The sequence below is a fragment of the Campylobacter sp. RM5004 genome, from assembly GCF_022369455.1.
Taxonomy (GTDB): Bacteria; Campylobacterota; Campylobacteria; order Campylobacterales; family Campylobacteraceae; genus Campylobacter_E.
Genome location: NZ_CP059599.1, coordinates 1,381,180 through 1,496,522, shown reverse-complemented (window position 1 = coordinate 1,496,522; position 115,343 = coordinate 1,381,180). Strand labels below are relative to the sequence as shown.

Below are 115,343 nucleotides of genomic sequence, written 5' to 3'. Positions count from 1 at the left end.
TGCTAGCAAATATCCAAAACGAACCCGTAGCAGGCCCTAAAAAGCCATCATAAAAACCGATTAATAAGCCAAATAATGGATAAAATAATTTTTCGCTCATTATTTGCTTTGCTTTAATTGAGCCTAGTTTTGAATTAAATATAGAATAGATAAATATGGCTAAAAGTGTAAATAAAATAATCGGTTTTAATGGTTCAGGATTTATTATGATTAAAACTCTAGCACCAATTATTCCACCTATTAGGCTAAAAATTATGCCTAAAAATAGCTTTTTAAACTCAATATATTTAAAAAGTGTAGAAAAAGAACAAAGCATTGCAAACATTGCTTGAAATTTATGCGTGCTTATTGCAAGTTGCTCTCCTAATCCAAAGGCTATTAGCATAGGAATTATAATAAGACCGCCACCACCACAAATAGCGTCAATAAATCCTGCAAAAGTAGCTGAGATTAATACGATTATTTCTTGAATTAGGCTAAGATCTGGCATTTTTAATAAGCTCGTTTAAGGCTTTTTCATCATTAGTTTGCGATATTCTATAAAGTGCAAAATCATATTTTAAAGGATCATTTGGGCAAAATTCTCTTAAAGCCTTGCTTAGCTCAAGCATACATTTTTGATCGGCTTGTTTTCTTGTAATTAGTCCTAATTTTAAGCCCATTTTATGTGTATGCGTATCAAGTGGCATTAATAAATCAGCTGGGTTTATCTCATCAAATAAACCTAAATCTAAATTATCATTTCTTACCATCCAACGATAATACATACAATATCTTTTATAAGCACTTGTTTTATTTACCTTGCTAAAGAAAAACTCATAACCAGAACTTCTATAATCATTTAAAGAATAAATTTCATTAATAAAGGCATAAATTACATTTAGTAATTTATTTTCTTTGCTAGATTTGTATATTTTATGGCTAAAGTCTTTTATGCTTGTTTTTTCTTTAAATCTTTTTAAGCTTATAAAAATCTGTGCTACATCTTGTGAGCTTTGAAATCTATATAAATTATTAAGTTCTTTAATTTCATTATCACTTTTATCAAGTAATGAAAAATCAAGTTTTTTTAAAAATTTAACAATAGCTCCTGCATTACCATAAGCAAATAAAGCACAAATAAGTGCAATAAATTCTATATCTTTACGATTTATATTATCATAAACAACTTGTAATGGGTCAGGATGAGAATAAAGGTTATCTAAAGTATTTTTAACACTTGCTGCTTCATCTAATAATTGTTTTATCATAATTTTTCTTTTAGGCTAGTTATTTTTAAATACGATTCTTCAAGTCTTTTTCTAGTGATTTTACCATCATTTACAGCTTTTGTGATTATATCTACTACATAGCTTGCTGTATCTCCGTATTTGATTTTTGATAATCCAAAATATAATATATCAACACCTGCATTTATACTATTTATTATTCTTTCGCTAAAGTCAATATTATCTAAATCTCCACCTAAAATATCATCACTTATAATAACGCCTTTATAAGCTAAATCATTTTTTAAAATATTTATGATTTTTTCTGACATTACTGCTGGATTTGTATCTAGCATAGGATAAATTTTATTTGAGACCATGATCATATCTACTTTATTTGTTTGTGAAAAATCATAAAATGGCTTTAAAAAGCTTATTTTATAGTCTTTTACTTCTTTTTCTAAGTAATTCATATCGCCAGGAAATGTTTTTGCTGATACTAAAATATTGCTTTGTTTAAAGGCATCTGAATACTCTCTTGCATAAATACTGAGTTTATCTAATAAATCATTTGTAATTTGAGTATTTACTCCAAGGCTTAGATTTAGATTTAATCCTAATTCTTTTAGATTTAGTGCTGTTTTTAAATAGCTAAGTCTTGCATCGTTTATATTAAGTGTTTGATTTACAAAATCAGGCTCTTTAAAATACATAAAATCATAATTTTTATCTAAATCTTTATAATCAATTGCTAAAAATAATGGATTTACTATTGCTATATTTTTAAATCTTTTTACTAGTTTTTTTGCTTGTTCTGTATCGGTAAAATTATTCGCTCTAAATACAATACCGCCTAATTTTCCTAAGCTTGCTTCTTGACCTAGCTTTCTTATTGTGTATTCTTTAATGTCTTTTCCATTAAAGCCTATCATAATCATTTGTCCTGCTAGTCTTTGCGTGCTTATGTTTGATAAATTTGAAGAATAGCCTATGCTTATAGTAAATATTAATATTAATAACTTTTTCATCTTTTAAGTAAATCTTGTAAGCTTATTTTTACGTCTTTTCCATCTAAAATTAATGATATTTCATTTGCAATAGGGCAATAAATATTATTAGTTTTAGCGATTTTACACACTGATTTTGTAGTGGCAATTCCTTCGGCAACTTCTTGTAATTCCTTATATATTTGCTCTTTTGAATATCCTTTTGCAAGCATTAAACCAACTCTATAATTTCTAGAAAGTGTTGAGCTTGCAGTTAAAAATAAATCCCCAGCCCCACTAAGTCCTAAAAATGTATTATCTCTTGCTCCAAAAAATTTACCAAATCTAGTAATTTCAATAAGACCACGAGATATTAAAGCTGCTCTTGCATTATTGCCTAATTCTAATCCATCACAAATCCCACTTGCAATTGCAATTATGTTTTTATAAGCACCACAAATCTCTGCACCGATTACATCAGTATCTGTGTATGTTTTAATAAAGTTTGGAAAAAAGGCTGCAAATTCCTGATTTAAATTCTCATTAATTCCACTAATTACTAAAGCTGTAGGTAAATTTTTGCTAACTTCAGCCGCAAATGATGGACCTGTTAAAACACATATATTTTCTTTATGAAAAAATTTTGAAAATATATCGTGCAAGAACATATCTTCATAAATACCTTTTGATGCGATTAAAACTTTATTGTTATTTATACTTGCGAAATTAGTTTTAAGATAATCATAAGTTCCTTGAGCGCTTAAAGCAAATACTAAATATTCGCTTTTTTTAGCTTCATCTATACTTATATAATCTCCATCTTTTTTATTAAAAGGACAAATATTTACTTTATTATTAAGTGAGATAGCATGAGCTATTGCGCTACCCCACTTACCTGAGCCTATTACGCTAATCATCCAAGCTTAGCCTTTAAAAGCTCATTTACTTTTGCAGGGTTAAAGGCACCTTTTCCTTCTTTCATTACTTGACCTACAAAGAAACCAAATAATTTATCTTTACCTGATTTATATTCTTCTACTTTATCTGTGTTTTTAGCTAGAATTTCATCAATGATTGCATTTATCGCACCATCATCGCTAACTTGTTTTAAGCCAAGTTTTTCAATACATTCACTTACACTAATGTCGTTTTCAAATAAATATGCTAAAACATCTTTTCCTGCTTTATTTGAAATTTCTCCGCTATCAATTGCTTTGATTAAATCTGCTAATTTTTCTTTACTTACAGGAGAATTTGTGATATTTAATTCACCTTTTAAAAGTCCCATAAGTTCTACACTAAGCCAAGTAGTGCTAAGTTTAGCTGAACAGCCACTTTCTATTAAATATTCAAAGAATTTAGCCATTTCAAGAGAACTTACTAAAACCTTTGCATCATCTTCTTTTATTCCATATTCACTCATATAACGAGCTATTTTTTCATCTGCTAATTCTGGAATTTTTACATCAATCATTTCTTTAGTAGCTAATACAGGTAATAAATCAGGGTCAGCAAAATATCTATATTCAGCTGCTTCTTCTTTACTTCTCATAGATTTTGTTACAAGTCTTGTTGTATCGAATAATCTTGTTTCTTGAACTATTTCGCTTTCGTATTTACCATCCATCCAAGCTGCTATTTGTCTTTCTTTTTCGTATTCAATAGCTTTTTGAATAAATCTAAAACTATTTAGGTTTTTAATTTCTACTCTTGTATAAAATTTCTCATCACCTTTAGGGCGAATTGAGATATTTACATCACATCTAAATGAACCTTCTTGCATATTTGCATCGCTAATATCTAAAAATCTTATAATAGAATGGAGTTTTTTAAGATATGCAACTGCTTCATCTGCACTTCTAATTTCTGGTTCGCTTACTATTTCTAAAAGCGGAGTTCCTGCACGATTTAAATCTACTAAAGAATTATCATTTTCGTGAATATTTTTACCTGCATCTTCTTCTAAGTGTGCTCTTGTAATTCCTATTGTTTTTTTACCAAAATCGCCTTCAATTTCAAGTTTTCCACCTTCTACAATTGCTACATCAAATTGAGATATTTGATAAGCTTTAGGTAAGTCAGGATAAAAATAATTTTTTCTATTAAAAATACTTACTTCATTTATTTTTGCATTGATAGCTTTACCAAAATATATTGCCTTTTGTAAAGCTTCTTTATTTAATACTGGTAAAGCACCTGGTAAAGCTAAACATACGGGGCAAACATTAGTGTTAGCAACTTCTCCAAAACTTGTTGCGCATGAGCAAAAGATTTTAGTTTTTGTGTTTAGTTGTGTATGAACTTCAAGACCGATTACTACTTCAAATTCCATTAATGCTCCTCATCAAGTGCAATAGCACCTGCAATATATACATAAGTAAGTATCATAAATACGAATGTTTGTAAGCAAGCCATAAAAGTTAATAGAAAATATGGTGGAAGTGGTGCAACGAATGGAACTAGAGTTAAGATAACTCCTAAGAATAAATCATCACCTTTTATATTTCCAAATAAACGGAATGATAATGAAACAATACGAGAAAAGTGTGAAATCACTTCTACAACAAACATAAGTGGAGAAATAAGTTTAACAGGTCCTAAGAAATGTTTAAAATATTTACAAACTCCTTGAGTTTTTATACCTTCATAATGATAGTAAAAAAATACAATAACAGCTAAAGGAAGTGTTAAATTTAAACTAGCACTTGGAGCTTCAAAACCTGGGATAATTCCTATCATATTACTAACAAAAACAACAAGACCTAAAGTAGCAATTAAAGGAACATATTTTAAAGAAGCTTCTTTTGAACCTATTGTATCTTTACCCATATTTAATACGCCTTCTAAGAACATTTCCATGATATTTTGAACACCTTTTGGAACTAATTGCATTTTAGAAGTGGCAGCTTTTGCTAGAACTAAAATTATTGCAAGAACTAAAACTAGATGAATTAAATAAGCCATTTTAATATCATCAGTAATAAATTCGCTAAACAAAAATAAACTATCGTGCATTTATTATCCTTAAAATTGAAAGTAATTCCTTGATTTTACAAAAGCTCCTTTAGTAATTGGTTAATGTTTTTGTAAAAAATATGGAATATGATTTGCTTTATTAAACATATTTATAATAAGGAAAATTTATGCGTTTTATAGTTTTTATTTTTGTGTTTTGTGGCTATCTTTTTTCAACTTCTATAAAAGATGTTGCAAATATTGTTGGGGTAAGAGATAATGAATTAATAGGATATGGTCTAGTTGTAGGTCTTAATGGTAGCGGAGATGGTTCTAGTAGTGAATTTACTATTCAATCAATTGCTAATATGCTAGGCTCAATGAATATAAAAATAAGTCCTGATGATATCAAAAGTAAAAACACAGCAGCAGTTATGATAAGTGCAAAGTTACCTGCATTTGCTAAAGCAGGGGATAAAATAGATGTGAATGTGGCTTCTTTAGGAGATGCGAAAAGTCTTAAAGGTGGCACACTTTTACTGAGTGCTTTAAAGGGTGTTGATGGCAATATTTATGCTTTAGCGCAAGGAGCTTTAAGTATTGATAGTAGTGGAAAAGGTGCTAGTATGACTAATGCAAAGATTACTAATGGAGCTAGTATTGAGCGTGAAGTTGGCTTTGACTTTAGTAATCAAAATATGATAACTCTTAGCTTAAAACAAAATGATTTTGCATTAGCTAGTAAGATTAAAAACTCAATTAATAAAGCATTTGATTTAGATATTGCAAGAGCAACCGATGGTAAAACAATAATAATAGAGCGTCCTGAAGAAGAAAGTGCAGTTGATTTTATAGCTAAGGTTTTAAGTCTTGATGCAGGCGAAGTGAATGCAAATAGTAAAATTATAATAAATGAAAAAACAGGAACCATTATTAGTGGAATTGATGTTGAAGTTAGCCCTGTTTTGATTTCTCATGGAAATATTACAATTAAAATTGAGCCAAAAAGACCTTATGAATTAAAAGATAATGAAGTTGATTTAAAAGATGGAAGTGTAATTGATACGAGTGCAAATATTTTAAGAATTGCAAACGATAAAATAACTCTTGCAAATATTACAAGAGCTTTAAATAAATTAGGAGCAAGTCCTGCTGATGTTATTACTATTATTAAAAATCTAAAACAAGCAGGTGCTATTAATGCTGAATTGGAGATTTTATAATGGATTTGTCAAAAATATATGAAAGTACTTATAAAAACACTTTACCTAATACAAATACTTTAATAAAACTAAGTGAGAATGAAAAAAGCGATTTTGCTAATATTTTAGAGAAAAAAACAAATGAATTAGAGAAGAAAAAGCATTTTGATATAGCAAATAATTTAGAGTTTAAGACTCAAAATATTGATGAAAAATTATTAAGAGAGCAAACCGATGCTTTTGAAGCTTTTATGATAAAAAATGTTTTAGATATTAGCTTAAAGATTGAAAATCCTTTGTTTGGCAAAGATGCAGCCGATGATATTTATGGCTCTATGTATAATGATGCTATGAGTAAGGCTTTAAGCGGGGGGCTTGGCTTTTCAGAAATTTTATTTAATTTTTTAAAAGAAAGACTATAAAGATTTTTAAACTTTGTCCGATATAGTAGAAAATATTATTAAAAAAGGTTGAAAGATGTTAAACTCAGTTAGTTCATCTATGGCTTATTCAAGTCAAGATATTTTAAAACCTAAGTTAAGTAAAAGCGAGAATGTTGATAGCAAAAGCGATGTAAAACAAAGCTCTCTTAGTCCAAAAGCAGCTGCAATTGCAGAGCAAATTGCTAATGGAACTTATAAAATAGATTTAAAAGCTACTGCAAACGCTATTTTAAATGAGTTAAGCTGATGATAGAAAAAAGATTAAGCACTGCAAATAATTTATTACTAACTATCATCAAGCTTACAGAACAAGGAATTGCAGATATAAGGGAAGCTAGAAAAGATAGATTAGATAGCCAAAATAAAGAAAAATTAGATGCTTTAAATGCTTTTTTAAAAGAAAAAAAAGCTTTAGATATGGCATTATTAGATTTAGCAAATAAAAATAACGGCAACTTAACTGATGTTTTAAGCGAAAAAACTAATGATTTATTACAGCAATTAAGATTTAATTTAAATTATTTATTAGCAAAAAATAAAGAATATGCAAGATACGTATTATCAGTAAAAGAATTTTATGATTCTATGCTAGAAGAAATGTTAAAAGACAGCATAGAAGTAAATGGCTATAAGCAAGAATACAAAAATACTTCAACTCTAAATCAAACTTTATAATATAGGAATTTCAAATTCCTATTTCAAATTCTTTAAAGAAAATATCATTAATTTAAAATCAATTTCTTAATTTAACTACTTGTTATTTTAATTGCTTTTTATACTGATTAAAATATAAGGTTTATTTTTAAAATTCTATGTGAATTTAAAAAATCAAATTCTATTAAAACTATTTGAAATAATCTATTTTAAGTAAGTAAAAGCAAAATATTAGAATTAAATAAAAGATTAAAATATTTGGGTTTTATATATCAAAAATAAAGAGAATTTGAATTAGGAATTTGGTTTTTAAAATTTTTAAAAAGTTACAATTATTATTGAGTTTTAAATTTAATTTTTATTCAAACATTTGTAAGGTCAATATTTTAACAAATATATTATTGTAATAATATAATTTCCTAATTCAAATTCTAAAAGAATTTGAATTAGGATTTTGCTTAATGACAAGCTGGGGTATTTGAAGTTGGTTGAATGCTAGAATTATCAGCCTTTGCAGTGTTTAAAAACTCAATTAATTTAAACGCAGCTTCTTCGTATCTTTTAGCTACAACTGAGTTTGGCTCGCACATTGATACAGGCTTGCCACTATCTCCACCACTTCTAATAGATAAATCAATAGGAATACAGCCTAAAATAGAGCAATCATATTCATGAGCTAAATTAAGTGCTCCACCTTTGCCAAAAATCTCATGCTCAATCTCGCAATTAGGACATATAAAACCACTCATATTTTCAATTATTCCTGCAACAGGTATGTTTAATTTAGCAAACATATCCATAGCTCTTCTGCTATCATCAAGGCTTACAGCTTGTGGAGTGCTAACGCAAACTCCTGCACTAACAGGCACGCTTTGAGCTAAAGTAATTTGCGCATCACCAGTTCCAGGAGGCATATCAAGCAATAACACATCAAGCTCACTCCAAAGAACATCGCTTAATAATTGCTCAATTGCTTTCATAACCATAGAGCCTCTCCACATTAGTCCTTGTCCTGCTTCAATTAGATTTCCCATGCTCATAAGCTCAATTCCATAAGCTTTAATAGGGCGAAGTTTATTGCCTACTACTACTGGTTTTTCATCTTCAGCCCCAAGCATTCTAGGCATATTAGGTCCATAAATATCAGCATCTAATACTCCAACTTTTTTGCCTAGTTTTGCTAAGCTTAGTGCTAGATTTAGAGTTGTTGTGCTTTTACCAACACCGCCTTTTCCACTACTAATCATTACAAAATGCTTAATTTGTGGGGCTAGATTTTTGATTTTTGGTCTTTTTATTTCTGGCTCTTCTAGTTTTGGTTGAATGATTTTAAGCTCTAGCTTATAGTTATTATTTCTTGCTATTGCTTCACATTCGTTTCTTATAGCGTTTGCAACTTCAATGCTAGTAGCTGGAATTTCAATATCCATTAAAATAATATCGCCTGCTAATTCGCATTTTTTAACAAAGCCAAAACTTACAATATCCTTTTGAAAATTAGGATATTTTACATTTTTGAATAATTCAATTATTTGCATTATTTCTCCTTTTTTACTTTTATGCTAACAAAAAAAGTAAAATAATAAGATGAGATTTGTATTTTTATTGATTTTAAGTATTTTTGTAAAAGCTAGTGAAATTAGTGTTTGTTACGTGAGCGAAGATTATAAGCGACTTGATACTATGTTTGGACATTTATTTTTAGCATATAACAATAAAGCTGCTAGTTTTAATTTAAATAGCGATTTAAATGTTAAAGATAATTTATTAGCGCTTTTTGGTGTAGAAGGAATTTTACAAATTTTGCCTAAAGATAAATTAGTAAAGTTTTATGAAGATGATAAAAGATTTGTTGAGTGCTATCCACTAAATTTAAATGATAGCGAAGAAGCTAATTTATCGGCTTTATTTTATGAAAGCGACACTCTTGATACTTATACATTTTTAGGCAAAAACTGCTCATCAGCCTTAAGTGAATATGCAAACAAATATGATGTTAGTTTAAAAAAAAGTTTAATTCCTTTAAGATTTGTATCACTTAATACTAATAAAAAAATTAATTTTTATAAAGCAGCTTTATTTTATGAGTATGATGGTTTTAATAGTTCTAATTTTTTAATTACTTTGCTAAGCCTAAATGATAAATTATCTCATAGTTTAAATTTGTTTTCTTTTAATAAAAGATATTTTTCTCCTATAAGTATAAGTGAATTTAATAATTTTAGCTACGAATTTGAATTAGGAATTAGATACAAAAAGGCTAGAACTTTTGCTAATTTTTTCTTAGGATATTCTTATAATGGTTTGTTTGTTGGGGCTAATAATTATGGTTTAGCTCTTGGTTTTGTGAAGGATTTTAATAATTTTGGAATAAAGCTTAGTTTTGATAAATCTCATATAAATTTTAATTCATATTATGATTATAAAAATTATCGTTTAAGCTTAATTGCTAATCAAAATTACGCTAAAATCGGGCTTATATATTCATTTTAAGGAAATTAATGAAAAGCGTTGCAGAAAATAAAAAAGCTAGATTTGAATACAGCATTATAGATACTTATGAATGTGGGTTTGTATTACAAGGCAGTGAAGTTGTAGCTATTAGACACGGCAAAATAAACTTAAAAGATTCTTTTGTAAGAATTATTAAAGGCGAAGCTTGGCTGCTTGATTCGCATGTAGGACATATGAATACTGATAATAAGTATTTTTCGCACGAAGATAGACGTGCTAGAAAACTACTTTTAAAAAGAGCAGAAATTGATAAATTAATAGGCAAAATCAGCACCGATGGTTATACTTTAGTGATATTAAATTGCTATTTTAAGCGTGGAATTTTAAAAGGAACTCTAGCTTTAGCAAAAGGTAAAAATCTTCACGATAAACGTCAAAGTATTAAAGAAAGAGATTTAAAGCGAGAAGCTAGAGAGTATTATTAATTAACTCTTAAATATTAAACTAAAAAACATTTATATTATAAGGGAAACGATGAGAATTTATTTTGCAAACGACCATGCAGCAACTAAACTAAAGTTTGATTTAATTGATTATTTTTCTAAAGATTATGAATGTATAAATCTAGGTTGCGATAGCGATGAGAGCGTTGATTATCCTGATTATGCGAATAAGTTAGCAAATGAGCTTAAAAATAATCCTAATTCAATCGGAGTTATAATTTGTGGCACAGGAATAGGAATTAGCATAGCAGCAAATCGCCATTCGCACATCCGTGCAGCACTTTGCCACTCTAAAGAATACGCACAATTAGCAAGAGAACATAATGATGCTAATGTTATTTCACTTGGAGCTAGATTTATTGATTTTGACTTAGCAAAAGAGCTAATACTTACTTTTATTAATACGCCTTTTCTAGGTGGAAGGCATGAAATTAGAGTGCGTAAGCTAGGAAATTAAATGCTATTTATATGGATGGTAATTACTGCTTTAGTTTGTATTTGCATATATTTTATTGTAATGACTTATTATTATAGGTCTTTGTTAAATAAAGAAAGAGCTTCAAAAGAGTTTTTAAAGACAAATTTTGATGATACTGAAGTGGTTATGAGAAAGCTACAAACCCAACTCCAACGATCACTTGGAAATATTGATGTATTAAACGAAGAATTAGACAAGGTAAAAGGCGAATTAACAAGCTTAAGAACAAGAAATTCTCAATATCGTTTAGAAAACAATAAACTAAACGCAAAAATCAAAGAATTAGAAGCAAAAATTGAAAGCTTACTATAAGGAAAAACTATGGAAATAGAAAAATTATTAAATCAAAAGATTAAAAGATATGCAAACTACCCAAAAGAAGGCATAATCTTTGCTGATATTACTACACTTTTAGCAGATAATGATGGTTGGAATATGCTAATTTCTCATTTAAAAGAAAAATATAAAAATGAAAGCTTTGATTTCATTGTAGGAGCTGAGAGTCGTGGCTTTATATTTGCAGCTGCTTTAGGTGCTGTTTTAAATATTCCTTTTGTTCCTATTAGAAAGAAAAATAAGCTTCCTGGAGATGTAATTAGCGTTGAATATGATTTAGAGTATGGAAGCGATAAAGTAGAGATGAAAAAGGACGCATTTTTAGGCAAAAAAGATGTAAAAGTTCTTTTTATGGATGATTTATTAGCAACTGGAGGCACTAGTATTGCCTGTATGAAATTATTAAAATTAGCTGGTGCAAGTGAAATAAAAAGTTGCTTTTTAATAGATATAAATATAGGTGGCTTAAAGGTTCTTAAAGAATATTGCAATGATATTTATTGTGTTATAAAGGATTAGCTATGGATATGATTTTAGAATTTTTTTCTTCGTTTTTTGCTGATCCTGAAGGGGTTTTAACGGCTTTATTTAGAGATAAAATCGTTCTTGCTAGTATTATTATATTTTTATGGTGCACGCTTGAAGGAGAAACTGCACTAATCTTAGCAGGCCTTGCAGCTCATGGAGAACATATTCATATAGGGCTTATTACTTTTATTGCAGGTTGTGGTGGTTTTGTTGGAGATCAAGTGTATTTTTATATAGGAAGATATTCAAAAAATTATATTAGAAAAAAACTAAAAGCTCAGAGAAGAAAATTCGCAGTAGCTCAAATATTACTTCAAAAATATGGCTGGCCTATAATATTTATTCAACGCTATATGTATGGTTTTAGAACCGTTATTCCTATGAGTATAGGGCTTACTAATTATAGTGCTAAGAAATTTGCAATAATTAATTTTATTTCAGCTCAAGTTTGGGCGGCTATTACTATTTTTACGGTTTATATTTTTGGAGAGCAAATTTGGGCTATTATAAATTGGGCTAAAAATCATTGGTATTTAGCAGCTATTTTAATAGTTGGATTTTTATGCTTGATTTTATATGCGTTTAAAAGTTTAGAAAATAAATTATTAAGTAAGAAAGGTAAAAAAAATGCAAATAGTATTTAATGATACAAATACTGATTTTAAAGTTTGTTTTATACAAAACAAAGATTTAAGTAAATTTGATGATGATGAATTTTTTAAGATAAATGATTATAAAGGCGTTGGAAGTATTTGCAATTTAGCCAAAAGAACACTTTATATAGGGCTAAGCGAAGAGCTAACTTATGCAAGTTTAATAGCTAGTGTTGGAAGTGCAATTAAAACTATTAAAAACTTAAATATAAAAAGCCTTAGTATTGAATACTTAAATATAGGTTGTGAGTTTTATAGTGCTTATGCGATTATTTATGGGGTTTTAGCAGCTTTATATGAGTTTAATAAATATCAAAAAGAGCCAAAAAATAGCAAAATTGAGCTTATTAGTCTTTTAGTAAATGCAAGTGATGATATTAAAGAAGGCGTTAGATTAGCTGAAGTTTTAGCAAATGCTTGTGAAGATGTAAAGAATATCGTAAATGAAATTCCAAGCACATACAATCAATTAAGCTTTGAGCAAGACGCTTTAAAACTTGCTAAAGAATTTGATTTAGAATGCAATATTTATAGCGATGATTATATGCAAAAAGAAGGAATGAATGCGTTTTTGGCAGTAAATCGTGCAAGTGCTTATCCAGCAAAGCTAATTCATCTAGCATATAAACCTAAAAATGCAAAAAAAAGAATTGTTTATGTAGGAAAAGGACTTGTATATGATACAGGTGGGCTAAGCCTTAAACCGGCTGATTATATGCTAACAATGAAAGCTGATAAGAGCGGAGCTGCTGCTGTTTTAGGTATTTTAAAAGCTGCAAAATTACTTAATTTAGATTATGAAATTCACGGAATAATAGGTGCAGCACAAAACTGCATAAGTGAAAAATCATATATGCCTGATGATGTAGTAATTTCAAAAGAAGGTGTAAGTATTGAAGTAAGAAACACAGATGCTGAAGGAAGATTAGTTTTAGCAGATTGTTTAAGTTTTGCACAAGATTTAAAACCTGATTTATTGATAGATTTAGCTACTTTAACAGGTGCTTGTGTAGTAGGGCTTAGCGAATATACAAGTGGCATTATGGGCTATAATGAAGAGCTTCAAAATGAATTTTATGAAAACTCAAAAAGAAGTGGCGAATATACTTGCGTTCTTCATTTTAATCCACATATTAAAGAATTAATTAAAAGCAAGATAGCAGATGTTAGCAATACAGGTAGCTCAAGATATGGTGGAGCTATTAGTGCTGGAATGTTCTTAGGCGAGTTTATTAGAAAAGAATATAAAGATAAATGGCTGCACTTAGATATAGCTGGACCAGCTTATTTAGAAAAAGCTTGGGGAGAGAATAGTTATGGTGCAAGTGCAGCAGGAGTTAGAATGAATATTATTAATTTACTTAGAATGGCAAGGAGAAAATAATGGGTCTTAGTGTAGGTATTGTTGGACTTCCAAACGTTGGTAAAAGCACAACTTTTAACGCTTTAACAAAAGCAGCAAACGCTCAAGCAGCAAACTATCCATTCTGCACAATTGAGCCAAATAAAGCAGTTGTAGAAGTTCCTGATCATCGTTTAAATGAACTTGCAAAAATAGTAAATCCACAAAGAATAATGCATTCAATGATAGAATTTGTTGATATTGCAGGACTTGTAAAAGGTGCTAGTAAGGGCGAAGGTCTAGGGAATAAATTCTTAGCAAATATTCGTGAAACTGATTTGATTTTACATATAGTAAGATGTTTTGATGATGAGAATATTACCCATGTTGAAGGTGGGGTTGATCCTATTAGAGATATTGAAATTATAAATCTTGAATTAATCTTAGCTGATATTGAACAGCTTAATAAAAAGCTTGATAGACTTGCAAAAGAAGCAAAAGCAAATCTTAAAGGTGCAAAAGAATGCCTTGAATTAGCACAAGATTTATTAAAGCACCTTGAAGATGGAAAAATGGCTAGTGAATATGCTAATCGCGATAGCGAAGCGTTTTTAACTTTAAATAAAGAATTAAGATTACTTAGTGCAAAAGAAGTCATTTATGGTGTTAATGTAAGCGAAGATGAATTGCTAGATGATAATGACTATGTTAAAAAAGTGCGTGAATACGCAGCAAAATCAAATCATAGCGTTATGAAATTATGCGCTAAGCTTGAAGAAGATTTGGTTGGAATGGATGAAGCTGAAGCTAATGAATTTCTTAATGAATTAGGCGTTAGCGAGAGCGGTCTAGCTGCTATTATTAGAACTTCTTTTGCTAAGCTTAATTTAATATCTTACTTTACTTGTGGTGTGCAAGAAGTTCGCTCTTGGACAATTCATAAAGGCTATAAAGCTCCAAAGGCTGCAAGTGTAATTCATAATGATTTTGAAAAAGGCTTTATTAAAGCTGAAGTAATTAGCTATGATGATTTTATAGCTTGTGGTGGCGAAGCTAAGGCTAAAGAAGCAGGAAAATTACGCTTAGAAGGCAAAGATTACGAAGTAATTGATGGTGATATTATGCATTTTAGATTTAATGTTTAAGGCAATTTTGCTTTAAACATTTTTTAAATTCCTAATTCAAATTCCATATTTAAAATTAAAATAATTTTAAGGTATTAAAATGAGCCTTTAAAGGGTGGAAGATGGAAATATTATTATTAGAAGATGATTATATTTATGCAACAAGCATTTGTGAGTATTTGCAAGATTTAGGCTTTAGTGTAGATGTTTTTAGCGATGGCGATTTAGCCTGTAAAACAATAGCTAATAAATTCTATCATTTATACATTTTAGATGTTAAAGTGATTAATACAAGTGGATTTGAAGTCTTAGCTTATATTAAGAGTTTAAATATCGCAAGTCCTGTTATGATGATGACTTCAAGAACGGATATTGCAAGTATTAAAAAAGGTTATGAATTAGGGTGTAATGAGTATCTTAAAAAGCCTTTTGAATTAGATGAATTAAAATATCGTGTAAAAGAATTATTAAAACAATTTTTTCACACTAATAATCAAATAATAAAAATAGCAAATGATTTTACTTATGATTACTTAAATAAAACTCTTAGCAAAAATAACAAAATAGTAGAACTTACAAATAAAGAAATTAATTTAGTTGAGTATTTATTAGGCAATAAATCAAGCTTTGTAAGTGTTAATAACATATATGAATATGTTTGGAATAATGAAGTTTTAGAGCAATCCGATGTAAGCGATGTAAGAGTTTATGTAAAAAGAATTAGAGCAAAAACAAGCGATGATTTTATAATCTCACAAAGAGGTTTAGGATATAAAATTAATGTCTAGACAAGCATTACTTATTACCTTAATCATTATAATTTTTTCTTTACTTTCTGTTGGGATTTTAAAATTAAGCGTAGCAAATGATAAAAATACGACTTTATTAGAATTAGTTGCGTTTTCTAATAAAGAATTTGGCGATTTAAAAGATGCTAAAGTTTGTATTTTTAATGATGAAGAAGTTTTAAGTTGTGAGTTAAATATCAATGAAATAAGAGAAGATTTCATATACAAATGCCATAATTCTTATCTTTATTACAAGTATCAAAAGAAAATCAATGGCAAAATTTATGATGTTGTTTTAGGAAAGCCTTGTGTTTATAATAAGAGCTTGGTTAATACTATTATTGTTTTTGGTGGTGGAGCTTTTATATTATTTATCTTAATTTATCTTGTTTATAAAGATAATATTAAGAGCCTAATTTGGTATAAGAATACTATAAATACATTTTTTTATGATGCAATGCATGAATTAAAAACACCGCTTGGAGTTGCACTTTTAAATACTGATATGTTAGAAGAGAGTAAATATCAAAAACGAATAAAAGCAGCCTTAAATCAAATGAAAACTACTTATGATGATGTAGGATTTTATATAGAAAATCCAAATGCTAAATACCCTTTAAAAAATATTAATTTTTCAATATTTTTGAAAAATAGAATAAACTTTTTTATGACAATTGCTAGTTTAAAAAGCGTGGAATTTGAATTAGGAATTAGCGATGATTTATTTGTATTAATTAGCGAAGTAGAATTGCTAAGATTAGTGGATAATAATCTCTCAAATGCTTTAAAATACACTAAAGTTAATTCAAAAGTAAAAGTAATTTTAGAAAAACAAGATAATAAAATGTATTTTATCATTCAAGATGAAGGAATCGGTATTAAAGACACTAAGAGAATTTGGCAAAGATATGCAAGAGAAGATTTAGCTCAAGGTGGTTTTGGGCTAGGGCTAAATATTGTAAGAAATATTTGTAAAAAATACGATATTTTATATGAAGCTTATAATTATGAAAAAGGTGCTATTTTTAAATATACTTTTAAAGCTTAAATAGTATTTTAACATTAAATATAAAGTGGTTTAAGGAGTTTTTATTAAAATTCTTAAACCAAATTCCTATTTCAAATTCCAAAATTAATAATTATTTATTTTTAAATTATATTGATTAAAAATATTTTAATTTTATTTACATTATAATAAATATCTTTTTTATTTTTATTTTATATATAAATTATTTTTAATAATTGCCGATATATAAGAAATAATTTTTCACAAAGGTTATAAAAATGTTTTTAACTAAGAAATTTTTATTTAATAGTTCTTTATTATGTTTATTTTCTGTAAAATCTTTTGCAGTTGCTGGTATGCCATTTTTTGAAAACTGGCTAGATTTTTCATCTGAGGAAGAATTAACGAAATTTTATAGTAGAACAAGTGATAATTTTATCAAAATTACTAATGATTTGACAGGCTTTAATGCACAACTTAATCAAGATTTAACAAAATACTTTTGGGGTGCTAAATATGTTCCTTTTATAGGTGGTCAATACGAAAGCTATGTATATCAAGATATGAAAGCAAATATGCCTATATTTTCAAATCTTGATGAAACAAAAAAATATGTTTATTTTATTGATAAAAAAGATGGAACAAATACTATTTTTGCTAATTTAGAAATTGGTGAAGTAGATGCTAATACAACTCCTTTATGGGATTTTGATACAGCTATTAATTATGATATATTTTATGGTTTTGATGGTGCATATAATGGTGTATTACATTATGATACTGTTGGAATGTCAGCTTCTGATTTGGTAAGCGTTAGTAATTCAGTAGTTTTAGTTAATGAAGCAATGACTTCTTATGAAGTAAATAATTCAATAGTTGATTTTAGTAATGATTTAGCTAGTTTAAGCAGTATGAAACTAAATAATTCTTATATGAATTCTAATATAGCTAACGGAGCAGAAATTGAGAATTTAAGCGTTGATAATAGCTATGTTGATGGTAACTATTCGGGTTATGGAGAAATTAACGCAACAAATTCGGTTTTTACCGGAGAGCTTAAAGGCTATTCTAAAGCTAATTTTAATAATGTTATAAGTAGTGGTTTGATATTTGGATTTGATGAATTAATTGCAACTAATTCAAAGCTATCAAACATAGAAGAAGTAAAAAGTCTAAATTTAAGCAATAGTATTTATCAAATAGATATTACTAAAAATACTTTTCAACCATTGTTTGTGAGTGAAAATACAAGTGGAGATAACAATACTTTAGAATTTTTAAATGTTGTATCAAATAATGTTATTAATTACGATTATTTTAAAGACCAAATGCAGCTTGCTATTCTTGCAAAAGGTATGAATAATATTAGCGAAACATTTTTTAATAATTTTATAGCTTATCAAGATGATTTAATTACTTTAAATGTAGATAGAAATTATATTGCTACAAATAACACTGCTAGTGAATTAATATATTATATTAATAACCCTGTAAAAATTAGCGTTCCTGCTGTTAAGATTGAAGATACAGCTACAAAAAGTCCAATTAGTATTCCTGCAACTAAAATAGAAGACACAGCTATTAAAACTCCGATTGACAATACTCTTCCAAGTGAAGAAACTAATGCTAATCCTAGCATAGATGAGTCTAATGCTTCTAATCAAGAAAGTATTCCAGCAACTAAAATAGAAGACACAGCTATTAAAACTCCTATTGCACTTCCAAATGAAGATGTAAAAGATGATAATCCTAGTATAGATGAAACTTTAGTGCCTTCTAGTAAAGATGAAGAAATTATTAATGACAACACAAAAGATAATATTATTTATGATGATTTAAATAATGATTTAGATACTGATGTAATTGATTATAATACAGATAATAGTTTTACTATTACTTTAAGCGATGAAGAAATAAGAGAGCTTAGTAAATTAAGTGATGAAGAATTAAAAGCTTTTGGTTTTACAAGAAGTGAGATTGATGAGAAATTAAAAGAAATTGATAATAAAACAATAGCATTTAATGATATTATAAAACCTACACTAAATGATAAAACTAGCTTAAAGCTTGATGAATTAAATGCGTTTTTAAATCTTAATTTTTATGATATTAGTACATTAAATAAAAGAGCAATTAATCTAAGAAATGCAAAAGTTTTAAATGGCGTTTGGACTAGGGGCAGTGGAGCAAGAACTAATTATAATAAACAATTTGCATTCAAAAGCAATGATTTTTATTTAGGTGCTGATAGATTAAATAATTTAAATAATTATGATTTATATTTAGGAGCATTTTTAAGTGCATCTTATAAATACTCAAGTACAAAAGGCTTTATTAAGCAAAATGGCTTTGGTGGTGGTCTTTATGCTACTTTATTAAGCGATAGTTTTTATTTAGATGCGATTTTTAGCTACACAAATGTTAAAAATCAATTAAATGATGATGTATTAGGCGATTTAAAAGCTAAGAATAACTTATATAAACTTAGTTTTGAGAGTGGATATAAGTTTGGAGATAAATATTATTATGAACCAAGCTTAAAATTAAACCTTGCATATAGCGATAAATTAAACTTTAAAAATAGTAAATTAAGCCTTAATAAAGATTCAAAATTATTTGCAAATATTGAAGCAAGAATGAATTTTGGAGCAAGTTTAAATGAATACATAAATACTAATTTAGCCCTAGGTTATTCTTATGATTTAACTAAATTAAGCGATTTAGATATTGATATTTATGGTTTAAAATTTGCTAAGAACAATAAAAAAGATAAAAAATTCTTAGTTAATTTTGGAACAAGCTTTAATATAACTAATAATTTAATGATTATTGTAGATTACGAGCAAAGCTTTAGCGGAATTTATAATACTTCTCATAATATCAATTCATCTTTTAGATATACATTTTAAGCTTTAAATCCTTAGGATTTAGAGCTTTTTTGGTTAATGGCTAATTTGCCTACTATTTAAATATATCGTATTAATTGCACTTTTAATTTCACAAATCTCATTAACCCTGCCTTGTTAGACTGAAAAAACAAGGAGATAATATGAAAATTAAAACAAGTTTTTTACCCGCTGTATTTATTCCAAGTATTATTTTTATTGTAATTTTAGTTTCATTAAGTGTGTTTTTGCCTACACAAACAAGTGAGTATTTAACATATTTAAAAGGATTAATTTTTGCTAATTTTTCTTGGTTTTTTATATTAAGTGTAAGTTTTTTTGTAGCATTTATGCTAATGCTTGCTTTATCTAAATTTGGAGATATAAAGCTTGGAAAAGATGATGATGAGCCAAGCTTTAGCTTTTTTTCTTGGCTTTCTATGCTGTTTGCTACTGGAATGGGAGTAGGGCTTATGTATTTTGGAGTAGCCGAGCCATTAATTCACAAACAAGCTCTTAATTCAAGCGATAAAGAAGCCTTAGTTCATACTTTGTTTCACTGGGGTATTCATCCTTGGGCTATTTATGGTGTTTGTGCTTTGGCTATGGCTTATTTTGGCTTTCGTTATAAAATGCCTTTAACTTTAAGAAGTGCTTTTTATCCATTTTTAAAAAACAAAATCTATGGCTTTTGGGGAAATGTTATTGATATATTAGCCCTTATTGTAACCGTTTTTGGGATTAGCACTACCTTAGGATATTCTGCAAGCTCTCTTAATGCAGGTTTGTTTAAATTAGGCTTTTTAAATGATATTTCTTTTAACGAACAAGTTTTAATTATATTAATCGTAGTTTCTTTATCTACAATTTCTGCAATTACAGGAGTGAAAAAAGGGCTTAAAGTATTAAGCGAACTTAATTTAGTTTTAGCTTTTTTATTAATGCTTTTTGTTTTATTTTGTGGTGATTTGGTAAATCTGCTTTCAAACTTTAGCTCAAATCTAGGTATATATTTTTCAAATCTTGTAGAGCTTAGTTTTAAAACCTATGTATATGATAAATCTTATATTCCTTGGTTTAATTCTTGGACTATATTTTATTGGGCTTGGTGGCTTAGTTGGGCTCCTTTTGTTGGCTTTTTTATCGCCAAGATTTCTCGTGGTAGAACTATTAGAGAATTTATTTTTGGAGTATTAATTGTCCCAACTACTTTTAATATCTTATGGTTTAGCGTATTTGGTAATTTTGCTTTAGAATTTAGCGATAAATTAGGAGCATTTACTAATAGTACTGAAAGATTATTGTTTGAGTTTTTAGAGCTTTTACCTTTATCAAATATTAGTGCGATTTTAGCTTTAATTGTGCTTTTGTTATTTTTCATAACTTCTGCTGATAGTGGAATTTTCGTGCTTAATTCATTAGCTAGTGCAGGTAAGGAAAAGCCTTATAAATGGCAAAGCATTTTATGGGGAATTAGTTTAATTGCTATTGCTGTTTCTCTTTCTTATTCTGGTGGTCTTGATAGTATTTTAAGTGTTACGATGATTGTTGCTTTGCCTTTTGCTTTAATGCTTGTTTTAATGTGTGCTTCTTTATTAAAAGGACTTATTGTAGATAGTAGATATTTTGGAGCAAAAGTAAGCAAAGCAAGTGTGTATTGGAATGGCGATTTTTGGGAGCAAAGGCTTGAGCTTATTTTAAAACAAACTCAAATTAAAGATATGAAAATATTTTTACAAGATTTTGTAAGACCTGCAATGGCTAAAATAAAGGCAAAATTAGACGAGCAAGGCTTAAGCTCTTTCATAGAAGAAAATAAAGGCAGCATACAATTAATAATCAAAAAAGAATTATCAAAAGACTTTATTTACGGAGTAAAAATAATAAAGCATGAAGTAAATAAGACTTTATTAGATGATGAAAATTTGCCGAATGTCTCAAAGGAATTTGAATATAGACCTATGACATTTTTTGGAGATGATAGATTAGGTTATGATATAAAATATCTTAATGAAAAAGAAATAATAGTAGATATTTTAAAGCATTATGAAAGGTATTTAAACCTTTTAGATGATAGTGATAATGAGATTTTTACAATTGATTCTAAATAATAAAATTAATTAGGATTTATTTAATTTAAATCCTAATTCCTATTTCAAATTCCTTGAAAAATTGAAAGAATTTGAAATAGGAATTTGATTTTAATAAAATAGATTTTAAAGAACAAACAAAAAACTTTTCGCAAGCAAAGAAGTTTAGCTTATAGTAAAATCAAAAATATACAAAAGCAATTTTTAGATTTTTTAAAGTTATTCGCTAAATAAATAAAAGCTAATTCAATTTTTTTGATAAGCAATAAATGGAAGTTATGAAGCTAAAGCTATTATTTTAATAATTTAATGAAATTCCTAATTCAAATTCTTGTATTTTTAAAATAAGTTTTTGGAATTTGAAATAGGAATTAAAAAGATTTAATCATTTAAATTGCGAGAAAATCTCGCAATTTTATTATTTAAAGTTTAGATTTTTTATATCTTCATCAACTTTTTTCATAGCTTCTGTTGGAAGGCTTGCTGTTGGTGGTTTGTGATCTAGCTTTTCAGGAGCTGCTGGAATTGTTGCCTCTTTAGTTAGCTCAATTTTTACTCCGTATTTGCTAAGCTCATTAGCTAAAGTCATTTGACCTTCACGAGCTAATTCTTTACATTGACCTATAATTCTCATAGCTTCTTGTGGTGAGTGGAAACCATAGCTATTTTCACTAAATGCAAAGTCCCATCTAATATGAGTTTTTCTATGAGCATAAAGTGATTTTTCAAGTGCTTTTGAAATCGCATCTTCTTGTGCTTTACCTTCTAAGCTAGCAAAATCAGGATGCTTAGCTAATTCACTTCTTGCTGTTTTAATATCTTGAATTAATGCCATTAAGTTATTTTCACATTGTCTTAACTCATAAGCGTGGCGATTTTGAATACTTGCAATTCTGTCTTTTAATTGTTGCTCGCTTTGTGGGTGGCAAGTTTTGCAAGCTGCATTTATATCAGCATAAGGAGTTTGGATAGTGTGATTTGTAACCTTATTTGCTCCATCTCTTTTATATGGCATATGACAATCTGCACAAGTTACACCGCTTTTTGCATGAACGCTACTTGAATAAAGCTCTGCTTCTGGGTGTTGCATTTTGATAATTTTTGCTTTTGTATCTTTTTGAATGTAATCTTGTGGATACTCACCATTAGCAAATTTCTCATCATAGTATTCATCAAAGTTTTCTATTTTGAATGCTTCGTCTTTTTTCCATTTTGTCCATGGGAATACTAGTGTAGAATCTTTTCCTTCAAAATAATATTCAACGTGGCATTGCTCGCAAACATAGTTTCTCATTGCTTTTCTATTTGCTTTAATACCGCTCTTAGCATCAGCTTCATATCCTCTTAAAACCATTGCATTAATGAATGCTGGGCGAGTTACACGAAGGCTCATATCTTCAGGGCTATGACAATCCGCACAAGTTGAACCCATGTGAGAACCATGAATTCCATCTCCATATTTTTCTTCAACTTTTTTCATAACATCAAAATAAGGAGTTGAGTTCATTTTTGTCCAAGCATTTTTCATAAGCTGACCTTCAGCTCCCATTGCGTCAAAAAATCCCATAGGTAATTTAGAAGCTTCTACTGGATCATTTCTAAATTCACTTAATTTATCACTTCTATAAATAGCAGTTACAAAGCCTGAGTGGCAGTTAATACATGCGCCTGGTTGGCCTTTGAATGCTGGTAAGCCGTGTGAGTTTAGATATTCTTTATTATTTCTTTTTGTTTCCATTTGATCAATTTGTGAATAATAATGAAGTCTTGGCTTAGAATAATCTACTGCAAACGCATAACCATTCCAAAATGTTGTTGTAACAGGCCAGCGAATTAATTTGCTATATGGTAAGCTTCCACCGAATGGAGTTTCGAAATTGATATCTTTCATAGCTAAAAAGCCATCAAGTTGAGCAGGGAAGTTTCTACCCCATTTAGCAAAATCTGGTTCTTCATCGCTAATTTCAAAAGTTTTTAAAGGTTGAGTTTTGCTCTCGCCTTTATGTTCTGCAATATTTGTATTTAGTGCAAATAAACCTGCACCACCTAAAGCAGCAATCACAATAGCTGCAACATAAGTTGTTTTTGACATATTTTCTCCTTATTAATTATGTAAATGACCTATTGTTCTATGACAACTAAGACAATCAAGCGGCTCACTATTAATGTTAGTAGTCGCATTAATTGCGTTATGTGCGTAATCTTTGTGGCAAGTTGCACAATTACGATTAACATCTTCATGTGTCATCTCTGTAGGTTCTAAATTAGGTGGATTTCCTCCTACTGTAAAATAATAGCCGTGTTTTAAACCATGATAAGCTTTTTTAGTCCAGTAAGCCATAAAATCGCCTTGTGGTAAGTGACAATCAACGCAACCTGCATTGCTAGAATGCTCGCCTTTAGCCCAACTATCATATACATCTGTCATGATATGGCATTTGCTACAGGCTTCTGGCTTGCTAGTCATCATTAAAAAGCCATCTGCTATTATAAAAGTATAAATTCCACCACCAATAAAAATCCCTATGAAAATACAAAGGGCTAATAAAAGTTTGTTTGTTGGTTTTTTCATTTATACACCTTGTAAAGATTTGTAACATTAATTTAACATATAGTTTCTTAAAAATAATTGATAGAAATTAATAATATTTTTTAATTTTAAATTAATAATAAGTAGTAAATATCGTTAATATAGTGTTTTTAATCTATAAAATTGTTTATGAATTTTAAAGTTAATATAAAGTTGATAATATTACTTGATTTGTTTTAAAAAAATAAATTAATCTTAATCAATAAGTTTTTAAGGCAAATGAATTAACCTATTGACACAATATTTTTAAGGAGAAATTATGCAAAGAAGAGAGTTTTTAAAAAGCACAGCAATCGCAAGTGCTGCAGCTTGTGTAACTCCTAGTATGGCTTTAGCTAATAATGAAGCTAATGGTTGGACTTGGGATAAATCTGTTTGTAGATTTTGTGGAACAGGCTGTGGTATTATGGTAGCTACTAAGAATGGCAAAATCGTAGCTACAAAAGGCGATCCAGAAGCACCTGTAAATCGTGGTCTAAACTGCATTAAAGGATATTTTAATGCTAAGATTATGTATGGAGAAGATAGATTAGTAACTCCACTTTTAAGAGTGAATGCTAAGGGCGAATTTGATAAAAAAGGAAAATTTGCACCAATTTCATGGCAAAGAGCATTTGATGAAATGGAAAAGCACATGAAAAAAGCTCTAAAAGAGCAAGGTGTAAATGGTATAGGAATGTTTGCAAGTGGTCAGCATACTATTCAAGAAGGTTATGCTGCTGCAAAGCTTTTTAAAGCAGGATTTAGAAGTAATAATATTGACCCAAATGCAAGACATTGTATGGCAAGTGCTGTTATTGGCTTTATGCAAACATTTGGAATTGATGAGCCTGCAGGCTGTTATGATGATATTGAGCTTACAGATACTGTTGTTTGCTGGGGTTCAAATATGGCTGAAATGCACCCAATTTTATGGAGCCGTGTAAGCGATAGAAAATTAAGAGATCCTGAGCGTGTTAAAATCGTAAATCTATCTACATATACAACAAGAACAAGCGATATTGCAGATATTGAAATTATCTTTACTCCAAGCTCTGATATTGCGATTTTAAACTACATTGCAAGAGAAATTGTTTATAACAATCCAAAAGCAATTGATTGGGATTTTGTAAAAAATCATTGTGTATTTACAACAGGATTTGCTGATATTGGCTATGGAATGAGAAATAATCCAAATCACCCAAGCTTTAGTGAAGCAGAAAAAGACACCGTTGCTAAAGAAAACTCAATTATTTTAGATAGCGAAGAAGCAACTGCGTTAAGTCATTTAGGTGTAAAAGCTGGTGATAAATTTGAAATGAAACACGCAGCACAAGCAGCGCTTAACTGGCAAATTCAATTTGAAGATTTCAAAAAAGCTCTTGAGCCTTACACACTAGATTATGTTGCAAGCGTAGCTAAGGGAAATCCTGATGAAGATATAGAAGAATTTAAGAAAAAACTAAAAGCTTTAGCTGATTTATATATTGAAAAAAGTAGAAAAGTAGTAAGCTTTTGGACAATGGGTTTTAACCAACACACTCGTGGTAGCTGGGTAAATGAACTTGCTTATATGGTGCATTTTTTACTTGGCAAACAAGCAAAACCAGGTGATGGAGCATTCTCTTTAACAGGTCAGCCAAGTGCTTGTGGAACAGCTAGAGAAGTTGGAACATTCGCACACAGACTTCCTGCTGATATGGTTGTAGCAAACCCAAAACATAGAGCAAAAAGTGAGCAAATATGGAAAGTTCCAGAAGGAACAATCAACGGCGTAATGGGTAATCACTTTATGCAAATGATGAGAAACCTAGAAGATGGTAAGCAAAAATTCGCATGGGTAATGGTAAATAATCCATGGCAAAATACAGCAAACGCAAATCACTGGATAAAAGCAGCTAGAGAAAAAGATAATTTCATAGTAGTAAGCGATTGCTATCCTGGAATTAGCGCAAAAGTTGCTGATTTAATTTTACCAAGTGCTATGATTTATGAAAAATGGGGAGCTTATGGAAACGCTGAGCGTAGAACTCAACACTGGAGACAACAAGTTCTTCCAATAGGCGAAGCTATGAGTGATACATGGCAATTATTAGAACTTAGCAAACGCTTTAAATTAAGCGAAGTTTGGGGAGAAGTAAAAGTTGATGAAAAGACTACTTTACCAAGCGTTTTAGAAAAAGCAAAAGCAATGGGTTATAAAGAAGATGATACTTTATATGATGTATTATTTGCTAATGCTGATTGTAAAGAAATTTCACTAGAAAGCGATAGTATGAAAGACTGGATGAATAGTGAAGTTAAGGGCGATAATAGAAATGTAAAAGGAAGTGATGGCAAGGTATTTAAAGGTTATGGCTTCTTTATTCAAAAATATTTATGGGAAGAATATAGAAAATTCGGAGCTGGTCACGGACACGATTTAGCTGGATTTGAAACTTATCATAAGGTAAGAGGCTTAAGATGGCCAGTAGTTGATGGTAAAGAAACTCAATGGAGATTTAATACCAAATATGACTTCTACGCTAAAAAAGCAAATCCAAATAGTGATTTTGCATTCTATGGAGATTTTGATAAATCAATTAAAAGTGGCGATTTAAAAAGCCCAACTAGTGAGGAAGCAACCGCAATTACTAATAAAGCAAAAATCTTCTTTAGACCATTTATGAAAGCGCCTGAGCGTCCATCTAAAGAATATCCGTTCTGGTTATGCACAGGTAGGGTTTTAGAGCACTGGCATAGTGGAACAATGACTATGAGAGTTCCAGAGCTTTTCCGTGCAGTGCCTGAGGCAATGTGTTATATGCATCCAGAAGATGCTAAGGCTTTAGGAGTTGAGCAAAGAGAATTAGTATGGGTTGAATCTCGTCGTGGCAAAGTAAAAGCTCGTGTAGATTTAAGAGGTAGAAATAAACCACCTAGAGGACTTGTTTATGTTCCTTGGTTTGATGAGAATGTTTATATCAATAAAGTTACTCTTGATGCAACATGCCCGATATCAAAACAAACTGACTTTAAAAAGTGTGCAGTAAAAATCACTAAGGCTTAAGAGTTATGAGAAGGCAGTTTTTTACGAATACAATTAAAATTGTAGCAGTTGGTGTTGGAGCTTTTAGTATTTTTAAATTAAACGACACGCCAAAAAGCGAAAGTAAAATAGAGCTTAAAAAAGGCTTTTTCTTACGCCCACCAGGAGTAAAGAATGAAAAGCATTTTTTAGCTAATTGCATTCGCTGTGCTAAATGCGTAAAAGCCTGTCCTTACCATGCTTTAAGTTTAGCTAGTGCTAACGATGTTGCAAGTAATGGAACGCCAAAATTTGTTGCAAAAGAAATTCCTTGTTATTTATGCGATGGCTTGCCTTGTATAAAGGCCTGTCCAACTGATGCACTTGATAAAAGTATTAATAAAATATCTTTAGTTAATATCGGTCGTGCAATAGTAGATGAGAGTTCTTGTGTGGCACATTTTGGAATACAATGCGATGCTTGTTATAGAGCATGTCCTTTTATAGATAAGGCTTTAAGGCTTGAATATAAAAGAAATGAAAGAACACAAAAACACGCAATGTTAGTTCCTAAAGTAGATTATGATTATTGTGTTGGCTGTGGATTGTGTGAAAAAGTTTGCATTACCAAAAAACCTGCTATTGTGATTTTACCTACTAGTTTTATTTTAGGTGAGAGAAATGATAATTATGTTAAAGGTTGGGTTAGTGGTGATGATGAGAGATTAAAAAATATTGATACAAGCAAAAAACACGATGATAAAAAAGCTATAAATTACCTAAATGATGGAGATTTTTAATGAAAAATAAGTATTTATTATTAAGAAGAATTACTCAAATTGGTATTTTAGCTTTATTTATGTTGCCAAGCTGTGATTTTATTTTAAAAGGAAATTTAAGCTCATCAATTTTATTTAATAGCATAAGTTTAAGTGATCCTTTTGCTTACTTGCAAATATTTTTAGCTAGCTTTAGTCTTAATTTTGGGCTTTTTATCTCGGCATTTTTGGTTTTTATAATTTATGCCTTGTTTTTAGGTCGTGCGTTTTGTGCGTGGGTTTGTCCTATTAATTTGATTACAAATTTAGCTGGTGTAATTAGGCAAAACTCTAACCTTAAAAGCTCAAAAATAACTAATTTTAAACAAAATACTAGATATTTTATTTTGTTTAGTATTTTGCTTTTATCTTTTATAGCACAAGAGCCTGTGTTTGAAAAATACTCTCATATAGGAATAGTTACTAGAGGGATTATTTTTATGCAAAGTTCAGCGATTTTTGTAGCTATTATTATATTTTTACTTGATTTATTTGTGCAAAAAAACTTAGTATGTTCTCATCTTTGTCCTTTAGGTGCGTTTTATAGTTTGATTTCAAAATTTAGTTTTTTAAAAATAAGTTATGATTTAAACAAATGCACAAAATGTATGAAATGCAAAACAATTTGCCCTGAAAATCAAGTCCTAGCAATAATTACTAAAAATAGTGGAGATATTAGTAATTCTGAGTGCATTAAATGCGGTAGATGTATTGAAGTATGCGATGATGATGCACTTAACTTTAATTTAATTAACTTTATGAAAGGAAAAAAATGAAAAAAATATTTTTAAGCCTTGCAGCGTGTGGTATGATGTTTGCAGCAAGTGTAAGTGATAGCGAAATTGGTTTAAGAAAACATTCTTTAGAAGATGAAAAAAGCCTTGAAATTAAAAATTTCACATATTCAGAAAAAGAAGCTGGAGAAGCTCAAAGATTTGAAAGAGCATTTCTTAATGCTCCACCACAAATCCCACACAATGTAGAAGACTTTTTGCCTATTACACAAGATAATAATATGTGCCTTAGTTGTCATGATTTAGGTGCTGATAATGAGCGTGTAAAATTAAGCATTGAAGAAGCAACACCTATGCCAGCAAGCCATTATTATGATTTAAGAAATGAAAAAAAGCTTGATGCAATATCACAAGCAAGATATAACTGCGTTCAATGCCACGCACCACAAGCAAATATTGAAAGTGGTATTAAAAACACATTTAAACCTGATTTTGGTAAAGATGAATTAGGCAAACATCGCTCAAATTTATTAGATGTAATCAACGAAGGTTTGAAATGAAAAAATTGCTATTATTAATAGCAAGTCTAAGCTTAGCAAATGAGCTAAGCTTAGATAAACTTAGTGCTAAAAATTATGATTGTTATATAAATTATATTAATAATGATTATATTGCTTGTGATAATAGTGTTTTTAAAAATGATAGCAAAGAATTTGAATTAGGAAGTAATGTTATTTTTATTGATGATTATAAGGGTTTGGTTTTAGCGATTAGCTCAGAATTTGGGGAAAAAACATTAAACATTTATAAAGATAACCAAATAAAAAGCAAAAAGATTTCAAGCGATATTAATAAGGCGTTTTTATATAAAGATATGATTATTTTAACTTCACTTGCAAGTGAGATAATATTTCTTGATTTAGATTTTAAAGAAATAAAAAGAGTTCATTTTTCAAATGCAAGCATAAATGCAGCAAGTATTAATAAAGATAAAGCAAAAATAGCATTAGGATTTGAAAGTGGCAAGATTGTTGTATATGATTTAAATAATCATACTTATATTACAAAAGAAGTGCATAAGGATAATATTTATAATGTAGATTTTAAGGCAGATAAAATAATCTCTTGTGCAACCGATAGAAAAGCTATTATAAGTGATGATGAGCTAAATCTAATTGATACAATAGAAAGTAATAATTTAATTTATAATTGTGCTATTAGTTCAAGTGGCTTAGTAGCATATTCTTGCGATGTGGATAATAATATTTGCGTAGGTGATGAAAAGATTAATATAGGTAATTTATATCTTAATTCAATTTTGTTTAAAGAAGATACTTTAAGATTAAATGCTTATTCAAAAACTTTATATGAAAAGGATTTTAAATGATTTCTTCTCTTGTAGTTGTTGCTAAAGATGAGTTTGTTGATGAAATAAAAAATGTTGCTAATGCTAGTTTAGAGCAAGTTATTGAAGATAAGTTTATAGTATTAATTGAAGCTAGTGATTTTAATGAAACTTTAGCAACTTTTAATAATGTTAAAAAACTTAGAAGTGTTATTGATGTCAATATGGCTTTTAGTGAAGTTGAAGAATTTAATTTAGAAATAAACGCACAAAGAATGGCTGATAAGGTAAATGCTTTAAGCGAAGCAAAAGAGATTGAATACTACGGAAACATATATAAAAATTATTAAAAATCACAAGAATTTGAAATAGGAATTTGATTTTAAATTCTTGTTTTTAATTTAATAAATATTTGTTTTATTTATTAAATTAATATTAGTTTTTATTAAGAGTTTGATTGTTAAAATCCGTCTTTAAAATTTTTCTTAAGGATACTTCATGGATGCAAGTTCAATAATGCTACTAATAGGAAATAAAATCTCAAGCACTCACAAGCTAATGCTAATTGAAAAATTAAAAAATACAGATGAAAATAAGCTTAATAATATTTCTTATTTATCTTTTAAAAGTCCTATTTTAGCTCTTGTTTTAGGTTTGTTTTTTGGTGGTTTAGGAGTTGATAGATTTTATCAAGGAAACTATATTTTAGGTGCTATAAAATTAATTATTTTTATATTATGTATTTTTGGTCTTGGTATATTTATTGGGCCTTTCTTTTTCTTGTATATTTTAATTGATTTATTTTTTGTATATAAAGCAGTTCAAAAAGATAATTTTAATAAAATCTTAAAAGCTGTTGAATAATTAGGGAAATCCTAATTATTCACTAAATATTCATCTAAGCTTTTTTTAAATTTTTTGCTTAGTTTTTCATACAGCTCGTTAAATTCTTTTTTAAAATCATCATTTTGCCAAGCTTTTAAAAAATTATTTTTATGTAAAATTTCTTTTTTATTTTGAATATTATCAAGGTAAAACTCATCATATAAAGAATTAAAATATATTTTTAAATATTTTCTTAAAAGCTCTAAAGCCATAAAATTAAAAATCAATATAGGCTCGTTTATTATTTCTTTTATGTTTTGTATGAATTGCTCTTTTGTTTTTTCATAATGATTTGATACTAAATAACAAGGATGAGATTTAAGATTTTTATAAAACATATCATAAAGACTAATTTCTCTTAAATTTATGATATTTTGCTCATCATCAATATTTGCAAAAAACGGATAAAGCTTACAAGCAAGTGGGCGAAAATCGCAAAGCCCTTTTAAATCACATTCTAAAAAGCATAAAGTTATTGTTTTACTACAATTTAATTTATAATCTATTGATGCTAGAAATTTTAGTGTAGTTTTATTTTTTATATATTCATATTCGCTTTTTAACATAGGAATTACTACATTATAATCCTTATTAGCATTGCAACAATGCCCGTTGCAATGCCTAAAGCAATCTTTAAAATATACGATTTCTAAGTTTTCAAGCTTTTGATAAAAATTCATTTATAGCTGGTTTTATATTATTTTGCATGAAGAAAAAGTGATTTCCATTAAATGTTATTAGCTTTGAATTTTTGATTAAGCTATTCATTTTTTGCCCTATTTTTAGGGTAGTTGCGGTGTCTTTATCTCCCCACAATAATAAAGTATTTGTATTTATTTTACTAATTTCATCGCTAAAATCTTCATCAACTACATTTTTAAAAGTTTGATACATTATATGACTTAGATTTGCACCATCTTTACTAGCTAATATTTTTCTAATATTTTTAAAGCCTATTTTATTTAGTGTTTTTGCTAGAATTATTTTGCATTTTGTCTTAAAGCTTTTAGGTAGTTTTAGTCCTGCACTTGCACATAAAATCAAAGCTTCATAATCTTTTTTGCTAGCCATTAGACAAGCGATTTTACCCCCAAATGAATGCCCTAATAAAATATCTACATTAATTCCTAATTCATTTAAAAAATCTTCGCTAAGTTTTAAATAATCTTGTGAATTAAAAGCATATTTTGGCTCATCACTTCCACCAAAACCTGCAAAATCTAAAAATATCATTTGCTTACAATGCGGAGTTAGTGCCTGAGTGAAAAACTGCTCCATTAATTCTTTGTTAGCTCCCCAGCCGTGCATTATTAAAGCGTTTTTTTCTCCTTCGCCTTTTTTTACTAAATAGCTTAAAGATATGTTATTTACATTAATTTTTGCCATTTTTTTTGTCCTTATAAATCGCTTCTAAAATTACAAGAGCATTTTGTAATTTTTCATATTCATTTAGATTTAGCATAACGCATTGAAATTTATTATTTTTTACTACGAAAACCTTTTTATTTCCTTCAATTTTTTTCAAAATTGCTGAAAAATTACGCACCACTTCAGTAGCTGAAAAAATCTCATCTTGACTAAATTTCATAATAATCCTTTTTGCTTTTTATTCTAAAAGCAAAAACTAATCCAAAGGAATTTAAATTAGGAATTTCGCAATTGAAATTCTTATTTTTATAATATTTAGTATTTAAAATCTAACAACCATAATTTCAATTACTTCATCATCTTTTAGCTCAAGCCTAATATTAACACTTTTACCTAAAAGTATTTTATTAAAATAAAAATATTCGTTTTTTGCTTTAAAATCAAATTGACTTAAAATCTCTTTTATCTCATCATCATTTTTGCCTTTTAACTTGAGATTTATATCATCTAATATGCTTTTATCAAGCACAATGCAAACTCTTTCAAGGTTGCTACACTTTAGCTCTGATTTTAAAATCCTTGTTATAAGTTCATTTGCTTGTTTTAAAAAATCATCATAATACCACCAAGCACAAAGTATAGCCATAATTAAAGCTAAGTATTTTTTAAAATAAATTTTATAGTTTTTATACACTCTAGCTAGGTATAAATACACAAAACCAAATATAGCAAATGGTATGATATTTTGAAGAATATCGATACTTTTATGAACGCTTTTATCATAAAGACAAAAATTATAAATAATTTTAATTAGGCAAATAAAAGATATAAAAAATGCAATATGTTTTAATAATAAATAAAACTTATCTTGCATAAATACATCGCTATCTAAATCGCCTTTAGCTATTAAAAGATAAATCTTAAAAAATACAAAAGCAAATATAAAGCAAGGAATATAGCTTATACCACCTATATAAAAAGCTATTAAGAATAAAAACCAAGCTAGATAAAAAAATATATTTTTTAAAATTACATTAGTTTTTATTAAAAGACTTTTTAAAGTCATTTTATTATCCTTATAACTTCTTATTAAATTCCATTTAAATTAGTGTTAAAAATAATGGAATTTGAAATAGGAATTACGAAATTCCTATTTTCTAAAAAAGCTTTGCAATATGCAAAAGCTAAAAAGTGAGCTAAAAAATAGCATAAAATTAAGCAAAAAAGAAGCTGTAAAAAATACGCTAACAAAAGCTAAAGCAAAGAAAATTAAAGCTATTTTAGCAAGTGATTTACTAAGGCAAATCGCACCTATTAGATTAAGAATTAGCACTAGCATTTAATCTCCTTAAAAGTAAAAAAATCGTAATTAAATAAATAATATTAAAGCAAATCGTTACATTTGTATAATTGCTAAAAACTGCATCACAAAGCAATAAAACCGCAAACAAAATTACTGAAATTAGTTTTAAAATCTTTGTTTTATTTGCATATACAAAAGCTAGTATAAAACTAAGAACAAATGCTACATAAAAGCTATTTTGTTCTATCATTTGTCTATTTATTTCTGCATTATCTAATACTTTATTTACTATAAAATAAACTAAAGTAGCATTAACACAAGAGCTTAAAACGCTGTAAGCTAGAGCTTTTAGCTTGATATTTTCTTTTCTTTTTGCAGCACTCATTAGCATTGATTTGTATATAAAAGCACAAGCTAAAACGCCACAAATGCTAAGCATAAGATTTAATATAAAAGGAGCAAAATGCACCCTATGGGTATTAAAGAATAATTCATTTAAAAATCCAAAGAAGTTTATACTCTTAAGGCTTGATTTCTCGCTTAGTTTTTCGTTGATTTCGCCTGTTGCTGAGTAGACTAAAATATTGCTATTTTTTGTGTTTAAATCATAAAATGGAGTATCGTTTTTGTGTTTTGTGATTAAGATACTTTTGTTTGGTTTTGATAAAACAATGCTTAAATCATTTGTATTTAGTCTTGTTTTAGCATCTTCACTAGCTTTTAAAATCGCTTTTAGATCAAAATCATATTGCGCTAATTCGCTAGATTTTGGTGTATTTTTAACCTTTACTTCTTTGCTTGAACTAAATAATTTTTCTATATCTTTTAAGTAATTAAGTCCTATACCACTAATGCTAAGCCAAGCTAAAAATATTCCTATAAATACACCGCTTACAATGTGAAAATTGTATAAATTAGCGAAATTATTTTTAATATTAAATTTGTAATTAAACTTCTTATTCCAAATAAAATAACCACTAACAACTAAAACAAACATTCCTAAAGCAAGTATAGAAATAAAGGCTTCAAAAATACTTTTTAAAACGCCTTGAGATGGAAATAATTTATAATGCATTCCCACTAAAAATTTACTGCCTAAGGTCTTGTTTTTAGCGAAATTTTCTTCATCAAAATAAGCGATATTTGTTTTTCTTTCGCCCTTGCTTGAGCTAGAATTATAGTAGCTTATCTCATAAAGATTTGAATAATAAGGCGGTGTTTTAATCCCTATAAACTCGTAATTATCATAAGTTTTTAAAGCGTAATCAAGTGTTTTTTCTAAATTACTATGGCTTTCATTTTTTATTGATTTTGATAAATTTGCTTGCATATAATAATTAATCTCATCTTTAAAATATGCACTTGTCCCAAAAAAACAAATAAAAAATAAAAACCAACAAGTAGCTAAACCAATATAAATGTGTAGATTTCTTAAAGTTTTCATAATTCTCCTAAAATGAAAGGAATTTCAAGCGAAATTCCTATTTAAATTCTTAGTCGTCTAAGATAGTTTTTGTAACAACGCCTTTGCTGTCAATATAAACTTTATAGTTGTTACTAAATTTTAATTTGTAGCCATTCCATTCTTTTTCTATTTCCATAAGATTTGCACCTTTTTGGCTTTCTTTTGCAGCTTTTGTAAGTTCTGGTAAGATTGTGTCTGGAATAGGGCTGTATTTTGCATCAATTTCTTTTAACTCGCCTGATTTAGTAAAATCAAGTTCTGTTCCATTGTTTAGCTTGATTTCATAAGAATCCCAGTCTTTTTCAGCTTTTGCGATATTTTCATTTGCATAATGAGTTTTAATAAAATCTTTTATATTTTGCGGTAACTCGCTTGGATTTATTAAAGAATCAGCAAATAAACTAGCAGTAATTGCACCTAAAAATAATAATTTTTTCATACTAAACTCCTTAAAAAAAATTAAACTACAATATTAACAAAATAAAGTAATTTTGATTACTATACCCCCCCCCATACTTAAATTATGCTTAATTTTTCTTCTTTAAATAAAAATATAGAGAGATTGATATTAAAAACATTATAAAGCTTAGTATTTGTCCCATAGATAAGTTTAAAGCAATAAAGCCTAAATTAAAATCAGGTTCTCTAAAAAACTCACAAGCAAATCTAGCAATGCTATAAGTTATCCCATAAATACAAATTAATTGCCCATTAAACTTAATATTTTTAGAAAAATACCAAATCACTAAAAATGTTAAAATTCCTTCTGTAAATGCTTCATAAAGTTGGCTTGGATGTCTTAATTCATTTCCAACATAAACACCCCAAGAAACATCAGTAATTCTGCCAAATAGCTCGTGATTTAAAAAATTTCCTATTCTTCCAAAAACATAGCCCAAAGGAACTGATAAAGCTACTAAATCTAGTATTTTAAACATATTTTTTTTATATTTTTTAGCATACAAATATGTAGCAATTAAAGCACCAAATAATGCTCCATGATAGCTCATTCCTGCAATTCCTATGAATTCTCCGTTGCTAAATGGATTAAACATTTGCCAAGGATTTAGCAAATAATACGCTCTATCATCGCTATAAACTAAAATATAACCTATCCTTGCTCCTAAAATAATGCCTATTTCAATCCATATAAAATAATTTTCTATTTCTTTTTTACTAAAGCCAAATTTATGAGCATTTTTTTGACCTATGTATAAAGCTATTAAAAGTGCTGCAATATAACAAAGCGCATAATAATGTATTTTAAACATTCCTATGCTAAAAGCAACTCTATTTGTGTTTTCGTAAAAATGTTGCCAAAATTCAAGCATTTATCTTATCCTTTTTTTGTAGAATTTGAATTAGGAATTTTAAAATCCATTTAGTTTTTGACAAGCGATTTTATTGCCTAATTTACAAGATTTTTCTAAGAATTTTTTACTTAATTTAAATTTTGATAATTTTAAATATGAATTAGCAGCTACAAAACAAGCTTCTTCATAACCTTTATCACAAGTTTTTTCTAAGATATTAAATGCTGTTTTTATGTTATTGTTTTCATAATGAACACTAGCTTCAAATATACAAGCATTATAAAAGCCTTTATCACAAGCTATTTTAGAGTATTTTATAGCATTTTCTTTATCTAAAAAACCTTTATAATATCTAGCTGTTGCATAGCATGAGTTTTGGTTGTTTTCGTTATCGCATTGATTTTTTAAGATTTTTAGAGCTTTTGTTGAGTTCTTTTCATAATCAATCACTAATTTAGTGCATGCTAAATCAAAATGATTTTGACAAGCAAGTCTTAAGGCGTTATATTTGGTATATTCATCATCGCTAAAAGTTGAGATTATATAGCATGCTGCCATATTTTTTGCTTTGCATTCTTCGTTTATATATTCTTTTGCTTCTTTTATATATTTAATCTTGCCAATATCTTCTAAATTATCACAACCATTAAAATCATTCTCGCTACATGATTTTATGTTTTTAAAATACCCATTTACTTTTGCTAAATCAAGTGCTATTTCAGCTTCGTTTGCAAATAAAAATATAGAAAATATTAAAAAAATTATCTTTTTCATATACGCTCCTTTGTGATGAAGTTTAATAAATTATGGATAATTTTAATTAATTTCAAAAAAAATTAAAATTTTAAGGAAGATTTTAGAAAATTTTAGATTGAATAACGAAAATTATTTTTAAAAGGAGTTTTTAAATGAGTGTTTTACCATTTTTTCTAACGAACAATTTATTTACAAGCTTCTTCTTCCATCATGCCTTAGGGCATTAATACTTCATATTTTTTTAATCATTTTTAATTTTTTATATTTTTTTTAATTTTTAATTTAAAGGAATTTTTATGTTAACAAACCCAGTTTTTATAAGCATTTTAATAATGCTTGGACTTTGTATTTTAAGATTTAATGTATTTTTAGCCGTTTTGGTTTCTAGCCTTATCGCTGGACTTATGAGCTATAATTTTGATAGCAATTTTTTAGTAGCAATCTCAAGCTCAATGACAGCTTTAAAAGATATTATGAATACTTTTATAAAAGGTATGAGTGGTAACTTGCAAACTTCTCTTAGTTATGTTTTAGTGGGTGCTTTAGCTGTCGCAGTATCTAGGACAAATCTAACTGCTTTTTTAGTTAATTTTATTAGCAAAAAAATGTCTGATAAAAAGGTTTTATTGCTTTTTTCACTTGCGATAATCTCAAGCTTTTCACAAAACTTAATTCCTATTCACGTAGCATTTATTCCGATTTTAATCCCACCAATGCTAAGTCTATTTAATAAGCTTAAAATTGATAGACGTGCAATTGCATGTGCTGTTACATTTGGACTTACAACTCCATATATGACTTTGCCTGTTGGATTTGGTCTAATATTTCAAGATATTATCACTCAATCTTTAAACGCTAATGGTGTAAATGTAACTCAAAGCGATGTTGCTGGTGTTGTTTGGCTTATGTTTTTTATAATGTTTTTCGGGCTTTTAGCTTCTTTTATTTATTATAGAAAACCAAGAGCTTATAAAGAGCTTGAAGCAAAATACGAAAACTTAGATGAAATAAAGTTTGGCAAAAAAGAAGCAATGGTAATGATAGGCTTATTAATCACTCTTACAACTCAGATTTTTGTAGGCTCATTGCCGCTTTCTGCTTTGCTTGGATTTTTGTTTATTTGTGTTAGTGGTGGGATTGAGTATAAAAAAATTGATGAAGTATTTTTAGGTGGTTTTTCTTTAATGGGTTATGTAGCATTTATTATGCTAATTGCTTGTGGTTTTGGAGCTGTTTTACAAGGCACAGGAGCGATTAAGGAGATAGTTGATTTTACTTTAAGTATCACAACAAACAAACTTGCAATTACATTTGGAATGATGTGTATAGGCTTATTAATTACTCTTGGAATTGGTAGCTCGTTTGGAACGGTTCCTATCATTGCTACTTTATTTGTGCCAATTTGCACAGAACTTGGCTTTAGTGCTGAAAGTATTATTTTTATTATTGCTTGCGCTGGTGCTGTTGGAGATACAGGCTCACCTGCAAGTGAAGCTACACTTGGAATTACAGTTGGACTTAATGCTGATAAGCAAAGCGATCACATAAAAGATGTATGTATCCCTACATTTATATTCTATAACATTCCTTTAGTTGTAGGTGGTGCTTTAATAGCTTATTATTTATAGAATTTGAATTCGGAAATTCCGAATTCAAATTCCTTAGATTTTTATATCATTTATTTGCTTTTCTTCATTTAAGTTTATTATTTTGTATTCTTTAAAACTGATGTTTTTTAAATCAACTCTTTTAATACTAAAATCATTCATAGTTTTATAATAAAACTCTAAATTAGATAAATCACTAAGGCTGCCCCATTGTGTAGCGCTTAAAATATCTTTTGGAATATATTCTTTATGCTCGTTTGAAAACTCAACGCCTATTGGAATATCAAAATTATTTAATATATGAAAAGCTGTAAAAATACTATCTTTTGTATTTAATTTAGGCATAGTTTTAAGATAAAAGAATGCTCTTACAAATCTTGATGGCGGTGTAATATCTCCAGGCAAGCCAAGAGCTGCAGTTCCTGCACCAAATGAAGAAATTTCTTGATTATTTACATTAAAATTATTTGCATTTCCTGCTCTTAAATTTACATAATTATTTAGGTTTTTGATATGCCAAGGATAATCAGGAGAATTAGTAATAACTCCTACTTTATTCTCATAAATCATAATTTTGCCATTTTCTATGATTTCAATAACAATATTAGCTCCAGTGCTATCAGCTACTCTAAAATGTGCTGTCGGTAAAGCGTTGTTATCTTTATCGTAAGCAATATTTACTATTTTTAGGTTTTTAATGTTTTGTTTTACTTCTTCTACGCTTTTAAAATTGCTTAAAATATAGCTTACAAGTTGCAAATCCACTAAGCTTTTTGATTTATATTTTTTATTATATTTTTCTAAGCTTCCATAATTTGGAAAATAAAAAAATCCCGCATTAAGCCCAGCTTCGTTTAAACCTTCAGCTATAAATCTTTCATTAATAACACTAATTCCTACGAAATTATATTTACTTTTCCAACTAATTCCTGTTTCTTTTGTATTTGGTAAAAGCGAATTAAAAGAATGGTTTTTAGGAACTATTATTAATTTTGAGTTTAGATTGCTTTCTCCATATTCTATTGTTCTTGCTTGTAAATAAGCATTTTCATTGCTTTTAATACTAATGCCTGTGCAAGGATATAAATTACTTGCGATTAAAATTGATAAAAATATTTTTTTCATAACTCTCCTTTGGAACGATTTTTGCTATTTTATTGAAAATTACTTAAGGATTAGAATGCAAAACGGATTTTATCAAGCAACAGGAGCAATGGTAACTCAGCTAAATCGCTTAAATGTGATATCAAATAATTTAGCGAATGTTAATACTGCAGGATTTAAAAAAGATAATGTAGTAATAGCTGATTTTAAAAGACTTTATGATGAAGAAATGCAAAATATGCCAATAGATGATAATACAAGGCAAGCTGCAAAATACATAAATCAAACAATAAACAGAGTTCCTAATATTGATATTGAATATACTGATTTCAGTGTAGGAGCAATTCGTCCTACTAATAATCCTTTAGATATAGCGATTAAAAGAAGCGATTGTTTTTTTATGGTTCGCTCAGCAGATGGACAAGTAAAATTTACAAAAAATGGAGCTTTTAGTTTAGATGAAGAAGGCTTTGTCGTTACAAAAGATGGAGAAAGATTACTTAGTTCAAATTATTTTAATGACCCTGTAAATGATGGCATTCAAGTAGGAGATGGACAAAGGCTTACTATTGATAGAGATGGAAATATCTATTTAGATGGCGAAGTAGCAAATAGAATTTTCGTAGCTAGAATGGATGATACAAGAGATTTAGAAAAAATCGGAGATAATCTTTATAGGCTTGATGATTTAACTAAAATGCAAGATTTTGAGGGTTCAAATGCACTTGCGAGTGGATTTTTAGAAATGAGTAATGTAAATGCAGTAAATGAAATGGTAGGACTTATTGAAACTCATCGCTTAGTTGAAATGTATCAAAAAGTAATGACAAGCCACATGGATGAGCTAAATAACGACGCAATAAATAAATTAGCAAATGTTAAATAGGAGTAAAAATGCTTAGATCTTTATATACAGCAGCAACAGGAATGATAGCGCAGCAAACGCAAATTGATACAACATCTCACAATATTGCAAACGTAAATACAATGGGATATAAGAAAAATAGGGCAGAATTTGCTGATTTAATGTATCAAGTAATGGAATACGCAGGCACAAGCACAAGCACAACGACGCAAAGTCCAACAGGTATTGAAGTAGGTCTTGGAGTTCGCCCAACAGCAATTACTAAGCAATTTACACAAGGATATTTTAAAGAAACTGGCAATCAATTAGATGTTGTAATTGCAGGAAATGGCTTTTTTCAAGTGCAACTTCCTGATGGCACAACTGCTTATACTAGAAACGGAGCGTTTAAATTAGATAGTGAAGGAACTATTGTAAATAGTGATGGATATAGATTAATTCCTGAAATTACCGTTCCTGAAGATGCTATTTCTATTGGTATTGGAACCGATGGTGTTGTAAGCGTTATTCAAGCAGGAAATCCTGAAGCCGTGCAATTAGGTCAAATTGAGCTTGCAAACTTTATAAATCCAAGTGGCTTACATGCTTTAGGAGATAATAACTTTTTAGAAACAAGTGCAAGTGGTGGTGTGGTTGTTGGAATTGGCGGAACAAATGGTTTTGGTCAAATTAAGCAAAACTTTGTTGAAATGAGTAACGTTCAATTAGTTGAAGAAATGACAGACCTAATCACAGGTCAAAGAGCCTATGAAGCAAACTCAAAAGCAATCACAACAAGTGATGAAATGCTTTCAATTGTAAATGGCTTGAAGAGATAATTTACAAAAACTTTTTTATTAATAATTTTTCTTATAATCAATTTTTAGGAGTTGTTATGAAGAAAAATTATTCTTTTTTTAAAAACGCAAGCTACGCTCTAGCAGGTATTAAAAGAGCCTTAAGCGAGAGTGCATTTATTATAGAATTTGTAATAGGAATTTGCTTTATTTTATTTGCTTTGATTTATCCTTTTTCTCTTTATGAAAAAGCTTTTTTAATAGCTGTAATTTTGTTTGTATTTGCGGCTGAGTGCTTTAATACGGCGATTGAAAGCGTTGTTGATTTGGCTACAAATAAATACCACAAGCTTGCAAAAGATGCTAAAGATTTAGGCTCTGCTGGTGTGTTTTTTACCATTTTAATTGCCATTCTTTGCTGGGGAGTGGTTTTATATAAGGAGTTTTTATGAGAGTTGGTGAAATTTATAATTTTTTAAATGAGATTAGTCCTTTTGAAATGCAAGAGAATTGGGATAATAGCGGTTTATTGCTTAGCAATGATGATTTATGTGAAAGGATATATTTAAGCCTTGATTTAGATTTAAATCAAGTAAAATCATTTTTGCCAAATTCTTTAATAATCACTCATCATCCACTAATTTTTAAAGGTTTAAAGAGTATTAAAAATGATTATGCAGGAAGTATTTTAAAAGAATTAATAAAGAAAAATTGTGCTTTAATTTCTATGCATACGAACTATGATTTATCACATTTAAATGCTTATTTTTGTGAAAATATTTTAGGACAAAATATAGTAGAAAAAAATGGATTTATTGCCTATATAGAAAATAATTTTAAGGATATTTTCGCTCTTGCTGATTTTTTAAAAGAAAGATTAAAACTTAAAAAAATATCAATTTCACTAGCAAAAGATTTAAAAGAAAGTAAATTAATGGGAGTATGCACAGGTTCAGGAATTTCTTTAGCAAGTGAGTTGAAAAGTAGTATTTTTTTAACAGGAGATATTAAGTATCATGATGCTTTAGCACTTAGTGAAAATGGTGTAAGTTTGATTGATATTAAGCATTATGAAAGCGAAGTTTGTTTTGCTAATTCTTTAGCATCTTGTTTGCAAAAATTACCGATAGAGATTATAATCAGCTCTTCAAAAAATCCATTTTTAGAGTATTAAGGACATACTATGAATAAACACTTATCACAATTAGTAGAGCTTTCTAAATTAGACAAAGAAATTGATAGTTTTTTACCACAAATTGAAAGTGCTAAAAAAGAAGCAAATCATTTAGAAGACAAAATTAAAAGCTTAGAGAATAAAAACATAAAATTAGAAGAAAGTATAAAAGAATTAAACGAAGATAAAATAAAAGTAGATAATCACATAGCTCAATTTACTACAAAAATAAACGATACAGCTAAAAAAATTGCTTTAGTAAAAACAGAAAAAGAAGCAAATGCTTTAAAATTAGAAGAAGAAATCGCAAGAGAGCAATTAGAAGCTGCAAATGATGAAATAACTAAAATAGAAAAAAATATTGAAGTTAAAAAAGATGAAATCAAAGAAAATCAAAAAGAAATAACTAAACTAAATGATGATTTAACTTTAGCAATTGCTAGTCAAAAATCAGCACTTGACGCAATTGAAGAAAAAAGAAAAGAAATTTATGTAAGAAAAGATAAATTAGCTAACGAAATTGATAATAAAGTTTTCGGATTTTATGAAAAAATTAGAAAATGGGCTAAAAATACAGCAGTAGTGCCTGTTAAAAAACAAGCTTGTTATGGTTGCTTTATGCAATTAAATAGCAAAACTTATAGTGCAGTATTAAAAGGAGATGAGATTAATAACTGCCCACATTGTGGAAGAATTCTTTATATAGAAGAGTAATGATTAAAATTAAAAAATGTATTTTTTATATATATTAATTTTAATTTTACTTTATCCATTTTTTTTATTAGCCTTAATTCCTCTTAGTTTTAAGGCTAAATACTCTAAACTTTATCAAAAATTTTTACCATTTAAACAGCATAAAAGAGCAGATATTCATTTTCACTTTGCAAGTTACGGAGAAGCTGTTGCACTTAGTGATTTGATTAGATATTATAAAAATAAAGGCTTTAGTGTTTTGCTAACTTGCTCAAGCAAGACAGGCTTATTAAAAGCTAAAGAATTAGATGATAATGCTTTTTTATTACCTTATGAATTGTTTTTATTTTTTTGGTTAAAACCGGCTAAAAGTTTGGTTGTATTTGAAGCAGAACTATGGCTTAATTTATTGAAAATATATAAAAATCATAACGCAAAAACAATCTTGCTTAATGCTAGAATGAAGGAAAAAAGTTTTAAAAATTATTATAAATTTAAAAAATACTATGAAAATATTTTTAGTAATTTTGATTTTATTTTGGCTCAAAGCATTGAAGATAAAGAGCGTTTAGAGCAATTTAGTGCAAAAAATATAGAAGTTTTTACAAATATTAAAATAACAAATAAGCCTAATGTTACAAAAGTGCTAAATAAAAATAAAGAGATTGTATTAATCGCAAGCACACATGAAAAAGAAGAAGAACTTATTTTAAATAAATTAGATTTTAATTTTTTAAAAGATAAATGCTTAATAATAGCTCCAAGACATCCTGAAAGATTTGGCGAAGTTGCTAATTTATTAAAGAATTTGAATATGGATTTTAATAAATACAGCGATGATTTTAATGGGTATTTAGATAAAAATGTATTTTTGCTTGATACTTTAGGAGAACTTATTAATTTTTATGCTATTAGTGATTATGTAATTTTAGGCGGCTCTTATGTGGATGTGGGTGGGCATAATTTCGCTGAACCGGCACATTTTTTTTGCAAGATTACGGCAGGAAAATTTATATATTCTCAAATAGCTATGTTAAAATGTATTGATAATGTTGTAATTAGTGATGAAATAGATTTTAGTAATATAAAAAATGCTAAAATCAAAGAAGCTTACACATTTGATAATTTGTGTGAAATTTTAGATAGGACAATGAATGAAACAAGATAAAGCTTATAAATTATTAGCAATCCAAGAAGGTATTTCAAATTCTGCTGCTAAGGAATTAATAGATTTAGGTTTAGTAATGCATGGTGGAAAAAGATTAGAAATCGCAAGGGGGCTTATGCCTGTTAATACGATTTTTAAACTTGCAAAGCCAGAGCTTAGTGTATTGTTTGAAGATGAAAATCTATTAGCAATAAATAAGCCAATAGGAATTGCAAGCGAACATATTAAGAATAATTACACGCTTTTAAATAGGCTTGATAAAGATACAAGCGGAATTGTGCTTTTTGCAAAAAATGAAGAGTTTTTAAAAGCTGCTAAAAATGAGTATAAAAAAGAAAAAGTTCAAAAACTCTACCTTGCAATTACGAATAAAATCGTAAGCGAAGGAATGGAAATTGATGAACCAATACTTACAATAAAAGGCAAAAGTGCTTTTAGTAAAATAAGTAATAGCGAAAATGCAAAATACGCTTATACTAGATTAGAGCCACTAATAATTGAAGGTAAAAAAACTTTATTAAAAGTTCAAATCGCAACAGGTAGAACTCACCAAATAAGAGTGCATTTAAATAGCGTTGGTTTAGGCATTTTAGGTGATGTTAAATATAGTAAAATAATTAGCTCAAGACTTATGCTGCATTGTGCTAGAACTAAAATATTTGATTACGATATTAAAACCCCTATGCCAAATGATTTTCATAAGGACTTTGATTTAAAAGGAATTAATTTAGATTTTCTATTTTAATTCCTATTTCAAATTCTTTAATACCTTTTGTTATTTGTAATAAAAGGTATTATGCTATTTAGTTTTATAAGAATATTTATAATATATTCACTAGATGAATTAACAAAATAAATAACAATACAAAAAACTCAATCAAACAAAAGTATTTTAAAAATGATTGTATGAAAGAAAGAGCTTGTTATATAAGTAGGCAAAGTTTTTTAAAGCTTACTTCTAGTAAATAATATCAACTTGTAAAGTGAAAAATAATATGACAAAATAAAATGAAATAAAGCTTAATAAAACCATAAATGAGTTAATAATTTTTATATTTTTAGGTGGTACGCTAGGTAGGAGTCGAACCCACAACCTACAGATCCGAAGTCTGTTGCTCTATCCATTGAGCTACTAACGCAAAATAATAATTATAATTTGATTTTACAAAAGTGGGGTGAGTGATGGGAATCGAACCCACGACCCTCAGGACCACAATCTGATGCTCTAACCGACTGAGCTACACTCACCATTGAAATAAAAAAAAGAAGTGGTCGGGGCGAAAGGATTCGAACCTTCGGCCCCTTGGTCCCAAACCAAGTGCGCTAACCAGACTGCGCTACGCCCCGAACCGTTAAATAAGAAAGACCGCATTATATATTATTTTTTTAAAAATGTCAAGAAAAAATAATATATTTATAAAGATTTGTTAAAATCCTAATAATTTGACCCCGTAACTCAGTGGTAGAGTGTTACCTTGACATGGTAAAAGTCGTTGGTTCAAGTCCAATCGGGGTCACCATTTAATCAAAAATCTTTTTTAATTCTTCTAAAGCTTTAAATCTATGGCTTATTTTATTTTTTTCATCTTGATTTAGCTCAGCAAAACTTTTATCAAGACCAAAAGGTATAAACATACTATCATAGCCAAATCCATTTTCGCCAACTTCATTTAAAATAATAGTGCCATCGCAAGTCCCTTTTGCAAATTCCATTTTGTCTTTAGATATAAAACAAAGCACACAAACAAAACTTGCTTTACTAAAATCTATCCCTAATTTTATAAGTTCGTTTTTTAATTTCGCTCTATTTTTAGCATCTTTATTTGCAAACTCGCCTTCAAAATCATCACCAAATCTAGCAGAATAAATGCCTGGAAGATTATCTAGAGCTTCAACACAAAGCCCACTATCATCAGCAATTACACAATAATCTTCTTTATTCTCTAAAGCTTGCCATAAAGCTTTTGCTTTTATTTTTGCATTTTGCTTAAAACTATTTCCATTTTCAATAGGATCAAATTCTTTTACAAAATCACTTGCTAAATATATTTCATGACCTTTTAATAAATCTTGAAATTCCTTTAATTTTCCTTTGTTTGAACTAGCAATTATAATCTTCAATTTTTCTCCTTTTTTGTAAATTTTATAAAAAACATAAATTAATAATTTCAAGTATAATGTAATTTTTTATGAATGGAGTAATAATGAAATACGAAACTTTAGAAGAAATCTTAAACGGAGATTTAAACGAAGAAGAAGAGAAAAAAGAAAGCAAAAGTGCTTTGTTTGTTAAAAGCTTAGAAGATAAAGAAGTTATGAAAAAAGAAGCTAAAAAAGCTAGTAAATTAGCTTTAGAGTTATCAAACGGATTTTCAAACGAACCTGCTAATATATAAAAAGGATAGATATGGCTATTGATAATTTTCAAAATATAAAAAATTTTGATATTAAAAAGATTTATTCTTTAATGGAATTTTTTAAAACTACATTTTATGAAAGTTATGTTCAAAACAACGATAAACATTATACCGATATTATTTTTGCAAGTGAGCTTTCAAAGAATTTAGCTGATAAAGTTATAGAACATTACATAAATTATGCTAAAAAGCACAATATCGCCATTGAAGATACTTGCCCTTATAAAGTTCTTTCTTGGTATGGCTACTTACTTACTGAGCATACTTATTTTGTAAATAGAACACTAGCTGTAAAGGTTATTTCAACTGCAATAGCTTGTATGCAAATAATATTAGAAAAAGAAGAAATAGTATTAGATAAAAACTTCATAAAAGGTGTTTTGAGAATGACTTTATTAGAGATTTCAGCTACTAAAAGAAATTCTTATACTTATACAAACGATAATGCTAAATTAGGTATAGGTATGAATGGTTTTTATATGGTTTTTAAAACAGCTTCAATTTGTAAAAAAACTAATTAAAAGGAAATACCATTAAACACGAAATAATTATTTTAGGAGCTGGTGCAGCCGGATTATTTTTAGCTGCTAATTTAAAGCAAAATGCGCTTATTATTGAACAAAATGAAAAAGTTGCTAAAAAGCTTTTAATTAGCGGTGGTGGTAAGTGTAATGTAACTAATGAAAATATTAACACAAACTCTTATTTGTGTGATGATTATGAGAAATTAGAAAATACTTTAAATGAGTTTAGCTATAAAGATAATTTAACTTTTTTTCAAGAAATTAAATTCGTAAAAATAAGAAATAAACAATTTTTCGCACCAAATTCAAAAATGATTTTAGATAAATTATTAAGAGAAAATAAATCTAAAATCATTCTAAATACAAAAGTCTTAAAAGTTGAAAAATCACAAGAATGCTTTAAATTACACACAAATAAAGGTGAGTTTTTAACGAAAAAATTAATTATTGCAACTGGAGCAATTTCTTATGCAGAATTAGGAGTAAGTGATATAGCTTTGCAAATTGCTAAAGAATTTGAAATAGGATTTTGCGATTTTGCTCCTGCTTTAGTTCCTTTTACCTTACAAAAAGATGAGTTTTTTATGAAAAATCTTAGTGGAATTAGCACCGATGTTGTGATTGATGATAGATTTAAAGGCTCATTATTATTTACTCATAAAGGCATTAGTGGCCCTGTTGTATTATCTGCTTCGTTGTTTTGGAATAAAGGCAAGATTAAAATTAATTTTTTGAATGATTTTAAGATAAATTATAAAGAAAACAAACAAGCTAGCACACATTTACCATTGCCAAAAGCTTTCATAAAAGAATATTTAAAAGCAAATAATTTAGAAGATTTAGCGATGAATAAATATAAAGATGATGCAAAAAATATAATAAATAGATTATATTCATACGAGTTTGCGCCTGCTGGAAATCTAGGTTTTAATAAAGCAGAAGTTTGTAAAGGTGGAATTAATTTACAAGCTTTAAACGAAAATTATGAGAGTATAAAACATAAAAATTTATTCTTCATAGGAGAATGTATTAATGTAGCAGGGATTTTAGGTGGATTTAATATACATTTTGCTTTTGCAAGTGCAATGAAACTTGCAAGATATTTAAATAAGGAAAATATATGAGATTTATTTTATTTATAGCTTTAATTTTTAGTGCGTGTAGTAATGAAATAATAGTTGCAAATGTAAATGATAAAGCAAAGCTTCATAGTGATAAGTTATTAAGTGAAGAAGATACTAAAAAAATGCAAAACTTGATTTTTAATAATGCAAAAACATTAAAAAATAATTGCCTTAAAAAAGATGCCAATTCTTGTGAGCTTTTAGCTTCTATGTTTTTTGAAGGTTTTGAACTAAAAAAAGATGTTAAAAAAGCTCTTAAATATTATGATTTAGCATGTGAATATAAAAGCATTAATGCTTGTAATAATTTGATTAATTTTTATAAAAATGGTTATAAGTTTAAAGATAATATAATAGAAAAATCACCAGAAAAAGTGCTATATTATGAAAATAAACTAAAGGAATATTATGATTGATTTATCAAATAACGAAAACACCTTATTAAGCCATGAATTTAACACACTAAATCATAATTTAATTTGCAAATATCCTTGCGATAATGAATATTTATTAAAAAACGAATTAGCAAAAATACACAATGTATCATCAAATAACATAACTTTAGGCTGTGGCTCTAGTGATGTTATTTATAGAACTTTTATAGCGCTTAATTTTTTAGCTAAAGAGCAGAAAAAAGAACTTAATTTAATAGTTCCTATACCTACTTTTGATTTAATTTTAAGCATTGCAAAGGCTTTAAAAATCAAAATTACTTATATTAACGAGCTTGTTTTAGATGTTAAAAAAATCATTCCTAATGAAGGTTTTATAAACCTAATTTATATTACAAATCCAAACAACCCAAGTGCTAATGAACTAAGTCAAGATGATTTAGATTATTTAACTAAATTATGCGTGGGTAATACTTATATGATTTTAGATGAAGCCTATGCAGAATATAACGTTAATTTTAAAAGTATTAAAAAGGCATATTTTAAAAATATAATTATTACAAGAACATTTTCAAAAATCTATGCTTTAGCAGGTCTTAGGATAGGTTATGGTATTGCTTGTGAAGAATTACTACAATATATTGATAAGTTTATTTTGATTGATAATATCAATTATTATGCTTTATATTGTGCTTTAGAAGTTTTAAAAAACGATGATTTTATAAATACTTCAAGAAAACTAACATTACAAAATAAAGCTATTTTAGAAAATGCTTTTAATGAATTAGATATTAAATATTTTAAATCTAATGTTAATTTTATTTTGCACGAGATAAAAGATGAAAAATATTCAGATTTTATGCTTGAACTTGGGATTAAAGTAGGAAGAAAAATTGCAAACTATCCATTGCTAAATAGAATTAGCGTTGGCAATATTAATGAAATAGAGCAGTTTTTAAAAGCTTTAAAATTAGCTAAAGATAAAGCCTTGGTATGAACGAGCAAAAATACGGAACCTTATTAGTATTTTTAGGCGGCATTTGCTGGGGTTTTAGCGGTGTTTGTGGTGAATTTATATTTTTAAAAAAAGGTTTAAACGCTGATATTTTAGTATCTTTAAGGCTGTTTTTTGCAGGTATTATAATGCTTTTATTTTGTAAAGTAAGAGCAATAAAAATAAATCTAAATATATTCAAGCACCATTTATTAAAACTTTTAGTTTTTGCATTTTTTGGGATTTTGATGTGTCAATATACTTATTTTTATGGTATAGAATTAAGCAATGCTGCAATTGCAACCGTTATTCAATATACAGCCCCTATTTTTATTATTTTAATTGTTTGCATAGAGCAAAAAAGATTTCCTGATATTTTTGAAATAATTGCTTTAATTTGCGTTTTTCTAGGAGCAATTTTATTATCAACTAATGGAGATTTTACGAAATTAGTAATTTCAACCAAGGCTTTAATTATTTGCTTTTTATCATCAATCGGTGCTGTTTGTTATGCACTTTTACCAAGAAAATTAAATGATATTTATAATCCTTTACCTGTCTTAGGGCTTGCTATGTTAATTGCTGGAATTTGTTTTTGTATTTATAATAAGATTTGGCAATTTAGCTTTCATTTTGATTTAGAATTATTTTTAGCTTTAGCAGGTGTGATAGTGGTTGGAACTGCTATGGCTTTTGGATTTTTTATGACAGGTCTTCAAAAAATCGGAGCAGCAAAAGCTAGCATAATCTCATCAAACGAGCCACTAGCTGCTGCAATTATTGGCTATTTATGGCTTAAAACTAGCTTATTAACTCTTCAAATAATAGGATTTGCTTTAATAATGTTAGGTATTTTATTAACTATGTTAAAAAAGGAAAAAAATTGAAAAAACTCTTACTTCTTTTAGGATTTACTTGTATTACTTTTGCGCAAGATTGCAGTGCTTATTTTGCTAGCAAACAAACTCAAATAGATAGAAAAATAGAAGAATTAGACGAAGCAAAACAAGCATTAGAAAGCTATAAAGCTGCGTTTTTAGCAGTGCAAAAAGAAAAAGAAGAAAAAAATAAAGCCATCTTAGAAGAAATGAAAGCAGAAGAAGCAAAAATTGATGAAATTAGAAACAATAATGCAAAAATTCTAGCTGAAATTAGAAAGCTAAGAGCTGAAATATTTGAAAACAAATCAAGTAAAGTTGCAAACGCTTATTCAAAGATGAAAGATGCTGCAGCTGCTGCGATATTTGAAACAATGGAAGAAGATGAAATTATAAAGATTTTTTTAAATCTTGAAGCTAAAAAAATCTCATCAATACTAGCTAAAATGAATCCTACAAAAGCAGGGGAATTAACAAAATTATTAAACAAAACTAAGCTAAATTAAGGTAAAAATTAGTAATTTTTCAAAGGAATTTGAAATAGGAATTTGATTTTTTATAATTCAAAATCCGAATTCAAATTCTTAACCCTTTTAAATCTAAAATAATCAAGGATTAAATTAATAAATAGCTTTAGATTTTAATTAAATAAAATACTTCCAAGTCTTATCATATTTGCCCCACTTTTAATAGCAATTTCATAATCGCTACTCATTCCCATAGAACAAATCTTAGCCCCATCTTTTTTAAGCTCATCAAAAATCTTATAACATAACTCAAAACTCTTGATAATTTCACTTAATTCATCACTCATTGCACCTATACACATAACACCTACTGGTTTAATAAATTTACAATTTTGCTTAATTGCTAAATATTCTTCAATAGCTTTTGATGGATTAATACCGGCTTTGCTATCTTCATTAGCTACATTTATTTCAAGCAAGGTAGGAAGTTCATAATCAAGCCTAGTATCAACATATTTTGCCATTTCAAAACTTACACAACTTTGCCACATAACAGGCTTAGCTTTAATTAGATGATTTACTTTGTTTTTTTGTAAATTTCCTATGAAATGCCACTTTATCGTTTCACTTAGTTCAGCTTTTTTTCTAACTAAATCCTGCACTTTGTTTTCGCCAAATTCAATTTGCCCTAATTTATGCAAAGCCATTATTTTTTCATCTGTTGTGTATTTGCTAACTGCTATTATTCTTACATCTTTATATTTTTCTTTAATATCTAAATAAGTCATTTTTCTACCTTAATGAATATAATTTCTTTCTCTCACTTGAGCTTGGAATATTTAATAATTTTCTATATTTTGTGATTGTTCTTCTTACGATTTTTACATTAAATTCTTTTTCAATTTTTTCTAAAATGATTTGATCACTTAAAGGTTTTTCATGATTTTCGTTTTTAATTAGCTCACTTACAAAGTCCTTTATAGTTTTATTGCTTGTGCCATCGTTTAAATCAGTTGTAAAAAATTCTTTTATAGCTATTGTTCCACGATTTGAGCTTATATATTTATTAGCTATTGCACGGCTAATTGTGCTTGTATTTCTATCAAGTTCACTTGCAATATCTTGCATTTTAAGTGGCTTTATAGATCCGCCAAAAAAATAATCGTATTGATATTCTACTATCATGAGTGCAAGTTTTTTAAGAGTAGCCTTTCTCATTTCTAGTGCATCTACTAGATTTCTTGCATTTTTCATCTGTTCTTTTAGCTCACTATCTTCGCTAATTTCAATTTTTGGATAATACTCATCATTTATTATTATTTCTAATTCATTGTTATTTGTAAGAATATAAATATCAGGAATGATTTCTAAACTATCTTCAAAATCATCAACAAAAGGCGGTAAATTAAAGCTTTTTATGATTTTTATAGCGTCTTTATAAAGTGGGTTTTTTGTAAATTTATTTAAATTATCTAAATTATTTATGAGTTTTATACATAAAGAAAACAGCTCATTTTCTATATTTGTATTAAGCAAACAAAACTCCAAAGCTTCTTGATAATTAATAGCCCCTACACCTAAAGGCTCAAGATAGCAAAACCTTTTTCTAACCTTTTCTATATCTTCTTTAGAATAGTTTTTACATAAATCTTCATCATAGACAAAATAACCAAACTCATCTAAGCAAGATATTATAATTTTTGCTATATTTTGTGATTTTAGAGTTGGAAATAGCGTTTTGTTTATTTGAAGTTCTAAATCATCATAAAGGCTTTTTTTAGCGATATTTAATTCTTCTATTAAGCCACCGCCTTTAGAATAAAGCTGTTTTACTTGTTTTGTAGTTTTTGTGCTTTTGCTTTCTTTTGGTGAGCTTAATTTTACACAAGGATTATCTTTTACTAAATTATTTATTTCTTCTTCTAAGTCTTCACTACTAGCTTGAAGTAATGGTAGCCAACTTCTTAGAGTTTGTGATAATTTAGGCTTTATGCTAGTTTGTTGGCGAACTTTTAACATTATAAAGAAAAGTTTTTACCTAGGTATTTGTTTTGAACTATTTCGTTATTTGCTATTTCTTTAGCACTACCACTTGCAAGTATGCTTCCGCTATCTAGCACATAAGCTTTATCGCATATTTTAAGAGTTTCTCGAACATTATGATCTGTTATTAAGACTCCGATATTTAACTCTTTTAAGTCTTTTATAATGCCTTGAACATCATTTATACTTTTTGGATCAACCCCTGCAAATGGCTCATCAAGCAATAAAAACTTAGGCTCTAAAACTAAAGCTCTAGCGATTTCAAGGCGACGACGCTCTCCACCACTAAGACTTTTTGCAAGGCGGTCTTTTCTATCATAAATCTTTAAAAGATTTAATTTTTCTTCTATTAATTCATTTATATCTTTAAGCCCCTTAAGTTCTGCTGCAATTTGCATATTATCCCAAACGCTTAAATCCTTTAAAACGCTAGAATCTTGTGGTAAATACCCAATGCCTAGCATTGCACGTTTATGAAGTGGCTCATTTGTAATATCTAAATCATTTAAAAAAATATTTCCCTCACTAGGACTTATAAGTCCACAAATCATATAAAATGTAGTTGTTTTTCCTGCACCATTTGAGCCAAAAAGACCAACGATTTGAGAATTATTCATACTCATATCTACATTTTTGATAATTTCTGTGTTTTTAATACTCTTTTTTAAACCAAGTGCTTTTAATTCAACTAAACTCATAAAGTCTTCCTTTATCGCTAGGAGTAATTTTAACAATCTTATAAGCTAAGCTAAATTGTTCTAAAATCTTTATAAAATCATCATCAGCCCATTCAATCAAATGCAGCCCATCATTAAAAAGGTTTTCATAAAGTCCATTTTCAATAAAAGCCTTTGTTCCTTTTTGATAAATATCATAATGATATATGTAATTTAAGTTATCAGTGTATGTATTCATTACGCTAAATGTTGGAGATGATGCGAATTTATTTAGAAATTTCTTTGCAATTGCATTTACTAAGGTTGTTTTTCCACTAGCTAAATTGCCTTGTAATAAATAAATACCGCTTTTATTAAATTCATTTACAACTAAATCTAATTCATTTAAACTTGCATCAATTTTCATCTATTTTTTCCACATATTCATGCGATTTTGCCTTAGCTACGTTTTTAGTCGTTGGCAAGGCTAGAACTTTATATTTAATTTGCTCGTTTAATAAATTAAGACTTATAATATCGCCAACTTTTACTTCTTTACTAGGCTTAGAAACATTGCCATTTATATAAATAACGCCGTTTTTACACATATCAAGTGAAATTGAACGGCGTTTTGTAATATTTACTGCGTTTAAAAATTTATCTACTCTCATATTTGTATTTTAACAATATAGGAATAATTATTGCTTACAAAACTACTGATTTTAAAAATTCGTAGCGTTTTTTATACATTGAACGTTTTTTTGATGGAATTTCTTCTAAATCCTTTTTAATATAACTAAGCTCATAAAATGAATGATGAGTATTAATAATATCTGTATTTTCTTGCCAAATTTCATCATAATTTGGAATTACAAAAACTCTTCCATCTCTTTTTCTATTTCTTTTAAATCTTGAGACCAAATATTTATCTTTAATGCCACAAACCTTATTAAAACCTATTGAATTAGCAAAGATAAAAGCACAATATATAATAAAATTAATCGGTCTTAAGCCAAAAAATGCCTTTGTAAAATCCTTTATCTCATCTTTTGCACTAAATGCTCCTTGCATTGCACTAATAAGTAAAGCATCTTCTAATAAAACAAAGCTTAAAGAATAAAGCAAAGCATTTTTATAAAATAAATGCAATGTAAAAATACCTTCACTAATTACTTTTGGATTTGAGCTAAGTGTGATTTTTAAATCATCTTGATTAAATAAAATCTCATCATTAACAAGAATATTTTTATATTTATTAGTAATTATGTCTAAATCTCTTTTAAAACAAGCATTTGAATAAGCAAAAGAAAAACTTGTAGAACCATATTTTTTACAAAGCATATCATTATAATATTTTGGTGATATGTTAAACTTATCTTTTAAAGCTTCGTTGTCTGCTAGAATTTGATTTAGGAATTTGTGATTTTTAAAATGAATAATTTTTCTTAGAAAAAACCTAATTTTAAATAATTTATTAGTTTTCATTTCTTAGCTTTTATCTTAAAATATATAAAAATTATTACTAATAAAATTAGTAAAACAATAGGCATATAAGAAGAATATTCATCAAAAAATTGTCCTAAACTCTCTCCTAAAAAATAAGCTACATAAAACACAGCAATAGCCCATATTATGCACGAAATTAGATTATAAACACTAAACTTTACAAAGCTTAGTTTTGAAATCTCAGCAGCAATTGGCCCTAAAGTTTTAAGCCCATAAATAAACTTGCAAACAAAGGTGAAAATAAAGCCATTTTTTCTAAATAAAACTACCAAAAGAGCTAATTTTCGCCTATGTTTAACAAGATGTTTTTGAAAGTCTTTTTTGCTTGTTCTTGTAAAATAAAATAAAGCACTTGAACCTAAGAAATTCCCTAAAAAAGCTACCAAAATACTAATATAAGGATTTACATTATAAGCACTTGCAAAAACTCCTAAGGCAAGCAGTGCTAACATACCGCCGCCTAAAGAGTATAAAAAAACTAAAATGTATCCGTACTGAACAAACTTATCTATAAATTCTTGCATTACTTAGCTAGCTCCACAGCTCTAGTTTCACGGATAACATTTACTTTAATTTCGCCAGGAAATTGCATACTATTAGTAATTTCACTAGCTATTTCTTTTGCTAATAGAACACTTTCATCATCATTAATAAGCTTAGCATTTACTATAACTCTAATTTCACGACCTGCATTTATCGCATAAGCTTTTTTAACTTGTGAATGCTGTTTAGCAATTGCTTCAAGCTCACTAACACGCTTTAAAAATGCTTCTAAAACTTCTCTTCTAGCACCTGGTCTTGCTGCACTTAAAACATCAGCAGTGCAAACTGCAGCAGCCTCAATGCTTAAAGCATCTTCATGTCCATGATGAGCAAAAATAGCATTTAAAACAACAGGGTGTTCTTTGTGTCTTTCGCAAACCATAGCGCCTAAATCAACATGGCTTCCTTCATATTCATGAGTTAAAGCCTTGCCTATATCATGTAAAATTCCAGCCCTTCTTGCAAGTCTTGTATTTCCACCGCACTCAGCTGCGATAATTCCTGCAAGGTGAGCAACTTCTAAACTATGTGCTAGGGCATTTTGTCCATAACTTGCACGATATTTTAGACGACCGATTAATTTTACTAATTCAGGAGCCATTTTTGTAAGCCCTAAATCCATTATGATATTTTGACCTTCATTAAACATTTCTTCTTCAAATTCTTTTGAAACTCTTTCATGAAGTTCTTCAATTCTAGCAGGCTGAATTCTGCCATCTTCAATAAGTAAATCAATCACCTTTTTAGCTATTGCACGGCGTAAAACATTAAATGAGCTTATGATTATGGCATTTGGAGTATCATCAATGATTACATCAACTCCTAAAACCATTTCAAGAGTTTTTATGTTTCTTCCTTCTTTACCGATAATTCTTCCTTTTAAATCATCGCTTTTAAGATTTATTACGCTTATTAATCTTTCACTTGCGTATTCTCCTGCAAATCTTGTAGTAGCTTGTGCTAAGATATATCCAGCTTTTGCTTTTGCTTGAGCTTTTGCTTCTTCTTCGCATTTTCTTACTATATGAGCTATTTCATCTCTTGCGTCTTCTTTAGCTTGATTTATTACTAATTCTCTTGCTTCAATTTGAGTTAAACCACTAATATTTTCAATGCTACTTAATAGCTCTTGCATTTTTGCTTCGCATGATTTTTTAAGAAGATTTGCTTCTTCCATAAGCTCGTTTGCTGCTTGTTCGCTTTTTACGATATTTGCTTTAAATTCTTCTAATTTTTGCTCATTTATAGCTAAAATTTGCTCTTTTTTTTCTACTTCTAAAATCTTTTTATCATGCTCTTTTTGAAGTTCTAAAACCTTTTCATCATAAGATTTTTTATAACTTAACTCAATTTTTCCTTCACTTGCTTTGGCATTTTCTAGGACTTTATCAGCATTGCGAAGTATTTTTTCAGCTTCATATTCAATCACTTTTGCTTTAGCTTTTGCTTGTTCTTCGTGAATTTTAAAATGAGCTTCATTTATTCTTTTTGCAATGAATACTCCTAATGCTCCGCCTAAAATAAATACCGCTAATAACGATATAATTTCAACTAATGTCATAACTTCTCTTTTCTTTTCATAATTTTTCCGTTAGCGATATAAAAATCACCTTGAATATCCGACTTTAAACAAATTTTGTTTTTAGTAACAGACTTTATATTTTGAATAAAAATAATTAATAAATCATAATAAATTAAAGAAAATGTCTTGTCATAAAATCCTTTGCCAAAACCTATTCTTCTAAAATCTTTATCAATGCCTAAAACAGGAATTATTGCAATATCTATTTTAATATTTTCTATTTTGCTTAAACTCTCTTTGATTTTAAATTTTTTATAAACTAAAGGAAATCTTAGTTTAGTAAAAGCTAGGGTATTATCTTCTAGCATTTTTGGAATGTATAAATTATATTTTTTTGCTAAAAATCTTTTATATTGATATAGGTTTATTTCTTTTTCTTTTGAGATATAAAGCAAGATATTTAATTTCTTATTAGTTTTATAGCTAGATAATATTTTTAAAATAGCTTTGAAACTATCGTAATTTTTGCAAAATTTGTAATTTTCTTTATGAAATTTTTCTCTTATTAACTTTTTATCCATAATCTAACCTAAAAAATTTCTAAATATATTACATAAGGAACAAAAATGAAAGCTATCTTATTAGGTGTTGCTTTATTGTTTTTTACTGCTTGTTTTGATAAAAAAGAAGAAAAAAAAGTAGAAAGCGAACAAAGTGAAATCCAAGAAATTAAAACTACTAAAACTGAGTTTAATAAGCTAATTAAATTCCCTTTAAAAATCTATAATAGTGATGAATTATTTGATATAAAAAGAATTAGTTTAGATAATAAAGATATAGAAATTTCATCAAATGATAAGATTATAATATTTAATTTTTTCACTACTTGGTGTCCACCTTGTAAAGCTGAAATCCCACATTTAAATAATCTAGCTTTAAAATACAAAGATAGAGTAAGAATTATAGGTATTTTATTAGAAGAAAAAAGCGATGAAGAAATAGCTAAATTTATTAAAGATAATGAAATAAATTATGATATAGCAGTGGGTGATAATAATTTTACTTTATTAAAGGTTTTAGGCGAAATTAACGGCATTCCATATACTGCTTTATTTGATCAAAATGGAAAAAATATAAATAATTATTTAGGCGCATTTTATGAAGAAATGCTAGATATTGATATTCAAAAGGTGTTGAAATAATGTTAGATTTTTTTAAAAAAGGCTTAGCAAAAACAATTGAAGCAATAAATCAAGTAAAACCAAAAAACGAAAAAATAAGCAAAGATTTATTAGAAGAAATGCTTGTAAATGCTGATATTACTTATGAAATTGTTGAAGAGATTTTATATTATTTACCGCCTAGTGAGATAGTGCAAAGAGAAGATTTGCATAGAGTTATGAGCTCGTATTTTATGTATGAAATTCCGAATTCAAATTCTAGCGACAAACCATTTGTAGAATTAATCTTAGGAGTAAATGGAGTAGGAAAGACTACAACCATAGGAAAATTAAGTAATTTTTATAAAAATCAAGGCAAAAAAGTTTTATTAGGAGCTTGCGATACTTTTAGAGCAGGTGCTATTATGCAGCTTGAACTTTGGGCTAGCAAGAATAATTGCGATATAGTAAGCACAAAACAAGGGCATGACCCAAGCGCAGTTGCGTTTGATACCATTAGCAAAGGTGTTGCAAAAGCTTATGATAATGTTATTTTAGATACTGCAGGAAGATTAGAAAACAAAAAAAATCTTGCAAATGAATTAGAAAAAATCATAAGAATTTCATCACGTGCTTATGAAAACGCTCCACACAGAAAAATTTTAGTCCTAGATGCAACCCAAGGAAATAGCGGGATAAATCAAGCAAAAGTTTTTAATGATTTAGTAAAACTTGATGGAGTGATTATCACAAAGCTTGATGGTACAAGCAAAGGTGGTTCATTATTTGCAATTGCAAGAGAATTAGAGCTTCCGATTTTATATTTTGGATACGGAGAAGGTGCAGCAGATATTGCTCCTTTTAAAGCAGATGAATATTTAAAGGTTCTTTTAGACGGAATTTTTAAAAATGGCTAAGAAAAAATCAAGCCTATATGAATGCCAAGCTTGTGGCAATCAACAAATTAGATATTTAGGAAAATGCCCTGAATGTGGGGCATTTAATTCATATTTAGAATTAAACGAAACTCAAATAGAAGTATTAAAACAAACTAGCAAAACAAATACAAACAAAGCTATTAGCATAAAAGAAGTTTTGGTTGAGCAAATTGATAGATTTTCAACCTATGATAAAGAGCTTGATTTGGTTTTAGGTGGCGGGCTTGTTGTAGGCTCATTAGTTTTATTAGGTGGTTCTCCTGGAGTTGGAAAATCAACCTTACTTTTAAAAACCGCTGCAAATCTTGCTAAAAATGGTAAAAAGGTTCTTTATGTAAGTGCAGAAGAGAGCAAAAGCCAAATAAAACTTCGTGCAAATAGATTAAGTGCTAATGAAGATGATTTATTTTTACTCACAGAGCTTTGTTTTGAAAATATAAAAAACGAACTATTAAATAATAATTATGATGTTTTAATTATTGATAGTATTCAAACGATTTATTCAGAAAATATAAGCTCGTGTGCAGGCTCAATCACGCAAGTAAGAGAGCTAACATTTGAATTAATGAAACTTAGCAAAAGTAATAACATAAGCACATTTATAATAGGTCATATTACAAAAGAAGGCTCAATCGCAGGACCTAGAGTGCTTGAGCATATGGTTGATGTGGTGCTTTATTTTGAAGGAGATGCGAGTAAAGAGCTAAGAATATTAAGGGGCTTTAAAAATCGTTTTGGAAGTACTAGCGAAATAGGCATTTGGCAAATGAGCGAAAGTGGTCTTATAAGTGCAAATAACCTTAAAACTAGATTTTTAGGCAAAAATCACGCAGGAAGTGCATTAACAATAATCTTAGAAGGTAGCCGTGCAATTACACTTGAGGTTCAAGCGCTTGTATGTGAGAGCACATATCCAAAAAGAAGTGCAACAGGATTTGATAAAAATCGCCTTGATATGATACTTGCTTTACTTGAGCGAAAGCTTGAAATCCCACTTGCAAGATATGATGTATTTATAAATATTAGTGGCGGAATAAAGGTTAGCGAAACGGCTGCTGATTTAGCAGTTGCAGCTGCTATAATATCAAGCTTTAAAAATAGAGTTTTAAGCAATGAGAGTGTATTTATTGGAGAACTTAGCTTAAATGGTGGGATTTGCGAAGTTTTTAGCCTAGATATTAGACTTAATGAAGCAAAAAATCAAGGTTTTAAAAATGCTATAATTCCAAACAAAAGTAATTTTAAAGGAATTAAATGCTTTGTAGCTAATGAGTTAGCTCAAGTTTTAGAATGGATGTAGGTATGAAAAAAGCTTTTACTATGATTGAATTATTAGTTGTTATGGTTGTTGGTGCGATACTTAGTGCTGTTGCGATTTCTAAAATTCATACAGGTGAATTAATTGACGCCGCTAGAAGTGTAGCAAATGATATTAGATATGTTAGGATTTTAGCTCTTGGAGATGATTTATATGGTGTGCCTAATTATCATGGTGAGTATTATAGAATAAGATTTAATAAAAATTTAAAGTCTTATAAAATAATCAATACACCACATAAAAACATTATTGTTAATGATTATATTGATTCAAGCAAACTAATATGTGATGATAGTAAGCCAGAATGCGTTAAAAGAGCAAATTTATTAAATAACTTTGGTGTTGAAATTTCTAAATTTGTTCCTAGTAAGGCTAGTATTTATGCAAACCCTGAAAACGATATTATTTTTAATGAACTAGGAGAGCCTTTAAACTATGATCCTGCTTCTAGTGGTTTTCAAATTGAACTTAAAAAAAATAGTGAAAAAGTTTGTATTAGTGTAGCAGAATTTACAGGGTTTATAGAGATTGAAAAAGCTGCGTGCAAATAAGCGTGGCTTTACTTTAATTGAACTTATTTTAGTGCTAGTTGTATCAATGATACTTTCTAGCATAGCAATCTCAAAAATTAATTCAAACTCACTAATGCTTGCAGCAAGAAGTGTTTTAAATGATTTATATTATTTGCAATATTTAGCGATAAATTATGATGTTTATAATGGATTTAGTAATTATGATAATTCATATTTTCAGATTTATTTTCATTGCGTAGCAAATATAAAAACATCTTATAATAAATACAAATGCGATCATAAAGAAATAGGTTATAGTATTTTTAGCGATAAAATTGGCACAAATACTTCAAATCCTGATGCTGATGAATTAGTGCAAGATTTATTTGATAACTCTAAATTAATAGGAGCTAGATTTGCAGGAATTAGTATTGATGATAAAGCTTTAAGTAATAAAGCTAATCTTACAAAGGCTTTTAATATAAAAAATGCCGAGATTTTTTATAAAGTAAATAACAAAACAAGAAAAGCAAATCGTCTGATGGTAAATGAATTAGGCGAGTTTTACGTTAGCTCTTATGTAAGTAAATTAAATAAATATAATTTAATAAAAAGTTCAGATTATGTAGTAAGACTTTCTAATTCAAATATAATTTCAAAAGATACAAGTATATGTATAAGTTTAAATAATGTAGGTTTTATAAATATTCCAAAAATGAGTGAAAAAGGTCAAATAGTTTGGTATAGCGGTATTAAAAAAACTCCAAAATATTGCCACGAATTAAACAATCAATAATTCCTAATCCAAATTCTTTGATTTTTTTGGAATTTGAAATAGGAATTTAACTTTACTTATCTTTTAATATTATTAATAATCATCAAGGCGCTTTTAAGTAAGCTTTTGTATAATCGGACTTTTATAAAATGAAAGTGTGTGATGAGAGATAAAAACTTAATTTACAATTTAGAAGGAAAACCTCCATTTTTAGTGGCACTTCCTTTAGGAATGCAACATGTTCTTGCTATGTTTGCAGGAAATTTAGCCCCCATTTTAATAATCATAGGTGTAATAAATAGCACAAGCTCAGTAATATCCACGCAAGATAGTATAAGCTTAATTCAATCAGCAATGCTTGCTTCAGGAATTGTAACTTTATTACAACTTTATCCAATCAAATACAAAAATATCCAAATAGGTGCAAATCTTCCAATCGTTATGGGAACAACTTTTGCCTTTGTTCCAACTGCAATAAATGTAGCAAATACTTATGGTTTTAGTGCTATTTTAGCATCATCACTAATGGGTAGCATAATTACTATTTTTATAGGCTTTACTTATAAATATATTAAAAAAATCTTATCAGAATTAGTAATAGGCGTTGTTTTAATTGCAATCGGTATTAATTTATTAGATGTAGGGGTTAATTATTGTGCGGGCGGCTTGGCTGCTAAAAAATTAGGAACTTATGGGGATTTAATTAATTTAGGTTTATCTTTTAGCACTTTTGCAATTATTATTACAATTCAGCGTTTTACAAAAGGTATTTTCAAAGTTTCAGCGATTTTAATAGGTCTTGTAATAGGCTATGCTTTAGCTTATGTGGTAGGTAGGGTTGATACTAGCATTATTAGTGATGCTAGTTGGTTTAGTTTGCCTGCGCCTATTATTTTAATAAATGATTTTCATTTTGAATTAGCTCCTATTGTGAGTGCTGCTATTGTTTATATAATAATTAGTCTTGAAACAATAGGCAATGTAAATGGCATAACCGTTGCAGCATTTAATAGAAGTGCAAAAGAAAAGGAAGTAAGTGGAGCAATTTTAGCTGATGGAGTAGGCTGTATGGTAGCAAGCTTGCTAAATGCTTTACCAAATACTGCTTTTGGGCAAAATGCAGGAATAATTGCGATGACAAAAATTATTAATAAATATTGCATTGCACTAGGAGCAATTGTAGTGATAATTTCAGCATTTATTCCTAAATTAGGTGCAATATTTAGAACTATTCCAGATAGTGTTTTAGGGGGTGCTGTTATTATGATTTTTGCTATGATTTTAATTAATGGAATTAAGATTGTAGCACATGCAGGATTTAGCAATAAAAATGTGATGATATTAGGTGTTACTTTTGGTCTTGGGTATGGATTTGGAGTTCATCCTGAAATTACTAGTAATTTGCCTAGTTATATTAGTTGGGTTTTTAAAGATAGTGTAGTAGGAGTTTGTGTTACTTCTATGATAGCTTCTTTAATTTTTGCAAAAGATAAATAAGGGTGAGTATGAAAGACGATTTTAAGACAATAGGTAAAAGTGAAACAAGATGGGATGCTTATGCTAAAGTTACAGGAAAAGCAATTTATACTGCTGATATTCCTACAAAAAAGAAGCTTTTTGCTAGAATTGTAAGGGCTAGTATAGCACATGGATATGTTAAGAGTTTTGATTTTAGTGAAGCTTTGAAAGTTGATGGAGTTGTTAAAATCTTAACTTATAAAGATATGCCAAAAACAAAATTTGCAACCGCAGGTCATCCATTTGGACTTGATCCAAAGACAAGAGATAGATATGATAGAACTGTTTTAACAGAGCATGTAAGATTATTTGGAGATGAAATAGCAGCCGTTATTGCTACAAGCGATTTAGCTGCAAAAATTGCAGTAAGTAAAGTAAAAGTTGAATATGAAGAGCTTCCTTTTTATCTAACACCAAAAGAAGCAATGCAAGAAGGTGCTGTTAAAATTCATGAGGATTTAGATAGCAATGTAATGGCTCATACTATTAGTAAAGTTGGAGATGTTGAAACAGCTTTAGCTAATAGTGATTATGTTTTTAGCGATACATTTAAAGTTCCTTTACAGCAGCACTGTCATATGGAAAATCAAGTAGCTTATGCTTATAAAGACCAAGATAATCGCTATGTAGTAGTAAGCTCAACTCAAATTCCACATATTTTAAGAAGAGTTTTAGGAGAAGTGTTTGAAAAACACTGGAGTTATTTTAGAGTAATAAAACCTTTTGTTGGTGGTGGCTTTGGTAATAAACAAGAAGTAACAATTGAGCCACTTTGCGTTGCTTTATCTATGGCTATGGGTGGAGAAATTGTTCAAATCTCGCTTGATAGAGAAGAAAGTATTGCATATACTAGAACAAGACACGAAATGGAATATAAAGCAAAAATGGGTATTAGCAAAGATGGCTTCATAAAAGCTTTAGATATAGAAGTATTATCAAATAAAGGAGCTTATGCATCTCATACTCATTCAGTTGGTATTAAAGGTGGTGGAGTTTTATTATCTTTATATAATATTCCTAATTTTAGATATGATATTAAAACCGTTCATACAAATATAGCAACAGCAGGTGCTATGAGAGGATATGGCGTTCCACAAGTTATGTTTTTTATAGAAAGTTTTATGGAAAATGTCGCTAGAAAAATGGGTTTTGATTCTATTAGCTTTAGAGAAAAAAACATAGTAGGAAATGATGTTTTAAATCCACTAAATCAAGTTATTCAAAAATCAGCAAAATTAAAAGAATGTATTGAAGTTGCTAAAGAAAAATTTAATTATTATGAAAAACAAAAAGCCTGTAAAGAATTTAATCACCCTTATAAAAAGCGTGGAGTAGGGCTTGCAACTTTTACTTACACAACTGGTGTTTATCCAAAGGGCTTAGAAACAGCAGCTGCAAGAGTAATACTAAATCAAGACGCACATATTAAACTAATGCTAGGCTCAACTGAAATTGGTCAAGGCTCTGATACGGTTTTAGCTCAAATGGCAGCAGAAGTTTTAAGTATTCCTTATGAGTGGGTTATAGTTGATGCAAATACCGATACAGATACAGCTCCATTTGATACAGGAGCTTATGCTTCAAGACAAAGCTATGTAACAGGACTTGCAGTAAAAGAGGCTGCTTTAAAATTAAAAACAAAAATATTAAAAACAGCAGCGAGATTAAAAGATGTTGATTTTGCAAATCTTGAATTAGAAAATGCAAATATTATCTTTAAAAATAAAGAAGTTTTAATGAGCTTAGCTGATTTTGCTTTACACACTACTTATGATTGGCAAAAGGCTAAAAGTTTATCAGCATTTGCAAGTGTGAATTGTCATACAAACTCTTATAGTTATGGTGCAACTATGGCTATGGTTGAGGTTGATATGAATACAGGAAAAATAGAAATATTAGATATTTTAAATGTTCATGATGCTGGTAAGGTATTAAATCCACTTTTAGCAAGTTCTCAAGTAGAAGGCGGTATGGGAATGGCAATTCCTTATGCTTTATTAGAAGAATTAAAATACGACACTAAAACAGGTAAGATTTTAAATAATAATCTTTTAGATTATAAAGTTCCAACAGCGCTTGATGTTCCTGATTTAGATGTTGGTTTTGTTGATAATTACGACCCTTATGGTCCATTTGGTAATAAATCTTTAGGAGAACCTCCTATGTGTTCTCCTGCACCTGCTATTAGAAATGCAGTGCTTGATGCAACAAATATAGAATTTAATCAAATACCAATAACACCAGAAAGATTTTTTCAAGCTAAGGATAAAGAATGTATTATTTAAGTAATTACACGGAAGCAAAAAGCGTTAGTGAAGCTAGCAGATTATTAAAAACTATTGATGATTCGGTATTAATTGCAGGTGGAACTGATGTTTTAATTAAACTTAGAAATTTGGATAAAAAATATTCAAATAAACACCTAATAGGAATTAACACTTTAAATGAATTAAAAAATATAACAATTGATGATGAGTTTATTCATATAGGTTCATTATGCACTTTTGATGATATAGAAAATAATGAAATCATAAAAAATAATTTAACAAATCTAAAAATGGCAGCTGCTTTAGTAGGTGGCCCACAAATTAGAAATATGGCTACAATAGGTGGAAATATTTGCAATGGTGCAACTTCGGCTGATAGTGCTTCAAGTCTTTTTGCACTTGATGCGATTTTGGTTATTTTTAACGAAGATAAGCAAAAAGAAATAGCAATAAGTGATTTTTATCTTAGTGCAGGTGTGGTGAAATTAGAAAAAGGAGATATTTTAACAAGCATTAAAATACCTAAGAAATCTTACGAAGGATATGCTAGTAAATACATAAAATTTGCTCAAAGAAATGCAATGGATATAGCTACAATTGGAGTTAGTGTTATGCTTAAATCAAGTGATGAAAAAATAATTGATTTAAAACTAGCTTATGGGGTTGCTGCACCTACTCCTATTAGAGCTAAAGAAAGTGAAAAATTAGCAAAAGGCTTGGAATTAACTAAGGAAAATATTGAAAAAATTGCTAATAATGTTTTAAACGAAACTAAGGCAAGAGATTCTTGGAGAGCTTCTAAAGATTTTAGAAACAATCTTCTAACAACGCTTACAAAAAGAGCTATTTATGAATTAATAGGAAAAGATTATGAAAATTAAAACTTGTATTAATGATAAAATTTATGAATTACACATTGACCCTAGAATGTCATTACTTGAATTATTAAGAAATGAATTGCAATTAAGTGGAACAAAAGAAGGCTGTAGTGTTGGTGAATGTGGAGCTTGTGCTGTTTTGGTTGATGGAAAGAATGTAAATAGTTGTATTTATTTAGCAGCTTGGGCTGATGGTAAAAAAATCACCACAATAGAAGGCTTAACTCCTATTGATGGTTTAAGTGCTTTACAAGAGAGTTTTATAAAAAATGGAGCTGTTCAATGTGGCTTTTGTACTCCTGGATTTATTATCTCATCAACTGCTTTGCTTAATAAAAATAAAATGCCTACTAAGTTTGAAATAAAGCGTGGAGTTTCTGGTAATTTATGCCGTTGCACAGGATATAAAAAAATCTTTCAAGCAATAGAAGAAACTGCAAATTATGCTAAATGAAGCTTTAGAAATTAAGCAAAAAGATAAGATTGCTATTATAGGCTCAGGTGGGAAAACTACCTTTGCTTATAATCTAGCTAGAAAAAATCAAGATAAAATCACAATTCTTACAACAAGCACTAAAATGTATGAGATAAAGGATAAAAACTTTAATAATTTATATAATGAAACAAACGCAAATAAACTAAAAAAAGGCGTTAATTTATGTGGAAAAATTATTGATAATAAAGTAAATGCTTTAGATGATTTTAGTGATTTTTATAAAAATTGTGATTTGTTTATTTATGAAGCTGATGGGGCTAAGGAACTGCCTTATAAAGCTTGGAAGAGTAATGAGCCTGTTATTTTAGAAGATACAAATAAAATAGTAGGAATTGTTCCACTTCATTTATTAAATCATAGATTAAATAAAGATTTTATCCATAGATTTGATGAGTTTTTAAAAGTCTTTAAAGTAAGTGAAAATGATGTAATTAGCATTGATTTAATAGAAAATATATGTCTTAAAATGTTTGAAATTCCTATTTCAAATTCTAGCAATTTTATTTTCTTTAATAGGTGTGATGATTTAAAAGTATTAAACGAACTTGCTAAAAGATTAAAAAATTTTAGATTATTAGCTGGATTTTTAAAAGAAGAAAAATATATAAGGCTTAATTTTTGAAAGGAATTTGCATAATTTTAGCAGCTGGTTATTCTAAAAGACTTGGAGCTAATAAATCATTTTTAAAGTATAAAAATGCTTATTTTATTGATATTGTTATTAAAAAAGCTTTAGAGCTTAATATGGATATTAAAATAGTTGCTAATGAGAATAATTACGAATATTTAAAGACAAATTATAAAGATTTAGATATTATTTTAAATGCTTTTAATAAAGGTCAAAATACAAGTATAAAAATCGCTTTAAATAATTCTTTAGATTACGATTATGCTTTATTTTTACCCATTGATCAAGTATTTTTAAAAAGTAATTCAATAAAAACTATTATTTCAAAATATAAAGAAAATTATATTGTTGTTCCTAGATTTAATAAGATTAATTCCTTGCCTACTATTTTTGATAAAAGTTATTTTAAAGAATTGTGCGAATTAGATAATGATAGTGGTGGAAGAGTGCTGATTCAAAAATATAAAGATAAAGTAATTTTTGTTGATTTAGATGATGAATTAGAAGGAAAAGACATAGATACTAAAGAAGATTTAAGGCTAATAAATGAATGATTTTGTAGTTATTAGGGGGGCTGGAGATATTGCTAGTGGAATTGCTGCAAGGCTTTTTAGAGCAGGTTTTAAGGTGTTATTATTAGAATGTTTAAAGCCAAGTTCAATTAGAACTAAGGTTTGCTTTTCTCAAGCAGTCTATGATAAAACTTGCGAAATAGAAGGAATAAAAGCAAAATTAGTTAATAAAGATGAGCTTTTAGAAATTGATGGCTTTATACCTATAATAATTGATGAGAATTTAGATATTTTAAATTATATTAAGCCAAGGGCTTTAATTGATGCGATTTTGGCTAAAAAAAATCTAGGGACAAATATTAATATGGCTCCTGTTGTAATTGCCATTGGACCCGGATTTTGTGCAGGAATCGATGCTCATGCAGTAATTGAGAGTAATCGTGGTCATAATTTAGGCAAAGTGATTTTAGGGGGTTTTGCTGAAGAAAATACAGGAATTCCTGCTGAAGTAAAAGGAATTGGAGCAAAAAGAGTAATTTATGCAAACGATAATGGAAATTTTAAAGCTATTGCTAAAATAGGTGATATTGTAAAAGAAGAAGAAATCATCGCATATATTAATAATACGCCTGTTAAAGCTAGTATTAGTGGGCTTTTAAGGGGTATTATTAATGATAATTTTGGAGTTAAAAAAGGCCTTAAGATTGCAGATATTGACCCAAGGATTAGTGAATATGAAAATTGTTTTAGTATTTCAGATAAGGCTAGAAGCATAGGCGGTGGGGCGCTTGAAGCTTTAATGTATTTAGAAAATAGGAATAAAAATGGATGATGTTGTTTTAAAAGAAGTTTATAAAAGATGTGAAAAAAATGAAAAAATTGCCTTAATTACGCTTACAAAATCAAGTGGTAGCACTCCAAGAAACGCTGGTTCAATGATGGCTTTATTTAGCGATGGAACAAGCGTTGGGAGTATAGGTGGTGGCAAATTAGAATATGAAGTTTTAAAAGAAGCTAAAGAATGCTTAGAAAATAACAAAAGCAAGATTTTTAATCACGAATTAACTCCTAACGGAGATTTAAAAATGCAATGTGGTGGGTTTGCAAGTGGTTATATAAAAATAATAAATCAAAAACCAAAACTAATAATTTTTGGAGCAGGACACATAGGAAAAGAAATAATATTTTTAGCTAAATTTTTAGGTTTTTATTCTATCTTGCTTGATGATAGGAAAGAGTATTTAAAGAATTATGCAGATGAAGAATATTTAAGCAATTATGAAGATTTAGATTTTTTAGAAATTGATGAAAATACTTATATTATAATCGTTACAAAATCTCATTTAGATGATTATAAATGTTTAAAAAGTGTAATAGAAAAAAATGCAAAATATATAGGCGTAATAGGCTCAAAAACTAAGCATAAATTTATTAAAGATGAGCTTATTAAAGATAATTTTAGCAATGAATTATTTCATAAAATTTATGCTCCAATAGGTTTGGATATAGCTAATCAAGAACCAAGAGAAATTGCATTTAGTATTTTAAGCGAGATTTTACTTATAAAAAATCAAGGTAATTTAGCACACAAAAAGAGCTTTTAGTTTATAAATTCCACCAAAGAATTTGAATTAGGAATTTAAACATTCCAAACAATTCAAATTCCTATTTCAAATTCTTCCAAACTTTATAAAATATTTTTTATACTTTAAGTAATCTTTAAGGTTAATAACATATAATACGAGCTTTTAATTTGCAATTTAGCAAATCGTTATTTTTAAATAGTTTTATTGTTAATTTTAAATATATCAATTATTTCAACGTCAATCTTTGATATCTAAACAAGTGATCAAGAGCCATTTAAAACTTTTAAATATTTATATTAAGTTTTAAATCATTCACTTCATTATTTTATTTATTTTTTAATTTTTTAAAATTAAAAAGTAATCATTTAAATTATGGAGAGTTTGATCCTGGCTCAGAGTGAACGCTGGCGGCGTGCCTAACACATGCAAGTCGAACGATGAAGTCTAGCTTGCTAGACGGATTAGTGGCGCACGGGTGAGTAATGTATAGCTAACTTGCCCCTTACAAGAGGACAACAGTTGGAAACGACTGCTAATACTCTATACTCCGCTCTAACATAAGTTAGGGCGGGAAAGTTTTTCGGTAAGGGATAGGGCTATATTGTATCAGCTAGTTGGTAAGGTAATGGCTTACCAAGGCTATGACGCATATCTGGTCTTAGAGGATGATCAGACACACTGGAACTGAGACACGGTCCAGACTCCTACGGGAGGCAGCAGTGGGGAATATTGCTCAATGGGGGAAACCCTGAAGCAGCAACGCCGCGTGGAGGATGACACTTTTCGGAGCGTAAACTCCTTTTTTACAAGAAGAATACTGACTGTATTGTAAGAATAAGCACCGGCTAACTCCGTGCCAGCAGCCGCGGTAATACGGAGGGTGCAAGCGTTACTCGGAATCACTGGGCGTAAAGGGCGCGTAGGCGGAGTAGTAAGTTGGATGTGAAATCTAATGGCTTAACCATTAAACTGCATTCAAAACTGCTATTCTAGAGTAAGGGAGAGGCAGATGGAATTAGTAGTGTAGGGGTAAAATCCGTAGATATTACTAAGAATGCCAATTGCGAAAGCGATCTGCTAGAACTTAACTGACGCTAAGGCGCGAAAGCGTGGGGAGCAAACAGGATTAGATACCCTGGTAGTCCACGCCCTAAACGATGTATGCTAGTTATTAGAATGCTAGTCATTTTAGTAATGCACCTAACGGATTAAGCATACCGCCTGGGGAGTACGGTCGCAAGATTAAAACTCAAAGGAATAGACGGGGACCCGCACAAGCGGTGGAGCATGTGGTTTAATTCGAAGATACGCGAAGAACCTTACCTGGGCTTGATATCCTAAGAACCTTTTAGAGATAAGAGGGTGCTAGCTTGCTAGAACTTAGAGACAGGTGCTGCACGGCTGTCGTCAGCTCGTGTCGTGAGATGTTGGGTTAAGTCCCGCAACGAGCGCAACCCACGTATTTAGTTGCTAACAGTTCGGCTGAGCACTCTAAATAGACTGCCTTCGCAAGGAGGAGGAAGGTGTGGACGACGTCAAGTCATCATGGCCCTTATGCCCAGGGCTACACACGTGCTACAATGGCATATACAATGAGAAGCAATACCGCGAGGTGGAGCAAATCTATAAAATATGTCTTAGTTCGGATTGTTCTCTGCAACTCGAGAGCATGAAGCCGGAATCGCTAGTAATCGTAAATCAGCTATGTTACGGTGAATACGTTCCCGGGTCTTGTACTCACCGCCCGTCACACCATGGGAGTTGATTGTGCTTTAAGTCGGAATACTAAACTAGTTACCGCCCACAGCAAAATCAGCGACTGGGGTGAAGTCGTAACAAGGTAACCGTAGGAGAACCTGCGGTTGGATCACCTCCTTTCTAGAGTACACACTCTTTAACTCACACTAAAGAGTAGATAATAATTAACTAGCTCTTGAGAGCTTGTTTGGATATCAAAGGTTGAAATGAAATAATATATAACAATAATTCTACTTCTTAAGGGCCTATAGCTCAGCTGGTTAGAGTGCACCCCTGATAAGGGTGAGGTCACAAGTTCAAGTCTTGTTAGGCCCACCATTTACTCCCTTATGTTTTTAATCTTTGTTTTTTTTATTGTTTTAATTTTATTTTTTACATTATTTTATTTATTTAGTGTTTTTAGTTTATTGTTTTTACCTTCTTTACTTAAAAAGTATTTTTATGATTTATTAGTTTCTTTTATTAGATTGTGTAAGCTTGATTGAGTAAAATTAAGTTAGGGAGATTAATCTATATTCTTTTAGTGCTTGAGTGGATAAGGGTAGGTTTATTATTTTAGAGTTTTTTAAATGTTGAATGTTTTTGGTGTGTTTGGGGTTAAGAGAGATTGTGGGTTGATGTGAGAATGGGGATTAAATTATAATTATATTAAAACAATATGTTTAAGGTTTTTAAATTAATAAAGATAAAAGAATTTGAATTAGGAATTTTGTTTTTATAATTATTTAAAAAAATTGTTTTTAAATTGATGATATATATATATATAATTAAAGGTTAAAAATGGATACAAATAAGTTTTTTAATTTAATACAAAAACTAAATGAGTTTATAAAGCAAGACCCACAAGCATTTAAGGAATATTTATTAAAAAATCAAGATAGTTTAGATGATTTTAAATTTGTAGCAAAAATTATAGATGAGATAACAAGTAATAATGTATAAATTTCATTTGTTTAAATAGTAGTTAAAACAAATTGTTTCATAATGTGTTGTAGTAGTTGATTTAAAATAAAAATAATTTTGATAATTAATATATTATTAATTATAAATAGTTAAATTTTCTTGCTTTTTTTAAGCGAAAATAGAAAAATGAACTCTTGTAATTATAGTTAATCAAAAAGGTGATGTGATAAATATTAAAACTATGTTTTTAAGTGAAAATAAAGAGCATTTAAAAGAATTAAACATAGGTAAAGTAGTTTATAAAAGAAAGATAGAGATGGCTTAGTTATTTAAGTGACTAGAGCCCTGAGTTTTCACTTGGTTACGCCAAACTATTATGTGCCATCTATACAGGTTCCTTAAATAACGTTAACTATCTTTTTATAACTACTAGCGGCTCAGTAACGAGGTAAAGACCACTCACAGCATTTGTCTTGAATCCCATACTTGATAGTAGTTATTATGGTATTTTAGTGGATTTTGCATTACTTATCAAATTTATAAGAAGTAATTAAAAAAAAAAAAAAAAAAAGGGGGGGGGGGGGGCTGAGTGTTTATAGCCAATGAGCCGTCGCCCCATAACGATGATGCCATAAACACATAATATTTGCATTTTAACTCATTTAAACTTATTTGTCAAATTACATTTAGCAGTAAACTTAGTATTAATTTATATAATTTCTTCATTGTTTATTATGCTTTGTTTTTATTTTAAAAATTGTTTTTAAATTGATAATACATATAAAATTATAGAGTTTATTTAGAGCATGCTTAATAATTTAAAAAGCTAATTTAAATTCCTTTAAAATTATGAGAATTTGAAATAGGAATTTAAATATTAAAATTGATAATTGTTTTATTAAATGCTATGATATGAAAAACAATCAAGGTCATAGTATGAAAAAAAATATTAGAAATCTTAAAAATACTTTTTAAAACTTTTCTAATTATTGAATTACTAATTGCTGTTGTTTCAGTTTTAGCTGGTGTTGTTGTTGGTATTGGTTCAGAATTCAATATATTTGGCACAATTCTTTTTTGCTTTTTTGCAGCCAATGGTTTAATTTTTACAGATTTAGGTCAATTAATAAATTTATCATATAACGCAATTTCATTTCATCCACTAATATATCTTAAAGCTTTTATAATCATATTTTTTATAATATTTTTCTTTAAATTAAGAAAGAAATTTAATAACAAACTTGCTTTTACTTATAGCATAATACCTGTGATAATAATATTTGCTTTATATAATTATTTTTTTAGAACCATACCTGATTATTCAAGTAAAACTCATGAAAGAATAGTAACTCTAAGTGATTATAAAAAATATCAGCAAGGCTATTGCTTAGAAGAAAATAGGATATTACCTAAAGATGAGCTTTATAAAAGAGTAGTGGTTGATGATTTTACAAAGTTATTAGTACGTGAAGATATCCTTTATAAAATGATTTATAATAGTATTGCAAGTCATAAATATAAGATACATAAAGATATAAATCTAGATAATTACAAAGATTACTTAAGAAAAAATGCTTATTCTAAATATCTTGTTAATTACGATGAATTAGAATTAGTTGATTATACTAAATATCTAGTAGTTAAAAATAATACAGCTGGATTTACTAAGCCCATTCTCTTGCCTCAAGGTACTTTTGTTGCTTCAGTTACATTTTATTTAGATTTAGCATTTGAATTTGAAGATAATACATATAGATTTTATAAAATTTACCTTTCTGATAAATTTGATAAGCATGAAGACAAAGAAAAAGAATATAAACGTAGACTTGAAAAAGTTGATTATTGGCTTTTATCGTATGAAAATGACATGAAAGAACAACGTATTTCTTATAATTATAAATTTGATAATTGTGGTTATTCAAACTTTGATCCAGAAAAAGAAGAAATTAAATGATAAAAATTATAAAAAGGAGAAATCACAAAACTTAAGCTAATAAAATAAGCTAGATTTTATAAAAACAATCAATGAAATTATAAAAATCTAGCTTTAATTTCCGAATTCAAATTCTTAATTCAAACTAATAAAATCAAGTGGGTTTATATGATAATTTTTTTGCGTTACTTCAAATGTCAAATCACGCTCAACTTTGCCTACTATATTGCCCTTTTTAAGCACGCTTCCTACTTTTGCTAATTTGCTAAATTTAGATAAATGCGCATAAATCGTATGAATACCATTTGCATGCTCAACTATTACAACCTTATCAAGCACAGCTGTATCGTTTGCAAAAACAACTTTTCCATCTAATACAACCCTAACATTTGCATCAGGAGTATTTGAGCGTAAAACTACGTTTTCATTAAATATTTTTAACTTATAAATAGGGTCTATATAATCTCCAAATTTTTGCTTTACGCTAAAATCTATTAAAGGCGCTATTGTTTTTTTGCCTGTATATTTAGCTATTTTGCCATCATAGTCTAGGGTGTCTTTATGCTTTACTTCTGCTGTTGCTTTAACGCTAGGTTTTGATTTTTCGCTTTCAATGATTTTTAATTTTGCTAGAGTTGCTCTTATTTCGTCTTGTTGTTTTTGTAGATTTACTAGGCGTTGCTTATAAATCTTCTCATCTTCTTTTTGTTTTGATATTAAGTTTTCTTGGCGTTTTTTAAGTTCGCTTAATTCTTTTGCTTGTTTTTTAAAATTATCAATATTAGCATTCATTTCGCTTATTTTTTTTTGCTTATAATCAATTTGTTGTTTTGTCCTTGCATAATCTTTTGAAATCTTGTAAAGCTCATCGTTTAATACATCTGATAAAGTATTAATAATTTCGGTTGATACAATACTCATTGAGCTATCTATCAAATCTCTTGGAGCTATTAAATCATAAGAAAAATCCTTTGCTATTATATCTACAAGCTTTTTTCCTAAAATTTCTTTATCTTTCATAAGCTCTTTATTTTGGGTAATAAAGGTGTCAAGCTCTCCATTTTGAGCATTTACTAATTCTTGTAATTCTTTTGTAATTTCTGTTGTTTTACTTACTTTTTCATTGATTTCTTTTAATTTTTTTTCGCCTTCTATTATCTCACTTGCTAAGTCTTCTAGCTTTTTTGAGATTTGTTCTTTTTCATTTTCGGTTTTTTCTAATTTTTTTGTATTTGTTTCAATTTGATTTGCAAACAATATTAAGCTAAAAATTAGCAAAAAGACTTTTTTCATTGTCTTTTAACCTTAAACATTACTACTAAAACACAAAACAAACTTGCAATTAGTGTGTAACTTGATATTTCAATAAGACTTGGTAAAAAATCAATCACAGGCAATTCAATATCAAATTTAGCTAAAAGTTCTTTAAAATATGAAATATTATTAAAGTTAAAAAATATTGCAAACAAAATAGCAAAACAAATAATATTATCTATAAAAACTATTTTAAGCATTGTTGAAGCCCTTTGAAAAAAGCTTGCACCAAATAAATTTAATATATAAATTCTATTTTCATGCTCAAATTTCCATATTTTTATTTGATTTAAAAATACAGCAATTGATAAAATACTTATACAAATTAAGCAAATATAAGAAATTAATTTGATGATATTTAATAATTTATATATTTTTAAATGTGTTTTTGAAAATGTTTCTACCTTTAAAACATTTGGTATTTTTAGTAATTGTTTTTTGATTTTTATAATTTCGCTTTCATTTATAAACTTAGTAAAGCTTATGCTATAAAATTTAGGCAATTTTGATTTTAGGGCTTCTAGGTTAGCTTTTGTGATGTCTTTTTTAATCTTTTCTAAGATTTCGCTTGGGTCTAGCTCTTTAATACTTGAAAAATATTCAATACTAGCTAAATCTACTGCTTGAACTTCTTGTTCGCTAACTAATACCACGCTGTAATCTTTATTAAGGTTTTTTTCATAATCTTTAGTAAGTTCATTTATAAAGAAATTAAATTGAAAACAAAAACAAATAATAAATAAAGTAAATATAAAACTAAAATGTATTTTAAATGAATTCATTTAAAGCCCCGTTTTCAATATTTAAATGTCTATAATTAAAATCAATTCTAGGCGGTATTTGATGAGTTACTGCGATTATGCAAGCGTTGAAAGTATTTCTTGCTGCATTTAGCAATTGCCAAATAATATCTGCTGAATGAATATCAAGATTTCCCGTTGGCTCATCACAAATTATTATTTTTGGATTATGAATAATAGCACGAGCTAAAGCTATTCTTTGCTGTTCGCCCCCACTTAATTCTAAAGGCATTTTTTTTGCTTTATGTTGAAGATGAGTGTATTTTAATAATACATCTACATGCTTTGTGATTTGCTCGTTTTTAACTCCTGCGATTTTTAAAGGTAATGCTATATTATCGCTTACATTTAGCTCATTTATTAATTTATAATCTTGAAAAATTATTCCTAATTTTCTTCTTAGTTTTAATAATTCTGCATTGCTAATATTATTCATATTTTTAAACAATACATGCAAATCCCCGCTAAATTCGCTAAATTCTCCAAAAAAGCTTTTTAGCAAGGTTGTTTTTCCACTACCACTTTTTCCAGTTATAAAAATAAAATCACCTTCGCTAGCACTAAAATTAACACTATTTAAAACCACTTCATTATTGTAAGCTAGTGTTAGATTTTTAGCATTAATTAAAATCGCATTACTTCTCATTCTAAAAACTCTTTTAATTTGTTAAATGCTTTTATATTCAAGGCATTTGGGCAAAAATCATGAAATAATATTTTAAACTCTTTATTATTTTCGCATAAAATATATGAGCTACTAGGAGTATCAAATCCACCATAAGCTAGTTGAATTATCTTAGCGTTTTCACTATCATAAATTCTTGAGATTTTTACGAAAAAATCTTTATCAATATGCTTTATAAAATCAAGCTTATTAAAATCAATTATAAATTCAATTTTTTGATTTTGTAATTCCTGTTTCAAATTCTTTTTATTTTTTACATAGCAAACGAAGTCATATATATCTTTATTCATTTTAAGCCAACGGCTTTCGTATTTGCTAATTATTCTTGCGTCTTTATTCTTAAAATAATCATAATCTAAGTCGCCAAAAATTTCTTTTGTATATTTAGCATACATTAAGCTATCGCTTCTTAATTCAAAGAAAGCCCCTTCTTTTAATACTCTTAGGCATTCATCTTTAAATTCATTTGAAACCACTCTTCTATAAGGAGCATCATCCCAAGGCACAGGAAAGTGTAAAAATATACCATTTAATGAGCTTTCTTTTAGCTCTTTAATAGCAATTCTAGCGTCAAAATCAAGTAAATAAATATTCTTTAAATCTTTTGCTAATTTACTAACTTGAATAAGGCTAGGTTTATGAATTTCTATTCCTATATAAGTATTTTGTGGGTTATTGCTCGCTTGATATAGCAAATGTCTGCCCGAGCCAAATCCTATTTCTAAATAAGCATTATCTAAAGAATTAATCAGCTCTTTAAAATCATTTGTTGATGTTATTACATTTCCTGCTAATTCTTTAAATTGATTGTAGTGATAAGCTCTTGATATTATCTCTTCACAAAAAGTTTTTTCAAAACATTCTAAAGCTTTTTGCATTAATGCAAGGTCTGTAATTTTTGTTAATTTATCAATTTTTATAACAAATTCATTATTTTTTTCATTAATTTCTATAAAAAAACTAGCATTTTCAATGCTTGTATAAACTAAAGTTTTGCCTAATTGAGCTTTAGTTTTAAACACAAACTCAGTTTCGCCCACCTTAATAGGTAGGCTAATATCTTTAATCTTTTTTGCTTTAAAATTTGGCATTATTTAACACTCAACTTAGCACTAGCTTTTGATTCAATTCCAAACTCGTCTATGCCTATTACTTGATAAACATCTCCAGCTAAATAAGTAGTATCTATGTAATAATCATCTTGAATATTGCTTGCTACTTCTGCTGAATTTTTGATTAGTTTATAGGTTTTTATACGATTATCCGTGCTAATCCATTTGATTTTTAATGTATTTTCGTTTTGTAATTCAAAGCCTGTTAATGCAGGAGCTTTTGGTTTATCAAGGCTCATTCCAACTACATTTACACCAGTTTTTGCACTCTCAAGCCCATCTTTATCAATCATAGTTACATAATAATATCTACTAACTCCATCATCTGCTACATTGTCTTCATAGCTATTATCAGTTGTTGTTGCTAGCTCAAAGAATGGTAATAATGAAGCTTTAGAATAATAGATTTTATAATGAGAAAAATCATCGTATTTTGGTGCATCCCATGTAAGGATTATTTTTTTAGGAAGATTTGTTGTTACATTAATATTTACTATTTGTGGTGGTAAAATTTTGCTTATTGCTTCTACTTCAGCACTTGCATCGCTTTCTACTCCGTTATAAGTTAGTGCTGTAACTTTATATTTTGCATATAAATTTGGTTTTACTTCATCTAAATATTCAGCACTTAAGCGATTATTAACGGTAGCTAATTTATACCACTTGCTAGAATTTGCATCTTGTTTATAAATATTATATTTTACTACTCTTGAATCAGTGTGTGGTCTCCAAATAATTTTGATTTTATTAGGTAGCCCTGCAATTGCTTGAATAAAGCTAACAGGCTCTATTTTATTAATAGTTTTTACATTAATCGTTGATAATTTAGAAAGCCCATGCTTATTAAATGTAGCAAAAGTATAAGCGTATGCTGTATCTGGTGTAAGGTTATTATCAGAATAATGAGTTGCGTATCTATCGTTAATAGTTGCGATTAATTTATCAGTAGATGTTTCATCATTTAACACTCTTCTATAAATCTTATATCCATCAATTGCTTGATCATATATAGGATCCCACTCAAATCCTATTTCTCTCATACCTTGAAGAGTTCTTATGTTATTAACCATTGTAAGATTTTCTAATGGGGTAATTTCACTTAAATTTGCCGTGCTTGAACATGCACTAAATCCTATTACAAAAGCTGTAAATAAGCTTGCTTTGATACTTTTTTTCATACAATGCCTTTCAAAAAAGATTTTATTATACTAAGTAAGATAAATAAGCATAATCTATTCCAAATTATATTTAAATAATTCTAATAAATTATGTGCTAGTTCTAAATTTAGTTTGATTTCTTTAAAATCTAAATAAGCAAAGCCATAGCAGTTTTTTGTATAAAATTCCATAAATTCATTGCTAATAGGGTGCTTGTAATTTATATAAAATGAATGCAGCATTAATCTATTTGCTTTATTTTTACTCTTTTCATCAGCGTATATAGTATCTCCTAGAATATATCTATTTACACTAGCTAGATGAGTTCTTATTTGATGAGTTCTTCCACTTTCAAGTTTTGCAGAAATTAGGGCTTTATCATCTAAACTTGCAAGATTTACAAAATGAGTTCTAGCCCATTTGCCCCATCTACTTTCATTTAAGCCATATTTTTTAATACATTCATCTTTGCTTAAAGACTGCATTTTAAGTCTATTATTTTCGTTTCTTTTTATGTATTTTTCTATGTTTTTTTGATTTATTGTATGATTTGTTATTGCTAGATAAATCCTATTAACTTCTTTATTTTTGATTTGATTTGCTAGGCTTATATATGCTTCATTGGTTTTTGCAACTAGCATAATGCCACTTGTATCCTTATCTAATCTATGAACAATTCCAGCTCTTACCTTACCATTAATATCAGCTAATTTATAATTTTTTTCAATCAGCCATTCAACAAGCGAAGCTTCTTTTAAACTAGAGCAACCATGAGTTGCAACTCCGTTTGGTTTGTTAATTACTAGCATATGCTCATCTTCATAGATTATTTCTACATCAAAATTAGCTTCATATTTTGCATTTATGTCTTGAATTTCTGGATAATTTATAAGGATTTCATCGTTTAAATTAAGCATATAAGAGCATTTTGTGCTTTTATCATTTACTAATACATTTTGATTTTTTATTAGATTTGAAATTTGTGAGCGACTTTGTCCTAATTTTTCGGCTAAAAATACATCTAATCTTTTGATTTCATCTGCAATAATCTTACTCAATATTAACCTTTTTAAATCATATTCATAAACAAATTTAGCAAAAGGTTGTAAATTGATAAAATTAGATGGTAAAATTTTAACTCACTTTGATTTTATATTGCCAATGCTTATTTTTCCTATAATTGTGTTTTCTTTTTTGCTAATTAATGAAGCTAATGAAGTTTTAGCACATAAACAAATTGTTTATATAATCGTTGGATTTTTTGCTTTTTTTATATTCTTTTTATTGCCTATTAAAAAAATAGAATGGCTCATACCATTTTTTTATTGGTTTTGTATAGGTTTATTATTATTAGTTGATGTTTTAGGAGCTACTAAATTAGGTGCTACTAGGTGGCTTGAAATACCATTTACAAAATTTACTATTCAACCTAGTGAGATTTTTAAACCTGCATTTTTATTAATGCTTGCGTATTTGATTAAAAACAATCCCCCACCTGATGATGGTTATAGATTTAAAGATTTTTGTAAGATTAGTTTTTACATAATACTTCCTTTTATACTCATTAAAAGTGAGCCTGATTTAGGTTCTGCACTAATTATTTTAATAGTAGGATATGCTACTTTATTTTTAGTAGGCATTTATAAAAAGATTATTTTAACAGGAGTTTTAATCGTAGGAATTTGTGCTCCTTTAGCACCTATTGTGTATGATAATTTAAATGATTATCAAAAGAAAAGAATTAATGATTTTTTAAGCGAAAAACCAAGCTATCAAGTAAGACAAAGTATGATAGCAATAGGAAGTGGCGGAATAAATGGCAAAAGCAAAGATGATGCTACTCAAACTCATTTTAAATTCCTTCCGATAAGCACGAGTGATTTTATTTTTGCTTATACTATTGAAAGGTATGGGTTTTTAGGAGCTTGTTTGCTTTTGGGTTTATATTTATTACTTATTTTGCATTTGCTAAGCTTTAATAATAAGCTTAAAAAAGATCATTTCGCAAGAACTTTTACAAGTGCTTTATCCATTTTGATTTTTATTTATGTTGGGGTTAATATATCAATGACAATAGGTTTTGCTCCTGTTGTAGGTGTGCCATTGCCGTTTTTTAGCTATGGTGGAAGTTCTTTTGTAACCTTTATGATACTTTTTGGGATTTATGAAAACCTTTTAGCATTTAGGTTTGACCCTGATTATAAATTAGTTAGAATTGATTTGTAATTCCTAATTCAAATTCTTTGAAAATTTTGTGGAATTTGAAATAGGAATTAGACTTTTTAAAAGTTTAAAATAAATTGTAGTTTAAAAAGTATTTTTAAATAACTTATATTAAAATTAAAAAATTATAATCAATCATTAAAATACTTATCAAAAGGAATAAATATGAAAATAATGGTAATTCAAGGACCAAATTTAAATATGTTAGGTCAAAGAGACCCTAGAATTTATGGAACAATGACTATGGCTCAAATCCACGAGCAAATGAGTTTAGCAGCTAAAGAAAGTAATGTTGATATTGAGTTTTATCAAAGCAATTATGAAGGCGAAATAATTGATAAAATTCAAGAATGTGTAGGAACTTGTGATGCAATTATTATAAATGCAGGTGGATATACTCACACTTCAGTTGCAATTGCTGATGCGATAGCAGCTACTAGAATGCCTGTTATTGAAGTTCATATTAGCAATATTTATGCTAGAGAAGATTTTAGAGCTAAGAGTTTCTTAAGTCCTGTTTGTGCTGGAACAATTAGTGGTTTTGGACCATTTAGCTATCATTTAGCATTACTTAGTGCAATTCAAATGATACAACAACAAAGAGCGTTTATTGCAGCTCAAGAAGAAGCTTTAAAGAACCAAAATAACGCTTAATGCGTAATTTAAAGATAAACGAGGCTAGATATTTTAAAAGAATAAAATATTATCCTTTTTTTACGAAAGATGATAAAAGATATAAATATTTAGCCTTAGTTTCTCTTGGAAGCAATATAGAGCCTGAGTGTGAAAGGTTTGTAAAATTATTTAGAAAAATACAAGATGATAGAAGAATAAAAATAATTCAAACTTCATCTTTATTAATAAATGAAGCATTTGGATACAAAGAACAAAAGGATTTCACAAATGCTTTAATGTTTGTTAAAACTAGCTTGCATGCAAGAGAATTGCTAAAAGTCTTGCAACATTATGAAAATATTTTTCATAGGAAAAGAAGTTTTAAAAACGCACCTAGAACACTTGATTTAGATATTATTTATTTTAGTGAAAAAACCTATTGTGATGATAGATTAACCTTGCCACATAAGGGAGCAAATGATAGGATTAGCATAACGCTAGTATTAGGAACAATGTAAGGAATTAAAATGGCAATTAGGCAAGATAGTTTTAGAGTAGAAAAAGGTCAGGATTATTTAGCTTATGTTAGAGATTTTTATGGTGATGATGCAGAGATTGTAACGATTGCTCAAGTAGAAGGAAGAACTCCTACAAGTCCTGCTTTAGTTGAAGTAGTTGTTGCTATTGATGATACAAAAGAAAAAAAGCCTTTAGTAAATAAAAGAGCTGTTATGCAATACGAAAACAGCGTAAAAGAATTTGAAAAAAGGATTGAGCCAGTAGAAGAAAACATCATTAAAAAAGAACCTTTAAGACTAAAGCTTAATTCAAATTCTCAAAGCCAAAAAGTAAAAGATGATAAGCAATTATTAAATGAGTTAAATAGCAAGGTTGATTATTTAATGAGTATGAGATGGGGCGAGCTTGCACCTGCTAGAAATAATCTTGAAATCCCACCTGAATTTGCTCTAATTTATGATAAAGCCAAAAAAAGCGATATGCTAGAATGCCATTTAAACGAGATTATGAGAGCAACTCTTAAAAATATGCCTAAAGCATTGTTAGCTAATAAAGACGCTATTAATAGATATTTTACAACCTTGCTTAAAAGTATGATTCCATGTAGGGTTGATTCTCCTATTAGAAAACAAAAAATAATAATGCTAGTAGGTCCAACTGGAGTTGGAAAAACTACAACTTTAGCTAAATTAGCTCATAGATACGCTTATGGCGTTAAAAGATATAAAACTGCCATAATTTCACTAGATAATTTTAGATTAGGGGCAAAAGAACAATTAGCAGAATACGCAACTACTATGATGCTACCAATTCATTTTGTAAATACTCAAGAAGAATTACAAAAAAGCCTTGAATCTTTAAGTGGATACGATGTGGTTTTGATTGATTCAACAGGAAATTCACAATATGATAAAGCAAAGATTGAAAAGCTAGAAAGTTTTTTAAAAGCTAGTCAAAGTGAAATTGAAGTAACCTTGGTTTTAAATGCAGGTATGAAGTATGATGATATGGAGCATACTTATAATGCGTTTAATGTTTTAAAAATTGATACATTAATACTTACTAAGTTTGATGAAACTAGGGCTTTTGGTAATATTTTTTCACTTATTTTTAATGTTAAAAAGCCTGTTTCGTTTTTTTCAACAGGTCAAAATGTGCCTGATGATATAGTAGTTGCTAATAGCGAGTATTTAATAAAATGCGTTTTAGACGGATTTAAAGGATAAATTATGCAAACACAAGCTGATAGATTAAAAGAGCTTATGAAAAATGAGCATAAAGTAAATAAGAAAAACACAAAATTTATAGCTGTTACAAGTGGAAAAGGTGGTGTTGGTAAAAGCACTGTAAGTGCAAATATTGCAAATCTTTTAGCAAATGATGGTTATAAGGTTGGCTTGTTTGATGCTGATATAGGACTTGCTAATTTAGATGTAATATTAAATGTAAAAATAGGCAAAAACTTACTTCATGTATTAAAAGGCGAATGTAAATTAGCTGATATTATTAAGGTTGTAAAGCCAAATTTAAAGCTTATTCCAGGAGATAGTGGCGGAGAGATTTTAAAATATAATAATTCAAATTATTTTGACGCTTTTTTAGATGATGCTGAATTATTAGAAGATTTAGATTTTTTAATAATTGATACTGGTGCTGGAATTGGTGGGACAACTTTACACTTTTTAGAAATTTCTGATGAAGTTATTGTAGTTACTACACCTGATCCTGCTGCAATTACTGATGCTTATGCTACGATTAAAGTAACATCTGAAGTAAGGCGTGATTTTTTAATGATTTTTAATGTTGTTAAAAGCGAAAAAGAAGCACTTGATTTATTTGCAAATATTTCAAAAGTTGCATCTGCAAACATTAAAAACAATCCTGAATTAAAATATTTAGGTTATTTAGAAAGTTCTCAAAATGTAATTGATTGTATAAAAAGTAGGGTATTGTTTTCTCAAAGTTCATCAAGAGAGACAAATCAGCTTAAAAAGATTGTTAATAATCTTTTATCAAAATTGGAACGAAATGTGCTTAAAGACTCTGATTCAAGAAATTTTAAAAGCTTTTTCAAAAGGCTAATTGATAGGATTTAAGCTTAATGAGAACTGATAATTATATTGCATTTTTTACTGTTTGTGGGTTTTTTATAGGTTTTATTTGTGCAGTATTTAAGATAGATGACCCATTTATGATAATAGGATTTACTATATTTACAACTTTTGTATTTTATATATTAATCCATTTAATTGTAATCAATTTCATAGATGCAAAAAAGCTTGGCACAAGGTCATTTGATAAGCATACTTACGAAGTAAATACTAACCATTTTATAAAAGAGCTAGAAATTAGAGAAAATAGAATGGATAAAATCATTCAAAGCGTAGAAAGTGAATTAGATATAATTAAAAAACAAACAAAACAAAAACCTTTAAGGAAACATAATGCAAAGGCGGCTTAATGCTTACGCTAGTGCTATAAAAAACGCACAAGATGAGCTAGCGATAAAATATCAACCTGCTTTAAGGGCTATGGCTTTTAGACTAAAGGAGCGTTTGCCTGCTAGTATTGATGTAAATGACTTAATTAGCGTTGGAACTGAAGAATTAATTAAGTTAGCAAGAAGATATGATGATTTGCAAAATGATAATTTTTGGGGTTATGCAAGAAAAAGAGTATATGGCTCTATGCTTGATTTTTTAAGAAGTCTTGATACTTTAAGTAGAAATAATAGAAAAATCGTAAAAGATGTAGAAAAACTAATAAATGATTATATAAATGATAATGATGAAGAACCAAGTGATGAATATTTAGCTAATGAATTAGGTATAGATATTGAAAAGATAAAAGAAGCAAGAATTGCTAATTCTATTAGCTATGTTATTCCACTTGATGAACAATTAGAAGTTCTTAGCAATGAAGATACAAACGAAAGGCTTGATAGAGAAAATTTATTAGAGCAAATTAGTGAAATTTTAGAAACGTTAAATGAAAGAGAACAATTAATAATTCAATTATATTTTTATGAAGAACTTAGTTTAAAAGAAATTAGTGAGATTTTGCAAGTTAGCGAATCAAGGGTTTGTCAATTGCAAACAAGAGTGATTAATACATTAAGAAAAAGGCTAATGAATGGCTGATATTTTATCTCAAGAAGAAATAGACGCTCTACTTAACTCCGTTGATTCAACCGATGTTGTAACGGAAGCAAAGAAAGAAAACGATGAAAGACAAATAATAATATATGATTTTAAGCGTCCTAATCGTGTTAGTAAAGAGCAACTTCGTGCAGTAAAAGGCATTCATGATAAATTAGCAAGAAGCCTTGCAACTCAAATTTCACAAATAATGAGATCAATGGTTGAAATCAAGCTTCATTCGGTTGATCAAATGACTTATGGTGAGTTTTTGATGTCTTTACCTAATCCTACTAGCTTTAACGTATTTTCAATAAAGCCTTTAGATGGAACTTGCGTTTTAGAAATAAATCCAAGTATTGCCTTTCCTATGATTGATAAATTATTAGGCGGAGCAGGTGAAGGTAGCGAAAAAAATAGAGAATTAACAGATATTGAAATCAACTTACTTGATAGTATTTTAAGAATTATGATGAGTAAGCTTAAAGAAAGCTGGTCAATAATTACTGATATGTATCCTAGCGTAGAAGCTAAAGAAAGTAGCCCAAGCGTTGTTCAAATAGTAAGCCAAAATGAAATCGTAATAATGGTTGTTATGGAGCTTACCATAGGAAATAATAGTGGTATGATTAATATATGCTATCCTGTAATTTATCTTGAGCCTATATTAGGACGCCTTGCAAATCGTGATGTTATTTTAGGCGAAACAAGTGCTAAAAAAAGTAGAAATAAAGAGATAAAAACCCTTGTTGGCCGTGCTGATATGATATATGAAGTTATTTTAGGCAAGGCTTTTATTAGTGTTGAAGAGTTTTTAGGTCTTGAAAATGGTAATATTATTAAATTAAATAGAAATGCAGATGATAAGGCTATTGTAAGTGTTGATGGAAAAGATGTGTTTTTAGCTCAATTTGGAATACATAGATACCAAAAATCAATAAAGATTTTAGATTTAATTAAAACAGATAAAGATGAGGTTAAAAATATTCTTGAAACTTACGAACTAGAGCGTAAGACTAAGGCTGCAGAATTTGATAAGGTTGTAGAAATTCAAGAAGAATCGGCTATGGAAGATGAGGATAATATAAATGATTGATGAGTTTTTAGGTCTATTTGTAAATGAATGTGTAGCTACTATTGAAGGACTTACTGGAAAGAGTGCTAAGTTTAGTTCTTATAGTGAGTTTGATATTAAAAATAATGCTTTAAAACCACCTATTTTAAAAGCTGTTTTTAAAAGCGATGATAAGGAATTTGCTTTTCTTTCAAGCCCTGTTTTAATGAGTGCTATTTCTGAATGGATGATGGGCGAAGAAGAAATTTCTATGAATGAAAACTTAGGAAATGATGAGCTTGATGCAAGCAAAGAAGCTATTAATAATATATTTTCAGCATTTTCAACCTCATTAAACGCTCAAAAAGATTTACCTAAGATGAATTTTTCATTAGAATCTTGCGATTTTTTAACCGATGAATGCGACTTATCAAAATTTCATAAAATTTATTTTTATGATGTAAGTATTAATGGACTTAATGAGCAAGTTAGCTTAGCAATGAATGAAAAAGCTTACAAACTCTTAAATCCGAATTCAAATTCTAACAAAGAAAGTGAGGCAAGTGCTTCTAAAATGGACTTAGGTGAGCTTAAAAACATAGGTTTAATAATGGATGTAAAACTTCCTATTAGAGTAAGAATCGGAAGTAAAAAAATGTTATTAAAAGATGTTTTAACAATGGATATAGGTTCAGTTATAGAGCTTGATCAATTAGCAAATGACCCACTTGAGATTTTAGTAGGAGATAAATGTTTTGCTGAAGGTGAAGTTGTTATTGTAGATGGAAACTTCGGCGTTCAAATAACTAAAATCGGAGATAAAAAAGAAAGGTTAGAAAGTCTTAGATGAAATCAGTTACAATTTTTGGCTCTGCTAGATTTAATGAAGATAGTAAATATTATAAGGAAGCTTTTGCTTTATGTGAAGTTTTGGCAAAAAATGGCTATTCAATTACAACAGGTGGCGGTGGCGGTATTATGCAAGCTGCAAATAAGGCTGCTTTTTTAGTTGGTGGCGTTGAAAGCGTTGGAATAAATATAAAACTTCCAATGGAACAAAAGCTAAATCCATATTGCACTAAATCTATTGAACATAGTGATTTATCTTTAAGAAAAAAAGCTTTAATGCAAAATGATGTAATGATTGTTTGTGCTGGTGGATATGGAACATTAGATGAATTATTTGAAGTTTTAACCCTAGCTCAAACAAAATTAAGAAACTATCAAATCATTTTATATAATGAAGAATTTTTTAAACCTTTGGTTGAGTTTTTTAAAAATACTCTTTTAAAATGTGGTGCAATTGATGAAGAATCATTAAAAATTTTTAGCATTGCAAACACACCTAGCGAAGTTTTAGACTTAATAAAATAATTTTTTAGCCGATATAATTAAAAATTTTTAAACAAGGAAACAAAAATGAGAATAACAAGCTCTTATATTTACTCTCAAAATTTAAATAATTTTCAACGCCAACAAAATTTAATCAATGATGCTAATAATAGATTATCAAGTGGCTTAAAGATTTCAAATTCTTACGAAGATGCTGGTATGTTTTCAGAAGGCTCAAGACTTGTTTATGAATTAGCTACTTTTCAACAAATCAGCGAAGCTGCAAGTAAGGCTATAAATATTACTAAAAACTCGGATAAAGCAATAGATGAGATGAGTAAGTCGCTTGATCAATTTAAAAATAAATTAATTCAAAGTGCAAACGAGGTTCATTCAGATACTTCATTAAACGCTTTAGCAAATGACTTACAAAAAATAAGAGATCATATTGTAAATATTGCGAATACAAGCATTAACGGACAATACTTATTTAGTGGAACTAGCATAGGAACTAAGCCTTTTGATGAAAAAGGAAATTATTTTGGAAATAATGAAAATATGCAAGTTTTATTAGGCTCGAATGTTTATACAGAATACAATATCTCAGGTCAAGAATTAATTAAAGGTGTTGATAATGACTATAAGAAAGTTATAAGCACCAATGTTCGTTTGGTTGATAGAAGATATGATATAAATAAACCTGAAGAAGTGCATTATATAACTCAAGATAATAAAATAAGAGATTTAATAGGTAAAAACTACTTAAAACCTAATAATGATAATAAAGAATTAAATGTAAATGATCATTTTTTAGATAATGATGGAGCTAGATTTCCTGATACTTATTTTTATGTTCGTGGCACTAAAGGAAATGGAGAAAGCTTTAAGGCTAAGTTTAAAATGGAAGCAAATGAAAGCGTAGGAGCTATGCTTACTAAAATCGGCGAACTTTATGGAAATACTAAAGAAAATAAAGTAGTAGATGTTACACTTAGCAAAAATGGAACTATTGAAATCACTGATTTAAAAAACAAAGAAAGTCAAATTAATTTTTCTATGTTTGCTAGCACAGCACAAGCTAGTGACTTTGGTCAAATATATCCACCAAAACCACCTACGCAAGCAGAAATTGATGCTGTAAATGCAGCAGTAGCACATAACGAGCAAGTTACTAATGCAGCAGCTGCAGCTGGAAAACCTGTTGATCCAAAAGATTTAATGCCAGTTCCAACGCTTCCAGTAATTCCACAACCTGTAAATTCACAAAGAGCAAGTGTAAGTGATCCAAGTGATTTAAGAAATAATGATAATGTTTTTGTTTTAGAATTTACAAATACGGGTAATATTGATACTTCTTTTACTAGCGATGGAATTGATTATTCAAGGTCTTTATTTACTAAAAAAGATAATATATTAAGCTCAAATATATCTCAAATAGATAAAAATAAAAATGTAGCAACAGATGAAACAAAATTAGTAAATGCAGCTCAAGGAGCTATTAAATTAAATCCTAACGACAATACAAGACCTGATAGTATATTAAAGCTTGAAATTACTTCAAAAAATAAGGTTCATTATTCAATAGATTTTAATATCACTCAAGGAACGGTAACTGCAAATTATAGACAAAACGGACAAGATAGAACCGTAACTATGCCAATTACGAATGTTGTATATGATCATAATCAGCATATTTCAGATAGTGTTAAAACTGATAACAAAGACATAACTTACAAACAATTAGGAGATGTTATTTCTATGTTTGCTACTGATAATATTCCTACAAGAGATTATCAATTGGTTCCAAAATATCCTAATCAAGCTAATTCTCCTATGATTTTAAATGATGCAGATAAGGCTGAGTTAGAGAGTTTATTAATTAGTTCTAAAAATGCAGTTGATGTAGGGCTTAATGAAAGAGGTCAAATGACTTTAACTGATAAAGGAGCAACCACAACTAAGATAGATTTAGCTATATTTGATGCTAATACTATGAATGCTGATGAATTTGATTTCGGAACTGACGCTAATGGAAATCCTATACAAGAAGGCACTAAAAAAGGAGATTTGTTTAATTTTAATACAAACTCAAGCCTAATAATTGATGAAAGTCATGTTGATATTATTAAAGATTTAGACAAAATGATAGAAGCAGTTAGGAATGGAAATTATAGAGCAGATAGTGATAATCCAGAGTTATTAAAGAGTGTTGGTATCCAAGGTGCTTTAAAAAGAATTGACCATATACAAGATCATATCAATAAAATTCATACAAAAATAGGAGCAACTCAAACAAGTATTCAAAACTCTCAAGATAGAGCAAATTTAATGAAAGTAAATGTTGATCAAGTAAAAGCTGATGTAATTAATGCTGATCCTGCAGAAAGCCAACTTATGCTAATGCAAGCAACCATTACTTTACAAGCTACTTTACAAGCAACAGCACAAGTTTCTAAACTAAGCTTATTAAACTATATGTAAGATGAAAAAAGAACTTATATTTATTTTTACTGCATTTATATTATTTTATTTAAGTTTCGGGTTATTTTTACCCGAAGCTAATGGGATTTTTATTGTTAGTTCATATTTTAATAAAGCTTTAAGATTTTGTTTTGGAAAGTTATCTTATATATTTTTTATAGCTTTTATAGGAGCGTTTTTATATATTTATAATCCTTTTAAAGTGGCTTTAAAATATACTATGAATATATTTTGTATTTTGCTTATTTTGGCTTTACCTTTTGCTAATGTTTTTAATTTAGGTTTAATTAGTATTCTTGGTTGGGTTAATATTATTTTATTTCTTTTATTAGTTTTTGTTTTGATATATTGTAATTATTCTTTTATATATGCCTTATTTAATAAAAAATACGATTTTAAAAATCTTTTTAAGTTAAAAGAAAAACCAAAAACAATCAAAAAAGAAGAAAAGCCTAAAAAACAAACTAAAACAAGTGCAAAAGAAGAGATTTTAAGTGATTTAGGCGATATTAGATTTGTAAAATCTCCTAAAGTAGAAAAAGAAATAATAGATGAAAAAACAAAGATTAATTTTACAAACGATAAGGGCGTAAGCGTAAGTGAGCCAAAAATTGTGTTAGAGCCTTTAATTAATAAAATCAATGATAAAGATGAAATCAAAATAATTAAAAAACCACAAGTAGAAGAAAAAATTCAAGAAATAGAAGAAAACGAAATTCATATTTCAAATTCTAGCACCTTTAACGATGTTGTAGTGGTTGCTGAAAACGAAAGCCAGAGTTTTGTTCCAAAATCTAGTAAAAAAGTAGAAATTTTAAGCGAATTAGCAGAAAACAAAGCTATCTTAAGTGAGCTTGAACTTGGTGCAGTAGAAATCCCTAAAGATTTTGAATTACCAAGCGTAGAATTATTAGACAAGGCTAAAACAACAGAAATCATAATAAATGAAGATGAACTTGATGAAAAGATTAATGAGCTTTTAGCAAAATTAAAGCATTTTAAGATTGATGGAGATGTGGTTAAAACCTACTGGGGTCCTGTGGTTACTACATTTGAGTTTAGACCTGCTGCTGATGTAAAACTTAGTAAAATTTCAGGCCTAGCAGATGATTTGGCAATGGCGCTTAAAGCAACAAGCATTAGAATTCAAGCACCAATTCCAGGAAAAGATGTAGTAGGTATTGAAATCCCAAATAAGACTTCACAAACAATAAATATTAGAACTATTTTTGAAGATGAATTATTTGCAAAAAGCAAAAGTAAATTAACAATAGCTTTAGGTAAAGACATAGTTGGAAATACCTTTGTAACCGACTTAAAACGCTTACCGCATTTATTAATTGCAGGAACAACAGGAAGTGGAAAAAGCGTTGGAATTAATGCTATGATTTTAAGTCTTTTATATAGAAATAGCCCAAGAACTTTAAGGTTTTTGATGATTGACCCTAAAATGCTTGAGTTTTCAATGTATAACGATATTCCACACTTGCTAACTCCAGTAATTACAAGAGCAGAAAAAGCTACCTTAGCTTTAAAAAATATGGTTGCAGAAATGGAGCGAAGGTATGAGCTAATGGCTAGCGTTCAGACAAAAAACATTGAAAGCTTTAACGAAAAAGCTCCTAAAATAGGACTTGAGCCTTTTGCTTATATTGTAATTATTATTGATGAATTGGCTGATTTGATGATGACTAGTGGAAAAGAAGTAGAAGTTTATATCGCAAGACTTGCACAAATGGCAAGAGCAGCAGGAATTCATCTAATAGTAGCAACGCAACGCCCTAGCGTAGATGTTATAACAGGGCTTATTAAGGCAAATTTACCTAGTAGATTAAGCTATAAGGTTGGAACGGGAGTTGATAGTAAGGTTATTTTAGATTCTAAAGGTGCTGAGAGCTTACTTGGTCGTGGAGATAGCTTATTTACCCCACCAGGAACAAGTCAAATAGTAAGGCTTCATGCTCCATTTGCTAGTGAAGAAGAAATAATTAAAGTTGTAGAACATTTAAAAAAGCAAGAAAAAGCAAATTATGATGAAAGTATTTTGCAAGATTCAAGCTACACTCAAACCTATGTAAAAAGCGATAATGATAATGTTGATGAATTATTTAATGAAGCCGTAAGGATAATGCAAGAGAGTGGAAAAACAAGTATTTCTTATATCCAACGCCAATTAAACATAGGTTACAATAGAGCTGCTAATATTGTAGAGCAATGCGAAAAGCAAGGAATTTTGAGCGAACCTAACGCAAAAGGCGTTAGAACACTTTTATAAAAATCCAAGGAGAATTATGACAAAAATAGGAAAAAAAGAATTTTATGTTGTAGCATTAATGCTATTTGCTATGTTTTTTGGTGCAGGCAACTTCATTTTACCACCAAAATTAGGAGTTGATTCAGGTAGTAATTTTTATTTAGCAATTTTATTTTTTTGTGTAACCGGAGTTGCTTTACCTGTTTTAGGTGTTGCAGCAGTTGCTAAGGCAGGAACGCTAAAAGAATTAGCTAGTAGGGTGAATGTATCGTTTGCTATCATTTTTGTAGCTGCTATTTATATTACAATAGGTCCTTTAGTAGCAATTCCAAGGGCTAGCACAATGCCTTATGAAATAATGATTTTACCATTTGTTCCTAGTGAAAATAATATATATTTTTTAGCTTTTTATAGTTTTATTTATTTTGCACTTAATTATTATATATGTTTAAATCCAAGCACTATTTTAGATACTTTAGGAAAGTATTTAACACCTGCTTTACTCATTTTAATAGCAGTATTTTTCATATCAGCTTTTGTGTTAGCAGAAGTTAATATTGCAGAACCTAATGCAAATTATATTAATCATCCTGTTGCTTCAGCTTTTGTTGAAGGTTATCAGACTATGGACGCACTTGCAGCTTTAGTTTTTGGAATTAGCGTTGTTGGTGCTTTAAAATCTTTAGGAGTAAAAAACAAACATCAATTATCATTACTTACTATAAAAGCAGGTTTGTTTTCAGGAGTTATTTTAATAATAGTTTATTTTGCTCTAGGATATTTAGGATATGTTTATGGCAATACCTTTAAAGACGCTAGTAATGGAGCTGTTTTATTATCTTTAATTAGCAATGATTTATTTGGAAGTTTTGGAAGATTTATTCTAGGAATTACAGCTTTACTTGCTTGTCTTACAACTACTATAGGATTAATTGGCTCAAGTGCTAGTTATTTTAGTAGCGTTACTAAGATTTCTTATAAAACTTGGGTTATTATTTGGGTTGTTGCTAGCTTTTTATTATCAATTCAAGGTTTAACTCAGATTTTAAAAGTTAGTATTCCTATATTAATTGCTATTTATCCTATTGCTATTGTTTTAATAATCTTATCTTTAATAAATAATTTAATAAATGAGAGCAAGATTATTTATAGATTTAGTGTTTATACCGCAGCATTTATAGGCATATTAAATGCAATTGATAGTTCAAGTTTAAGTATTAATGAAGTTAAGATTTTAACTTATTTAGGAATTGATAAATTTTTAAATATCTTGCCATTTTATTCATCAATGCTTGGCTGGATTGTTCCTGTTATTATTATGTTTATTATTTCTTACATAATTGAAATTTTTAGTAAAAAAGATAGCTTTTAATATTTAAAAGCTATTTAAAAAATAAAGTTTTATTATTTTATGTTAATATGAAACACTTTATAACAAAAAGGAGTGTTTCATGAAAGCAAAAATATTAAAAGAAGCTTTAAAATCAAACAAATTATTAGTAGCACCCGGAGCTGCAAATGCTTTATATGCAAGACTTATTGAGTTAGCAGGTTTTGATGTAGTGTATGCAACGGGTGCAGGTATGGCAAATATGCAGTTTGGCTATCCTGATATAGGTTTAGTTAGCATGAATGAAATGCTAGAAAATACAAAAAGAATAAACGATGCAACAAATCTTCCCGTAATTGCAGATATAGATAATGGTTACGGAAATGCTTTAAATGTTTATAGAACTGCAAAAGAATTTTCTAAAAACAAAATAGCAGCACTTCAACTAGAAGACCAACAACTTCCTAAAAGATGTGGACATTTTGAAGGTAAAAAGATTATAAGCCAAGAAGAAATGTGTTCTAAAATTAAAGCTTGCAAAGATGCTTTAGAATACGATACTTTAATAATCGCAAGAACTGACGCTATTGCTGTAAATGGTTTTGATGATGCAATTGCTAGAGCTAATGCTTATTTAGAAAGTGGAGCTGATATATTATTTATTGAAGCGCCTACTAGTGTTGAGCAAATGGCACAATTACCAAAATTAGTAAAAGGCTATCATATAGCAAATATGGTAGAAGGTGGAAAAACTCCGATATTAACAAATGATGAATTAGAAAAAATGGGCTTTAATATAGTTCTTTATGCAAATGCAACGCTAAAAGCAGCAGTTAAGGGTATGAATGATTTATTAAATCATTTAAAAACTACTGGCACAACAGCAAATGCAGAGCATTTAATGATATCTATGAAAGAGCGCAATAGAATTTGCGAGTTTGATAAATGGATGGAAATAGAAAATAAATATAAAGGATAAAAGATGAAACTTAAATGCAGTGTTTATAGGGGTGGCACTAGCAGAGGGCTTATGTTTAATGAAGCCGATTTACCTAAAGATAAGCAATTATGGGCAAATATCTTTAAAGGTGCAATAGATTGTGTAAATCAAAACGCAGTTGATGGATTAGGTGGTTCGATATCATCTACTAATAAAGTTTGTGTAATTAAACAAACTAATAATAAAAATTATGATATTGAATGGGAATTTTATCAAGTCGGCGTGATGAAGGATAGTGTTGATAACAAAGGCACTTGCGGTAATTTAATTGCAGCTGTTGCAGCATATGCAATTAATGAAAAATTATTTAGTTTTGATAGTAGGGCTAGTAATGTTTGTATTAGGATTTTTAATACAAATATTAAAAAAATCATTGAAGTTCGCACGAAGCTAAAAAATGGCGAGTTTGCTGAAATAGGTGATGAAATAATGCAAGGAGTAAGCAGCACTTGCTCGCTTGCTAATGTGTTTATAAAAGATGCAGGTGGTGAGCAAACAGGAGAAAAATATCCACTAGGTAAAATTAGTGATTTTAATGGTATTAGAGCGACATTACTTGATTTAATAAATCCATTTTTATATGTAAATGGACTTGATTTTGATTTGGATTTTTCTAAAAATTATGATGAATTTAGTAAGGATTTAAGTTTAGAAAGATTAAATAATTTAAGAGATTTTTACACTATAAAATTAGGCTTTGCAGAAGATGAAAGCAAGTTAAGTGAAAATCAAGCAATTCCAAAAATAGCTGCTATTTTTAAAAGCGATAACAAAGAAGAATTTGATATAGGAATTAGGGTTTTAAGCCTTAGAAATCTTCACAAAAGCTCACCTGCTAGTGGGCTTTATAATTTAGCTGTTGCAGCACTTGAAGGTGGAACTTTAGCAAATGAGTTAAGCGGATTAAAAATGATAGAAAATGGCATTCAAGACGTAAGAATTAAACACTTTTTAGGTGTTGTAAGTGTTAGTGTTGAAATAAAAAATGGTAAAATAATAGGCGTTGGACTTAAAAGAAGTGCAAGAAGAATAATGGACGGATTTATTTATATAAAGGAGATTTAATGAGAAAGTTTAAATGTAGTATTTATAGAGGTGGGACATCTAAGGCTGTTTGTTTTTATGAAAAAGATATGCCAGCAAGAGAAAAATGGAGCGAGTTTTTACCTGATGTAATGGGAACTGCTACAAAGCAAATTGATGGGCTTGGTGGTGCTGCTTCGGTAACTTCAAAGGTGGCTATTGTTGATATTAAAAACGATGAATTAACCTATACTTTTGCTCAAGTTAGTATTGATAAAGAAGTGGTTGATTTTAATAGCAATTGTGGAAATATTAGTTCTTGTGTTGGTGCTTTTGCTTATGATTTGGGTTTAATTGATTTAAATAATCCTAAAATGTATGAAAAAATCATTATTAAAGATGAATGCGATTTAGAAAATAATATTATTTGCGTTAGGATACTAAATACTAATACAAATAAGTATTTAAAAGCTAGATTTAAGCTAAGCGATGATTTAAAGAGCTTTAATCCAGACGGCGATACAAAAATAGCAGGAGTTCCTAATAGTGCTAGTGAGATTAAATTAGGCTTTATTAATCCTGAAGGCTCTATGAATAAAGGCTTATTGCCAACTAAAGAAGCTAAGCAAGTAATAAATTCAAGTTTTGGCAATATTGAGATTAGCATAGTTGATGCAGGTGCTGCTCTTGTATTTATGAAGGCTAAAGATTTATTAAGTGGCGATTTATACGGAGAAATTCCACAAAATGAGCTTGATAAAATTGAAGAAGTAAGAAGTATAGCAAGTGAGCTAATAGGCTTAGCGAAAAAAGAAGAAGCAACAGTGAAAAACCCTTCAGTTCCTAAAGCTTGCTTAGTAGATTTCGTGCAAGATTATGAAGCTACAAATGGTGCTAAGATTAGTAAAGATAGTGTTAATGTATGCGTTAGAATGATGAGTATGCAACGCCCACACCCATCAATTGCAGTTACAGGAACGGTGTGTATTTCAATGGCTGCAAAGACAAAAGGAACATTAATTAACGAGCATTTAAGTAATTTTTCTAATGAATTAGTAATAGCTCATCCAAGTGGCACAATTACAGGCTTTATTGATGATGAAAGCGTAAGCGTGATTAGAACTGCAAGATGCTTAATGCAAGGTTTTGTATTTACTAGAAAAGATTATTAAGATTGCTAAATTCCTATTTTAAATTCTAAGAATTTAAAATAGGTTGAATTGTAATGTGATGGATATTAAACTCATGTTTTAGTGAATGAGAAAGAACTTTTATAATATCTTGAAAATTATTTAAATCATCAATCATCATATGAGCTGTTAGTATGTGATAATCTTGCGAGATTGAGTGAATATGAATATCATGAATATCTTTTATGCTAGAGTGTTTGCTTAAGATAAATTCTTTTATTTTATTTATTTCAATAAAAGAGCCTTCAAGTAAAATATCCAAACTTTGCTTAAAAAGATTAAAAGACCATTTAGCAATAACTAAAGCAATCATTAAAGCCAAAATTGTATCAATAAAATAAAAATTAGTATAATAAATGATAATTCCGCCTACAATAATTGCAACCGAGCTAAGCAAATCGCTTAGCATATGAATTATGCTTGATTTAATATTTAAATTATCTGTATCTGCTTTCATTAATAATAAAGCACTAATAATATTTGCTAATGTTCCAAAACTAGCTACGATAAGCATTGTAGAAATATCAATTTCGCTTGGATTTAATAGTTTTTCTATTGCTTCATAAATTATAAAAAGTGTAAAAATGGCTATTAAGATAGCATTAATAAAAGCAGCAATTATCTCAGCTCTATAATATCCGTAAGTTTTAAAATCATCTTTTTTCTTAGCTAAAATTATTGCAAAATAGCTAATTATTAATGCAAATGCGTGTGTTATCATATGCAACGCATCGCTGATTAAGGCTAAAGAATTAGTTAAATATCCATAAATTACTTCAACTATCATAATTACAAAAGTTACTATAAAACTAAGTAATAAAGCTTTTTTATTTTTTGAAAAATCTATATTATGAGAGTGATTATGCGAGTGTTCGTGTGAATGATCGTGTGAATGTTCGCAATGCTTTTTGATAGGCTCGTGAATTAAAGTATTCATTTTAGCTCCTTTAGTTTTAATAATTTTAATACATATTATAAATAATGTAAATTACTTACTTTTTTGTTTGTATTGAATTAATGTTTTTAATTATGTAATATTTATTAAAGGAGTTATTATGAAAACAATCACTTGTCCTTTGCAAGTCGCAGCAAAAACTATAAGTGGAAAGTGGAAAAGCATAATTATTTTTCAATTAAGTTTAGGTAATGCATCTTTGTCAAAATTACAAAAAGAAATAATTGGAATTAGCCAAAAAATGCTCCTTCAACACCTAAAAGAACTAAAAGAAGATGGCTTAATAGATAAAATAAATTATGATGGTTATCCCTTAAAGGTAGAATATTTTCTTACTAATAGAGGAAAAGAAATGTTAAAAGCTATTATGATTTTTCAGCAAATTGGCACTCAAATAATGCAAGAAAATAATACCTATCATTTATTAAGCGAAGAAGCTTTGCAATACTTACAAAAAAGTAAGTAATTGACAATTATTTTCAAAAAAATTAATATGTATTTTTAATTTTATCTAAGGAGAAATTATGAATACAAAAGTTCAATTAATTAGAAGTGCATGTGTGAAAATTACAATCAATAATACCTGTTTTTTAATAGACCCTATGTTAGCACCAAAGGGCTCTTATGAAGGATTTGCAAATACTTATAATTCGCATTTGAAAAATCCTTTAGTGGATTTGCCTTTTAGTCTTGAAGAAGTTTTAAGTAATGTTAATGCTGTAATAATTACTCATAATCATTTAGATCATATTGATGAATTTGCATGTTTGAAAATGAATAAAAATCTAAAAATGATAGTTCAAAACCAACAAGATTATGAGTTTATAAAACAATATGGCTTTAGTGATATTGAGATTTTAAATGATAATTTAGAGTTTCAAGGAGTAAAATTAAGAAAAACAAAAGCAAAGCACGGAAGTGAAGAAATATATAAAAATGATGAATTAGCAAGACTTTTAGGCGATACTATGGGAATTGTTTTTAGTGCAAAAGATTGTAAAAGTGTGTATTTGATAGGAGATAGTGTTTTAACAGATGATGTTATAAATACTTTAAACCAAAATCATGATATTGTCATAGCAAATGCAGGAAATGCTAAGGTTTTAGGATTTGATGATAGTATTATTATGAATGAAAACGATATTAAAAATATTGCAAAAATATCAACAAGCAAAATAATAGCCGTTCATTTAGAAGCAATAAATCATTGTGTTTTAACTAGAAATGATTTAAGAGATTTTGTAAATAAAAATAATTTAAACAATAGAGTTTTAATTCCAGAAGATGGAGAAACTTATATTTTTTAGGAGATAATTTGAAAAATATAAAACTTTTTATAAACGGAATGCATTGCGTAAATTGTGCGAATTCTATAAAACAAGCTGCTTTAAAACAAGGCGCTTTGACAGCGAATGTTGATTTCATAAATAAATTTGGCGAATTTAGTGTAGATGATGATTTTGATAGCGAGAAATTAATTTTTGCTATCAAAAAATTAGGCTTTGAAGTTAGCCTTGATAAAATCAAAGCCAAAAACACCTATGAAGGCACTAGATTAGTATTTTTAGCTATTTTTAGCGTTTTAACTTTTATTGATTTTAGCTTTTTTACCTCTTGCTTGATTGCAAGTTTTGCCATATTACTTTCTTATGATTTTTATAAAAGAGTGATATTTCATAAAAGTTATGGAATGGATTTATTAGTAGTGCTTGGAATTAGCATAAATTATTTTTATTCATTTTTTAGCATTCATCATCATTTCTTTTTTGAGAGCACTTTTGTTTGCTTTGTGATTAGACTTGGCAAATTTATTGAAAACAAGGCAAAAGCAAAAGCCAATTCATTAATTGCTCCAAACGAAATTCCAAACATTACTTTAGCAAGTAGCAAGATTTTAAAAGCTAATGAAATAAGCATAAATGATGAATTAATTATAAAAAATGGCGAAGAAATATTAGTAGATGGGATTTGCTTAAACGATGCTTTAATAAATGAAAGCGTTATAAGTGGAGAAAGTGTAAGCCTAATTAAAAAAGCAGGAGATTTCATATACGCTGGAAGCATTAATGATGGCGAAGTTTTAAGGATGAGAGCAAGTTGTGAGTATTATGAAAGCTCACTTGAAAAATTAAAAGATGAAGCAATGAAAGCTAGTAATAAAGAGCTAAAAGCCTTTAAAATGGTTGATAAAATTAGCAGATATTTTGTATTAATTATCTGTATAATTGCTAGTATTACAGGAATTGCATGGTATTTTATAGATTCATCAAAGGTGTTTTTTTATGTTAGTAGTGTGCTGTTAATTTCATGCCCATGTGCTTTAGGACTTGCAATTCCTATGGTAATAGCAATTTGTATTAATTTATGCTTTAAAGAAAAGATAATTTTAAAAAATCCAGAATTAATAAGCTCTATAAAAGACATAGAATGCTTTATATTTGATAAAACAGGCACACTTACAAATGACATTCAAGCAATAAAACATGATTTAAGTTACGATGATTTTAGGCTAATCGCAAGTATTGAAAACTTGCAAAATCATCCGATAGCAAAAAGTATTACAAATAATTTTAATGATTTTTTGGCATTAAATGGCAAAAGTTATTTGCAAGATAATGTACTGCATTATGAAGATGAGAGTGTAAAGGTAAGGATAGAGCCACTTGAAAATGATTTGATGTGTTATAAAAATGATGGCTTTATAGGCAAAATCACTTTAGAAAATGAGCTAAATAAAAACGCAAAAGAATTAATAGAGTTTTTAAAATCACTAGGAAAAAGAATAATAATAATTAGTGGAGATAGTAAAAACAAAGTAGTTGATTTAGCTAAAAAGCTTAATATAGATGAATACTATTATAGAGTAAGTCCTGTGCAAAAAGCTGAGATAATCTCACAATTAGGTGTAAGCTCGGTTTTTGTAGGTGATGGTGCAAATGATATAAAAGCACTTAGAAAGGCTAATTTTGGAATATCATTTAGCAAAGCAAATGCGATTGCTAAAAATAAAGCCGATGCCTTGCTTTTAGAAAATGATTTAATCAAAATCAAAAAACTTTTTGAGATATTTGATAAATCATATTCAAAAATTAAGCAAAATTTATTCATATCGTTTTTTTATAATTTTTTTGGGATTGCTCTAGCTTGTGGGATTTTTAGCGAGATTAATCTGCATTTAAATCCAGCTCTATGTGCCATGCTTATGAGTATTTCATCGCTTATTGTTGTGTTTAATTCTTTGCTTTTATTTAAAGAATTAAAATCTTAATTCCTATTTCAAATTCCATAAAAATTTCAAAGAATTTGAATTAGGAATTTGCTTTATTCATAAATTACGCCTGTATTATTAAAGTTTAGTTCTAAGATTTTCATAGAAGAAAATTCATTTTCTAATATATTTTTTAATTTACTAGCATCATCTTTATAGCAAAGATTAAAAAATGTAGAACCCGAACCACTTAAATTACTCATCAAAGCTCCATTTTTACGAGCAATTTCACGGATTTTAAAAAGCTCAGGAATTGCTTTCATTCTGCGATTTTCATGTAATTTATCATAGCTTGAGTATTTTAGCATTTCATAATTTTTACTCATAAATGCTGCTGTAGTTAGCGAGCTTCTGCTTATATTAAAGCTAGTATCTGCAAGGCTTAAATGCTTAGGCAATGCACTTCTACTAACATTCGTAGAAATTGGTTTATTTGGAATACAAACAACTGCTTTTACATCATCTAAAATATCGGTTTTAATGTATTTAACGACATTATCTTCAACCAAAGAACACACAAATCCACCCAAAGCAGCAGGACTAATATTATCAGGATGATTTTCATACACTAAAGCATTATTTAATATATTATCTTTATTTATGCTAAGTCCTGCTAGATAGTATGCACTCGTAATTGCTCCAATTATTACCGAGCTAGAACTTCCTAAACCACGACTTAAAGGAATATTGTTTATGAATGAAAAACTAAAAGTATCTTTTTTGCCTGTTAGTTTTTGATAAGTTTCATTAAAAATATTTATAAATAGATTGTGTTTTTTAAGATAAGGATTATCTTCTCCTTCGCCTTTTATAGAAACTTTAAAGATATTACTTCTTTTAATTAAAGTTTTATTATAAAAATCTAAAGCTAAACCTAAACAATCAAATCCAGCACCTAAATTAGCACTTGTTGCTGGTGTTTTTAAAATAATTTCATTTTTCATTTTTAATCCTAAATAGCAGGTAGAAAATAATTAGGCAAATTACTTTCACAAAAATCAAATTTATACTCTTGTGGTATAAAAAACTCATCTTTATAATTATCATTTTTGATTAATTTTATTTTGCCATTTTCTTGTGTAAAGAATAAATTATTATTAGCTTTAATTAGATTGTTTTTACTAAAAGTAAATCCACTAACAGCCTTTAAAGGAATGTTTTTAACAAGTGCAATTGTGCTTAAAAAAACATAAACTATTTTTAAAGCCATATATGAGCCAGGTCCATTAGCATAAGCTAATTCACTAAAACTATAAGTATTTAATAATTCTTGCATAAGAGTAGGCAAGGACTCGCTTGTTTTATTCTCTAATTTTATTTCTTTAATCAAAGAATTATTTTTATCATATATTCCGATAAGTCCTGCCATAGGCACAATTAAAAGTTTAATGTGAATGCCTTTAATAAATCTTTATTTGTGTCGCTATCTAATGTAACAATTTCATAAGCATTAGGATTATTTAATAATTCTAAAGTTAGCTTATGGTTTAAATCATGGCTACTTGCGTGAGCTTTATAGTTTGCAAAAGTTGCCTTACCTAGCATATATAAATCCCCAATAGCATCAAGTATTTTATGGCGAACAAATTCATTACTAAATCTTAAGCCTTCAGGATTTAATATACCATTATCATCTAAAACGATAGCGTTTTCTAAACTACCACCTAAAGCTAAACCGATTGATTTTAAATACTCTACATCTTTTAAAAATCCAAAAGTTCTAGCGCTTGCAATTTCGTTTATGAAATTTTGTTTATTTGCTATGTAGGTATAGTTTTGTTTTTGAATAGCTGGGTGTTTAAAATCTATGCTAAATTCATAACTTGGAGCAGTTGTTGGGCTAAGACTTGCGAATTTATCTTCAGCTTGAACTTTAACTTCTTTTTTGACTACTATAATTTGCTTTTTAGCATCAAGTTGCTTAATACCTGCACTATCTAACATAGCACAAAAACCTGCTGCAGAGCCATCTAATACAGGTGCTTCGTTTGCATCTATACTAATTAATAAATTATCAATACCATAAGAACTAACAGCACTCATTAAATGCTCAATCGTAGATATATAGCCATCGTTATCCCCTATAACGGTAGCCATTTTTGTATTTATTACATTTTTATAATTTGCTTCATAATATTTATTAATATCAGTTCTATGAAATACTACACCGCTATTTGCATCTAGTGGGCTAAAGGTAATTTTTATAGCACTACCTTTATGTAGTCCTATGCCTATATTTGTTACTTCTTTTGCTATTGTAGTTTGTAACATTTCTTTTCCTTATTTTTTGTTTATAATTTCTTTAGCTTTTTTGATAATGCCAAAAACATTATCATTTAGCCATTTTGAATCCATCCACTCTTCAGGTCTTACTTCAACACCTTGAACTAATACCCCAAAATGAAGATGATCACCTAATGCTAAACCACTTGTTCCTGTATTTGCAATTGTAGTTTTAGCATTTACTATATCGCCCAATTCTACATTTTTTTTAGTGCAATGTCCATAAAGAGTATAAAGTCCTAATCCATGATCTATTATTAGGTTTAATCCATATATGCCATTATCTTGAGCAAATACTATTTTACCATCATTACTTAATGTTATAGGAGCCATTTTTGTACTTGCTAAATCAAGCCCCATGTGATAGCTTTCGCTTATTTGATTTCCGTTGTATTTATAAAATCTATGATCTCCAAAATCTGCAACTTTCATTCCATTTTTAAGTGGTAAAAAGGCATTTAGTTTAAAATCATTTACTAATTCATTGCTTACTACTTTTGTAATTTTATGAATGATTTTTTCATTTTCACTTCTTAATTTTGCATTTACAAAATCAAATATTAAAGCTCTATCATTTAAAGAATTATCAGAATTAGCTTCATATAAATCTTTAATCTTGCCATCTATAAAATTATCTCCTACTTCAATATTTGAAACTCTATATTTTTTATTAGAATAATAATAAGGTATTCTTTCTTTAATAATATTATTAGCTTTATCTTTTGCTACAATTCTAGCTTCAAAATCGTTTCCATCTCTTAAATCCCAAGCTATTAAAGCGATATAATAATCATCTTTTACAAAAGGTGCTACTTGAAATATACGATTATTAACTTCAATATATAAATCAGTTAAATTATCATCTTGTGCGTAAAATACCACGCTAGCTGCACCGCCTTGAGTGATATTGTATGAGTTTGCTATTACACTTACTTGAGGTTTTTTGTTATCTACTATTACATTTATTGTTTGTTCGCTTGTATTTCCGCCAAACCAGTTCCATAAACTTTTATCATTTGCTTTTATATAAAGTGTATATCTATCAAGCTTTTCATTAAATTTTGGTTTTGGTAAGTCTATTTCTGCTGTAAAATCTTTTGCATTTATTGTTTTATTTATTAATATATTTTTAGTTTCATTATTGTCTTTTGAGTATTCAATTTTTATATTTTTAAGTCCGAGATTATCTTCTGCTTTTAAGATAATTTTATCTCTTCCATTCCAATACATAGTATCGTTATTATTGTTTTCTATACTTATAGTAGGTGCAACTCTTTCAAATGTGCTAGAAAATGCCACAAAAGCAGCTATAAAAACTATTAAAATTATAGAAAAAAATAAGGTTATTTTAGTTTTTCTATTTCTTCTCATCAATTCTCCTTATATTTTACTTATTTTTTCTTTGTATGAATTTAGAGCGTTTTGCTTTATCATGTTTTGTAGTTTTTGTTTATTTTCTTCAAAATATGTTTCAAAGTTTTCTTCACTTTGACTTGGTGCATCAAGCCAAATATTAGTATTTCCTATTATTAATTTATATCTTGAATTCTCATAATCAACTACTATAAATTTATTATCTTTATCAAGTTGTTTTTCGCACACAACTACTGCTTGATTTTCGTTAATATTTAAAAAATTTGCAACTTTTTGCTTAGAATTTGAATTAGGAATTTTAATTTTTTTAGAAAGTTGTTTTTTTACATATACAAGCATTAATAAAACAGCTACTAAAACTCCTATCATAGAATATAGTTTATTATCAATATTACTTTCTTCAGCGTATTGAATTTCACTATTTGCTAGATTTTGATTATTAGCCTTAGGTAATACTCTAATTCTTAATCCAAATCCATCATCTTTAGTAAGTGCTGGAATAATACTAAGCTTTTCTTTTGTTTTAAACTCAAGCACAGTGCTTTCGCCTACTGGATACATTAATAATTGTTCTACATAAGGCATATTTAAAACTTGCGAATTTCTTTCGGCTATTTTGATATTGTTTAGCACAACGCCTACATAATCACTACCACTTAATATCCTAATATCTCCATCTTTAGCTGAATATGGAGAATCAAAGCTAAGCATAACATCAATTCTATCATCTCTTTTATAGATATTGTAGTTTATTATATTGTTTGCAAAAACACTTAGGCTAATTAGTAGTAAAATTATTTTTTTCATCACAACTCTTTTTTAAAATATTGAATAACGGTTTTTGAGCTAAGTATTTCATTTATACGTATTGCTAAATTTCTTTCATATACCATTACTTCGCCCTTACCAAAAATCCTATTATTTACATAAAGTTCCACGCTTTCTCCAGCAGGTTTTTCTAAATCAATTACAGAGCCTATTCCAAGCTCTAAAAATTCTTTAACACTAAGCTGAGTAGTGCCTAATTCGCTTATAAAATCAACACTAACATCAAGCAATTCTTCATAAGTTGCATTAAGTGTTCTTGCTGGAGCTTCTTGTATTTCTTGCATTATTTTTTCTTCTCAATTATTCCAACGCAAAATGTGTTTTCTTCAAGTTTATAAAAAAACTCATGAGTAAAACCAAGTTTAAAATCTTTTACTTTTCCTAAATACTCAGGAACACTAATTGTATAATCATCATAAGCATCAGCTAAAAGTCTTTTAGCATATCCTATTATTTGGTTTGCTACTTCTTTACATAAATCGCAATAATCATCTTCACTCATCTTAGCATCATCGCCAAGCAGTCTTGAAGCAAGTGCTTGTAAGCTTTCTTTTTTAAATATTAAATAGCAAGATAGTTCCTTAACATTATCACCTAAACAAATACTAGCACCATAATATTCTGCATTATCAAGTGAATTTGTAGTTTCTAATTTACTTCTTAAAATATGTTTAAAAAAATGTTTAACTGAATAATCAATTGTATCTAGCATTAATCTTTCCTTAAATAAGTTTTAATTATTATAAAAAAGAAAAGTGTAAGCTAAGTTAATTAATATAACGATTTAGGAGTTTTTATGATAGAACAATACACCTTATTTACTTATATAATTTTTGTTTTAGATGGGCTTTTGGTAGGATTTACAGCAGGGCTTTTTGCAATAGGTGGAGGAACAGCAGTAGTGCCTATAATGACAACGCTCGTTGGGTATTCTCCTAAAATTGCCGTTGGAATTAGTGTTATGCAAATGGTATTTTCATCTTTTTATAATTCATATCTAAATTATAAAAAAGGAACATTGCAAATAAAATCAGCAATTTATCCTGCATTAGGAGGACTTATCGGTGGTCTTAGCGTTGGATTAATTATGAAAATTGTTAGCAATTTAGTAATTGCTTATATTATTTGTTTTCTAATCACTTGGGCTATTATTAAGCTTTATTTTTCTCCAGCAAATCCAACTGAACCTGAAAAAAACTCAAAATTATTGCAATTTTTTGTAGGTTTAATAATAGGTGCGATTGCTACAAGTGGAGGAATAGGTGGGGGAGCTTTACTTACTCCTGCTTTGGTTGCTATTTGTAATTTAAATATAAAAAAAGCAGCTTCTATGAGTGGGCTTTTTGTCGCTTTTGCAGGTGGTGCTGCTTTTATTTCTATGGCTATTACAAATCATGTTGATTATACAGCCGGTGCTATAATCGCAATTTCTAGTCTTCCTGGTGTTTGGGTAGGAAATTGGCTATTTCATAAAATTAGCAATAAAACACAAAAAAAACTTTTCATAGGATTTTTATTATTTGTATTAAGCTTATCAATAATAGAAGTTTTGAAACAACACGGAGTAATAAATGAATGATGAAATAAAAGTTATAAACGCAAGTGAAAATAACTTAAAAAATATTAATTTAACATTACCTAAAAATAAGCTAATAGTTTTTACAGGGCTTAGTGGTAGCGGTAAATCAACTTTAGCTTTTGATACGCTTTATGCAGAAGGGCAACGCCGTTATATAGAAAGCTTAAGCGCTTATGCAAGACAATTTTTAGATAAATTTAGAAAACCAAATGTAGAAAAAATAGAAGGCTTAACCCCTGCTATTGCAATTGATCAAAAATCAACTAGCAAAAACCCACGCTCAACAGTTGGAACAATTACTGAAATATATGATTATTTAAGACTTTTGTATTCAAAAATCGGAGTTCAACATTGCTATAAATGTGGTGAAAAAATTAATAAAATGGATACAGAAGATATAATCAATGAAATGTCAAAATTTAGCGAAAAAGCTATGATATTAGCTCCTTTAGTAAAGGAGAAAAAAGGCACATTCGCACCACTTCTTGAAAGTCTTAAAAATCAAGGATTTATAAATATTTTAATAAATGGCACGCTAACACGCTTAGATGAGCCAATAGATTTAGCAAAGACTAAAAAACATACAATTAAACTTGTAGTTGATAGATTAAGAATTAACGATGAAAATAAAAGCCGTTTAGCACAAGCTGTTGAAAAAGCTTTAAATTTAAGTTATGGCGAGTGCGAATTAGAATTATTAGAAAGCAATAAAAATATTCACTATTCACTTCACAATGCTTGTTTTAAATGCAAAATCTCATTTAATAAGCTTGAGCCTTTAAGCTTTTCTTTTAATAGTCCAAAAGGAGCTTGTTCTTTATGCGATGGCTTAGGCATTAGAATGAGTATTGACCAAGAAAAAATTATAAATTATGAAAGAAGTATAGAAGATGGTGCGGTTCGCACTATGATGGGCTTTAATAAAAGCTATTATTCAAAACTATTATTAGCATTTTGTGAAGCAGAAAAAATACCAACAAATAAACCTTATGAAGAATTAAGCGAATATCAAAAAAAGCTTATTTTATATGGAAGTGCAACCGAGTTTAGCTTTTTATGGAATAAACATAATATTAAAAAGAGTTTTGAGGGTGCTATAAAGCTTAGTTATGATATTTTAAAAGATGATAAAGATTTTAATGATTATATAGTAGAAAAAACCTGCCCATCTTGTAAAGGCTTTAGATTAAACGAGCAAAGCTTGGCAGTATTAGTAAATGGCAAAAGTATAGCCGATGTTATTAGCACTCCTATTGAAGATATTTGTGATTTTTTTAAAATAGAAAATTTTAGCAATTTAAATAAGCAAGATTATGAAATTTCTTATCCTATTATCAAAGAAATTAATGAAAGATTGTTTTTCTTAAATGATGTAGGCTTAGGATATTTAACCTTAGGAAGAGATGCAAGAACTATTAGTGGTGGAGAAGCGCAAAGAATTAGAATAGCTTCTCAAATAGGAAGTGGTCTTAGTGGGGTTTTATATGTATTAGATGAACCTAGTATTGGACTTCATGAAAGAGATACTACAAAACTAATAAATACTTTAAAAAGCTTGCAAGCTAAAGGAAATACCTTAATAGTAGTTGAGCATGATAGAAAGACAATTGAGAGCGCTGATGTAATAGTAGAAATTGGACCAAAGGCAGGTGTTGGTGGTGGAGAAATAGTATTTTGTGGCACTTATAAACAGCTTTTAAAGAGCAAATGTGAAACAGCTTTATATATAACTCGCAAAAAAGAAATTGATTTTTATAAAGCTCGTAAAAATGATGGATTTTTAGAACTTAGTGGAATCAATCAAAACAATATAAAAGATTTAAGCGTTAAATTTCCTTTAAGGAATTTAGTTTGCGTAACAGGAGTTAGTGGTAGTGGGAAAAGCTCATTGATGCTACATTCATTACTTCCTATTGCAAGGGCTAATTTAAATAAAGCAAAAATAACTATTAATGATATTACTTATAAAGGGCTTGATAAATTAGATAAGGTAATTTTTTTAGATCAAAGTCCTATCGGAAAAACTCCTAGAAGTAATCCTGCTACTTATACAGGTTTAATGGATGAGATTAGAAACCTTTTTGCTAGTGTTCCCGAAGCACAAATTCGTGGCTATAAAATAGGTAGATTTAGTTTCAATGTCGCAGGTGGTAGATGTGAAAAATGTAGTGGGGAAGGTGAGCTTAAAATCTCTATGCACTTTTTACCTGATGTAACAATTACTTGTGATGCCTGTGGTGGCAAAAGATACAATCATCAAACGCTAGAAATTAAATATAAAGATAAAAGTATTGCAGATGTTTTAGAAATGAGTGTGGCAGAGGCTTATGAGTTTTTTGCAAAATTGCCTAAAATTAGACAAAAATTACAAACTTTAATGGATGTTGGGCTTGATTATATTGCTTTAGGGCAAAACGCTACAACCTTAAGTGGCGGAGAAGCTCAAAGGATTAAAATATCTAAAGAATTAAGCAAAAGTGATACAGGAAATACGCTTTATTTATTAGATGAGCCAACTACGGGGCTTCATTTTGCAGATACTGCAAAGCTTGTAAAGGTTTTACAGCATTTAGTGGATTTAGGAAATAGTGTTTTTGTAATTGAGCATAATTTAGATTTAATCAAAAATGCTGATTATATTATAGATATGGGACCTGAAGGTGGTTTTAGGGGTGGTAAGATAATTGCTGAAGGAAATCCACTTGAATTAGCTAGAAAATACGCTGATACAAGCTATACAGCTAAGTTTTTAGCTCAAGAATTTAAAGAAATGAAAAAGGAGTTTTGATGATTGAAAGTATTAAAAAATTAGCACCTGAATTTATAGAAATTAGAAAGTGCATACACGAAAATCCTGAGCTTGGATTAAAAGAGTTTAAAACAGCAAAATTAGTTGCTAATAAATTAAAAGAGTTTGGCATTGAGGTGCATGAGAATATAGGTGTTACTGGAGTTGTTGGGGTTTTAAAAAAAGGAAATTCAAATAAAAGCATAGCCTTAAGAGCTGATATGGATGCACTTGTAATAAATGAAGCTAGTGGAGTAAGTTATGCTTCTAAAAATGAAGGCATAATGCATGCGTGTGGGCATGATGGGCATACTGCTAGCTTGTTGCTTGCTGCAAAATATTTAAGCGAAAGTGATTTTGATGGGACAATTAATTTTATTTTTCAGCCTGCAGAAGAAGGCAGGGGTGGTGCTAAAGCTATGCTTGAAGATGGCTTATTTAGAAAATTTCCAAGTGATTATGTATTTGGCTATCACAATATCCCAAGCAAAACTAATAAATTATTTTGCTTAAAGCGTGGAGCTATGATGGCAGGAGCTGATGCGCTTAGGGTAAATATTAGTGGAATTGGTGGGCATGGAAGTGCGCCTGAAAAGGCTAGTGATGTAATGGGTGCAATGGCTCATTTTATAACTCAAGCAAGTTTAATAACGGCTAGAAATATAGCTGCAAAAAACTCAGCTGTAATTACATTTGGAGCAGCTCTAAGTGGAAATGAAACGAGTTTTAATATATTGCAAGATAAGGCTTTATTATTAGCTAATATTAGAACTTTTAATAGTGAAGATAGAACAATCATCATAAATCAATTAGAAAATATAGCTAAATCTTGCGAGATTTTATTTAAAGTAAAAATTGAGCTTGAATTTATTCAAATAGGAGCTGCTACAATAAATGATGATGAGGCACAAAAATTAGCCTTTGGTGTAGCATGTGAATTGTTTGGAGAGCAAAATTGTGATGATAATCATGAGCCTTTAATGGGTAGTGAGGATTTTTCTTTTATGCTTGAAGAATGCAAAGGTGCTTATGCTTTCATACTAAATAAGAATGAATATTATTTACATGATCCAAGATATATTTATGATGATGATACTTTAGTAAATGCTGCAGCGTTTTACTCAGGACTTTGTCTAAAATATCTTAAATAAAATTGCTAATTCCTATTTCAAATTCCACCAAAGAATTTGAATTAGGAATTTAAACATTCCAAACAATTCAAATTCCTATTTCAAATTCTTCCAAACTTTATAAAATATTTTTTATACTTTAAGTAATCTTTAAGGTTAATAACATATAATACGAGCTTTTAATTTGCAATTTAGCAAATCGTTATTTTTAAATAGTTTTATTGTTAATTTTAAATATATCAATTATTTCAACGTCAATCTTTGATATCTAAACAAGTGATCAAGAGCCATTTAAAACTTTTAAATATTTATATTAAGTTTTAAATCATTCACTTCATTATTTTATTTATTTTTTAATTTTTTAAAATTAAAAAGTAATCATTTAAATTATGGAGAGTTTGATCCTGGCTCAGAGTGAACGCTGGCGGCGTGCCTAACACATGCAAGTCGAACGATGAAGTCTAGCTTGCTAGACGGATTAGTGGCGCACGGGTGAGTAATGTATAGCTAACTTGCCCCTTACAAGAGGACAACAGTTGGAAACGACTGCTAATACTCTATACTCCGCTCTAACATAAGTTAGGGCGGGAAAGTTTTTCGGTAAGGGATAGGGCTATATTGTATCAGCTAGTTGGTAAGGTAATGGCTTACCAAGGCTATGACGCATATCTGGTCTTAGAGGATGATCAGACACACTGGAACTGAGACACGGTCCAGACTCCTACGGGAGGCAGCAGTGGGGAATATTGCTCAATGGGGGAAACCCTGAAGCAGCAACGCCGCGTGGAGGATGACACTTTTCGGAGCGTAAACTCCTTTTTTACAAGAAGAATACTGACTGTATTGTAAGAATAAGCACCGGCTAACTCCGTGCCAGCAGCCGCGGTAATACGGAGGGTGCAAGCGTTACTCGGAATCACTGGGCGTAAAGGGCGCGTAGGCGGAGTAGTAAGTTGGATGTGAAATCTAATGGCTTAACCATTAAACTGCATTCAAAACTGCTATTCTAGAGTAAGGGAGAGGCAGATGGAATTAGTAGTGTAGGGGTAAAATCCGTAGATATTACTAAGAATGCCAATTGCGAAAGCGATCTGCTAGAACTTAACTGACGCTAAGGCGCGAAAGCGTGGGGAGCAAACAGGATTAGATACCCTGGTAGTCCACGCCCTAAACGATGTATGCTAGTTATTAGAATGCTAGTCATTTTAGTAATGCACCTAACGGATTAAGCATACCGCCTGGGGAGTACGGTCGCAAGATTAAAACTCAAAGGAATAGACGGGGACCCGCACAAGCGGTGGAGCATGTGGTTTAATTCGAAGATACGCGAAGAACCTTACCTGGGCTTGATATCCTAAGAACCTTTTAGAGATAAGAGGGTGCTAGCTTGCTAGAACTTAGAGACAGGTGCTGCACGGCTGTCGTCAGCTCGTGTCGTGAGATGTTGGGTTAAGTCCCGCAACGAGCGCAACCCACGTATTTAGTTGCTAACAGTTCGGCTGAGCACTCTAAATAGACTGCCTTCGCAAGGAGGAGGAAGGTGTGGACGACGTCAAGTCATCATGGCCCTTATGCCCAGGGCTACACACGTGCTACAATGGCATATACAATGAGAAGCAATACCGCGAGGTGGAGCAAATCTATAAAATATGTCTTAGTTCGGATTGTTCTCTGCAACTCGAGAGCATGAAGCCGGAATCGCTAGTAATCGTAAATCAGCTATGTTACGGTGAATACGTTCCCGGGTCTTGTACTCACCGCCCGTCACACCATGGGAGTTGATTGTGCTTTAAGTCGGAATACTAAACTAGTTACCGCCCACAGCAAAATCAGCGACTGGGGTGAAGTCGTAACAAGGTAACCGTAGGAGAACCTGCGGTTGGATCACCTCCTTTCTAGAGTACACACTCTTTAACTCACACTAAAGAGTAGATAATAATTAACTAGCTCTTGAGAGCTTGTTTGGATATCAAAGGTTGAAATGAAATAATATATAACAATAATTCTACTTCTTAAGGGCCTATAGCTCAGCTGGTTAGAGTGCACCCCTGATAAGGGTGAGGTCACAAGTTCAAGTCTTGTTAGGCCCACCATTTACTCCCTTATGTTTTTAATCTTTGTTTTTTATTGTTTAAGTTTTATTTTTTGCATTATTTTTATTTATTTAGTATTTTTAGTTTATTTTTTAACCTTCTAATTTACTCAAAAAGTATTTTTATGGTTAATTAGTTCTTTTATTAAGCTGTATTAGCTTAAAGCTTGATTAAGTATGTAAAAGGAATTAAATTAGGTAGATTAGTTAGGATTAATTTATGTGCTTTTATGTTTAAGTGGGTAAGGGTAGGTTTATTATCTTAGTGTTTTTAAATGTTGAATGTTTATGGAGTATTTGGGGTTAAGAGATAGTGGGTTTAGTTGGTGGAAAAAGAGATGGCAGTGAATATTATAAATATTTTTTATAGGCTAGTTTAGGATTTAAATAACTTATAGTTACACTATTATTTAAAAATCTTACTTCTCCAACTATTTCAAAACTAAGACAATCAAGATTTGGAAATACAAAAGCATTTAAAACTACTTTATATCCTTTTAGCTCATAAGCTTTTTTATATGTGATTTGTTTTATTATATCGTTTGCACTTGGAGTGTTTTTTTCTAAATCATAATATTTTGCATCATAAATCTCTAAGCCACTTGCATCACCTACTAAAATGTCAGGTTCTAATGTGTCTTTTATAATTTTCATATCTTTTATAATCCATTCAGGTTTTTGTGCAATTGAACTTTTTCGTCCTTTTAGATATATTCTACAAACATCTTCCCAAATATTATGAAAATATTTTGTCCCTAAATAATCAGTATTTAAAGTGCTAGTTTTTAAGCTTTTTAGATAGCCTATAAGTAGCTTTAGTGTATACCTTTTAGCTGTTACAAACTGCACTTTTAGTTCATTCTCTAGTTTTTGGATTAGATAATCAATTTCTTCAAAACTATCAAGACTTATGCCATCTACATTGCTTATGTTAATTTGTAAAACCTTCAAAATATCAGCATATTTAGTAAAAATGTCATCTAAAA

The 115,343-nt window shown here is 28.8% G+C and carries 119 protein-coding genes, 6 tRNA genes and 2 rRNA genes (2 of these 127 only partly in view); 81 read left to right on the top strand and 46 right to left on the bottom strand.

Annotated features, from left to right (window positions below):
- The 6 genes in view from AVANS_RS07435 to AVANS_RS07410 are tightly spaced (each overlapping or abutting the next) and all read right to left on the bottom strand, a layout consistent with a single transcriptional unit that may run on beyond the window.
- A protein-coding gene (locus tag AVANS_RS07435) for a TSUP family transporter (RefSeq protein ID WP_239817254.1) crosses the window boundary here: on the bottom strand, positions 1 to 490 show its 5' portion. The gene continues 269 nt to the left of window position 1, outside the view; only the first 490 of its 759 coding nucleotides appear in the window; its start codon is at positions 488 to 490; the stop codon falls past the left edge of the window.
- Positions 477 to 1,250: a TIGR02757 family protein gene (locus AVANS_RS07430; RefSeq protein ID WP_239817253.1), complete on the bottom strand. Its 774-nt coding sequence runs from the start codon at positions 1,248 to 1,250 to the stop codon at positions 477 to 479. Before AVANS_RS07430 ends, AVANS_RS07435 begins: the two co-directional genes overlap by 14 nt.
- On the bottom strand, positions 1,247 to 2,236 hold the full coding sequence (locus AVANS_RS07425; RefSeq protein ID WP_239817252.1) for a glycoside hydrolase family 3 N-terminal domain-containing protein: 990 nt from the start codon (positions 2,234 to 2,236) through the stop codon (positions 1,247 to 1,249). Before AVANS_RS07425 ends, AVANS_RS07430 begins: the two co-directional genes overlap by 4 nt.
- Positions 2,233 to 3,111 (bottom strand): NAD(P)H-dependent glycerol-3-phosphate dehydrogenase, encoded by an 879-nt coding sequence (locus tag AVANS_RS07420; protein WP_239817251.1) that lies wholly within the window; start codon positions 3,109 to 3,111, stop codon positions 2,233 to 2,235. Before AVANS_RS07420 ends, AVANS_RS07425 begins: the two co-directional genes overlap by 4 nt.
- A complete protein-coding gene (gene gatB, locus AVANS_RS07415; protein WP_239817250.1) occupies positions 3,108 to 4,526 on the bottom strand; it encodes an Asp-tRNA(Asn)/Glu-tRNA(Gln) amidotransferase subunit GatB in 1,419 nt (472 codons plus the stop codon). The genes AVANS_RS07420 and gatB overlap by 4 nt, the downstream gene beginning before the upstream one ends.
- Positions 4,526 to 5,209 carry a F0F1 ATP synthase subunit A gene (locus AVANS_RS07410; protein ID WP_239817249.1) on the bottom strand — a complete coding sequence of 228 codons (684 nt, stop codon included), beginning with the start codon at positions 5,207 to 5,209 and terminating at the stop codon, positions 4,526 to 4,528. The genes gatB and AVANS_RS07410 overlap by 1 nt, the downstream gene beginning before the upstream one ends.
- Positions 5,210 to 5,337: 128 nt before the next feature.
- Here AVANS_RS07410 and AVANS_RS07405 point away from each other — a divergent pair, with 128 nt between their 5' ends.
- From AVANS_RS07405 to AVANS_RS07390, 4 genes are all read left to right on the top strand, one after another.
- Positions 5,338 to 6,372 (top strand): flagellar basal body P-ring protein FlgI, encoded by a 1,035-nt coding sequence (locus AVANS_RS07405; protein WP_239817248.1) that lies wholly within the window; start codon positions 5,338 to 5,340, stop codon positions 6,370 to 6,372.
- A gap of 149 nt (positions 6,373 to 6,521) precedes the next feature.
- On the top strand, positions 6,522 to 6,773 hold the full coding sequence (locus AVANS_RS07400; RefSeq protein ID WP_239818544.1) for a rod-binding protein: 252 nt from the start codon (positions 6,522 to 6,524) through the stop codon (positions 6,771 to 6,773).
- 55 nt (positions 6,774 to 6,828) lie between these two features.
- A complete protein-coding gene (locus AVANS_RS07395) occupies positions 6,829 to 7,041 on the top strand; it encodes a flagellar biosynthesis anti-sigma factor FlgM (protein ID WP_239817247.1) in 213 nt (70 codons plus the stop codon).
- Entirely contained in the window at positions 7,041 to 7,469 is a 429-nt protein-coding gene (locus AVANS_RS07390; RefSeq protein ID WP_239817246.1) for a flagellar biosynthesis protein FlgN, read from the top strand. The genes AVANS_RS07395 and AVANS_RS07390 overlap by 1 nt, the downstream gene beginning before the upstream one ends.
- A 437-nt stretch (positions 7,470 to 7,906) precedes the next feature.
- Here the strand turns inward: AVANS_RS07390 and AVANS_RS07385 are convergent, their stop codons facing one another.
- On the bottom strand, positions 7,907 to 8,986 hold the full coding sequence (locus AVANS_RS07385) for an Mrp/NBP35 family ATP-binding protein (protein WP_239817245.1): 1,080 nt from the start codon (positions 8,984 to 8,986) through the stop codon (positions 7,907 to 7,909).
- Between the two features lie 49 nt (positions 8,987 to 9,035).
- Here AVANS_RS07385 and AVANS_RS07380 point away from each other — a divergent pair, with 49 nt between their 5' ends.
- The 12 genes from AVANS_RS07380 to AVANS_RS07325 all read left to right on the top strand — a co-directional run bounded on the left by AVANS_RS07380 (position 9,036) and on the right by AVANS_RS07325 (position 21,656).
- Positions 9,036 to 9,941, top strand: coding sequence for a DUF4105 domain-containing protein (locus AVANS_RS07380; protein WP_239817244.1), 906 nt, complete (start codon positions 9,036 to 9,038; stop codon positions 9,939 to 9,941).
- Positions 9,942 to 9,949: 8 nt separating this feature from the next.
- Positions 9,950 to 10,387, top strand: coding sequence for an SsrA-binding protein SmpB (gene smpB, locus AVANS_RS07375; RefSeq protein ID WP_239817243.1), 438 nt, complete (start codon positions 9,950 to 9,952; stop codon positions 10,385 to 10,387).
- 49 nt (positions 10,388 to 10,436) lie between these two features.
- Positions 10,437 to 10,862, top strand: coding sequence for an RpiB/LacA/LacB family sugar-phosphate isomerase (locus tag AVANS_RS07370; RefSeq protein WP_239817242.1), 426 nt, complete (start codon positions 10,437 to 10,439; stop codon positions 10,860 to 10,862).
- Positions 10,863 to 11,195, top strand: a complete 333-nt coding sequence (locus tag AVANS_RS07365) for a hypothetical protein (protein ID WP_239817241.1) — start codon at positions 10,863 to 10,865, stop codon at positions 11,193 to 11,195.
- 9 nt (positions 11,196 to 11,204) lie between these two features.
- On the top strand, positions 11,205 to 11,738 hold the full coding sequence (apt, locus tag AVANS_RS07360; protein WP_239817240.1) for an adenine phosphoribosyltransferase: 534 nt from the start codon (positions 11,205 to 11,207) through the stop codon (positions 11,736 to 11,738).
- Between the two features lie 2 nt (positions 11,739 to 11,740).
- Positions 11,741 to 12,391, top strand: coding sequence for a DedA family protein (locus tag AVANS_RS07355; protein ID WP_239817239.1), 651 nt, complete (start codon positions 11,741 to 11,743; stop codon positions 12,389 to 12,391).
- Positions 12,375 to 13,784 (top strand): leucyl aminopeptidase, encoded by a 1,410-nt coding sequence (locus AVANS_RS07350; protein ID WP_239817238.1) that lies wholly within the window; start codon positions 12,375 to 12,377, stop codon positions 13,782 to 13,784. Before AVANS_RS07355 ends, AVANS_RS07350 begins: the two co-directional genes overlap by 17 nt.
- Positions 13,784 to 14,887 carry a redox-regulated ATPase YchF gene (gene ychF, locus AVANS_RS07345; RefSeq protein WP_239817237.1) on the top strand — a complete coding sequence of 368 codons (1,104 nt, stop codon included), beginning with the start codon at positions 13,784 to 13,786 and terminating at the stop codon, positions 14,885 to 14,887. The genes AVANS_RS07350 and ychF overlap by 1 nt, the downstream gene beginning before the upstream one ends.
- Positions 14,888 to 14,988: 101 nt before the next feature.
- Positions 14,989 to 15,654, top strand: a complete 666-nt coding sequence (locus tag AVANS_RS07340; RefSeq protein ID WP_239817236.1) for a response regulator transcription factor — start codon at positions 14,989 to 14,991, stop codon at positions 15,652 to 15,654.
- Entirely contained in the window at positions 15,647 to 16,702 is a 1,056-nt protein-coding gene (locus AVANS_RS07335) for a HAMP domain-containing sensor histidine kinase (RefSeq protein WP_239817235.1), read from the top strand. The genes AVANS_RS07340 and AVANS_RS07335 overlap by 8 nt, the downstream gene beginning before the upstream one ends.
- 236 nt (positions 16,703 to 16,938) lie before the next feature.
- Positions 16,939 to 19,569, top strand: coding sequence for a hypothetical protein (locus AVANS_RS07330; protein ID WP_239817234.1), 2,631 nt, complete (start codon positions 16,939 to 16,941; stop codon positions 19,567 to 19,569).
- A 140-nt stretch (positions 19,570 to 19,709) separates the two neighbouring features.
- On the top strand, positions 19,710 to 21,656 hold the full coding sequence (locus AVANS_RS07325) for a BCCT family transporter (protein ID WP_239817233.1): 1,947 nt from the start codon (positions 19,710 to 19,712) through the stop codon (positions 21,654 to 21,656).
- A 397-nt stretch (positions 21,657 to 22,053) separates the two neighbouring features.
- Here the strand turns inward: AVANS_RS07325 and AVANS_RS07320 are convergent, their stop codons facing one another.
- Together AVANS_RS07320 and nrfH are read right to left on the bottom strand one after the other, a co-directional pair.
- The gene (locus tag AVANS_RS07320; RefSeq protein ID WP_239817232.1) at positions 22,054 to 23,727 is read right to left on the bottom strand and encodes an ammonia-forming cytochrome c nitrite reductase subunit c552; all 1,674 of its coding nucleotides are present in this window, start codon (positions 23,725 to 23,727) and stop codon (positions 22,054 to 22,056) included.
- Positions 23,728 to 23,739: 12 nt separating this feature from the next.
- A complete protein-coding gene (gene nrfH, locus AVANS_RS07315) occupies positions 23,740 to 24,207 on the bottom strand; it encodes a cytochrome c nitrite reductase small subunit (protein WP_239817231.1) in 468 nt (155 codons plus the stop codon).
- A 277-nt stretch (positions 24,208 to 24,484) separates the two neighbouring features.
- Here nrfH and napA point away from each other — a divergent pair, with 277 nt between their 5' ends.
- From napA to AVANS_RS07280, 7 genes are all read left to right on the top strand, one after another.
- Positions 24,485 to 27,253, top strand: a complete 2,769-nt coding sequence (napA, locus tag AVANS_RS07310) for a periplasmic nitrate reductase subunit alpha (RefSeq protein WP_239817230.1) — start codon at positions 24,485 to 24,487, stop codon at positions 27,251 to 27,253.
- 5 nt (positions 27,254 to 27,258) lie between these two features.
- Positions 27,259 to 28,011 (top strand): ferredoxin-type protein NapG, encoded by a 753-nt coding sequence (napG, locus tag AVANS_RS07305; RefSeq protein WP_239817229.1) that lies wholly within the window; start codon positions 27,259 to 27,261, stop codon positions 28,009 to 28,011.
- On the top strand, positions 28,011 to 28,805 hold the full coding sequence (napH, locus tag AVANS_RS07300) for a quinol dehydrogenase ferredoxin subunit NapH (protein ID WP_239817228.1): 795 nt from the start codon (positions 28,011 to 28,013) through the stop codon (positions 28,803 to 28,805). The genes napG and napH overlap by 1 nt, the downstream gene beginning before the upstream one ends.
- The gene (locus tag AVANS_RS07295; protein WP_239817227.1) at positions 28,802 to 29,323 is read left to right on the top strand and encodes a nitrate reductase cytochrome c-type subunit; all 522 of its coding nucleotides are present in this window, start codon (positions 28,802 to 28,804) and stop codon (positions 29,321 to 29,323) included. The genes napH and AVANS_RS07295 overlap by 4 nt, the downstream gene beginning before the upstream one ends.
- Positions 29,320 to 30,150: a hypothetical protein gene (locus tag AVANS_RS07290; protein WP_239817226.1), complete on the top strand. Its 831-nt coding sequence runs from the start codon at positions 29,320 to 29,322 to the stop codon at positions 30,148 to 30,150. Before AVANS_RS07295 ends, AVANS_RS07290 begins: the two co-directional genes overlap by 4 nt.
- Positions 30,147 to 30,458: a chaperone NapD gene (locus tag AVANS_RS07285; protein WP_239817225.1), complete on the top strand. Its 312-nt coding sequence runs from the start codon at positions 30,147 to 30,149 to the stop codon at positions 30,456 to 30,458. Before AVANS_RS07290 ends, AVANS_RS07285 begins: the two co-directional genes overlap by 4 nt.
- A 148-nt stretch (positions 30,459 to 30,606) precedes the next feature.
- Complete coding sequence (locus AVANS_RS07280; protein WP_239817224.1) at positions 30,607 to 30,972, top strand: TM2 domain-containing protein; 366 nt, start codon at positions 30,607 to 30,609, stop codon at positions 30,970 to 30,972.
- Positions 30,973 to 30,983: 11 nt separating this feature from the next.
- On the opposite strand, the gene AVANS_RS07275 is transcribed toward AVANS_RS07280, so the two are convergent.
- The 4 genes from AVANS_RS07275 to AVANS_RS07260 form a co-directional block, all read right to left on the bottom strand.
- The gene (locus tag AVANS_RS07275) at positions 30,984 to 31,673 is read right to left on the bottom strand and encodes a hypothetical protein (protein ID WP_239817223.1); all 690 of its coding nucleotides are present in this window, start codon (positions 31,671 to 31,673) and stop codon (positions 30,984 to 30,986) included.
- The gene (locus AVANS_RS07270) at positions 31,651 to 32,379 is read right to left on the bottom strand and encodes an alpha/beta hydrolase (RefSeq protein ID WP_239817222.1); all 729 of its coding nucleotides are present in this window, start codon (positions 32,377 to 32,379) and stop codon (positions 31,651 to 31,653) included. The genes AVANS_RS07275 and AVANS_RS07270 overlap by 23 nt, the downstream gene beginning before the upstream one ends.
- Positions 32,366 to 32,584, bottom strand: coding sequence for a type II toxin-antitoxin system Phd/YefM family antitoxin (locus tag AVANS_RS07265; RefSeq protein WP_239818543.1), 219 nt, complete (start codon positions 32,582 to 32,584; stop codon positions 32,366 to 32,368). Before AVANS_RS07265 ends, AVANS_RS07270 begins: the two co-directional genes overlap by 14 nt.
- A gap of 99 nt (positions 32,585 to 32,683) precedes the next feature.
- Entirely contained in the window at positions 32,684 to 33,427 is a 744-nt protein-coding gene (locus AVANS_RS07260; protein WP_239817221.1) for a hypothetical protein, read from the bottom strand.
- 109 nt (positions 33,428 to 33,536) lie between these two features.
- On the opposite strand from AVANS_RS07260, the gene AVANS_RS07255 reads away from it, so the two are divergent.
- On the top strand, positions 33,537 to 33,704 hold the full coding sequence (locus AVANS_RS07255) for a hypothetical protein (protein WP_239817220.1): 168 nt from the start codon (positions 33,537 to 33,539) through the stop codon (positions 33,702 to 33,704).
- Here AVANS_RS07255 and AVANS_RS07250 read toward each other — a convergent pair.
- The 4 genes from AVANS_RS07250 to AVANS_RS07235 form a co-directional block, all read right to left on the bottom strand.
- The gene (locus tag AVANS_RS07250; protein ID WP_239817219.1) at positions 33,681 to 35,108 is read right to left on the bottom strand and encodes a PepSY-associated TM helix domain-containing protein; all 1,428 of its coding nucleotides are present in this window, start codon (positions 35,106 to 35,108) and stop codon (positions 33,681 to 33,683) included. The genes AVANS_RS07255 and AVANS_RS07250 overlap by 24 nt on opposite strands.
- Positions 35,109 to 35,157: 49 nt before the next feature.
- Complete coding sequence (locus tag AVANS_RS07245) at positions 35,158 to 35,568, bottom strand: PepSY-like domain-containing protein (RefSeq protein ID WP_239817218.1); 411 nt, start codon at positions 35,566 to 35,568, stop codon at positions 35,158 to 35,160.
- 88 nt (positions 35,569 to 35,656) lie between these two features.
- Positions 35,657 to 36,460: a prolipoprotein diacylglyceryl transferase gene (gene lgt, locus AVANS_RS07240; RefSeq protein ID WP_239817217.1), complete on the bottom strand. Its 804-nt coding sequence runs from the start codon at positions 36,458 to 36,460 to the stop codon at positions 35,657 to 35,659.
- 39 nt (positions 36,461 to 36,499) lie between these two features.
- Positions 36,500 to 37,216 carry a hypothetical protein gene (locus tag AVANS_RS07235; RefSeq protein ID WP_239817216.1) on the bottom strand — a complete coding sequence of 239 codons (717 nt, stop codon included), beginning with the start codon at positions 37,214 to 37,216 and terminating at the stop codon, positions 36,500 to 36,502.
- Positions 37,217 to 37,488: 272 nt separating this feature from the next.
- Here AVANS_RS07235 and AVANS_RS07230 point away from each other — a divergent pair, with 272 nt between their 5' ends.
- Positions 37,489 to 38,826 carry a Na+/H+ antiporter NhaC family protein gene (locus AVANS_RS07230; RefSeq protein WP_239818542.1) on the top strand — a complete coding sequence of 446 codons (1,338 nt, stop codon included), beginning with the start codon at positions 37,489 to 37,491 and terminating at the stop codon, positions 38,824 to 38,826.
- 33 nt (positions 38,827 to 38,859) lie between these two features.
- Here the strand turns inward: AVANS_RS07230 and AVANS_RS07225 are convergent, their stop codons facing one another.
- Positions 38,860 to 39,930 (bottom strand): choloylglycine hydrolase family protein, encoded by a 1,071-nt coding sequence (locus AVANS_RS07225; protein WP_239817215.1) that lies wholly within the window; start codon positions 39,928 to 39,930, stop codon positions 38,860 to 38,862.
- Between the two features lie 55 nt (positions 39,931 to 39,985).
- Here AVANS_RS07225 and AVANS_RS07220 point away from each other — a divergent pair, with 55 nt between their 5' ends.
- Genes AVANS_RS07220 through AVANS_RS07190 form a run of 7 tightly spaced genes read left to right on the top strand, consistent with a single transcriptional unit; the run spans position 39,986 to position 45,330 of the window.
- Positions 39,986 to 40,795 (top strand): flagellar hook-basal body protein, encoded by an 810-nt coding sequence (locus tag AVANS_RS07220; RefSeq protein WP_239817214.1) that lies wholly within the window; start codon positions 39,986 to 39,988, stop codon positions 40,793 to 40,795.
- 8 nt (positions 40,796 to 40,803) lie between these two features.
- The gene (flgG, locus tag AVANS_RS07215; RefSeq protein WP_239817213.1) at positions 40,804 to 41,592 is read left to right on the top strand and encodes a flagellar basal-body rod protein FlgG; all 789 of its coding nucleotides are present in this window, start codon (positions 40,804 to 40,806) and stop codon (positions 41,590 to 41,592) included.
- 56 nt (positions 41,593 to 41,648) lie between these two features.
- Positions 41,649 to 42,002, top strand: a complete 354-nt coding sequence (locus AVANS_RS07210) for a diacylglycerol kinase (RefSeq protein WP_239817212.1) — start codon at positions 41,649 to 41,651, stop codon at positions 42,000 to 42,002.
- Complete coding sequence (locus AVANS_RS07205) at positions 41,999 to 42,724, top strand: Nif3-like dinuclear metal center hexameric protein (RefSeq protein WP_239817211.1); 726 nt, start codon at positions 41,999 to 42,001, stop codon at positions 42,722 to 42,724. The genes AVANS_RS07210 and AVANS_RS07205 overlap by 4 nt, the downstream gene beginning before the upstream one ends.
- Before the next feature lie 9 nt (positions 42,725 to 42,733).
- A complete protein-coding gene (locus AVANS_RS07200; RefSeq protein WP_239817210.1) occupies positions 42,734 to 43,438 on the top strand; it encodes a C4-type zinc ribbon domain-containing protein in 705 nt (234 codons plus the stop codon).
- Positions 43,439 to 43,454: 16 nt separating this feature from the next.
- A complete protein-coding gene (locus AVANS_RS07195) occupies positions 43,455 to 44,585 on the top strand; it encodes a glycosyltransferase N-terminal domain-containing protein (RefSeq protein WP_239817209.1) in 1,131 nt (376 codons plus the stop codon).
- Positions 44,572 to 45,330, top strand: coding sequence for an RluA family pseudouridine synthase (locus tag AVANS_RS07190; protein WP_239817208.1), 759 nt, complete (start codon positions 44,572 to 44,574; stop codon positions 45,328 to 45,330). Before AVANS_RS07195 ends, AVANS_RS07190 begins: the two co-directional genes overlap by 14 nt.
- A gap of 318 nt (positions 45,331 to 45,648) precedes the next feature.
- On the opposite strand, the gene AVANS_RS07185 is transcribed toward AVANS_RS07190, so the two are convergent.
- The 3 genes from AVANS_RS07185 to AVANS_RS07175 form a co-directional block, all read right to left on the bottom strand.
- A tRNA-Arg gene (locus tag AVANS_RS07185) sits at positions 45,649 to 45,724 on the bottom strand.
- A gap of 32 nt (positions 45,725 to 45,756) precedes the next feature.
- Positions 45,757 to 45,833, bottom strand: a tRNA-His gene (locus AVANS_RS07180).
- 21 nt (positions 45,834 to 45,854) lie between these two features.
- Positions 45,855 to 45,932, bottom strand: a tRNA-Pro gene (locus tag AVANS_RS07175).
- Positions 45,933 to 46,030: 98 nt separating this feature from the next.
- Here AVANS_RS07175 and AVANS_RS07170 point away from each other — a divergent pair.
- A tRNA-Val gene (locus AVANS_RS07170) sits at positions 46,031 to 46,105 on the top strand.
- 1 nt (position 46,106) lies between these two features.
- On the opposite strand, the gene rdgB is transcribed toward AVANS_RS07170, so the two are convergent.
- A complete protein-coding gene (gene rdgB / locus AVANS_RS07165; protein WP_239817207.1) occupies positions 46,107 to 46,706 on the bottom strand; it encodes an RdgB/HAM1 family non-canonical purine NTP pyrophosphatase in 600 nt (199 codons plus the stop codon).
- Between the two features lie 83 nt (positions 46,707 to 46,789).
- On the opposite strand from rdgB, the gene AVANS_RS07160 reads away from it, so the two are divergent.
- The 7 genes from AVANS_RS07160 to AVANS_RS07130 are packed head-to-tail and all read left to right on the top strand — an operon-like array spanning position 46,790 to position 51,420.
- The gene (locus AVANS_RS07160; RefSeq protein ID WP_239817206.1) at positions 46,790 to 46,981 is read left to right on the top strand and encodes a hypothetical protein; all 192 of its coding nucleotides are present in this window, start codon (positions 46,790 to 46,792) and stop codon (positions 46,979 to 46,981) included.
- 11 nt (positions 46,982 to 46,992) lie between these two features.
- Positions 46,993 to 47,523, top strand: coding sequence for a hypothetical protein (locus tag AVANS_RS07155; RefSeq protein ID WP_239817205.1), 531 nt, complete (start codon positions 46,993 to 46,995; stop codon positions 47,521 to 47,523).
- 11 nt (positions 47,524 to 47,534) lie between these two features.
- Positions 47,535 to 48,650, top strand: coding sequence for an aminoacetone oxidase family FAD-binding enzyme (locus tag AVANS_RS07150; protein ID WP_345772311.1), 1,116 nt, complete (start codon positions 47,535 to 47,537; stop codon positions 48,648 to 48,650).
- A complete protein-coding gene (locus AVANS_RS07145) occupies positions 48,647 to 49,066 on the top strand; it encodes a hypothetical protein (RefSeq protein WP_239817204.1) in 420 nt (139 codons plus the stop codon). The genes AVANS_RS07150 and AVANS_RS07145 overlap by 4 nt, the downstream gene beginning before the upstream one ends.
- Positions 49,059 to 50,039: a histidinol-phosphate transaminase gene (locus AVANS_RS07140; protein ID WP_239817203.1), complete on the top strand. Its 981-nt coding sequence runs from the start codon at positions 49,059 to 49,061 to the stop codon at positions 50,037 to 50,039. Before AVANS_RS07145 ends, AVANS_RS07140 begins: the two co-directional genes overlap by 8 nt.
- The gene (locus AVANS_RS07135) at positions 50,036 to 50,923 is read left to right on the top strand and encodes an EamA family transporter (protein ID WP_239817202.1); all 888 of its coding nucleotides are present in this window, start codon (positions 50,036 to 50,038) and stop codon (positions 50,921 to 50,923) included. Before AVANS_RS07140 ends, AVANS_RS07135 begins: the two co-directional genes overlap by 4 nt.
- Positions 50,920 to 51,420: a nucleosidase gene (locus AVANS_RS07130; RefSeq protein ID WP_239817201.1), complete on the top strand. Its 501-nt coding sequence runs from the start codon at positions 50,920 to 50,922 to the stop codon at positions 51,418 to 51,420. Before AVANS_RS07135 ends, AVANS_RS07130 begins: the two co-directional genes overlap by 4 nt.
- A gap of 134 nt (positions 51,421 to 51,554) precedes the next feature.
- On the opposite strand, the gene AVANS_RS07125 is transcribed toward AVANS_RS07130, so the two are convergent.
- From AVANS_RS07125 to AVANS_RS07085, 9 genes are all read right to left on the bottom strand, one after another.
- A complete protein-coding gene (locus tag AVANS_RS07125; RefSeq protein ID WP_239817200.1) occupies positions 51,555 to 52,169 on the bottom strand; it encodes a YggS family pyridoxal phosphate-dependent enzyme in 615 nt (204 codons plus the stop codon).
- Positions 52,170 to 52,173: 4 nt separating this feature from the next.
- The gene (locus AVANS_RS07120) at positions 52,174 to 53,400 is read right to left on the bottom strand and encodes an RNA polymerase factor sigma-54 (protein ID WP_239817199.1); all 1,227 of its coding nucleotides are present in this window, start codon (positions 53,398 to 53,400) and stop codon (positions 52,174 to 52,176) included.
- On the bottom strand, positions 53,400 to 54,122 hold the full coding sequence (gene lptB / locus AVANS_RS07115) for an LPS export ABC transporter ATP-binding protein (protein ID WP_239817198.1): 723 nt from the start codon (positions 54,120 to 54,122) through the stop codon (positions 53,400 to 53,402). Before lptB ends, AVANS_RS07120 begins: the two co-directional genes overlap by 1 nt.
- Positions 54,109 to 54,507, bottom strand: a complete 399-nt coding sequence (gene tsaE, locus AVANS_RS07110; RefSeq protein WP_239817197.1) for a tRNA (adenosine(37)-N6)-threonylcarbamoyltransferase complex ATPase subunit type 1 TsaE — start codon at positions 54,505 to 54,507, stop codon at positions 54,109 to 54,111. The genes lptB and tsaE overlap by 14 nt, the downstream gene beginning before the upstream one ends.
- Entirely contained in the window at positions 54,497 to 54,751 is a 255-nt protein-coding gene (locus AVANS_RS07105) for an RNA-binding S4 domain-containing protein (protein ID WP_239817196.1), read from the bottom strand. The genes tsaE and AVANS_RS07105 overlap by 11 nt, the downstream gene beginning before the upstream one ends.
- Before the next feature lie 34 nt (positions 54,752 to 54,785).
- Positions 54,786 to 55,565, bottom strand: a complete 780-nt coding sequence (locus AVANS_RS07100; protein ID WP_239817195.1) for a DUF535 family protein — start codon at positions 55,563 to 55,565, stop codon at positions 54,786 to 54,788.
- Positions 55,562 to 56,038 carry a DedA family protein gene (locus AVANS_RS07095; protein WP_239817194.1) on the bottom strand — a complete coding sequence of 159 codons (477 nt, stop codon included), beginning with the start codon at positions 56,036 to 56,038 and terminating at the stop codon, positions 55,562 to 55,564. The genes AVANS_RS07100 and AVANS_RS07095 overlap by 4 nt, the downstream gene beginning before the upstream one ends.
- 71 nt (positions 56,039 to 56,109) lie before the next feature.
- Entirely contained in the window at positions 56,110 to 57,690 is a 1,581-nt protein-coding gene (gene rny, locus AVANS_RS07090) for a ribonuclease Y (RefSeq protein ID WP_239817193.1), read from the bottom strand.
- Positions 57,687 to 58,232 carry a 5-formyltetrahydrofolate cyclo-ligase gene (locus AVANS_RS07085; protein ID WP_239817192.1) on the bottom strand — a complete coding sequence of 182 codons (546 nt, stop codon included), beginning with the start codon at positions 58,230 to 58,232 and terminating at the stop codon, positions 57,687 to 57,689. Before AVANS_RS07085 ends, rny begins: the two co-directional genes overlap by 4 nt.
- 45 nt (positions 58,233 to 58,277) lie before the next feature.
- Between AVANS_RS07085 and AVANS_RS07080 the strand changes: the two genes are divergently transcribed.
- The 17 genes from AVANS_RS07080 (at position 58,278) to AVANS_RS07000 (ending at position 74,854) form a co-directional block, all read left to right on the top strand.
- Positions 58,278 to 58,853, top strand: coding sequence for a TlpA disulfide reductase family protein (locus tag AVANS_RS07080; RefSeq protein WP_239817191.1), 576 nt, complete (start codon positions 58,278 to 58,280; stop codon positions 58,851 to 58,853).
- Entirely contained in the window at positions 58,853 to 59,728 is an 876-nt protein-coding gene (gene ftsY / locus AVANS_RS07075) for a signal recognition particle-docking protein FtsY (protein WP_239817190.1), read from the top strand. The genes AVANS_RS07080 and ftsY overlap by 1 nt, the downstream gene beginning before the upstream one ends.
- Positions 59,721 to 61,049, top strand: a complete 1,329-nt coding sequence (radA, locus tag AVANS_RS07070; protein WP_239817189.1) for a DNA repair protein RadA — start codon at positions 59,721 to 59,723, stop codon at positions 61,047 to 61,049. The genes ftsY and radA overlap by 8 nt, the downstream gene beginning before the upstream one ends.
- A 2-nt stretch (positions 61,050 to 61,051) precedes the next feature.
- Entirely contained in the window at positions 61,052 to 61,618 is a 567-nt protein-coding gene (locus AVANS_RS07065) for a type II secretion system protein (protein ID WP_239817188.1), read from the top strand.
- Entirely contained in the window at positions 61,596 to 62,375 is a 780-nt protein-coding gene (locus AVANS_RS07060; protein WP_239817187.1) for a prepilin-type N-terminal cleavage/methylation domain-containing protein, read from the top strand. Before AVANS_RS07065 ends, AVANS_RS07060 begins: the two co-directional genes overlap by 23 nt.
- Positions 62,376 to 62,516: 141 nt before the next feature.
- Positions 62,517 to 63,851: a solute carrier family 23 protein gene (locus AVANS_RS07055; RefSeq protein WP_239817186.1), complete on the top strand. Its 1,335-nt coding sequence runs from the start codon at positions 62,517 to 62,519 to the stop codon at positions 63,849 to 63,851.
- 8 nt (positions 63,852 to 63,859) lie between these two features.
- Positions 63,860 to 66,157, top strand: a complete 2,298-nt coding sequence (xdhA, locus tag AVANS_RS07050) for a xanthine dehydrogenase subunit XdhA (RefSeq protein ID WP_239817185.1) — start codon at positions 63,860 to 63,862, stop codon at positions 66,155 to 66,157.
- Positions 66,145 to 67,020, top strand: a complete 876-nt coding sequence (xdhB, locus tag AVANS_RS07045) for a xanthine dehydrogenase subunit XdhB (protein ID WP_239817184.1) — start codon at positions 66,145 to 66,147, stop codon at positions 67,018 to 67,020. The genes xdhA and xdhB overlap by 13 nt, the downstream gene beginning before the upstream one ends.
- Positions 67,010 to 67,471, top strand: coding sequence for a xanthine dehydrogenase subunit XdhC (xdhC, locus tag AVANS_RS07040; RefSeq protein WP_239817183.1), 462 nt, complete (start codon positions 67,010 to 67,012; stop codon positions 67,469 to 67,471). Before xdhB ends, xdhC begins: the two co-directional genes overlap by 11 nt.
- Entirely contained in the window at positions 67,461 to 68,135 is a 675-nt protein-coding gene (gene yqeC / locus AVANS_RS07035; protein ID WP_239817182.1) for a selenium cofactor biosynthesis protein YqeC, read from the top strand. The genes xdhC and yqeC overlap by 11 nt, the downstream gene beginning before the upstream one ends.
- Entirely contained in the window at positions 68,132 to 68,695 is a 564-nt protein-coding gene (locus tag AVANS_RS07030) for an NTP transferase domain-containing protein (RefSeq protein ID WP_239817181.1), read from the top strand. Before yqeC ends, AVANS_RS07030 begins: the two co-directional genes overlap by 4 nt.
- On the top strand, positions 68,688 to 69,485 hold the full coding sequence (gene yqeB / locus AVANS_RS07025; protein WP_239817180.1) for a selenium-dependent molybdenum cofactor biosynthesis protein YqeB: 798 nt from the start codon (positions 68,688 to 68,690) through the stop codon (positions 69,483 to 69,485). Before AVANS_RS07030 ends, yqeB begins: the two co-directional genes overlap by 8 nt.
- Positions 69,478 to 70,257 (top strand): XdhC/CoxI family protein, encoded by a 780-nt coding sequence (locus tag AVANS_RS07020; RefSeq protein WP_239817179.1) that lies wholly within the window; start codon positions 69,478 to 69,480, stop codon positions 70,255 to 70,257. Before yqeB ends, AVANS_RS07020 begins: the two co-directional genes overlap by 8 nt.
- A 351-nt stretch (positions 70,258 to 70,608) precedes the next feature.
- Positions 70,609 to 72,117, top strand: a 16S ribosomal RNA gene (locus tag AVANS_RS07015).
- 121 nt (positions 72,118 to 72,238) lie between these two features.
- A tRNA-Ile gene (locus AVANS_RS07010) sits at positions 72,239 to 72,315 on the top strand.
- Positions 72,316 to 72,777: 462 nt separating this feature from the next.
- On the top strand, positions 72,778 to 72,939 hold the full coding sequence (locus tag AVANS_RS07005; protein WP_239817178.1) for a hypothetical protein: 162 nt from the start codon (positions 72,778 to 72,780) through the stop codon (positions 72,937 to 72,939).
- 1,228 nt (positions 72,940 to 74,167) lie between these two features.
- Positions 74,168 to 74,854: a hypothetical protein gene (locus AVANS_RS07000; protein WP_239817177.1), complete on the top strand. Its 687-nt coding sequence runs from the start codon at positions 74,168 to 74,170 to the stop codon at positions 74,852 to 74,854.
- A gap of 114 nt (positions 74,855 to 74,968) precedes the next feature.
- Here AVANS_RS07000 and AVANS_RS06995 read toward each other — a convergent pair whose 3' ends face one another.
- Genes AVANS_RS06995 through AVANS_RS06970 form a run of 6 tightly spaced genes read right to left on the bottom strand, consistent with a single transcriptional unit; the run spans position 74,969 to position 80,960 of the window.
- The gene (locus AVANS_RS06995) at positions 74,969 to 76,126 is read right to left on the bottom strand and encodes a peptidoglycan DD-metalloendopeptidase family protein (RefSeq protein WP_239817176.1); all 1,158 of its coding nucleotides are present in this window, start codon (positions 76,124 to 76,126) and stop codon (positions 74,969 to 74,971) included.
- The gene (locus AVANS_RS06990; RefSeq protein WP_239817175.1) at positions 76,123 to 76,929 is read right to left on the bottom strand and encodes an ABC transporter permease; all 807 of its coding nucleotides are present in this window, start codon (positions 76,927 to 76,929) and stop codon (positions 76,123 to 76,125) included. Before AVANS_RS06990 ends, AVANS_RS06995 begins: the two co-directional genes overlap by 4 nt.
- Positions 76,916 to 77,593 (bottom strand): ATP-binding cassette domain-containing protein, encoded by a 678-nt coding sequence (locus AVANS_RS06985; protein ID WP_239817174.1) that lies wholly within the window; start codon positions 77,591 to 77,593, stop codon positions 76,916 to 76,918. The genes AVANS_RS06990 and AVANS_RS06985 overlap by 14 nt, the downstream gene beginning before the upstream one ends.
- Positions 77,590 to 78,723, bottom strand: a complete 1,134-nt coding sequence (locus AVANS_RS06980; RefSeq protein ID WP_239817173.1) for a tRNA (guanosine(46)-N7)-methyltransferase TrmB — start codon at positions 78,721 to 78,723, stop codon at positions 77,590 to 77,592. Before AVANS_RS06980 ends, AVANS_RS06985 begins: the two co-directional genes overlap by 4 nt.
- Entirely contained in the window at positions 78,723 to 79,922 is a 1,200-nt protein-coding gene (locus AVANS_RS06975; RefSeq protein ID WP_239817172.1) for a hypothetical protein, read from the bottom strand. Before AVANS_RS06975 ends, AVANS_RS06980 begins: the two co-directional genes overlap by 1 nt.
- A 54-nt stretch (positions 79,923 to 79,976) precedes the next feature.
- Complete coding sequence (locus tag AVANS_RS06970) at positions 79,977 to 80,960, bottom strand: RluA family pseudouridine synthase (protein WP_239817171.1); 984 nt, start codon at positions 80,958 to 80,960, stop codon at positions 79,977 to 79,979.
- Between the two features lie 52 nt (positions 80,961 to 81,012).
- On the opposite strand from AVANS_RS06970, the gene AVANS_RS06965 reads away from it, so the two are divergent.
- From AVANS_RS06965 to AVANS_RS06890, 16 genes are all read left to right on the top strand, one after another.
- Positions 81,013 to 82,128 (top strand): FtsW/RodA/SpoVE family cell cycle protein, encoded by a 1,116-nt coding sequence (locus tag AVANS_RS06965; RefSeq protein WP_239817170.1) that lies wholly within the window; start codon positions 81,013 to 81,015, stop codon positions 82,126 to 82,128.
- A 162-nt stretch (positions 82,129 to 82,290) separates the two neighbouring features.
- Complete coding sequence (aroQ, locus tag AVANS_RS06960; RefSeq protein WP_239817169.1) at positions 82,291 to 82,779, top strand: type II 3-dehydroquinate dehydratase; 489 nt, start codon at positions 82,291 to 82,293, stop codon at positions 82,777 to 82,779.
- Positions 82,779 to 83,258: a 2-amino-4-hydroxy-6-hydroxymethyldihydropteridine diphosphokinase gene (gene folK, locus AVANS_RS06955; RefSeq protein WP_239817168.1), complete on the top strand. Its 480-nt coding sequence runs from the start codon at positions 82,779 to 82,781 to the stop codon at positions 83,256 to 83,258. Before aroQ ends, folK begins: the two co-directional genes overlap by 1 nt.
- 9 nt (positions 83,259 to 83,267) lie before the next feature.
- A complete protein-coding gene (gene flhF / locus AVANS_RS06950) occupies positions 83,268 to 84,485 on the top strand; it encodes a flagellar biosynthesis protein FlhF (protein ID WP_239817167.1) in 1,218 nt (405 codons plus the stop codon).
- 3 nt (positions 84,486 to 84,488) lie between these two features.
- Entirely contained in the window at positions 84,489 to 85,355 is an 867-nt protein-coding gene (locus tag AVANS_RS06945; RefSeq protein WP_239817166.1) for a P-loop NTPase, read from the top strand.
- A 5-nt stretch (positions 85,356 to 85,360) separates the two neighbouring features.
- A complete protein-coding gene (locus tag AVANS_RS06940; protein WP_239817165.1) occupies positions 85,361 to 85,720 on the top strand; it encodes a hypothetical protein in 360 nt (119 codons plus the stop codon).
- Positions 85,704 to 86,399 carry an RNA polymerase sigma factor FliA gene (locus AVANS_RS06935; protein WP_239817164.1) on the top strand — a complete coding sequence of 232 codons (696 nt, stop codon included), beginning with the start codon at positions 85,704 to 85,706 and terminating at the stop codon, positions 86,397 to 86,399. Before AVANS_RS06940 ends, AVANS_RS06935 begins: the two co-directional genes overlap by 17 nt.
- A complete protein-coding gene (gene fliM, locus AVANS_RS06930; protein ID WP_239817163.1) occupies positions 86,392 to 87,492 on the top strand; it encodes a flagellar motor switch protein FliM in 1,101 nt (366 codons plus the stop codon). Before AVANS_RS06935 ends, fliM begins: the two co-directional genes overlap by 8 nt.
- Positions 87,485 to 88,300, top strand: coding sequence for a flagellar motor switch protein FliY (gene fliY / locus AVANS_RS06925; protein ID WP_239817162.1), 816 nt, complete (start codon positions 87,485 to 87,487; stop codon positions 88,298 to 88,300). The genes fliM and fliY overlap by 8 nt, the downstream gene beginning before the upstream one ends.
- Positions 88,297 to 88,824, top strand: a complete 528-nt coding sequence (locus AVANS_RS06920) for a TIGR00730 family Rossman fold protein (protein ID WP_239817161.1) — start codon at positions 88,297 to 88,299, stop codon at positions 88,822 to 88,824. Before fliY ends, AVANS_RS06920 begins: the two co-directional genes overlap by 4 nt.
- A gap of 45 nt (positions 88,825 to 88,869) precedes the next feature.
- The gene (locus AVANS_RS06915) at positions 88,870 to 91,263 is read left to right on the top strand and encodes a flagellin (RefSeq protein WP_239817160.1); all 2,394 of its coding nucleotides are present in this window, start codon (positions 88,870 to 88,872) and stop codon (positions 91,261 to 91,263) included.
- Between the two features lies 1 nt (position 91,264).
- On the top strand, positions 91,265 to 93,538 hold the full coding sequence (locus tag AVANS_RS06910; RefSeq protein ID WP_239817159.1) for a DNA translocase FtsK: 2,274 nt from the start codon (positions 91,265 to 91,267) through the stop codon (positions 93,536 to 93,538).
- Between the two features lie 16 nt (positions 93,539 to 93,554).
- Positions 93,555 to 94,889 carry a branched-chain amino acid transport system II carrier protein gene (gene brnQ, locus AVANS_RS06905; protein ID WP_239817158.1) on the top strand — a complete coding sequence of 445 codons (1,335 nt, stop codon included), beginning with the start codon at positions 93,555 to 93,557 and terminating at the stop codon, positions 94,887 to 94,889.
- Between the two features lie 79 nt (positions 94,890 to 94,968).
- Complete coding sequence (locus tag AVANS_RS06900; RefSeq protein ID WP_239817157.1) at positions 94,969 to 95,826, top strand: oxaloacetate decarboxylase; 858 nt, start codon at positions 94,969 to 94,971, stop codon at positions 95,824 to 95,826.
- A 3-nt stretch (positions 95,827 to 95,829) separates the two neighbouring features.
- Positions 95,830 to 96,912, top strand: coding sequence for a PrpF domain-containing protein (locus tag AVANS_RS06895; RefSeq protein WP_239817156.1), 1,083 nt, complete (start codon positions 95,830 to 95,832; stop codon positions 96,910 to 96,912).
- Positions 96,912 to 98,042 (top strand): PrpF domain-containing protein, encoded by a 1,131-nt coding sequence (locus AVANS_RS06890; protein ID WP_239817155.1) that lies wholly within the window; start codon positions 96,912 to 96,914, stop codon positions 98,040 to 98,042. The genes AVANS_RS06895 and AVANS_RS06890 overlap by 1 nt, the downstream gene beginning before the upstream one ends.
- A gap of 25 nt (positions 98,043 to 98,067) precedes the next feature.
- Here the strand turns inward: AVANS_RS06890 and AVANS_RS06885 are convergent, their stop codons facing one another.
- The gene (locus tag AVANS_RS06885) at positions 98,068 to 98,997 is read right to left on the bottom strand and encodes a cation diffusion facilitator family transporter (RefSeq protein ID WP_239817154.1); all 930 of its coding nucleotides are present in this window, start codon (positions 98,995 to 98,997) and stop codon (positions 98,068 to 98,070) included.
- Between the two features lie 118 nt (positions 98,998 to 99,115).
- On the opposite strand from AVANS_RS06885, the gene AVANS_RS06880 reads away from it, so the two are divergent.
- From AVANS_RS06880 to AVANS_RS06870, 3 genes are read left to right on the top strand one after another with little or no spacing between them, the layout of a single operon-like run.
- Complete coding sequence (locus tag AVANS_RS06880) at positions 99,116 to 99,481, top strand: helix-turn-helix domain-containing protein (RefSeq protein WP_239817153.1); 366 nt, start codon at positions 99,116 to 99,118, stop codon at positions 99,479 to 99,481.
- Positions 99,482 to 99,539: 58 nt separating this feature from the next.
- Complete coding sequence (locus AVANS_RS06875) at positions 99,540 to 100,322, top strand: MBL fold metallo-hydrolase (protein ID WP_239817152.1); 783 nt, start codon at positions 99,540 to 99,542, stop codon at positions 100,320 to 100,322.
- 8 nt (positions 100,323 to 100,330) lie between these two features.
- Positions 100,331 to 102,283: an HAD-IC family P-type ATPase gene (locus tag AVANS_RS06870; RefSeq protein ID WP_239817151.1), complete on the top strand. Its 1,953-nt coding sequence runs from the start codon at positions 100,331 to 100,333 to the stop codon at positions 102,281 to 102,283.
- Between the two features lie 53 nt (positions 102,284 to 102,336).
- Here AVANS_RS06870 and thrB read toward each other — a convergent pair whose 3' ends face one another.
- Genes thrB through AVANS_RS06835 form a run of 7 tightly spaced genes read right to left on the bottom strand, consistent with a single transcriptional unit; the run spans position 102,337 to position 107,480 of the window.
- Positions 102,337 to 103,215 (bottom strand): homoserine kinase, encoded by an 879-nt coding sequence (gene thrB, locus AVANS_RS06865; protein ID WP_239818540.1) that lies wholly within the window; start codon positions 103,213 to 103,215, stop codon positions 102,337 to 102,339.
- A gap of 20 nt (positions 103,216 to 103,235) precedes the next feature.
- On the bottom strand, positions 103,236 to 103,652 hold the full coding sequence (locus AVANS_RS06860; protein WP_239817150.1) for a tRNA threonylcarbamoyladenosine biosynthesis protein TsaB: 417 nt from the start codon (positions 103,650 to 103,652) through the stop codon (positions 103,236 to 103,238).
- Between the two features lie 8 nt (positions 103,653 to 103,660).
- Positions 103,661 to 104,554: a UDP-3-O-acyl-N-acetylglucosamine deacetylase gene (lpxC, locus tag AVANS_RS06855; RefSeq protein ID WP_239817149.1), complete on the bottom strand. Its 894-nt coding sequence runs from the start codon at positions 104,552 to 104,554 to the stop codon at positions 103,661 to 103,663.
- A 9-nt stretch (positions 104,555 to 104,563) separates the two neighbouring features.
- Positions 104,564 to 105,940: a M23 family metallopeptidase gene (locus tag AVANS_RS06850; RefSeq protein ID WP_239817148.1), complete on the bottom strand. Its 1,377-nt coding sequence runs from the start codon at positions 105,938 to 105,940 to the stop codon at positions 104,564 to 104,566.
- A 6-nt stretch (positions 105,941 to 105,946) separates the two neighbouring features.
- Positions 105,947 to 106,747 carry a hypothetical protein gene (locus AVANS_RS06845; RefSeq protein ID WP_239817147.1) on the bottom strand — a complete coding sequence of 267 codons (801 nt, stop codon included), beginning with the start codon at positions 106,745 to 106,747 and terminating at the stop codon, positions 105,947 to 105,949.
- Positions 106,747 to 107,052: a flagellar motor switch protein FliN gene (fliN, locus tag AVANS_RS06840; RefSeq protein ID WP_239817146.1), complete on the bottom strand. Its 306-nt coding sequence runs from the start codon at positions 107,050 to 107,052 to the stop codon at positions 106,747 to 106,749. Before fliN ends, AVANS_RS06845 begins: the two co-directional genes overlap by 1 nt.
- Positions 107,052 to 107,480 carry a chemotaxis protein CheX gene (locus AVANS_RS06835; protein WP_239817145.1) on the bottom strand — a complete coding sequence of 143 codons (429 nt, stop codon included), beginning with the start codon at positions 107,478 to 107,480 and terminating at the stop codon, positions 107,052 to 107,054. Before AVANS_RS06835 ends, fliN begins: the two co-directional genes overlap by 1 nt.
- Positions 107,481 to 107,564: 84 nt before the next feature.
- On the opposite strand from AVANS_RS06835, the gene AVANS_RS06830 reads away from it, so the two are divergent.
- The 5 genes from AVANS_RS06830 to AVANS_RS06810 all read left to right on the top strand — a co-directional run bounded on the left by AVANS_RS06830 (position 107,565) and on the right by AVANS_RS06810 (position 114,358).
- Positions 107,565 to 108,347, top strand: coding sequence for a sulfite exporter TauE/SafE family protein (locus AVANS_RS06830; protein WP_239817144.1), 783 nt, complete (start codon positions 107,565 to 107,567; stop codon positions 108,345 to 108,347).
- On the top strand, positions 108,340 to 111,135 hold the full coding sequence (uvrA, locus tag AVANS_RS06825) for an excinuclease ABC subunit UvrA (protein ID WP_239817143.1): 2,796 nt from the start codon (positions 108,340 to 108,342) through the stop codon (positions 111,133 to 111,135). Before AVANS_RS06830 ends, uvrA begins: the two co-directional genes overlap by 8 nt.
- Positions 111,135 to 112,286, top strand: a complete 1,152-nt coding sequence (locus AVANS_RS06820) for an amidohydrolase (protein ID WP_239817142.1) — start codon at positions 111,135 to 111,137, stop codon at positions 112,284 to 112,286. Before uvrA ends, AVANS_RS06820 begins: the two co-directional genes overlap by 1 nt.
- A gap of 365 nt (positions 112,287 to 112,651) precedes the next feature.
- Positions 112,652 to 114,160, top strand: a 16S ribosomal RNA gene (locus tag AVANS_RS06815).
- Between the two features lie 121 nt (positions 114,161 to 114,281).
- Positions 114,282 to 114,358, top strand: a tRNA-Ile gene (locus tag AVANS_RS06810).
- Between the two features lie 350 nt (positions 114,359 to 114,708).
- Here the strand turns inward: AVANS_RS06810 and AVANS_RS06805 are convergent.
- On the bottom strand, positions 114,709 to 115,343 hold the 3' portion of the coding sequence (locus AVANS_RS06805; RefSeq protein WP_239817141.1) for an LlaJI family restriction endonuclease. The gene runs 502 nt beyond the window's last position; only the last 635 of its 1,137 coding nucleotides appear in the window; the start codon falls outside the window, past its right edge; it ends in the stop codon at positions 114,709 to 114,711.

Coding starts and splice junctions, on each gene's coding strand:
- AVANS_RS07430 (WP_239817253.1), bottom strand. CDS start 1,250: ATGATAAAACAATTATTAGATGAAGCAGCAAGTGTTAAAAATACTTTA.
- AVANS_RS07425 (WP_239817252.1), bottom strand. CDS start 2,236: ATGAAAAAGTTATTAATATTAATATTTACTATAAGCATAGGCTATTCT.
- AVANS_RS07420 (WP_239817251.1), bottom strand. CDS start 3,111: ATGATTAGCGTAATAGGCTCAGGTAAGTGGGGTAGCGCAATAGCTCAT.
- gatB (WP_239817250.1), bottom strand. CDS start 4,526: ATGGAATTTGAAGTAGTAATCGGTCTTGAAGTTCATACACAACTAAAC.
- AVANS_RS07410 (WP_239817249.1), bottom strand. CDS start 5,209: ATGCACGATAGTTTATTTTTGTTTAGCGAATTTATTACTGATGATATT.
- AVANS_RS07405 (WP_239817248.1), top strand. CDS start 5,338: ATGCGTTTTATAGTTTTTATTTTTGTGTTTTGTGGCTATCTTTTTTCA.
- AVANS_RS07395 (WP_239817247.1), top strand. CDS start 6,829: ATGTTAAACTCAGTTAGTTCATCTATGGCTTATTCAAGTCAAGATATT.
- AVANS_RS07390 (WP_239817246.1), top strand. CDS start 7,041: ATGATAGAAAAAAGATTAAGCACTGCAAATAATTTATTACTAACTATC.
- AVANS_RS07385 (WP_239817245.1), bottom strand. CDS start 8,986: ATGCAAATAATTGAATTATTCAAAAATGTAAAATATCCTAATTTTCAA.
- AVANS_RS07380 (WP_239817244.1), top strand. CDS start 9,036: ATGAGATTTGTATTTTTATTGATTTTAAGTATTTTTGTAAAAGCTAGT.
- smpB (WP_239817243.1), top strand. CDS start 9,950: ATGAAAAGCGTTGCAGAAAATAAAAAAGCTAGATTTGAATACAGCATT.
- AVANS_RS07370 (WP_239817242.1), top strand. CDS start 10,437: ATGAGAATTTATTTTGCAAACGACCATGCAGCAACTAAACTAAAGTTT.
- AVANS_RS07365 (WP_239817241.1), top strand. CDS start 10,863: ATGCTATTTATATGGATGGTAATTACTGCTTTAGTTTGTATTTGCATA.
- apt (WP_239817240.1), top strand. CDS start 11,205: ATGGAAATAGAAAAATTATTAAATCAAAAGATTAAAAGATATGCAAAC.
- AVANS_RS07355 (WP_239817239.1), top strand. CDS start 11,741: ATGGATATGATTTTAGAATTTTTTTCTTCGTTTTTTGCTGATCCTGAA.
- AVANS_RS07350 (WP_239817238.1), top strand. CDS start 12,375: ATGCAAATAGTATTTAATGATACAAATACTGATTTTAAAGTTTGTTTT.
- ychF (WP_239817237.1), top strand. CDS start 13,784: ATGGGTCTTAGTGTAGGTATTGTTGGACTTCCAAACGTTGGTAAAAGC.
- AVANS_RS07340 (WP_239817236.1), top strand. CDS start 14,989: ATGGAAATATTATTATTAGAAGATGATTATATTTATGCAACAAGCATT.
- AVANS_RS07335 (WP_239817235.1), top strand. CDS start 15,647: ATGTCTAGACAAGCATTACTTATTACCTTAATCATTATAATTTTTTCT.
- AVANS_RS07330 (WP_239817234.1), top strand. CDS start 16,939: ATGTTTTTAACTAAGAAATTTTTATTTAATAGTTCTTTATTATGTTTA.
- AVANS_RS07325 (WP_239817233.1), top strand. CDS start 19,710: ATGAAAATTAAAACAAGTTTTTTACCCGCTGTATTTATTCCAAGTATT.
- AVANS_RS07320 (WP_239817232.1), bottom strand. CDS start 23,727: ATGTCAAAAACAACTTATGTTGCAGCTATTGTGATTGCTGCTTTAGGT.
- nrfH (WP_239817231.1), bottom strand. CDS start 24,207: ATGAAAAAACCAACAAACAAACTTTTATTAGCCCTTTGTATTTTCATA.
- napA (WP_239817230.1), top strand. CDS start 24,485: ATGCAAAGAAGAGAGTTTTTAAAAAGCACAGCAATCGCAAGTGCTGCA.
- napG (WP_239817229.1), top strand. CDS start 27,259: ATGAGAAGGCAGTTTTTTACGAATACAATTAAAATTGTAGCAGTTGGT.
- napH (WP_239817228.1), top strand. CDS start 28,011: ATGAAAAATAAGTATTTATTATTAAGAAGAATTACTCAAATTGGTATT.
- AVANS_RS07295 (WP_239817227.1), top strand. CDS start 28,802: ATGAAAAAAATATTTTTAAGCCTTGCAGCGTGTGGTATGATGTTTGCA.
- AVANS_RS07290 (WP_239817226.1), top strand. CDS start 29,320: ATGAAAAAATTGCTATTATTAATAGCAAGTCTAAGCTTAGCAAATGAG.
- AVANS_RS07285 (WP_239817225.1), top strand. CDS start 30,147: ATGATTTCTTCTCTTGTAGTTGTTGCTAAAGATGAGTTTGTTGATGAA.
- AVANS_RS07280 (WP_239817224.1), top strand. CDS start 30,607: ATGGATGCAAGTTCAATAATGCTACTAATAGGAAATAAAATCTCAAGC.
- AVANS_RS07275 (WP_239817223.1), bottom strand. CDS start 31,673: ATGAATTTTTATCAAAAGCTTGAAAACTTAGAAATCGTATATTTTAAA.
- AVANS_RS07270 (WP_239817222.1), bottom strand. CDS start 32,379: ATGGCAAAAATTAATGTAAATAACATATCTTTAAGCTATTTAGTAAAA.
- AVANS_RS07260 (WP_239817221.1), bottom strand. CDS start 33,427: ATGACTTTAAAAAGTCTTTTAATAAAAACTAATGTAATTTTAAAAAAT.
- AVANS_RS07255 (WP_239817220.1), top strand. CDS start 33,537: ATGCAAAAGCTAAAAAGTGAGCTAAAAAATAGCATAAAATTAAGCAAA.
- AVANS_RS07250 (WP_239817219.1), bottom strand. CDS start 35,108: ATGAAAACTTTAAGAAATCTACACATTTATATTGGTTTAGCTACTTGT.
- AVANS_RS07245 (WP_239817218.1), bottom strand. CDS start 35,568: ATGAAAAAATTATTATTTTTAGGTGCAATTACTGCTAGTTTATTTGCT.
- lgt (WP_239817217.1), bottom strand. CDS start 36,460: ATGCTTGAATTTTGGCAACATTTTTACGAAAACACAAATAGAGTTGCT.
- AVANS_RS07235 (WP_239817216.1), bottom strand. CDS start 37,216: ATGAAAAAGATAATTTTTTTAATATTTTCTATATTTTTATTTGCAAAC.
- AVANS_RS07225 (WP_239817215.1), bottom strand. CDS start 39,930: ATGAAAAAAATATTTTTATCAATTTTAATCGCAAGTAATTTATATCCT.
- AVANS_RS07220 (WP_239817214.1), top strand. CDS start 39,986: ATGCAAAACGGATTTTATCAAGCAACAGGAGCAATGGTAACTCAGCTA.
- flgG (WP_239817213.1), top strand. CDS start 40,804: ATGCTTAGATCTTTATATACAGCAGCAACAGGAATGATAGCGCAGCAA.
- AVANS_RS07210 (WP_239817212.1), top strand. CDS start 41,649: ATGAAGAAAAATTATTCTTTTTTTAAAAACGCAAGCTACGCTCTAGCA.
- AVANS_RS07205 (WP_239817211.1), top strand. CDS start 41,999: ATGAGAGTTGGTGAAATTTATAATTTTTTAAATGAGATTAGTCCTTTT.
- AVANS_RS07200 (WP_239817210.1), top strand. CDS start 42,734: ATGAATAAACACTTATCACAATTAGTAGAGCTTTCTAAATTAGACAAA.
- AVANS_RS07195 (WP_239817209.1), top strand. CDS start 43,455: ATGTATTTTTTATATATATTAATTTTAATTTTACTTTATCCATTTTTT.
- AVANS_RS07190 (WP_239817208.1), top strand. CDS start 44,572: ATGAAACAAGATAAAGCTTATAAATTATTAGCAATCCAAGAAGGTATT.
- AVANS_RS07160 (WP_239817206.1), top strand. CDS start 46,790: ATGAAATACGAAACTTTAGAAGAAATCTTAAACGGAGATTTAAACGAA.
- AVANS_RS07155 (WP_239817205.1), top strand. CDS start 46,993: ATGGCTATTGATAATTTTCAAAATATAAAAAATTTTGATATTAAAAAG.
- AVANS_RS07145 (WP_239817204.1), top strand. CDS start 48,647: ATGAGATTTATTTTATTTATAGCTTTAATTTTTAGTGCGTGTAGTAAT.
- AVANS_RS07140 (WP_239817203.1), top strand. CDS start 49,059: ATGATTGATTTATCAAATAACGAAAACACCTTATTAAGCCATGAATTT.
- AVANS_RS07135 (WP_239817202.1), top strand. CDS start 50,036: ATGAACGAGCAAAAATACGGAACCTTATTAGTATTTTTAGGCGGCATT.
- AVANS_RS07125 (WP_239817200.1), bottom strand. CDS start 52,169: ATGACTTATTTAGATATTAAAGAAAAATATAAAGATGTAAGAATAATA.
- AVANS_RS07120 (WP_239817199.1), bottom strand. CDS start 53,400: ATGTTAAAAGTTCGCCAACAAACTAGCATAAAGCCTAAATTATCACAA.
- lptB (WP_239817198.1), bottom strand. CDS start 54,122: ATGAGTTTAGTTGAATTAAAAGCACTTGGTTTAAAAAAGAGTATTAAA.
- tsaE (WP_239817197.1), bottom strand. CDS start 54,507: ATGAAAATTGATGCAAGTTTAAATGAATTAGATTTAGTTGTAAATGAA.
- AVANS_RS07105 (WP_239817196.1), bottom strand. CDS start 54,751: ATGAGAGTAGATAAATTTTTAAACGCAGTAAATATTACAAAACGCCGT.
- AVANS_RS07100 (WP_239817195.1), bottom strand. CDS start 55,565: ATGAAAACTAATAAATTATTTAAAATTAGGTTTTTTCTAAGAAAAATT.
- AVANS_RS07095 (WP_239817194.1), bottom strand. CDS start 56,038: ATGTTAGCACTGCTTGCCTTAGGAGTTTTTGCAAGTGCTTATAATGTA.
- rny (WP_239817193.1), bottom strand. CDS start 57,690: ATGACATTAGTTGAAATTATATCGTTATTAGCGGTATTTATTTTAGGC.
- AVANS_RS07085 (WP_239817192.1), bottom strand. CDS start 58,232: ATGGATAAAAAGTTAATAAGAGAAAAATTTCATAAAGAAAATTACAAA.
- AVANS_RS07080 (WP_239817191.1), top strand. CDS start 58,278: ATGAAAGCTATCTTATTAGGTGTTGCTTTATTGTTTTTTACTGCTTGT.
- ftsY (WP_239817190.1), top strand. CDS start 58,853: ATGTTAGATTTTTTTAAAAAAGGCTTAGCAAAAACAATTGAAGCAATA.
- radA (WP_239817189.1), top strand. CDS start 59,721: ATGGCTAAGAAAAAATCAAGCCTATATGAATGCCAAGCTTGTGGCAAT.
- AVANS_RS07065 (WP_239817188.1), top strand. CDS start 61,052: ATGAAAAAAGCTTTTACTATGATTGAATTATTAGTTGTTATGGTTGTT.
- AVANS_RS07055 (WP_239817186.1), top strand. CDS start 62,517: ATGAGAGATAAAAACTTAATTTACAATTTAGAAGGAAAACCTCCATTT.
- xdhA (WP_239817185.1), top strand. CDS start 63,860: ATGAAAGACGATTTTAAGACAATAGGTAAAAGTGAAACAAGATGGGAT.
- xdhB (WP_239817184.1), top strand. CDS start 66,145: ATGTATTATTTAAGTAATTACACGGAAGCAAAAAGCGTTAGTGAAGCT.
- xdhC (WP_239817183.1), top strand. CDS start 67,010: ATGAAAATTAAAACTTGTATTAATGATAAAATTTATGAATTACACATT.
- yqeC (WP_239817182.1), top strand. CDS start 67,461: ATGCTAAATGAAGCTTTAGAAATTAAGCAAAAAGATAAGATTGCTATT.
- yqeB (WP_239817180.1), top strand. CDS start 68,688: ATGAATGATTTTGTAGTTATTAGGGGGGCTGGAGATATTGCTAGTGGA.
- AVANS_RS07020 (WP_239817179.1), top strand. CDS start 69,478: ATGGATGATGTTGTTTTAAAAGAAGTTTATAAAAGATGTGAAAAAAAT.
- AVANS_RS07005 (WP_239817178.1), top strand. CDS start 72,778: ATGGATACAAATAAGTTTTTTAATTTAATACAAAAACTAAATGAGTTT.
- AVANS_RS06995 (WP_239817176.1), bottom strand. CDS start 76,126: ATGAAAAAAGTCTTTTTGCTAATTTTTAGCTTAATATTGTTTGCAAAT.
- AVANS_RS06990 (WP_239817175.1), bottom strand. CDS start 76,929: ATGAATTCATTTAAAATACATTTTAGTTTTATATTTACTTTATTTATT.
- AVANS_RS06985 (WP_239817174.1), bottom strand. CDS start 77,593: ATGAGAAGTAATGCGATTTTAATTAATGCTAAAAATCTAACACTAGCT.
- AVANS_RS06980 (WP_239817173.1), bottom strand. CDS start 78,723: ATGCCAAATTTTAAAGCAAAAAAGATTAAAGATATTAGCCTACCTATT.
- AVANS_RS06975 (WP_239817172.1), bottom strand. CDS start 79,922: ATGAAAAAAAGTATCAAAGCAAGCTTATTTACAGCTTTTGTAATAGGA.
- aroQ (WP_239817169.1), top strand. CDS start 82,291: ATGAAAATAATGGTAATTCAAGGACCAAATTTAAATATGTTAGGTCAA.
- folK (WP_239817168.1), top strand. CDS start 82,779: ATGCGTAATTTAAAGATAAACGAGGCTAGATATTTTAAAAGAATAAAA.
- flhF (WP_239817167.1), top strand. CDS start 83,268: ATGGCAATTAGGCAAGATAGTTTTAGAGTAGAAAAAGGTCAGGATTAT.
- AVANS_RS06945 (WP_239817166.1), top strand. CDS start 84,489: ATGCAAACACAAGCTGATAGATTAAAAGAGCTTATGAAAAATGAGCAT.
- AVANS_RS06940 (WP_239817165.1), top strand. CDS start 85,361: ATGAGAACTGATAATTATATTGCATTTTTTACTGTTTGTGGGTTTTTT.
- AVANS_RS06935 (WP_239817164.1), top strand. CDS start 85,704: ATGCAAAGGCGGCTTAATGCTTACGCTAGTGCTATAAAAAACGCACAA.
- fliM (WP_239817163.1), top strand. CDS start 86,392: ATGGCTGATATTTTATCTCAAGAAGAAATAGACGCTCTACTTAACTCC.
- fliY (WP_239817162.1), top strand. CDS start 87,485: ATGATTGATGAGTTTTTAGGTCTATTTGTAAATGAATGTGTAGCTACT.
- AVANS_RS06920 (WP_239817161.1), top strand. CDS start 88,297: ATGAAATCAGTTACAATTTTTGGCTCTGCTAGATTTAATGAAGATAGT.
- AVANS_RS06915 (WP_239817160.1), top strand. CDS start 88,870: ATGAGAATAACAAGCTCTTATATTTACTCTCAAAATTTAAATAATTTT.
- AVANS_RS06910 (WP_239817159.1), top strand. CDS start 91,265: ATGAAAAAAGAACTTATATTTATTTTTACTGCATTTATATTATTTTAT.
- brnQ (WP_239817158.1), top strand. CDS start 93,555: ATGACAAAAATAGGAAAAAAAGAATTTTATGTTGTAGCATTAATGCTA.
- AVANS_RS06900 (WP_239817157.1), top strand. CDS start 94,969: ATGAAAGCAAAAATATTAAAAGAAGCTTTAAAATCAAACAAATTATTA.
- AVANS_RS06895 (WP_239817156.1), top strand. CDS start 95,830: ATGAAACTTAAATGCAGTGTTTATAGGGGTGGCACTAGCAGAGGGCTT.
- AVANS_RS06890 (WP_239817155.1), top strand. CDS start 96,912: ATGAGAAAGTTTAAATGTAGTATTTATAGAGGTGGGACATCTAAGGCT.
- AVANS_RS06885 (WP_239817154.1), bottom strand. CDS start 98,997: ATGAATACTTTAATTCACGAGCCTATCAAAAAGCATTGCGAACATTCA.
- AVANS_RS06880 (WP_239817153.1), top strand. CDS start 99,116: ATGAAAACAATCACTTGTCCTTTGCAAGTCGCAGCAAAAACTATAAGT.
- AVANS_RS06875 (WP_239817152.1), top strand. CDS start 99,540: ATGAATACAAAAGTTCAATTAATTAGAAGTGCATGTGTGAAAATTACA.
- AVANS_RS06860 (WP_239817150.1), bottom strand. CDS start 103,652: ATGGCAGGACTTATCGGAATATATGATAAAAATAATTCTTTGATTAAA.
- lpxC (WP_239817149.1), bottom strand. CDS start 104,554: ATGTTACAAACTACAATAGCAAAAGAAGTAACAAATATAGGCATAGGA.
- AVANS_RS06845 (WP_239817147.1), bottom strand. CDS start 106,747: ATGAAAAAAATAATTTTACTACTAATTAGCCTAAGTGTTTTTGCAAAC.
- fliN (WP_239817146.1), bottom strand. CDS start 107,052: ATGCAAGAAATACAAGAAGCTCCAGCAAGAACACTTAATGCAACTTAT.
- AVANS_RS06835 (WP_239817145.1), bottom strand. CDS start 107,480: ATGCTAGATACAATTGATTATTCAGTTAAACATTTTTTTAAACATATT.
- AVANS_RS06830 (WP_239817144.1), top strand. CDS start 107,565: ATGATAGAACAATACACCTTATTTACTTATATAATTTTTGTTTTAGAT.
- uvrA (WP_239817143.1), top strand. CDS start 108,340: ATGAATGATGAAATAAAAGTTATAAACGCAAGTGAAAATAACTTAAAA.
- AVANS_RS06820 (WP_239817142.1), top strand. CDS start 111,135: ATGATTGAAAGTATTAAAAAATTAGCACCTGAATTTATAGAAATTAGA.